General features: G+C 35.8%; 103 protein-coding genes and 2 pseudogenes. 28 read left to right on the plus strand and 77 right to left on the minus strand.

What is annotated here, in order from left to right; all coding sequences use genetic code 11:
* Positions 1-281: 281 nt before the first annotated feature.
* Positions 282-3,365: an efflux RND transporter permease subunit gene (locus J2Z40_RS10155; protein WP_066400074.1), complete on the minus strand. Its 3,084-nt coding sequence runs from the start codon at positions 3,363-3,365 to the stop codon at positions 282-284.
* 97 nt (positions 3,366-3,462) lie between these two features.
* On the opposite strand from J2Z40_RS10155, the gene J2Z40_RS10160 reads away from it, so the two are divergent.
* Complete coding sequence (locus tag J2Z40_RS10160; protein ID WP_066400073.1) at positions 3,463-4,329, plus strand: TetR/AcrR family transcriptional regulator; 867 nt, start codon at positions 3,463-3,465, stop codon at positions 4,327-4,329.
* 185 nt (positions 4,330-4,514) lie between these two features.
* On the opposite strand, the gene J2Z40_RS10165 is transcribed toward J2Z40_RS10160, so the two are convergent.
* From J2Z40_RS10165 to J2Z40_RS10180, 4 genes are all read right to left on the minus strand, one after another.
* Entirely contained in the window at positions 4,515-5,675 is a 1,161-nt protein-coding gene (locus J2Z40_RS10165; protein ID WP_066400070.1) for an MFS transporter, read from the minus strand.
* 314 nt (positions 5,676-5,989) lie between these two features.
* Positions 5,990-6,760: an ABC transporter permease gene (locus J2Z40_RS10170; protein WP_066400067.1), complete on the minus strand. Its 771-nt coding sequence runs from the start codon at positions 6,758-6,760 to the stop codon at positions 5,990-5,992.
* Entirely contained in the window at positions 6,735-7,772 is a 1,038-nt protein-coding gene (locus J2Z40_RS10175; protein ID WP_066400065.1) for an ABC transporter substrate-binding protein, read from the minus strand. The genes J2Z40_RS10170 and J2Z40_RS10175 overlap by 26 nt, the downstream gene beginning before the upstream one ends.
* A complete protein-coding gene (locus tag J2Z40_RS10180; RefSeq protein WP_066400063.1) occupies positions 7,765-8,478 on the minus strand; it encodes an ABC transporter ATP-binding protein in 714 nt (237 codons plus the stop codon). Before J2Z40_RS10180 ends, J2Z40_RS10175 begins: the two co-directional genes overlap by 8 nt.
* Positions 8,479-8,790: 312 nt before the next feature.
* On the opposite strand from J2Z40_RS10180, the gene J2Z40_RS10185 reads away from it, so the two are divergent.
* Positions 8,791-9,492, plus strand: coding sequence for a Crp/Fnr family transcriptional regulator (locus J2Z40_RS10185; protein WP_162840519.1), 702 nt, complete (start codon positions 8,791-8,793; stop codon positions 9,490-9,492).
* A gap of 138 nt (positions 9,493-9,630) precedes the next feature.
* Here the strand turns inward: J2Z40_RS10185 and J2Z40_RS10190 are convergent, their stop codons facing one another.
* Together J2Z40_RS10190 and J2Z40_RS10195 are read right to left on the minus strand one after the other, a co-directional pair.
* The gene (locus tag J2Z40_RS10190; protein ID WP_066400060.1) at positions 9,631-11,367 is read right to left on the minus strand and encodes an ABC transporter ATP-binding protein; all 1,737 of its coding nucleotides are present in this window, start codon (positions 11,365-11,367) and stop codon (positions 9,631-9,633) included.
* Positions 11,364-13,106 (minus strand): ABC transporter ATP-binding protein, encoded by a 1,743-nt coding sequence (locus J2Z40_RS10195; RefSeq protein ID WP_066400055.1) that lies wholly within the window; start codon positions 13,104-13,106, stop codon positions 11,364-11,366. The genes J2Z40_RS10190 and J2Z40_RS10195 overlap by 4 nt, the downstream gene beginning before the upstream one ends.
* 542 nt (positions 13,107-13,648) lie before the next feature.
* Between J2Z40_RS10195 and J2Z40_RS10200 the strand changes: the two genes are divergently transcribed.
* On the plus strand, positions 13,649-13,837 hold the full coding sequence (locus tag J2Z40_RS10200; RefSeq protein ID WP_066400052.1) for a hypothetical protein: 189 nt from the start codon (positions 13,649-13,651) through the stop codon (positions 13,835-13,837).
* A gap of 215 nt (positions 13,838-14,052) precedes the next feature.
* Here J2Z40_RS10200 and J2Z40_RS10205 read toward each other — a convergent pair whose 3' ends face one another.
* Positions 14,053-14,619: a hypothetical protein gene (locus J2Z40_RS10205; protein ID WP_066400049.1), complete on the minus strand. Its 567-nt coding sequence runs from the start codon at positions 14,617-14,619 to the stop codon at positions 14,053-14,055.
* Between the two features lie 252 nt (positions 14,620-14,871).
* Complete coding sequence (locus tag J2Z40_RS10210; protein ID WP_162840518.1) at positions 14,872-15,048, minus strand: aspartyl-phosphate phosphatase Spo0E family protein; 177 nt, start codon at positions 15,046-15,048, stop codon at positions 14,872-14,874.
* A gap of 310 nt (positions 15,049-15,358) precedes the next feature.
* Here J2Z40_RS10210 and J2Z40_RS10215 point away from each other — a divergent pair, with 310 nt between their 5' ends.
* Entirely contained in the window at positions 15,359-16,438 is a 1,080-nt protein-coding gene (locus tag J2Z40_RS10215) for a metallophosphoesterase (protein ID WP_066400048.1), read from the plus strand.
* A 115-nt stretch (positions 16,439-16,553) separates the two neighbouring features.
* Here the strand turns inward: J2Z40_RS10215 and J2Z40_RS10220 are convergent, their stop codons facing one another.
* Positions 16,554-17,060: a hemerythrin domain-containing protein gene (locus tag J2Z40_RS10220; protein ID WP_162840517.1), complete on the minus strand. Its 507-nt coding sequence runs from the start codon at positions 17,058-17,060 to the stop codon at positions 16,554-16,556.
* A gap of 168 nt (positions 17,061-17,228) precedes the next feature.
* On the minus strand, positions 17,229-17,840 hold the full coding sequence (gene wrbA / locus J2Z40_RS10225; RefSeq protein WP_066400045.1) for an NAD(P)H:quinone oxidoreductase: 612 nt from the start codon (positions 17,838-17,840) through the stop codon (positions 17,229-17,231).
* Positions 17,841-18,244: 404 nt separating this feature from the next.
* Between wrbA and J2Z40_RS10230 the strand changes: the two genes are divergently transcribed.
* From J2Z40_RS10230 to J2Z40_RS10260, 7 genes are all read left to right on the plus strand, one after another.
* On the plus strand, positions 18,245-19,147 hold the full coding sequence (locus J2Z40_RS10230) for a PucR family transcriptional regulator (protein WP_066400043.1): 903 nt from the start codon (positions 18,245-18,247) through the stop codon (positions 19,145-19,147).
* Positions 19,148-19,260: 113 nt separating this feature from the next.
* Complete coding sequence (locus tag J2Z40_RS10235; RefSeq protein ID WP_066400041.1) at positions 19,261-20,370, plus strand: ABC transporter ATP-binding protein; 1,110 nt, start codon at positions 19,261-19,263, stop codon at positions 20,368-20,370.
* Positions 20,371-20,569: 199 nt separating this feature from the next.
* Positions 20,570-22,312, plus strand: coding sequence for a sensor histidine kinase (locus J2Z40_RS10240; RefSeq protein WP_066400038.1), 1,743 nt, complete (start codon positions 20,570-20,572; stop codon positions 22,310-22,312).
* Position 22,313: 1 nt separating this feature from the next.
* On the plus strand, positions 22,314-23,099 hold the full coding sequence (locus J2Z40_RS10245) for a response regulator transcription factor (RefSeq protein ID WP_066400034.1): 786 nt from the start codon (positions 22,314-22,316) through the stop codon (positions 23,097-23,099).
* Positions 23,100-23,202: 103 nt separating this feature from the next.
* Positions 23,203-24,507 (plus strand): extracellular solute-binding protein, encoded by a 1,305-nt coding sequence (locus J2Z40_RS10250; RefSeq protein WP_066400792.1) that lies wholly within the window; start codon positions 23,203-23,205, stop codon positions 24,505-24,507.
* A gap of 131 nt (positions 24,508-24,638) precedes the next feature.
* Positions 24,639-25,517 (plus strand): carbohydrate ABC transporter permease, encoded by an 879-nt coding sequence (locus J2Z40_RS10255; RefSeq protein ID WP_066400032.1) that lies wholly within the window; start codon positions 24,639-24,641, stop codon positions 25,515-25,517.
* A 16-nt stretch (positions 25,518-25,533) separates the two neighbouring features.
* Positions 25,534-26,427: a carbohydrate ABC transporter permease gene (locus tag J2Z40_RS10260; protein ID WP_066400031.1), complete on the plus strand. Its 894-nt coding sequence runs from the start codon at positions 25,534-25,536 to the stop codon at positions 26,425-26,427.
* Positions 26,428-26,988: 561 nt separating this feature from the next.
* Here J2Z40_RS10260 and J2Z40_RS10265 read toward each other — a convergent pair.
* The 4 genes from J2Z40_RS10265 to xylA form a co-directional block, all read right to left on the minus strand.
* The gene (locus J2Z40_RS10265; protein WP_066400030.1) at positions 26,989-27,612 is read right to left on the minus strand and encodes a YesL family protein; all 624 of its coding nucleotides are present in this window, start codon (positions 27,610-27,612) and stop codon (positions 26,989-26,991) included.
* A gap of 115 nt (positions 27,613-27,727) precedes the next feature.
* The gene (locus J2Z40_RS10270; RefSeq protein ID WP_066400028.1) at positions 27,728-28,768 is read right to left on the minus strand and encodes an aldose epimerase family protein; all 1,041 of its coding nucleotides are present in this window, start codon (positions 28,766-28,768) and stop codon (positions 27,728-27,730) included.
* 90 nt (positions 28,769-28,858) lie between these two features.
* Positions 28,859-30,352: a xylulokinase gene (gene xylB, locus J2Z40_RS10275; protein WP_066400027.1), complete on the minus strand. Its 1,494-nt coding sequence runs from the start codon at positions 30,350-30,352 to the stop codon at positions 28,859-28,861.
* 76 nt (positions 30,353-30,428) lie between these two features.
* A complete protein-coding gene (gene xylA, locus J2Z40_RS10280; RefSeq protein ID WP_066400025.1) occupies positions 30,429-31,760 on the minus strand; it encodes a xylose isomerase in 1,332 nt (443 codons plus the stop codon).
* Between the two features lie 349 nt (positions 31,761-32,109).
* On the opposite strand from xylA, the gene J2Z40_RS10285 reads away from it, so the two are divergent.
* Positions 32,110-33,276, plus strand: coding sequence for an ROK family protein (locus J2Z40_RS10285; RefSeq protein ID WP_066400791.1), 1,167 nt, complete (start codon positions 32,110-32,112; stop codon positions 33,274-33,276).
* 164 nt (positions 33,277-33,440) lie between these two features.
* Here the strand turns inward: J2Z40_RS10285 and J2Z40_RS10290 are convergent, their stop codons facing one another.
* From J2Z40_RS10290 to J2Z40_RS10335, 10 genes are all read right to left on the minus strand, one after another.
* A complete protein-coding gene (locus J2Z40_RS10290; RefSeq protein ID WP_066400024.1) occupies positions 33,441-34,427 on the minus strand; it encodes a glycoside hydrolase family 43 protein in 987 nt (328 codons plus the stop codon).
* Between the two features lie 305 nt (positions 34,428-34,732).
* Complete coding sequence (locus tag J2Z40_RS10295; protein ID WP_083954041.1) at positions 34,733-35,815, minus strand: AI-2E family transporter; 1,083 nt, start codon at positions 35,813-35,815, stop codon at positions 34,733-34,735.
* A gap of 263 nt (positions 35,816-36,078) precedes the next feature.
* Entirely contained in the window at positions 36,079-36,882 is an 804-nt protein-coding gene (locus J2Z40_RS10300; protein WP_066400022.1) for an ABC transporter ATP-binding protein, read from the minus strand.
* On the minus strand, positions 36,882-37,919 hold the full coding sequence (locus J2Z40_RS10305; protein WP_066400020.1) for a FecCD family ABC transporter permease: 1,038 nt from the start codon (positions 37,917-37,919) through the stop codon (positions 36,882-36,884). The genes J2Z40_RS10300 and J2Z40_RS10305 overlap by 1 nt, the downstream gene beginning before the upstream one ends.
* The gene (locus J2Z40_RS10310) at positions 37,916-38,971 is read right to left on the minus strand and encodes a FecCD family ABC transporter permease (protein ID WP_245350054.1); all 1,056 of its coding nucleotides are present in this window, start codon (positions 38,969-38,971) and stop codon (positions 37,916-37,918) included. The genes J2Z40_RS10305 and J2Z40_RS10310 overlap by 4 nt, the downstream gene beginning before the upstream one ends.
* Entirely contained in the window at positions 38,952-40,016 is a 1,065-nt protein-coding gene (locus tag J2Z40_RS10315) for an iron-siderophore ABC transporter substrate-binding protein (protein WP_066400019.1), read from the minus strand. Before J2Z40_RS10315 ends, J2Z40_RS10310 begins: the two co-directional genes overlap by 20 nt.
* A 558-nt stretch (positions 40,017-40,574) precedes the next feature.
* A complete protein-coding gene (gene cls, locus J2Z40_RS10320) occupies positions 40,575-42,029 on the minus strand; it encodes a cardiolipin synthase (protein ID WP_066400017.1) in 1,455 nt (484 codons plus the stop codon).
* Positions 42,030-42,643: 614 nt separating this feature from the next.
* On the minus strand, positions 42,644-43,246 hold the full coding sequence (locus J2Z40_RS10325) for an alpha/beta hydrolase (protein WP_066400014.1): 603 nt from the start codon (positions 43,244-43,246) through the stop codon (positions 42,644-42,646).
* Positions 43,247-43,741: 495 nt separating this feature from the next.
* Positions 43,742-45,352: an ABC transporter permease gene (locus tag J2Z40_RS10330; protein ID WP_066400011.1), complete on the minus strand. Its 1,611-nt coding sequence runs from the start codon at positions 45,350-45,352 to the stop codon at positions 43,742-43,744.
* Entirely contained in the window at positions 45,352-46,266 is a 915-nt protein-coding gene (locus J2Z40_RS10335) for an ABC transporter ATP-binding protein (protein ID WP_066400008.1), read from the minus strand. The genes J2Z40_RS10330 and J2Z40_RS10335 overlap by 1 nt, the downstream gene beginning before the upstream one ends.
* 144 nt (positions 46,267-46,410) lie before the next feature.
* Here J2Z40_RS10335 and J2Z40_RS10340 point away from each other — a divergent pair, with 144 nt between their 5' ends.
* A complete protein-coding gene (locus J2Z40_RS10340) occupies positions 46,411-46,995 on the plus strand; it encodes a TetR/AcrR family transcriptional regulator (protein ID WP_066400006.1) in 585 nt (194 codons plus the stop codon).
* Between the two features lie 213 nt (positions 46,996-47,208).
* Here the strand turns inward: J2Z40_RS10340 and J2Z40_RS10345 are convergent, their stop codons facing one another.
* Positions 47,209-48,453: an MFS transporter gene (locus J2Z40_RS10345; RefSeq protein ID WP_066400005.1), complete on the minus strand. Its 1,245-nt coding sequence runs from the start codon at positions 48,451-48,453 to the stop codon at positions 47,209-47,211.
* Between the two features lie 702 nt (positions 48,454-49,155).
* Here J2Z40_RS10345 and J2Z40_RS10350 point away from each other — a divergent pair.
* On the plus strand, positions 49,156-49,335 hold the full coding sequence (locus tag J2Z40_RS10350) for a hypothetical protein (protein ID WP_066399999.1): 180 nt from the start codon (positions 49,156-49,158) through the stop codon (positions 49,333-49,335).
* 71 nt (positions 49,336-49,406) lie between these two features.
* On the opposite strand, the gene J2Z40_RS10355 is transcribed toward J2Z40_RS10350, so the two are convergent.
* The 5 genes from J2Z40_RS10355 to J2Z40_RS10375 all read right to left on the minus strand — a co-directional run bounded on the left by J2Z40_RS10355 (position 49,407) and on the right by J2Z40_RS10375 (position 52,308).
* Positions 49,407-49,823: a hypothetical protein gene (locus tag J2Z40_RS10355; protein WP_066399995.1), complete on the minus strand. Its 417-nt coding sequence runs from the start codon at positions 49,821-49,823 to the stop codon at positions 49,407-49,409.
* A gap of 14 nt (positions 49,824-49,837) precedes the next feature.
* Positions 49,838-50,290, minus strand: coding sequence for a GNAT family N-acetyltransferase (locus J2Z40_RS10360; RefSeq protein ID WP_066400787.1), 453 nt, complete (start codon positions 50,288-50,290; stop codon positions 49,838-49,840).
* A gap of 34 nt (positions 50,291-50,324) precedes the next feature.
* Positions 50,325-50,789, minus strand: a complete 465-nt coding sequence (locus J2Z40_RS10365; protein WP_066399992.1) for an NUDIX domain-containing protein — start codon at positions 50,787-50,789, stop codon at positions 50,325-50,327.
* A gap of 250 nt (positions 50,790-51,039) precedes the next feature.
* A complete protein-coding gene (locus tag J2Z40_RS10370) occupies positions 51,040-51,444 on the minus strand; it encodes a ribbon-helix-helix protein, CopG family (RefSeq protein ID WP_066399991.1) in 405 nt (134 codons plus the stop codon).
* A gap of 294 nt (positions 51,445-51,738) precedes the next feature.
* Positions 51,739-52,308, minus strand: a complete 570-nt coding sequence (locus tag J2Z40_RS10375) for a DUF4256 domain-containing protein (RefSeq protein WP_066399989.1) — start codon at positions 52,306-52,308, stop codon at positions 51,739-51,741.
* 255 nt (positions 52,309-52,563) lie between these two features.
* On the opposite strand from J2Z40_RS10375, the gene J2Z40_RS10380 reads away from it, so the two are divergent.
* The gene (locus J2Z40_RS10380; protein ID WP_066399987.1) at positions 52,564-53,016 is read left to right on the plus strand and encodes a GNAT family N-acetyltransferase; all 453 of its coding nucleotides are present in this window, start codon (positions 52,564-52,566) and stop codon (positions 53,014-53,016) included.
* An 83-nt stretch (positions 53,017-53,099) separates the two neighbouring features.
* Here J2Z40_RS10380 and helD read toward each other — a convergent pair whose 3' ends face one another.
* The 19 genes from helD to J2Z40_RS10475 form a co-directional block, all read right to left on the minus strand.
* Positions 53,100-55,436, minus strand: a complete 2,337-nt coding sequence (gene helD / locus J2Z40_RS10385; RefSeq protein WP_066399985.1) for an RNA polymerase recycling motor HelD — start codon at positions 55,434-55,436, stop codon at positions 53,100-53,102.
* Positions 55,437-55,871: 435 nt separating this feature from the next.
* Positions 55,872-56,162 (minus strand): RNA polymerase alpha subunit C-terminal domain-containing protein, encoded by a 291-nt coding sequence (locus J2Z40_RS10390; protein WP_066399979.1) that lies wholly within the window; start codon positions 56,160-56,162, stop codon positions 55,872-55,874.
* 94 nt (positions 56,163-56,256) lie between these two features.
* Entirely contained in the window at positions 56,257-56,679 is a 423-nt protein-coding gene (locus J2Z40_RS10395; protein WP_066399977.1) for a VOC family protein, read from the minus strand.
* A gap of 232 nt (positions 56,680-56,911) precedes the next feature.
* A complete protein-coding gene (locus J2Z40_RS10400; RefSeq protein ID WP_066399975.1) occupies positions 56,912-57,262 on the minus strand; it encodes a VOC family protein in 351 nt (116 codons plus the stop codon).
* A 134-nt stretch (positions 57,263-57,396) separates the two neighbouring features.
* Positions 57,397-57,882, minus strand: a complete 486-nt coding sequence (locus J2Z40_RS10405) for an HIT family protein (RefSeq protein ID WP_066399973.1) — start codon at positions 57,880-57,882, stop codon at positions 57,397-57,399.
* A 99-nt stretch (positions 57,883-57,981) separates the two neighbouring features.
* Positions 57,982-58,389, minus strand: a complete 408-nt coding sequence (locus tag J2Z40_RS10410; RefSeq protein WP_066399971.1) for a group-specific protein — start codon at positions 58,387-58,389, stop codon at positions 57,982-57,984.
* Positions 58,390-58,555: 166 nt separating this feature from the next.
* Positions 58,556-59,176, minus strand: a complete 621-nt coding sequence (locus tag J2Z40_RS10415) for a hypothetical protein (RefSeq protein WP_180316816.1) — start codon at positions 59,174-59,176, stop codon at positions 58,556-58,558.
* Between the two features lie 228 nt (positions 59,177-59,404).
* Complete coding sequence (locus J2Z40_RS10420) at positions 59,405-60,112, minus strand: FAD-dependent oxidoreductase (RefSeq protein WP_066399968.1); 708 nt, start codon at positions 60,110-60,112, stop codon at positions 59,405-59,407.
* 73 nt (positions 60,113-60,185) lie between these two features.
* Entirely contained in the window at positions 60,186-60,554 is a 369-nt protein-coding gene (locus tag J2Z40_RS10425) for an iron chaperone (RefSeq protein WP_066399961.1), read from the minus strand.
* A 107-nt stretch (positions 60,555-60,661) separates the two neighbouring features.
* Positions 60,662-61,051, minus strand: a complete 390-nt coding sequence (locus tag J2Z40_RS10430) for an SRPBCC family protein (RefSeq protein ID WP_066399960.1) — start codon at positions 61,049-61,051, stop codon at positions 60,662-60,664.
* A gap of 3 nt (positions 61,052-61,054) precedes the next feature.
* The gene (locus J2Z40_RS10435) at positions 61,055-61,375 is read right to left on the minus strand and encodes an ArsR/SmtB family transcription factor (protein WP_066399959.1); all 321 of its coding nucleotides are present in this window, start codon (positions 61,373-61,375) and stop codon (positions 61,055-61,057) included.
* A 356-nt stretch (positions 61,376-61,731) separates the two neighbouring features.
* Complete coding sequence (gene vanY, locus J2Z40_RS10440) at positions 61,732-62,601, minus strand: VanY-A/VanY-F/VanY-M family D-Ala-D-Ala carboxypeptidase (protein WP_066399958.1); 870 nt, start codon at positions 62,599-62,601, stop codon at positions 61,732-61,734.
* Positions 62,602-62,715: 114 nt separating this feature from the next.
* Positions 62,716-63,807, minus strand: a complete 1,092-nt coding sequence (locus J2Z40_RS10445; protein WP_066399957.1) for a sensor histidine kinase — start codon at positions 63,805-63,807, stop codon at positions 62,716-62,718.
* Positions 63,800-64,501: a vancomycin resistance response regulator transcription factor, VanR-F/VanR-M family gene (vanR, locus tag J2Z40_RS10450; protein WP_066399954.1), complete on the minus strand. Its 702-nt coding sequence runs from the start codon at positions 64,499-64,501 to the stop codon at positions 63,800-63,802. Before vanR ends, J2Z40_RS10445 begins: the two co-directional genes overlap by 8 nt.
* 277 nt (positions 64,502-64,778) lie before the next feature.
* The gene (locus J2Z40_RS10455) at positions 64,779-65,618 is read right to left on the minus strand and encodes an undecaprenyl-diphosphate phosphatase (RefSeq protein ID WP_066399949.1); all 840 of its coding nucleotides are present in this window, start codon (positions 65,616-65,618) and stop codon (positions 64,779-64,781) included.
* 522 nt (positions 65,619-66,140) lie between these two features.
* Complete coding sequence (locus tag J2Z40_RS10460) at positions 66,141-67,328, minus strand: spr1629 family repressor/antitoxin (RefSeq protein ID WP_066399948.1); 1,188 nt, start codon at positions 67,326-67,328, stop codon at positions 66,141-66,143.
* Positions 67,329-67,351: 23 nt separating this feature from the next.
* Positions 67,352-68,131, minus strand: a complete 780-nt coding sequence (locus J2Z40_RS10465; RefSeq protein ID WP_066399947.1) for a spr1630 family ClpXP-sensitive toxin — start codon at positions 68,129-68,131, stop codon at positions 67,352-67,354.
* A 662-nt stretch (positions 68,132-68,793) separates the two neighbouring features.
* Complete coding sequence (locus J2Z40_RS10470) at positions 68,794-69,390, minus strand: hypothetical protein (RefSeq protein ID WP_066399945.1); 597 nt, start codon at positions 69,388-69,390, stop codon at positions 68,794-68,796.
* A 16-nt stretch (positions 69,391-69,406) separates the two neighbouring features.
* Positions 69,407-69,970 (minus strand): matrixin family metalloprotease, encoded by a 564-nt coding sequence (locus J2Z40_RS10475; protein WP_066399944.1) that lies wholly within the window; start codon positions 69,968-69,970, stop codon positions 69,407-69,409.
* Between the two features lie 720 nt (positions 69,971-70,690).
* Here J2Z40_RS10475 and J2Z40_RS10480 point away from each other — a divergent pair.
* Positions 70,691-70,966 (plus strand): helix-turn-helix domain-containing protein, encoded by a 276-nt coding sequence (locus tag J2Z40_RS10480; RefSeq protein WP_066399942.1) that lies wholly within the window; start codon positions 70,691-70,693, stop codon positions 70,964-70,966.
* Positions 70,963-71,580: a hypothetical protein gene (locus J2Z40_RS10485; RefSeq protein WP_066399940.1), complete on the plus strand. Its 618-nt coding sequence runs from the start codon at positions 70,963-70,965 to the stop codon at positions 71,578-71,580. Before J2Z40_RS10480 ends, J2Z40_RS10485 begins: the two co-directional genes overlap by 4 nt.
* A gap of 477 nt (positions 71,581-72,057) precedes the next feature.
* Here the strand turns inward: J2Z40_RS10485 and J2Z40_RS10490 are convergent.
* The 4 genes and pseudogenes from J2Z40_RS10490 to J2Z40_RS10505 all read right to left on the minus strand — a co-directional run.
* Positions 72,058-72,541: pseudogene (locus J2Z40_RS10490) on the minus strand (IS4 family transposase); the annotation flags it as partial.
* Entirely contained in the window at positions 72,542-73,147 is a 606-nt protein-coding gene (locus J2Z40_RS10495; RefSeq protein WP_066399934.1) for an ABC-2 transporter permease, read from the minus strand.
* Positions 73,140-74,006 (minus strand): ABC transporter ATP-binding protein, encoded by an 867-nt coding sequence (locus J2Z40_RS10500; protein WP_066399933.1) that lies wholly within the window; start codon positions 74,004-74,006, stop codon positions 73,140-73,142. Before J2Z40_RS10500 ends, J2Z40_RS10495 begins: the two co-directional genes overlap by 8 nt.
* A 4-nt stretch (positions 74,007-74,010) precedes the next feature.
* Complete coding sequence (locus J2Z40_RS10505) at positions 74,011-74,382, minus strand: GntR family transcriptional regulator (protein ID WP_066399932.1); 372 nt, start codon at positions 74,380-74,382, stop codon at positions 74,011-74,013.
* 688 nt (positions 74,383-75,070) lie between these two features.
* Between J2Z40_RS10505 and J2Z40_RS10510 the strand changes: the two genes are divergently transcribed.
* Positions 75,071-76,042 (plus strand): arsenic resistance protein, encoded by a 972-nt coding sequence (locus J2Z40_RS10510; RefSeq protein ID WP_066399930.1) that lies wholly within the window; start codon positions 75,071-75,073, stop codon positions 76,040-76,042.
* A gap of 88 nt (positions 76,043-76,130) precedes the next feature.
* Here the strand turns inward: J2Z40_RS10510 and J2Z40_RS10515 are convergent, their stop codons facing one another.
* A complete protein-coding gene (locus J2Z40_RS10515; protein ID WP_066399928.1) occupies positions 76,131-76,823 on the minus strand; it encodes a hypothetical protein in 693 nt (230 codons plus the stop codon).
* A 369-nt stretch (positions 76,824-77,192) separates the two neighbouring features.
* On the opposite strand from J2Z40_RS10515, the gene J2Z40_RS10520 reads away from it, so the two are divergent.
* On the plus strand, positions 77,193-78,323 hold the full coding sequence (locus tag J2Z40_RS10520; protein WP_066399925.1) for a response regulator: 1,131 nt from the start codon (positions 77,193-77,195) through the stop codon (positions 78,321-78,323).
* A gap of 518 nt (positions 78,324-78,841) precedes the next feature.
* On the opposite strand, the gene J2Z40_RS10525 is transcribed toward J2Z40_RS10520, so the two are convergent.
* On the minus strand, positions 78,842-81,943 hold the full coding sequence (locus J2Z40_RS10525; protein ID WP_066399922.1) for a hybrid sensor histidine kinase/response regulator: 3,102 nt from the start codon (positions 81,941-81,943) through the stop codon (positions 78,842-78,844).
* Between the two features lie 263 nt (positions 81,944-82,206).
* On the opposite strand from J2Z40_RS10525, the gene J2Z40_RS19785 reads away from it, so the two are divergent.
* Both J2Z40_RS19785 and J2Z40_RS10535 read left to right on the plus strand, forming a co-directional pair.
* Positions 82,207-83,232, plus strand: coding sequence for an HD-GYP domain-containing protein (locus J2Z40_RS19785; RefSeq protein ID WP_342590332.1), 1,026 nt, complete (start codon positions 82,207-82,209; stop codon positions 83,230-83,232).
* A 159-nt stretch (positions 83,233-83,391) separates the two neighbouring features.
* Complete coding sequence (locus J2Z40_RS10535) at positions 83,392-85,101, plus strand: methyl-accepting chemotaxis protein (protein ID WP_066399918.1); 1,710 nt, start codon at positions 83,392-83,394, stop codon at positions 85,099-85,101.
* A 311-nt stretch (positions 85,102-85,412) separates the two neighbouring features.
* Here the strand turns inward: J2Z40_RS10535 and J2Z40_RS10540 are convergent, their stop codons facing one another.
* The 3 genes from J2Z40_RS10540 to J2Z40_RS10550 form a co-directional block, all read right to left on the minus strand.
* The gene (locus tag J2Z40_RS10540) at positions 85,413-86,390 is read right to left on the minus strand and encodes a ring-cleaving dioxygenase (RefSeq protein WP_066399916.1); all 978 of its coding nucleotides are present in this window, start codon (positions 86,388-86,390) and stop codon (positions 85,413-85,415) included.
* Positions 86,391-86,680: 290 nt separating this feature from the next.
* A complete protein-coding gene (locus J2Z40_RS10545; protein ID WP_066399914.1) occupies positions 86,681-87,628 on the minus strand; it encodes a ring-cleaving dioxygenase in 948 nt (315 codons plus the stop codon).
* A gap of 67 nt (positions 87,629-87,695) precedes the next feature.
* Entirely contained in the window at positions 87,696-88,133 is a 438-nt protein-coding gene (locus J2Z40_RS10550; RefSeq protein WP_066399912.1) for a MarR family winged helix-turn-helix transcriptional regulator, read from the minus strand.
* Between the two features lie 317 nt (positions 88,134-88,450).
* Between J2Z40_RS10550 and J2Z40_RS10555 the strand changes: the two genes are divergently transcribed.
* Positions 88,451-88,894 (plus strand): cupredoxin domain-containing protein, encoded by a 444-nt coding sequence (locus tag J2Z40_RS10555; RefSeq protein WP_066399910.1) that lies wholly within the window; start codon positions 88,451-88,453, stop codon positions 88,892-88,894.
* Positions 88,895-89,070: 176 nt separating this feature from the next.
* On the opposite strand, the gene J2Z40_RS10560 is transcribed toward J2Z40_RS10555, so the two are convergent.
* From J2Z40_RS10560 to J2Z40_RS10605, 10 genes are all read right to left on the minus strand, one after another.
* Positions 89,071-89,478, minus strand: a complete 408-nt coding sequence (locus J2Z40_RS10560; protein ID WP_066399908.1) for a hypothetical protein — start codon at positions 89,476-89,478, stop codon at positions 89,071-89,073.
* 68 nt (positions 89,479-89,546) lie between these two features.
* Complete coding sequence (locus J2Z40_RS10565) at positions 89,547-90,005, minus strand: YrvL family regulatory protein (RefSeq protein WP_066399905.1); 459 nt, start codon at positions 90,003-90,005, stop codon at positions 89,547-89,549.
* Positions 90,006-90,295: 290 nt separating this feature from the next.
* The gene (locus tag J2Z40_RS10570; protein WP_066399904.1) at positions 90,296-91,378 is read right to left on the minus strand and encodes a PQQ-dependent sugar dehydrogenase; all 1,083 of its coding nucleotides are present in this window, start codon (positions 91,376-91,378) and stop codon (positions 90,296-90,298) included.
* A gap of 108 nt (positions 91,379-91,486) precedes the next feature.
* Entirely contained in the window at positions 91,487-92,371 is an 885-nt protein-coding gene (locus tag J2Z40_RS10575; RefSeq protein WP_066399899.1) for a glycine-rich domain-containing protein, read from the minus strand.
* Positions 92,372-92,672: 301 nt separating this feature from the next.
* Positions 92,673-93,131 (minus strand): helix-turn-helix domain-containing protein, encoded by a 459-nt coding sequence (locus J2Z40_RS10580; protein ID WP_066399893.1) that lies wholly within the window; start codon positions 93,129-93,131, stop codon positions 92,673-92,675.
* A gap of 210 nt (positions 93,132-93,341) precedes the next feature.
* Positions 93,342-94,688 carry a branched-chain amino acid transport system II carrier protein gene (gene brnQ, locus J2Z40_RS10585; protein WP_083954039.1) on the minus strand — a complete coding sequence of 449 codons (1,347 nt, stop codon included), beginning with the start codon at positions 94,686-94,688 and terminating at the stop codon, positions 93,342-93,344.
* Positions 94,689-95,501: 813 nt separating this feature from the next.
* Positions 95,502-95,924, minus strand: a complete 423-nt coding sequence (locus J2Z40_RS10590) for a cytidine deaminase (RefSeq protein ID WP_066399892.1) — start codon at positions 95,922-95,924, stop codon at positions 95,502-95,504.
* A gap of 142 nt (positions 95,925-96,066) precedes the next feature.
* Complete coding sequence (locus J2Z40_RS10595; RefSeq protein ID WP_066399891.1) at positions 96,067-97,707, minus strand: peptide ABC transporter substrate-binding protein; 1,641 nt, start codon at positions 97,705-97,707, stop codon at positions 96,067-96,069.
* Positions 97,708-98,328: 621 nt separating this feature from the next.
* On the minus strand, positions 98,329-98,856 hold the full coding sequence (locus tag J2Z40_RS10600) for a hypothetical protein (protein WP_066399890.1): 528 nt from the start codon (positions 98,854-98,856) through the stop codon (positions 98,329-98,331).
* Between the two features lie 13 nt (positions 98,857-98,869).
* Positions 98,870-99,322, minus strand: a complete 453-nt coding sequence (locus J2Z40_RS10605; protein ID WP_066399889.1) for a LytTR family DNA-binding domain-containing protein — start codon at positions 99,320-99,322, stop codon at positions 98,870-98,872.
* Positions 99,323-99,536: 214 nt separating this feature from the next.
* On the opposite strand from J2Z40_RS10605, the gene J2Z40_RS10610 reads away from it, so the two are divergent.
* The 3 genes from J2Z40_RS10610 to J2Z40_RS10615 all read left to right on the plus strand — a co-directional run bounded on the left by J2Z40_RS10610 (position 99,537) and on the right by J2Z40_RS10615 (position 101,072).
* Positions 99,537-99,683 (plus strand): hypothetical protein, encoded by a 147-nt coding sequence (locus tag J2Z40_RS10610; protein ID WP_157087893.1) that lies wholly within the window; start codon positions 99,537-99,539, stop codon positions 99,681-99,683.
* A gap of 895 nt (positions 99,684-100,578) precedes the next feature.
* Complete coding sequence (locus J2Z40_RS20000) at positions 100,579-100,707, plus strand: hypothetical protein (RefSeq protein WP_281064466.1); 129 nt, start codon at positions 100,579-100,581, stop codon at positions 100,705-100,707.
* Positions 100,708-100,847: 140 nt separating this feature from the next.
* Complete coding sequence (locus J2Z40_RS10615; RefSeq protein WP_066399888.1) at positions 100,848-101,072, plus strand: DUF2188 domain-containing protein; 225 nt, start codon at positions 100,848-100,850, stop codon at positions 101,070-101,072.
* Between the two features lie 1,095 nt (positions 101,073-102,167).
* On the opposite strand, the gene J2Z40_RS10620 is transcribed toward J2Z40_RS10615, so the two are convergent.
* From J2Z40_RS10620 to J2Z40_RS10650, 7 genes are all read right to left on the minus strand, one after another.
* Positions 102,168-102,800, minus strand: a complete 633-nt coding sequence (locus J2Z40_RS10620; protein ID WP_066399885.1) for a type 1 glutamine amidotransferase family protein — start codon at positions 102,798-102,800, stop codon at positions 102,168-102,170.
* 75 nt (positions 102,801-102,875) lie between these two features.
* Positions 102,876-103,838: a helix-turn-helix transcriptional regulator gene (locus tag J2Z40_RS10625; protein WP_066399884.1), complete on the minus strand. Its 963-nt coding sequence runs from the start codon at positions 103,836-103,838 to the stop codon at positions 102,876-102,878.
* Between the two features lie 456 nt (positions 103,839-104,294).
* Complete coding sequence (locus J2Z40_RS10630) at positions 104,295-104,645, minus strand: VOC family protein (protein WP_066399882.1); 351 nt, start codon at positions 104,643-104,645, stop codon at positions 104,295-104,297.
* Positions 104,646-105,242: 597 nt separating this feature from the next.
* Entirely contained in the window at positions 105,243-105,728 is a 486-nt protein-coding gene (locus J2Z40_RS10635) for a TniQ family protein (protein ID WP_066399877.1), read from the minus strand.
* Positions 105,729-105,740: 12 nt separating this feature from the next.
* Entirely contained in the window at positions 105,741-107,378 is a 1,638-nt protein-coding gene (locus J2Z40_RS10640; RefSeq protein WP_066399874.1) for an ATP-binding protein, read from the minus strand.
* On the minus strand, positions 107,378-109,543 hold the full coding sequence (locus J2Z40_RS10645; protein WP_066399871.1) for a Mu transposase C-terminal domain-containing protein: 2,166 nt from the start codon (positions 109,541-109,543) through the stop codon (positions 107,378-107,380). Before J2Z40_RS10645 ends, J2Z40_RS10640 begins: the two co-directional genes overlap by 1 nt.
* A complete protein-coding gene (locus tag J2Z40_RS10650; RefSeq protein ID WP_066399869.1) occupies positions 109,524-110,372 on the minus strand; it encodes a heteromeric transposase endonuclease subunit TnsA in 849 nt (282 codons plus the stop codon). The genes J2Z40_RS10645 and J2Z40_RS10650 overlap by 20 nt, the downstream gene beginning before the upstream one ends.
* 284 nt (positions 110,373-110,656) lie before the next feature.
* On the opposite strand from J2Z40_RS10650, the gene pepT reads away from it, so the two are divergent.
* The 3 genes and pseudogenes from pepT to J2Z40_RS10665 all read left to right on the plus strand — a co-directional run.
* Positions 110,657-111,892 carry a peptidase T gene (gene pepT, locus J2Z40_RS10655; protein WP_066399868.1) on the plus strand — a complete coding sequence of 412 codons (1,236 nt, stop codon included), beginning with the start codon at positions 110,657-110,659 and terminating at the stop codon, positions 111,890-111,892.
* Between the two features lie 79 nt (positions 111,893-111,971).
* Positions 111,972-112,415, plus strand: coding sequence for a GNAT family N-acetyltransferase (locus J2Z40_RS10660; RefSeq protein ID WP_066399867.1), 444 nt, complete (start codon positions 111,972-111,974; stop codon positions 112,413-112,415).
* Between the two features lie 268 nt (positions 112,416-112,683).
* Positions 112,684-113,118: pseudogene (locus tag J2Z40_RS10665) on the plus strand (ABC transporter ATP-binding protein); the annotation flags it as partial.
* Between the two features lie 212 nt (positions 113,119-113,330).
* On the opposite strand, the gene glmS reads toward J2Z40_RS10665, so the two are convergent.
* Complete coding sequence (gene glmS / locus J2Z40_RS10670; RefSeq protein WP_066399866.1) at positions 113,331-115,133, minus strand: glutamine--fructose-6-phosphate transaminase (isomerizing); 1,803 nt, start codon at positions 115,131-115,133, stop codon at positions 113,331-113,333.
* Positions 115,134-115,343 lie beyond the last annotated feature (210 nt).

The following is a 115,343-nucleotide window of genomic DNA, read 5'->3' on the forward strand; positions in this document are numbered from 1 at the left end:
CGCCCATTTTTTCGTTCGTTCGGGGTTCTATCAACCCTATTGAGGACTCTTCCGCCTGTTTTTTCGTTCGTTCGGGGTTCTATCTGCACTATTGAAGACTCTTTCGCCCGCTTGTTCGTTCGCTTGGGGTTCTATCAACCCTATCGAAGACTCTTTCTCCCATTTTTTCATTCATTCGGAATTCTATCGCAATCATCAAAAATACTTCATCCATTTCAGCATTCTATCAGTCTACATTAAAAACCCCCTACAAAATAAACATTTTGTAGGGGGGTTCATTATTAGTTTTCTTCAATTTCTTTACGATTTTTCTTAAATAGCTTTGATAGGAACTCATATACGATTGGTACAATAATTAGTGTTAACGCTGTAGAGCTTATTAACCCACCAATTACTGTAATACCAAGGCCTTTAGAAATTAGACCGCCACCGCCAGAGCCAATTGCTAATGGGATTAAAGCACCGATTGTAGCAATAGCTGTCATTAAGATTGGTCGTAGACGTGTAGCTCCTGCTTCTAAAATAGCTTCACGCAAGCTTAGACCCTCATGTTCCATGCGAATAATTCGATCGACAAGAACGATTGCATTTGTAACGACGATCCCAATTAACATTAATAATCCCATCATTACAGATACAGAAATCGTCTCCCCGGCTATTAATAGTCCAACAAATGAACCAATTACAGCGAATGGAAGCGAGAATAGAATCGCAAATGGAGCCAGACCTTCACCAAATGTAACGACAAGAATGAAGTAAACAATCGCAATAGCCGCAAGCATCGCTACACCAAGCTGTGTAAATGTTTCTGTCATATCTGCCTGCACACCAGCTACACCAACTGTTACACCTTTTGGTAAATCTAATTTATCAATTTCTTTGTCTGCTTTAGATGTTGCTTTCGAAATATCATCATCCACAATCGTACCTGATACCGTTGCGTAGTATTCTCCTTTACTACGTGCAAGTGTATTTAATGTGGTTCCTTCCTTGACAGTCACAAGCTCAGATAGAGGCATTGACATACCTAGTGCTGTTTGTACTTCTGTCGCTAAAAGATCATCAATTGATTTAGGCTGTTCTGTTTTTTCTTGTTGAACAATCACTTCAATTGTATTTCCGTCTTTCTCAACTGTTGTTAATACATCCTGTGTACGTATAGGATTTAACATCATCACAATTTGACCAGTTGTTAAACCATATTGCAATAATTCATCTTGTTCAACTTCAAATGTATACTCAACATATGCATCTTCCGTACTTGATGAGATATCTTTTAATCCATCAATATCTTTCATTGCCTCTTCTACCATTGCTACAGCATCATTTAATTTATTTAAATCTTCGCTATAGAATGTGTAGCTGACTTCATTTGTTGACATCGACATAGAAGAGAAATTTTGGCTCTTCCATTCACCCGATTGTCCAATATTGAATACATACTCTTCGATTTCTTCACGAACTTCGGGGAAATCTTTCATTTCTGGATCAAAGATGAGGTACATGAGGGCACCATTTCCGCCGCCACCCATCATCGCTGTCATCGGATCCCCGCTTTCAGTGATGGACACTTGAACGATATCAATATCTTTTCTTTTTAGAAGCTCATCTTCAACATCCGCTACATTTGTTAAAGTATCATCTAATAACTCACCTGTTTCAGGGGTATAGGTTAAGTACATAACCTTTTCTTCCTCACTGCCCAGGAAGCTAAAACCGATTAATGGAGTTAATGCTACACTACCCACTAGTAATAATATAGCAATAATCGATGTAATGATTTTATGGTTAAGGGTACGATTTAAGATTCCTTTATACCAATTAGCTAGTTTCCCTACTTCTTTATGACTGCTTTCTGTCTTTTCACTATATAGTTTTTTCTTAAATAGGAAGTGAGACATTGCTGGAACGATGGTAATAGCAACAATTAATGATGCGCCTAATGCAAATGTCATCGTTAGAGCAAATGGCATGAATAGCTCGCCAACCATTCCACCAACAAAAATTAATGGAGCAAATACAGCAACCGTAACTAATGTGGAAGATAAAATTGGCTTGAACATTTCAATTGTTGCTTCACGTACAAGGGCACGCCCTGATAATTTTTCTTCTTTTAAGTGTAGACGACGATAAATGTTTTCAACTACAACAATGGAGTCATCTATAACACGCCCAATTGCAACAGTAATGGCACCGAGCGTCATAATATTTAATGTAATATCTAACCAATGAAGCAGAAGTAACGCCATAAAAATCGACACTGGGATGGAAACAATCGAGATAATCGTTGACTTCACATCACGCAAGAATAAAAGGATAATTAATACGGCAATTAATCCACCAAATAATGCTTTCTCAACCATCGTCATGACCGATTCTTCAATTGGTGCCCCTTGGTCAAGTGAAATATCTACAACAAGTCCTTCAATTTTTGCTTCTTCTTCTTCAACTAATTCCTTCACACTATTTACAACATCAACCGTGTTTGCTTGCTGTCCTTTCACAATTTGGATCGCAATGGCATTTTCTCCATTTGTACGCGATACAGATTGCACTTTACCTACTACCTCAATAGTAGCAATATCACTAAGCTTTACAAAAGGAAGCGGCTGTGACTCTGATGGTGTAACGGGAATAAGCATTTCCTTTAATTCATCAGCTGTCATGAACTTGCCATCAACAGATACAGCTTGCTCACCTTCTTCAAATTCATAAAGGCCTAATGACACAGCAAGGTCACTAGCTTGAATCATTTGCTTAACCGTATCTTCCGTTAAGCCAAGTTCCGTCATTTTTTCTTCATTATAAGTCAATTCTACTTCTTCAATATGTTGACCAGTAATTGTCGTTGATGCAACTCCGTCAATTTTATCGATTTTCGGAAGAAGTACATCCTCTACTGTTGAAGTTAATTCTACAATATCTTCTGTCTTACTACTTACACTTAGAGCAACTACTGGCATCATGTTCATGCTAATTGCTGTAATTGTAGGTTCCTGTGCATTTTCCGGTAAAGTAACTGCATCTAATGCAGATTCTAATGCACGTTTTGCCTCTGCCATATCAATTCCATAATCATATTCAACTTGAATGCTTGACATATTCGAATAGGAATTAGAGTATACCGATTTCACATCTTCTAAGTTTTCGATGGCTTTCTCCAAAGGCATCGAGACATCTTCCATTACTTGTTCTGGAGTCGCACCTGGATAAACCCCCATTACCATTAAATACGGGATGGAAATATCCGGAATGGTTTCTGTTTTCATTTGAGTACCTGAATAAATTCCAGAAACGGTAATGATGATTGTTAGTAACCAAACGGCTAATTTATTCTTTAGGACGAAATTAACTAATCCTTTCACTCTTACACCTACCCTCATTGACTTAATAAGCTCATTTCCTTATAATAATGACCAATGAGTCATTTGTCAATATAAAGGCTTAGGAGCGATAAATATTATGATTAAGAAACAATTGATAATGGAAAAAGCCTTGGAGCTATTTGCCATCCAAGGAATTGAAGCCACACCCATCCAGCAAATAACTGATTATTGCGGGATTTCAAAAGGTGCCTTTTATTTAGCATTTAAATCAAAGGACGAATTAATTATTGCACTTATTGATCACTTTATGATACAAATTATTTCTGATATTGACTACACAGTCAAAAATACACAAAATAAACAGGAGCTCTTATTCTCCTTTTTCCAAACAACATTTCAGTCATTTCACACCCATGCTAATTTTGCTAAAATTTTTATGAAAGAGCAATCACATTCATTTAATAAAGAACTTATTAATAAAATGCGCCATTATGATCGCTTAATGGATGAGATCATCCTTTCACTTATTGAACAAATATATGGAGACAGAGTGATCGATACAAAATATGATTTAATTTATACGATTAAAGGGCTGATGAATAGTTACTCTGCATTTTTTATATTGAATAAAGGACCTATAGATATAGATTTATTATCTCAATCACTTGCTGAAAAAACAAATTTAATTGCGACAAATACTACAACTCCGTTTATATCAAAAGAGATGATGGAAATCTTTAAACTATCAAACAATGATGAAAATTCCAAGGAGCAGATTTCCGAAATCCTCCTACAAAAAATAGAAGAGCTGGATGAATCCACTGAAAAAGAATCGTTAATCCTTTTAAATCAACATGTACTAGAGACATCCTTACATCCTGCAATTGTACAAGGCTTACTGAAAAACATCCAGAACCATCCGCATTGTAAAGGCATTGCTTATATCTTAAGTAATTACTTTATGCAGGATGGAGGGATAAATGTCTCATCTTGTTTCTCATAAAAATAGTGAATAACCCCCAAAATTATAGAGGCTGGAACAAAAGGTTTTCAGCAACTAAAAAGCCGAACGATTATTAGAAATGCTAACACTGCATTCTACAATAGTTCGGCTTTCTGTATTTAGCTAATAAAAATGAGTCGGCTTTGGACACAGATAAATTAGTTATATCCCAGCCTCTATAATCCTTATCCCTTCATATGTGATGGCTGTTTCCAAGCAAGAGAGAGCCCAATACCAATGACAAGAAAGACTGCTGCAAAATAATACGGATAATTTAAATCGATATCAAATAGGATGCCACCAATAATCGGTCCGAACACATTCCCAATGCTTGTAAACATTGAGTTCATTCCGCCCACAAACCCCTGATCTTTTCCAGCAATTTTCGATAAATAAGAGGTAACGGCTGGTCGCATTAAATCAAATCCGACAAAAATAACAAAGGTAACAATTAAAATGCTTGCATATGAGGTAACTACAGTCATAAGCATAACCAGAATAGCTGAAAAGATAAGAGAATAGCGAATCAGACGAATTTCTCCAAATAACATTGTTAAACGATCAAATAAGGCAACCTGCGCAATCGCCCCAATAATTGCTCCACCTGTAATCGCAATCGCAATATCCTTCGGAGTGAAACTGAATTTATGATCAACAAACAGAGAAAAGAAGGATTCAAATGAAGCTAAACCGAATGAAGAAATGAGAATAATCATGAAAGCAATGAAATACATCGGTGAAAAAATCCGCTTAATTCCTGACTTTTGCTCTCCCACTGCCTCTTCTTGATTACGCTCTGGTTCCCTGAGAGTAATCATTGATAAGATAGCCGCAATCATGGCTAACGCTGCTGCTGAATAAAATGGAATACGTGTGCCAACCTCAGCCAAAAAACCGCCCAGTCCCGGTCCAATAATAAAACCAGTTGAAATCGCTGCTGACATATAACCAAGTGCTTTCGGACGTGTCTCAATAGTTGTAATATCAGCAATAAACGCTGTTACAGCAGGCATAATAAACGCCGCACTTACCCCACCAAGTATACGAGAAATAAAGAGTACCTCAACTACTTTCCCTATTCCAAATAAAAATTCCGAAACACTAAAAAATAATAACCCAAGAATGATCATTTTTTTACGACCAAACTGGTCTGCCCATCGACCCGCAAGTGGGGATACAAGCAATTGGGCAATTGCAAATGCCGCAACCATATAGCCAACAACTGATCCTGATAATTTCAGTTCATTCATAATAGTCGGCAATACTGGAATGACGAGTCCAATGCCTAAAAACGCGATAAATAAATTCACAAGTAAAATCGCTAATGTTGTATTTTGTTTTCTCATTTTTGTAATTTCTCTCTTTCCATACAAATGTATAAGCAATAGTATATACGATAAAAGGAGAGAGAGACAATTTCTACGATTTAAAAGAAATATTATCAAATTCAATCAATATTTTTATGAGACTCCTGTGATTCTTAATATTTGACTTATCGAAACGGCCTCCAAACATATAGCTTATATAAAAAGAGTTACATATGAAAAGCTTACTAAATGAGGGGTAGTTTAGGATTTAATACGAGAAGGCGTAATTAATAATAGAAACGAGCTTCTATTTAATATTTCATAAGTAAAGAGGGACAATATCCCATGTCCCTCTACTCCTTTACTTTCCACCGTAAAATAACTTTTTTAAAAGGATTAATGACAAGATAGTCAATTGCAATAATAATAAGGATACTTAATAATGTCCACGCGAAAACCTTTGCCGTGTCAATATTAATTCTTGCATAGGACAGTGATGCCCCTATACCATTATCAGATCCTAGTAGCTCAGCCATAATTGTAATTCTTACCGAACTCCCAGCAGCTAAAGAAATAGCTGTAAAAATCGGCACAGTTAGACTTGGAATGATAATATCTTTTAATACTTGTAATGGTGAGCGATTGTATAATTTAGCCATCTCCAATAATTGAGAATCAATGTTTCTCCAGCCATCTGCCGTATTTAGAAAAAATGTTGGAAATACTAGCACACTAACAACAAGAATTGGAATCAATGAACCTGTTCCAAACCAAACCATTGCTAACACAACGAGTATAATCGGTGGAATTCCTAATAATATAGAGATAATAGGTCGAAACGCTTCATATAGTAATGGATATTTTCCCGCTAACAAACCACATCCGGTAGCCAGAACCATACCAATCGTAAAACCAATTGCCATTCTCGTTATAGACGTCAGGAGCTGCTCGAATAATTCACCACTTTCAACTAAAGAAAGGAACCCTTGAAACGTTTCTACCGGTGATGGAATGAGAATACTAGGGAATTGATTAGAGAGAATGACCCATATAATCAGAATGAAAACGATAGTTACTGCTTGCATGAAATAACTATGTTTATTTTTCGTAATAGAACCCTTCATCTGGGAGCTTCCCTCCAATTATATCTGGAGAAATAGTCGCTAGTTCTGAGAAGAAAAATTCGAGTTCTTCCTTCGCTTCTTTTGCTGTTACAAACTTTAAATTCAAGGAAGGAATAAGCTTTTGGATAAAAGCTGGCTCCAATCCATCCTGATATTTCGCAACTACTTTAGCCGCTTCCTCTGGAGACTCATTTAAGTAAGCAATAGACTCCATAAGCTGATTTTGAAGATTTTCAACAGCCTCCGGATTTGATTCAATTAACTTACCACTCACAATGATCCCTGCTTGTGGAATTCGCGCTTCCTTACCTGTTGCAGCAGCCCATTCATCTTGAAGACTCAATGCCTTCTGCAAGTTCTTTCCTTCTTTTTTCGCCTTTGCTAACGCTAATGATGCTGTATGTTCAGGCAAAATCGCATACTCTGCCTTTCCCGCTGCAAGCAGCTGAACAACTTCTTGAGGAGTTGAAGTATACTCGATATTCAGTTCCTCCATTTGAATATTGTTTTTATTAAGCAAATATTTAAAGACTAAGTCAGGCATATCTCCTTTGAATGGAACATGTATTGTTTTTCCTTTCAAATCTTTCAAGGAAACCTCTTCACCCTCGGGTCCAATCATATACAAAATTCCCCAAATTAGTGTATTCACTAACTTAATGTCTACATCTTTATTATACAAATTGGCACCAACATATGTCGGCACTGCTGAAACCTGAACCTGATTACTACTAATTCTTGCTCTTAATTCATCAGGTGTATTCCAAGTCATGAAGCTAATTTCCTCTACGGTATCACCTAAATGATTATCTTCTATAATTTTATAAATAGGAGCCGCTATCGATACACCTGCAGGAGCTTGAATGGCTAGATTTTCCGTTACAGAGATCTCTTCGGTTTCTTCTTCTACCTTTGCTTCATCACCTTTTTTATCAGATTCATTTGATGAGCATGCACCTAATAACAATACAATAAGAATAGTTACTACTGTTCGAAACATTACTTTATTCATCCAATTCTCCTCCTAATAAGCAGTTACACAACTCACAAGTTAACTGTTTTATAAATCGGTCGCTTCTTTCTTGACGGGTAATTTGAACGGTCACTTCCTTTTTCACTCTGCATGGTTTGTCATGAAGTAATAGAATACGATCCGCAATTCTCGCAGCTTCCTCGGCATCATGTGTCACATACATGACCCCAAGTCGATTATCATCAATAATCGAAAGTAAATCATTTTGAATTTCTTTTTTAATTAAAATGTCCAATGCTGAAAACGGCTCGTCCATCAGAATGAGTTGAGGATGAAAAGCTAAAGCCCTTGCAATCGATATGCGCTGCCTCATCCCACCTGATAATTGACTTGGATAGGAGTCATGAACATTTTCTAACCCAACCTTCGCTAAAGCATCAAAAGCCATTTTCTGAGATTCTTCACCTTTTCCAATGACAAATAAAAGATTTTCGAGAACTGTTTTCCAAGGAAGCAATCGCGGCTCCTGAAAAATATATCCTACTTGATTTGTATGGACAAATGCTTCACCTGTAGTCAATTCAGTCAAACCAGCTGCAATATTCAATATGGTTGTTTTCCCACAACCTGAAGGCCCTAATAACGCAACAACCTCTTGCTTTCTGAGCTGAAAGCTGACTTTATCAAGAACAGTCGTATTTTTGTATTTTTTTGTGACATTATTAAACTCAATTAAAGTATCCATGCCGTCCTCACTCTATATAAGTACATTATTTTGCTGCTAACATAGTTACATGGCCATAAAAATCTTTATTTTTATCAAATATCTTAATTAGCTTAAATAATCAATCTTCATCATCTTTTTCCTTTCGAGCATTTTCAATCATTTTAAATATCATTCCATCCCCAAAATAAATGAGCTTATTTCAAAAACTTCCCTCCATTACATGAGAATACTTTCAAAGGTATTGTTATTATCATTGTAAATGATTATCATTATCAATATACGTTAAATGAATCACGATTTTTGTAATTTTTTTCGGAGGGTAATATGAGAATGAATAATAATATCCAATTGGATCTCAAAAAATTTCCGATCTTTGAACATCTAAACAATGACGAGTTAAAGGATATTTCTTTCTATTTAAAACAACAAACATTGAAAAAAAATGAGTATATTTTTCGCACGGACGATGAATTACAATCCATCTATTTTCTAGTAGAAGGCAAAGTTAAAATCTATAAAATTAGTAATCAAGCGAAAATCCAAATTGTAAATATTTATAGTAGTGGGGATATATTCCCTCATATTGGACACTTTTTTAACAGCAGAAAATACCCAGCTAATGCATTAGTAGAAGAAAATACACTGCTTTTTTATTTACCCGTCAATAGGATTGAAACCTTCCTACTTAAACACCCTATCGTATGTTTAAACCTTCTGCGCATTACTGGTGATAAACTAACTGACTTCCAAAATAGATTAGAAGAGAAATTAGTGAACACTACATATGAACAGGTGATTAAACAGCTTCTTAGGCTATCAAATAAATATGGGGTTACTCTCTCCAATAAGAATGTTCTTTTACTAGAAAGGTTTCATAACACCGAAATTGCTAACATGCTAGGAGCAACACGCGAAACAATCAGCAGAATTATGAATTCCTTATATGAAAAAAACCTTATCGAAAGAGACAAAGAAGGGAGATTAATTATTAGAAAAGAAGCTTTAAAAGCAGAGATCAGTAATGAAGACTGAAATAAGATAAGGTGAAAAATATAGAGCACTAAAACACTCCTAATTTTTATAATCAAAATGGAAAATCCTAACATTTGGTTTAACTTATCTTCCCCTGCCCCATCACAGAAAAAAGGACAGGGTTCCTGTCCCCTGTCCTTATACTTGCAGTGATTTTGCTTGCATTTGATACATTTGGTTGTAGATGCCGTTTTGAGCGAGCAGTTCATCATGAGTACCTTGTTCCTTTATAACGCCTCGGTCCAATACGAGGATGCGATCAGCATTTTTGATCGTTGAAAGACGATGGGCAATTATAAATGTTGTACGGCCTTTTTTCAGCACTTCCATGGCATGCTGGATAATTTCCTCGGTTTCAGTATCGATATTCGATGTTGCTTCATCCAAGATTAAAATCGCAGGATCAAAGGCAAGTGCTCGTGCAAATGAAACGAGCTGACGCTGACCAGACGAAAGCGTACTCCCCTTTTCAATTACTGGTTCATCCATCCCTTTTTCAAGATTCTTTAGCACTCTCTCTGCTCCAACTGCTTCTAGCGCCTCTTTAATTTTCTCACGTGTAATTGCCGGGTCATTCAAACTAACATTTGAAGCAATGGTACCTGTGAATAAATATGGGTCCTGTAATACAATCCCCATATGTTGACGGATCGTTTGCCTCGGCAAAGCTGTTACGTCCATTCCATCAATCCGGATCTTTCCTTTTGATGGATCATAAAAACGAAACAAAAGATTCATGATTGAGCTTTTACCAGAACCTGTATGACCGACAAGTGCAACTGTTTCCCCACGCTTCGCTTCAAACGACAGGTTTTTTAGCACATATTCATTCTCTTTATAGGCAAATGATACATCTTCAAATACGACATGCCCATCATATCTAGGCATCGTTTCATCCGATACGTCTTCCCCTGTTGTATCTAATACTTCAAATACACGCTTTCCCGCAACAAGTGAGCGCTCCAGCTGTGAGAATTGATTCACTATATTCGTGATTGGATTAAACAATTTTGTTAAGTAATCCACGAATGCATATAACGTTCCTGCGGAAACAACTTCAACACCACTTAATGATTGTGTACTAAAATAGATAATAAAAATAGTAAACATGATCAAACGTAACGTATTTACTAGATTAAAGGATGTCGCTGAATCCAAGAATAATAGTTTTCTTCCATATGCATAATGCACTTCATTCATCTCATCAAATTCCTTCGTCATTTGCTTTTCACGACGGAAGGCTTGAATAATCGTCATTCCCTGAATGGATTCATTAATCATCGCATTCAAATCAGCAATTTTCGTCCGAATTACTTCATTGTATTTAGATGCAAATTTCCGATAGATAATCATCCAAAGATAGACAACCGGAACCATGACTAATGCAATCAACGCCATCTTCCAATTCAAGATAAATAAAGCAATATATACACCAAAAATTGAAATGAAGCTTGTTGCAAAATTCGCAAGCACTTGTACATACAAATTCCTTACTGCTTCTGTATCATTTGTGACACGCGCAACAATTTTCCCAGCTGGAAGATGATCAAAATACTGTATAGGCAAGGTTTGAATATGGCCAAATACGTCCTTACGCAATTTCTGTATGACTCGATTTGCACCAATTTGCAAATAAATATACATGAAATATCGAAGGATCGCTGTTGCAATGGATAAGATAAAAAATAGACAAAGCAGCCAAGCAATTGGCTTAATCTCAATCTGGCCAATTACCATATACTCATCAATAATGTATTTAGCGATGAATGGACCTGCAAGTTCCGTGAACACAGCAAGAGTTAAGAAAAATAATCCGAGGAAAATCGGTCCTTTATAATACATCGCATATTTCGTTAATCGTTTACTTGTGCTCATGACGCGCCTCCTTCGAGCTGTTGACGGTCAAATTGTTCCTTATACCAGCCATTTAGTCTAAGCAATTCATCATGTGTACCTTGCTCAGTAATTTGCCCCTCGTCTAGCACGATAATTTGATCAGCATGCTGCACACCGGATAAACGATGAGTTGTAATGATCGTCGTTTTCTCTTGACGTTCATTCTGAATATTTTTGATAATACTCGCTTCTGTTTTAGCATCAACTGCTGACAAGGAATCATCAAGAATCAATATTTCGGGATCTTTAATAAGCGCACGAGCAATGGACACACGTTGCTTTTGTCCTCCTGACAGTGAAACTCCCTTTTCACCAACAAGCGTTTCAAGACCTCTCGGTAAGTTTTCCAAATCCTTTTCAAAGTATGCGAGTTGAATGGCATTCCTTAACTCGGCATCTGTTGCATCTTCTTTCCCGAATAAAATATTCTCTCGAATTGTTCTTGAAAATAGCACATGATCCTGTGGAACATACCCGATCCAATCAAGAATTTGCTCCTTTGTCTGCGAAGCGATATCGATTCCACCAATATTTAATTGACCTTCATCAAGCGGATACTCACGCAGCAATTGTCTTAGGAACGTTGTCTTGCCTGCTCCTGTTTTCCCTACAATTCCAAGTGTTTCCCCTTTTCTTAAAGAAAGAGAAATTTGCTGCAAGTTTTTCACCTGGCTAGTAGGGTACTGGAACATCAAATCATCAAAGCCAATTACATTCGGATTCTTGATCATCACAGGATCCTTCGCATTTTGTACATCTGCTTCATATTCAAGTGTTTCCTGCACTCGATCGAGTGAGGCATTCCCTTGCTGCATGACATTGATTAATTCACCGATAGCAAAAATCGGCCATACTGCAAGCCCTAAATACACGTTAAATGTAACGAGCTGGCCGACAGACATTTCTCCTGTTGAAACAAGAAAAGCACCATAGCCAAGTGCGACAACATAGCTAATGCCTGTGCCGATTTTTGTAATCGGCCCAAATAAGGCATTTATCTTTGCCGTATGCATGTATTTTTCATACACTTCTTCACTCATATCCGCAAATTTGCTTTCATCCTTTTTCTCCTGTACATAAGCACGAATCACACGTACACCTGCAACAGATTCTAAAACACGATCATTTAATTCTCCAAATGCATCCTGTGCCTTCATATATCTTTCATGTACAAGCTTTCCTAAATACTGAATTAACACAGCCATGACCGGCACTGGCAGCATCGCCAAAATTGTTAACTTCCATGAAATCATAAATCCCATCGCAAAAATAATTGTTCCCAAAAATAAAGTAGAATCAATTAATGTCATGATCCCAAATCCCGCAGTTAATGAAACGGCATTTAAATCATTGGTTGCTCGTGCCATCAGATCTCCTGTACGGTTTTTCTCATAAAAGGTAGGTGTCATCCTTAAGAACTGCAGCATTAATTTACGACGCATCAACTTCTCAAGATTAAGCGCCCCTTCAAACAAACGGTATTGCCAGAAAAAATTCAAAAAATAGCCGATAACAATAATTCCAATAAATATAAGAATATATTGGGTTAATATTTCCTTAGTCATTTCACCTATCGTCAAAATATCAATAATGGAACCAAGTAAATATGGTGGGATGACTTCCAATATAGTAGCAATTATTAATAAGAACACAGCAATCGTATATTGCTTCCATGACTGCTTAAAAAACCAGCTCAGCTTACTTAATACATCAAACATTTCCATACCCTCTTTCTTTTTCTGCTAATACAAAGCAGCTACCCACTATCCAGCAATACTGCTTTAAAAATAAATAATCTTTGTTTGATCCACATACTTAACTACTCCCTTTTTACGCTTATTCACTAAAAACTTAGCAATAAAAAAGATGCCTACCCTAAAAGAGCAAGCATCTCTCGAAAAAGGTATAGAAGTCGGCCTATACCTTCATTGCATAGAAATTTACAATTATACAACGAAAGGGCAAGGACAATATATGAAGTTATTAATCATTGAACATGCTTGAAGATCTCTCACTGCCCTTACCCCCTTTCATCATAATTGTTTAGTGTTATTGAAGATTACCATCATTTTCATATAATTGTCAATAGTCGGATAATGTTTTTTCTAAGTATAAGAATGATTAACAAATCTCAATGTTCACATATCATCCATACTTTTTTACGGTAAGTACGTTTATAATATTTATTGACATTATTTTTACACTTTTGCATCACGAACATTTGCTAATTCAAATCAATTTTAATAAGGGGTTGAAATGAATGATAGGCTATTTTTCTTTTACAGTTGTTATCATTGGATTAATCGCTGCTCTTGTCATTACTAGAAAAGAAAGCATCACACATAATAAACTAACGAAAAAAGGGATGTATAAGTTAGGCATTATCCTTGCAGTTGTATTCTTCTCAGTCGTAACTGAAGTATTCTTGACTCCTGAGAGCTGGCTATAAAAAATAAGCATCATCGCCCATTTGTATCGAAAATGAACGATGATGCTTTTTAAATGAATTCTTCACATGTATCAACTTTTCCTAACCCCATTCGAGTTTCATTCCCATCAAGTAAATGAATAAACATTTATAGCAATGATTCCCATTGAGCATCACCGTTCACTATTTCAGTCCCTTTTACAATCTTCCATATGGAAATCAATCTCTTTACCCGATTATTTACGATTCTTTTTACTCCTTCTAATAAAGAAAATCCCAACTGCACTAATCGCAATGATCACGAGTATCCAAGAGTAAAATGAACTTCCACTATGTTCCCGACTTAAATCAACTTGTTCCATCGGCGGCTGGCCATCGCCAAGTATGGCTAAATCCTCTTGCAACAAACTTATTTTATTCGTGCGGTCACAAATAATCGAGACAAGTGAACTCTTTCCATACATTGTTGATTCATTGGCATAGACGAGGTACTCTTCTCCTACTTTAAAATCAATTCCACAATCCCCGCCACCTAATCCTGTTGTAATAATTATTTGTGATTGTTGAACCCCCTTCCAAGTATTCGATACTTCAAAGAGGACTGATTTAGGTGCATGCCCTTTCCCATATCCTTTTTCCCTTACTGAAACAACTTTTCCACTAAAAACAGCTTTTGAACGCTCTAATTCTTCCTCAACACTTGGCAACTCTGCACAAGAGCAAGCACTTGTATAAGTAGGCGAGGCGCTTATTAGAATCATACCGATGAAAATGAATAGAAAATATCGAACAACCCTCTTCATGTCATCACCTCATTCAATATTTACTTACATATGCCCTTTAACAGACGTATTTCTAATTAAACAGTTACACCCAACTTAAAATGGATTGAAGGAGATTCAAAAAAGGATTGGAGCAAGCTATTTCTCAATCCGAAAAACAATGGTCATCAATACTTACAAATAACTCAAAATGCACAGTTGATGAGCAAAGATTTTACAATATAAATAAAAGACTAGCTAATTCGTATATCAATTACGAGTAGCTAGCCTTACCTATAAGCCTGATCTGTGAATTAACTTTTGGTATTTTAAAATATAGTAATCAAGCTTTTGGCTGACTTTTAATGTTTGTTCATTGCTGAGTCCTTCTGAGTTGCCAATTCTAATCATTTCTTCTCTCAAGCTTTTAATTATTACTAGAAGACTATGTTCGCTATTAGCATGCAGCATAAGAAAAAACTCCCTTAACAGTAAATACCTTCCGATAATATCAATATAATTTGAATTTGTGTGTGATGAATTACACATTTTTAATTATTTATTTTTCACGTTGCTTATATTAGTTATTAAACGAACGTTCGATCCCCTTTTTCATTCACCTCTCACATATTCCAGTGAATAAATATGAGTTTTCGTTAAATTTATTACCTCTTCAGGGATGATTCACTCTTAGTAACAATCCTTTTATTTTTAAATTGAATAACGATCGTTTAATATATTTTATAAAGAGTTCTTAAACTATTTAAAAAGGAGTTAATAAATGGCATTATTCTTTATTGTATTTTTGCTGCTCTACTTTTGTATCTGTTTTTATATTGGCTACAATGGGTGGAAATGGCTAAAAGCCGCTTTTTCATTCAAGTATAAAAAGTTGTATATTACATTAATTACATGCCTTTCCCTATCATTTTTTGTTGCCTTTTGGATGAACTCTGCTATTTTAGAAATGATTGGCGGGTATTGGCTTGTTATTGTTGGTTATGGAATTCTACTATTGCCTATTGCTAACTTAGTCTATTTTTTGACAAAAAAGAAATGGAAGGTTGGCATCGGTGTTGCTGTTCTTGCCTTTTTCGCATTTGTATTCATTTACGGCTCATATAACGCTTGGACGCCGGTTGTTCGCGAATATGAAGTGACAATCGATAAACCTGTTAATATGGGGAACAAGAACTTAAAGATTCTCATGGCTTCAGACTTGCATATTGGAACAGTCGTTGGAAATAATCATATTGAAAAACTTGTGAAGATCGTTGAGGATGTGAAACCTGATATCGTTTTCCTGCCAGGTGATATTATTAACGATGATATCACTCCGTATGTTGAAAATAAATTATCCGAAACGATGGAGAAAATAACAGCACCTTATGGTGTTTTCGCTGTACCAGGCAATCATGATGATTATGGTGGACATAATTTAGAATTAAAAAGCGAACTAGATAAAAGTGGCATTGCGTACTTAATGGATGAAACCATCTTAGTAGAAGATGAAATTGTTCTTATCGGGAGAATGGATTATTCCGCTCCTAACCGAAAGTCGATCGAAGAATTAATGAAAGACGTGGATACAGAGAAACCCATTATTGTATTAGACCATCAGCCAAGAGAAATTTCGATCGCACAAGAAAACAGGGTGGACATGATATTCTCTGGACATTCCCATAGAGGCCAGCTTGCACCAGCCCACTTAATTACCCAGCGGTTATATGAAAATGATTGGGGCTATCTTCAAAAGGAGCAGCTGCATTCCTTCACTTCATCTGGATTCGGTCTTTGGGGCCCAGCCCTAAGAATCGGTAGCCAAGCAGAAGTCATGGTGATTAACGTCACATTTGAATAAAGTGAACATAGGTCAGTAGGGGAACATGATCCCCCACTGATTAATTTTTGTTATGAATCTGACAGTCCACTCATTTATCGATAAAACTTTCAATCTTCTATTCTATAACGATTTATTATCCTTGGAGCAATCGTTCAAGCTCCTCTTTGTCTTCAGCTGATAGAATCTTTTCCGCTAATGGAAACAGCATTTTTTCTTCCTTAGCAAAATGTTGTGTTAAAGTAGCATGAGCTTGAACAGCATACACAGTTATCCACTGGGCAGCATCGTCATCAATGGCCGAACCCATCTGATGGGCTTCTGTTAGAAAATTCTGTAAATGCCCCTCTGCCTTTTCATGTTCTTCTTCCATCACTTCAATAGTATTGTCATTCTCTCCAAGGCAGCGGATCATCATCGGGAACAAGCCTTCTTCCTCTCGTTTTGAATGGACCTTCAATTCTTCAGTGAACGCTAACACCTGCTCATGTAATTTTGCGAACAGTTGAATAACAGCAGGACCTGAATCAAATTCGATGTCTTCTGCAAGCTCATAGAACTGATCCATTTGTGCACGAAGGAAAATATGCTCATCCTTTAATTGTTGCAGCGGAGCACTTAAGATTCCATTTCCATCATCCATCGCCAAATCCCTCCTCATCTTCCCTTCAATTCATCTATAATGACTTATTAACATTTCTTTAAGCATACGCCAAAAGGTCCGAAAGTTTTGTGATGTTCATCATAAAGTGAAATGCAGGAAAACAGTAGAAAAGAGCCAATCAAATAGGATTGACTCTTTCTGTTCAATTTATTGATGGCCTTTTTTAACCCACTCGGCAACTGTTACTGTTCGTTTCGCTTGATGCTTAACAGCCCCTTCAACATCCTCAATCATTTTTCCATTTTGATCAACAGTTACACTTGTCCCGTATGGGTTTCCTCCTGCAACCATGACGGATGGATCTGTGAAACCAGGTGGAACGATGATCGCTCCCCAGTGCATCATTGAAGTATATAATGATAAAAGGGTTGCTTCTTGACCACCATGTGGATTTTGTGCAGAAGTCATTGCACTTACTACTTTATTCACTGTCTTTCCAGTCGCCCATAGCCCGCCTTGTATATCAAGGAATTGCTTCATTTGTGATGAGATATTACCAAATCGAGTAGGTACACTAAAGATAATCGCATCCGCCCATTCGAGATCCTCTGATGTTGCGACTGGGACATTTTTTGTCGCTTCCACAGTGGCTTTCCATCCTTCGTTTCCTTGGATAACTGAATCCGGTGCTAGTTCTTGTACTTTCAAAACCTTCACTTCTGCCCCAGCTTCTTTTGCCCCTTCTTCAGCCCATTTCGCTAATTGATAATTGGTTCCGCCCATACTGTAAAAAACGACTGCTAATTTTACATTGGTCATTTTGGTATTCTCCTTCATTATTAAGTTTCCCTAACACGAGTAGTCGTGCTATTTTCATACAACAACTAGTATCTCGTTCCATTTCTATTTCTATTCTTTCAACGTAGTTAATTTTTACAAATAGGTTGATTGTTAGTTAGAGAAATACTATCTCACGCTTCATATTACTTTTGCGTTATAATGAACAAAAGCGCAAGCGCCTTGATCACCCCCGACAAGCACAAGACGAGCCTCACGGAAAGGTGTCCTTTACCTTTCTGGGAGGATTGGCTTGTGACCTCGAGGGGGTAGGCGCTGGAGCTGGACGCAGAACTTGTCGCAAAGTTATCCACAACATTTAAATTTATATTTTCCTATATAAGGACAAAAAATAGATGCTATTTTCAAAATGAGGGATTAAAGCAATGTTAAAGAGGTTACAATCATATTTTCCGTCGTCAATCGTAACAGAAACCCCACCTGTATCAAATGATAAACGCTATTACTGGTTTAAGGATTATAATAATCCCTTTTGGCTAGGCGTTCTAAAATCAGAAATAAAGAAGGATCAGCTTGAATTGTTAAGCAGCTTATTAGAAAGGGTCAATCCGAATTCCCCAGTTCATTTAACTGGATCCGCTAAGGATTGGCATGCATTTCTTTTTCATGAACATTCTTTCCCTTTAAATAGTGACACCACAATCCGGTTCATCCAATTCCAAATTAACAAAATCGACAAAGATCTTACTGATGTTGAAGAAGCAATAAAGGAATTTTTCCACCATTGTTTAGCCTTTATTTGGATAGATGAAACGAACGGAATTATTATTGAGGAAAAGTCAAAGACAGCTTACGAAGAAAATGATTTCCACTCAATTTCTGCCACACTTGAAAGTGACTTTTACATTAAATCTCTTTTTTATATCGGGAAATTCCGAACGGGCTCAGTTGCACTAAGAGAAACTTTCTTTCTTGAAAGAGAGCTCTTTGTTCATGCAATGAATCACCCTTTGAAAGAACGAATTCTTTCTTTTGAAAAGATTTTCCCAACATTATTAGCCTTCAATCTGCCCAAAACATCTAGCAAATTACTTTATAATGATGTCATTCAAGTCTTAAATGAGGATCCTGAGCTAAGGAAAACGATAGAAGCTTATTTTGAACATCATTCCAATACTTCCCTTGCATCTAAGAAGCTTTACATCCACAGAAATACATTAAAATATCGCCTGAATCAATTCTCTAAAAAAACGAACATCGATTTAAATGATTTTAAAAGCGTATTTACCGTTTATCTTGCCTGTTTATTAGCAAAAGACATGGATTAATGAGCAATATGCATAAAAAGGGTATGAAGGATTTTGTGCAGTTTGCCAATGCGTAAATAATTGGTAATTGATAGATTAGTATTGTAAACCCTTACATTAGGAGGTAGAAAAAGATGGCAGAATTAAGATTAGAACATATTTATAAAACTTACGACAATAAGGTAACAGCAGTAAATGATTTCAATCTTCATATTCAGGATAAAGAATTCATCGTCTTTGTTGGTCCATCCGGATGTGGAAAATCTACTACTCTTCGAATGATTGCTGGCCTTGAGGAAATTTCCAAAGGAGACTTCTACATTGATGATCAGCTCGTAAACAATGTTGCTCCAAAGGATCGCGACATCGCCATGGTATTTCAGAACTACGCCCTCTATCCACATATGACTGTTTACGATAATATGGCTTTTGGACTAAAACTTCGAAAATTTCCGAAAGCCGAAATTGACCGTCGTGTAAAGGAAGCCGCTAAAATATTAGGGTTAGAGGATTACTTAAAGCGCAAGCCGAAAGCACTCTCCGGTGGTCAGCGCCAGCGTGTAGCTTTAGGCCGTGCCATTGTTCGTGATGCAAAAGTTTTCTTAATGGATGAACCATTATCCAATCTTGATGCAAAACTCCGTGTGCAAATGCGAACTGAGATTATTAAGCTTCATCGTCGTTTGAATACAACAACCATTTATGTTACACATGATCAAACGGAGGCTATGACAATGGCCACTCGACTTGTAGTAATGAAGGATGGGATTATCCAACAAGTAGGATCACCAAAAGAAGTCTATGATAAACCAGAAAATGTTTTTGTCGGCGGCTTTATTGGTTCTCCGGCCATGAACTTCTTTAACGGAAAGTTAGACAATGAGAAATTTGTTATTGGAAACAAAACAATTGCCATTCCAGAAGGAAAAATGAAGGTACTGCGCCAGGAAGGATATGTTGGCAAAGAAATCGTACTAGGTATACGTCCAGAGGATTTCCACAATGAACAAATATTTATTGATACTTACAAAAATGCTACGATTGATATTACTGTAGACGTATCCGAGCTAACAGGAGCAGAAACAATGATATACTCTACACTAGAAGGCCAACCACTTATTTCTCGCATCGATGCACGGACACATATTACAGCTGGGAGTAAAATCGAACTTGCCCTTGATATAAATAATTTACACTTCTTCGATAAAGAAACTGAAAAGAGAATTCGTACAGAGAACCCTTAAAATCATAGATACGAAAAAACCCCGAATGAACGGTGCTTTTAATCATTCGGGGTTTTTGTTTGTTTCACAATTAGTTTATCTATTAAACAAACTAATGTTTTTAATGTTCCATAACCATGGTAAAATATAACTAAATTTACTTACTCTATTGTTTTTAGGATTGAAGCAATTACTACCTCTTAAAGAAAGGCAACCATTCATGCTAAATCAACTAAAAAAATGGAATACATTGCGCAACCAAATCCTATTTATTTTTATCCTAGTTATGATTATCGTTCTACTGATTGTTAGTCTGCTTACGTTAAAACAAGTTTCTACTCTATTAAAAAATAACGCAGAAAAACAATTCCAGCAATTAGCCATTGAAGCAAATGGCAGAATGGAAACCCTATACAATCAAATTAATATGTCCTCAAAGCTTATGATCACCGATAAAGAGGTCCAAAGGATATTAACAGATGTTGATGACGGAAAAGAACTAGCCTTTATTGACCGACAAAAGTTAATGGGACATGTGAATCGAATTATGGGGAATACAGATGGGGTCGTTTCTGTTCAACTTTTTTCCGCTAATCACCAGCGTGTTCTTCCCCTTGGCGAAGGGTCAACAATCAATCAAGTGGATAGTAAGTGGATTAGACAGGCAAATAATGCAAAAGGAAACATGGTATGGATAGGTGATGATCCACATGATAAGAATAACTTTATTGCTATCCGCAGGGTAAATTTAATGGAACGGCAATATCAGAATGGAGGCTATCTACTGCTCTATATTAACCGCGAACACTTTTACTTTGCCAATGAGTTGTATGAAAACGATCAATCATCCATTCTTTTGGATCAAGATCAAAAGCCAATTATTCAAAATTATAACGGAGACATAAATAGTATTATTGAAAGCACAGAAAACATTCTTCAACTAAATGAGCGAGATTACATGGTAACTAAGCAAACATCTGAACTTACTGGTTGGACGGTCATTATTCTAACACCTGTAAGCGCACTCACAAAGGGAATCTCAGGCATTCGGACAGGGATTATTTTATCCGGTGTAGTTGGAGGTTTGATTTTTACCATTTGCTCCTTCTTCCTTTCAACGATTATCACGAGACCCATCTTACGTCTAACAAAAACGATGCAGCGTGCTGGAGAAGGTTCATTAACAATGAGTGCAAATGTGTATTCAGTAAATGAAATTAATGAATTAAACTATACGTACAATCAGCTTGTGAAAGAAACCAATCATCTCATTCAGATGGTTTATCAAAAAGAAATCCTAAGGAATCAAAGTGAATTGAAAGCCCTGCAAGCACAAATTAATCCACATTTTCTCTTCAATACATTAGATGCGCTTCATTGGTCACTTGAGGAAAAAGGGGAAGAAGAGTTATCAGAGCTTGTTGTGGCCATGTCAAATTTGTATCGTTATACCATTACGAAAGAAACCGATGATGATTGGGTCTTTTTAAAAGATGAAATCCAGCATATCGGAAACTATATGGAAATTATGATTATGCGCTTCGGTGATCGATTACAATGGCATGCTTCTATTCCGAAAGAATACGAGCTTGTGAGAATACCTAAACTTATCATTCAGCCTTTAGTAGAAAATGCAATCTTGCATGGGGCTGGAAAAAAAGCTGGAGATTGCCAGATTTCAGTAACGGTTGAACCGATTAAAATGCAAGGCAAGGAACAAATCTGCATCCATGTGATCGATAATGGCTCTGGCATGGATCAGGAGCGGCTGAAGTGGGTCATTCAATCGATGGAAACTGGCGGGATTTCCTCATCAAGCGGGAAGGGAATGGCCATTTCAAATGTCTATAAACGCCTGCAATTGTATTTCAAAGATATTTCGCATCAAGAGTTTTTGATTGAAAGTCAGGAAAACAAAGGAACAAGGATATCATTTTATATACCAATTGATGCGGGGGAATAAAATGTTTACTAAAAATATTGTAATCGTAGACGATGAACCAATTACAAGAAAAGGCATACAAAGAACTTTAGAAAGCTGGAGTAATGGTGAATTTATGATTCACATAGCAGAAAGTGGAGAAGAGGTCCTTAGGATTGCGGAGGAAAAAAAGATTCATATTTTGCTATCGGATATCCGAATGCCTGAGATGACTGGATTACAACTATTAAAGAATCTGAAAGCAAAAAGAATGTCTCCAGTTGTGATTGTCATTTCTGCATACTCTGAATTCGAGTACGCTCAAGAAGCTTTGAGACTCGGTGTAGTGAACTATCTCCTAAAACCAGTCGGAAAAAAGAAACTGATTGAAGCTATTGAAGCAGCCGTTCAAGTTATGGAGAAGCAACAAAGGGTCGGAATGATCGAAAAAGTCGTCGATGAAAAAATCATTAATGCCAATGCGAAAATGAATTCGACTAAAGATACGATTCGCTTGGCCATCACCTACATTGATCGGCATCTTAAAGATGAATTAACTCAAAAAAACGTGGCTGCACACGTCCATTTAAATCCAAGTTATTTTAGCGTTTTGTTTAAAGAGCAAGTTAATCTAACCTTCAGTGAATATGTAACAAGACGAAGAATCCAACGTGCAAAGGAATTAATGATTTCAACAAATCTGACGGTCAATGAAGTTGCATATGAAGTAGGCTATAAAACTTCTAAATATTTTATTAAGCTTTTTAAGGAAATTGAAGGTGTAACACCAAGCACTTATCGGAAAACAAACAATGAAGGAATTTTCTAAAAATAGTAGTATATTTCCCAATCACCGTTCCCTTTTTTGGTTATTCCCTTAGTGGTAAAGTTAAACTAGTAAGATAGGAAAATACTAAGGGGGTTTTATTTTGATTAAAAAGAAAGCGTTTACTTCCTTGATGTCCTTAGCAATCGCGAGTGGATTAATTTTAGGAGGTTGCTCATCAAAATCTTCATCAGATGATGGAAATAAGTCAAGCGGTGACAAAACAGTTGTCAAAATGATGCATTTATGGCCAGAAGGCAGTTCCAATGCTCAATATACAATTGTCGATGACATTATTAAAGCTTATGAAGACGAAAATCCTACTGTAGACATTCAAACAGAAATTTTAGGAAATGAACAGTACAAAGAAAAAATCAAAGTATTATCTGCATCAAATGAACTCCCTGACGTTGGAATCACTTGGGCAGCAGGTTATATGAAGCCTTTCGTTGATGGGAATAAGTTCACACCATTAGATGATATTGTAAAGAAGGACCAATTCGTTGCCGGTACACTTGATGCTTTCTCAGTGGATGATTCTGCTTATGCTTTGCCACTTGAACTCAATATCACCCCTGTATACTATAACAAAGAAATCTTTGAAAAATATAACCTGGACGCTCCGAAAACCTATGATGAATTCTTAAATGTTGTTAAAACACTTGTAGATAATGGGGTTACTCCAGTTACGTTAGGAAACAAAGACCGCTGGACTGGCTCTATGTGGTATATGTATCTTGCCGATCGTATCGGTGGACCTGAAACCTTAAACAATGCTATCAATCGCTCAGGAAGCTTTGAAGATCCAGCATTAGTTAAAGCGGCTGAAGAATTAGCAAACCTAGTTGATATGGGGGCATTCGTAAAAGGATTTAATGGTCTCTCTAACGATGAAGCGAAAGGATACTTTATGAATGAGCAAGCGGCAATGTATTTAATGGCTACTTGGGAATTACCAAACTACACGACGAGCCCTGATGTTGCCCAAGAGTTTAAAGACAAAGTAGGCTACTTCAAGTTCCCTACTTATGAAGGCGGCAAGGGCGATATTGACAGCTATGTAGGTGGTCCTGGTGTTGGGTTATTTGTTTCAGAAGAATCCAAAGTGAAAGATGAAGCAAAGAAATTTGTTTCTTACTTAGTTGAAGAATGGGGTAAACGTTCGGTAACAGATGCTGGTGTCATTCCTGCTACAGTTGTTGATACCTCAAATGGTGACCTTGATCAAATGTACATTGATATTCTAAATGATTTGGGAAGTGCTACGAATCTCACCCTATATGCAGATGTCCAAATGTCTGCTGCTGTGGCTGATGTTCACTTAAATCAAATTCAAGCATTATTCGGTGGACAATCAACTCCTGAAGAGTTTACAAAAACACAAGAAGAAGCACTTGCTGCGGAGAAATAATACCTACTTAGAAAGAGGGCATATTATTGAAAAATATGTCCTCTTCTTTATCCCATATTACAGTTAGTAGGGGATAAAGCCTCCCCACTGATTGAAGTTTCACCTTATAGAAAGGAAGGGGACTAACCAACATGAAAAATGTGATGTCAAATAAATTCGTTATTGCCCTTTATACACTCCCTGCTTTACTTCTCATTCTTGTCCTTATCTATATCCCAATTACTTTATCTGGTTATTATGGCCTCATGGATTGGGATGGAATTGGCGAGATGAAATTTATTGGTTTAGAAAACTATATTACCTTGATCCAAGATAAAATGTTTTGGACAAGTACTTGGCACTCTTTACTATTAGCCATTTTCTCTACAGCTAGCTTGCTATTATACTTAGCGATTTCACTTGTTTTAGCTAGCAAAATTAAAGGCTCTGATCTATTACGTAAGATTTACTTAATTCCAATGTTATTATCTTCTGTTGCCATTGCGCAGCTTTGGATGAAGATTTTCGATCCAACAAACGGAATGGCCAACAAATTGCTAGAATTTTTTGGCGTAGAAAATACACCAATTTGGTTAGCCGATCCGGCTATTGCTCTTTACGCCATTTTCATTCCGGTTATTTGGCAGTATGCAGGTTTTTATATTCTTATTTATTATGCAGCGCTAAAGAACGTACCAGATGAAGTAATTGAAGCAGCAAAAATTGACGGTGCATCCCCACTACAAATCGCATTTAAAATTAAATTGCCTTTAATTTCAAACGTATTTAAAGTAACAATCATGCTTGCTGTCGTAGGATCATTAAAATACTTTGATTTAATCTACGTTATGACTGGTGGCGGTCCAAACGGAGCAAGTGAAGTAATGGCTTCCTATATGTACAAGGAAGCATTTAAATTGAACAACTTCGGTTATGGTAGTGCGATCGGATTTGGATTATTAATTATCTGCCTAATTATGACTTTGTTAACTTCGAAACTAACGAAATCTAAAGATGATGTTCAAAATTAAGGGGGATTGAAACAAGATGAGTGAGGTTCGTACACAAAATACAACAACAACCGTTTTAGCACCCAAAATTAAGAAGAAATCTTACTTGAACAAAATTGGCTTTGGATTTCTTTATCTGATATTAGGGTTATTTGCAGTTATTCAGATTTACCCATTAATTTGGCTAGTGTTCTTTTCACTCAAAACCAATCAAGAAGTATTTGGAATGTCCCCTTTCTCATTGCCACAAGATCCGCAATGGGGCAACTATTTAAAGGCTTGGACTTCGGGGAATATTGGTCTTTACTTCTTCAATAGTGTCTGGATGACGATTCTATCTGTCTTCCTTACGATCATTCTAGCTAGTTTAGTAACATTTGCAGTCACTCGAATGCACTGGAAACTAAGTGGTCTTGTACTCGGATTGTTCTTAGTCGCTTACATGATTCCACTACATTCAACATTGATTCCTTTGTTTAACATGTATAACCATGCAAATTTAATTGATAACCCTGCATCCATTGTACTATCATATACGGCATTTAACCTGCCGTTAACCATTATGATTTTATTAGGCTTTTATAAAACGTTCCCTCGTGAAATTGAAGAGGCAGCAGTAATGGACGGATGCTCCGTACACCGGATCTTTTTCCAAGTCACCCTTCCGATGACTATACCTGTCCTTTCAACAACAGCAATCATTAACATGATTTATAACTGGAATGAATTCGTCTTTGTAAACACTTTTATTAGTTCTGATAAGTGGAAAACATTAACTGTTGGTATCAATAATTTCGTTGGTCAGTATTTAACCGACTGGGGAGCGATCGGAGCCACTCTTGTAATTAGTATTGTTCCTATTCTATTAGCCTTCCTATTCTTAAGTGATAAAATTGTCGAGGGGATGGCAGCAGGTTCTGTCAAAGGTTAATGAGTGAATGACAAGACAAATGACAGATGAAAAGTAAGTAGTTCAGTTTTTGTAGCGAAAACCTAAAATAACAGATTAAATAGCATTTGAATTCATAGGTTAAACCACATAATAAACAGCATAAAAAAGCTCAGAGTACGAGGCTCCGGGCTTTTTTTTATATGAGTGTCTTATTCCTTTAAATAGCACCACTAGTGTTGAATAACTTTTTCGCGGACTGAGAATCCCTTATTTCGCAAAGATACTCCTATTTCATTGCGTTTGCGGACACCCGTTCCTTTATTTGCTCCAAATCATGCAAAATAGCTTCAAAGTAACTAAATAACGGAACGTGAGTCCGTTTACCAACAAAAATCATGGGTTTTTACTGAAATAACGGATCGTATGTCCACTTGGATTTCAACTGTAAATATTACACTGCGATAAAAAATCAGGTATAAATCCTTTGCGTTACTCGATTTCAAATACTATTTTTTCTACCCGTTATGAACTACATAGAAAATCTCCCCTCTTTTTATCAAAGGAACTTTTCCATCTGCATTTTTATACTTTCTAACGCAGTTATTTCGTCTGTTGCTTTTTCTTGTCCATCTTATTGAAGACTAAAAAGCATGTAGTCATCAAAATAGCGGCTGTTATACTGCCACCGAAGAAAAAGCCTAATCCAGGTACAAATTTGACCACGATGAACACAGCACCAATTCCTGAAATCATCACCAGATTTTCGATCGGATGAATCAGCATCATTAGAAATGCATTTTTGATGATCTGCACCAATTTTAATTCAAAGTGAACATAAATCGGAATCAAGTAGAAAATCGTCATAATTGCGGCAAGCATGAACAGATAGATAGGAATTTGAATAAAGCCCAGATCGTCCTTCCCTGCATTCTTTATAATCACTAGATCAAGAACAATAAGTCCCATCACAACTAAGATGATGAAGCCTAGTTGATTGCTTCTAATAAACTCCGATTTATAAGTGGTCCAAAAGGTTCGGAAAATAGGTATATCTGTTTCACCCATAAGCCATTTGCGAATAATGGTAAACATTGAAATTGTCGCTGGAAAAAAGCCAACAACAACTAAACCAGCTAGTGAGAATCCAAGCCATAACAGATTTATATAAGCAAATTTCGTAATCCATTCTGTTGCAATATACGCTCGATTGGCAATATTATTCATACAATCCCCCCGAACAAATGTGAAGGCTTTCATTTCAACCAAATTCGTATTCTATGTTTATTATATAACAGTTGTCCCTTACTGGATGATCCACTAGCAAAATTCCCTCTCAATTCTACATTTCTTCCCACCCAAACTTATACTTAGTAACCGAAGAATAGAGTTGACCCTTATCAAGAATGATTGAGGGAAAGTCGGCATGATGAATGGCATCAGGGAGTCCTTGTGTTTCCAAACAAATGCCTAAATATTTACTAGCAGGAACTCCTTGAAAGCCCTTTTCCGATTGCAAAGAGTTGCCCGAGTAAACGACAACAGCCGGTTCATCTGTTTCAACAATTAGAATCCGCCCGCTCTCAGCATCCTTCAGAACCATTTCATTTTCATGATTGGTGCTGAGTATAAACGGGTGGTCATATCCATTTCCTACTAAAACATTTTGAGGATGTTCGGAATGAACTCCTGTTTCAATCATCCGTTCCTCTCTGAAATCAAATGGCGTATGATCGACCTTTGCTAAATAACCGGTTGGAATGAATTCATCATCTAATTCTAGGAACCTATCGCTTTTTAAAGTGAGTGTATGCTTTAAAACATCCCTTTTTACATTCCCGCTTAAGTTAAAATAAGAATGATTGGTAACCGTAAGCAGTGTCTTTTGATCCGAATGAGCCCTATAGTGGATCGATAGTTCATTTTCATTATTGAGCGTATAAGTCACCTCGAGGAGCAGATTTCCTGGATACCCTTCTTCTCCATCCTTACTTTCATATTTAAAACAAATGCCATCCTCAATTACTTCTGCCTCCCATACCACCTTATCAAACCCTTTAATCCCGCCATGCAGATGATTGACAGAATCATTTTGAGCTAAAGTATACATCTTCCCATCAAGCTCAAATGAACCACCTTTTATTCGCCCTCCAACACGGCCGACAACAGCACCAAGAAAATTAGTGTCATTGAGGTAATCATCCAATGAATCATGGCCAAGTACAACATTCTCGAATTGTCCATCTCTATCTGGAACAATGATTTCCGTTATTATACAGCCGTAATTTATCGATTTAACTTTGACGCCACACTCATTAATTATTGTAAACAAATAGACAGGCTGATCACCGATTTGACCAAAACTTTCTTTCATAACCTTCATTTTTATCCTCCCTCCTCTCAAACAATGACTGCAAATGCTGATCAACTGAAAAGAAAGCCCCACATGTAGTGGGGATTTGATTAATAAGGTCTATTTTCTTAACTCACTTAATTGATCATTAAGCATCTTTGTCTGCTGATACACTTGCTGATAAATCGCAAAGATTTTCTGGTAGGTTTCTACATTTTCCTTGATTGGATCATAAGTTTTAGCTGTTTGAATGAACACTTCAGCACATTCCTTCAAAGAGGGAAACCAGCCGCAGCCGTATGCTGCCAACATAGCCGCTCCCATTCCTGGTCCTTGTTCACTCGTCAATCTTTCAATTTTAGCATTGAAAATGTCTGCCTGCATCTGCAGCCATGCTTCATTTTTCGCACCGCCACCAATTGAAATGATCGAATCAATTATTTTCCCATTCCTTCTAAAGATTTCAAGCGATTCATTTAAGGAAAACGTAATTCCTTCAAGGACTGCACGTGCAAAATGCTTTCGCTCATGGACAGCATCTATGCCAATAAAACTGCCGCGAATATTGGCATCTGCATACGGTGTTCGCTCTCCTACGATATATGGTGTAAACAATAACCCTCGACTCCCAGGAGGCACCTCATTCACACCTTCTAAAAACGGCTCGAAAGATTCTTGCTTTGCAAAAGTATCTTTAAACCAGCTTAAACTATAACCAGCTGCCAACGTCACACCCATCGTATAATAAGCCTTTTCTTCCCCATGATTAAAGTAATGAACCTTTCCTTCAAAATCAAGATCATTCCTTTCTTCATAAGAAAGAACAACACCAGACGTTCCGATACTGCATAAAGTTTTTCCTTCAGACAAAACGCCAGAGCCAATGGCGCCACACGCATTATCCGCGCCGCCCGCAAACACCTTTGTCACTTCCGATAATCCTGTTTCTTCAGCAAATTCCGCTTTTACGGTTCCAACAAACTCATGAGATTCCACTAATGGGGGACATAGCTCTGGAGAAAGGCCGAAAGAATTTAATAACTCATGACTCCATTCCCGCTTAGCTACGTTTAAAAGAAGAGTTCCAGCTGCATCCGAGTACTCCATATGAATATTTCCGGTAATCCGAAAACGCAAATAATCCTTAGGAAGCATAAATGTCCTTGAGCGCTCGAAAATTTCAGGCTCATGCTCTTTTACCCAAAGAATTTTTGGTAAGGTAAAGCCCTCCAACGCAGGGTTCTTCGTTATCTCTAAAAGTTGCTGTTTGCCGACGATCTCATAGATTTCCTGACATTGTTTCGTTGTTCTAGTGTCATTCCATAGGATCGCATTTCTCAGTACTTGATCCTCCTGATCTAATAGGACAAGACCATGCATCTGCCCAGAAAAGCTAATCCCCTCAATATCATCCGCATCCAAATGCTCGATTAATTCAGCTAGGCCTGCAGTGGTTTTTTCAACCCACTCTTCAGGGTTTTGCTCACTATAACCAGATTTCTCACTAATGAGAGGATAAGATTTTGAGACCTCTTTACATACTTCTCCCTCTTGATTGACAAGTAATACTTTCACTGCACTCGTCCCGAGGTCAATACCGATTACATATTTCATCCGGATCATCCTTTTTATAAAAATATGCTGGAGCAAAACACTTCCAGCATATTTCTATGATTCTTATTAAATTAACTTAAACATTCACAGCAGAAAGTGTTTCTAGTAAATATTGATTAATTAAAGCTTTTAAGCGTTCCGTTCTGCCAGATTGATTTTTTATTTCTGTTAATTGCAGAGCATATGCTTCAAGCTCGTGGAAGTTTGTTTTTCCTTCCACAATTTCTAAGCCAATCCCTTTAGTATAACTGCTATATCGTTCTTCAATAAAACCATCAAGAACTTTGTCTTCTATTAATTTGTTAGCTACCTTTAGACCGACAGCAAATGCATCCATCCCCGCAATATGTGCATGGAAAAGATCTTCCGCCTCAAATGATCCTCTTCTTACTTTTGCATCGAAATTTAAACCACCGCTGCCTAAGCCGCCATTTTTCAAAATTTCATACATCGCTAATGTGTTTGTATATAAGTCTGTCGGGAATTCATCCGTATCCCAGCCAAGAAGTGTATCCCCTTGGTTTGCATCAACTGAACCAAGCATCCCATTAATCCGTGCGGTTCTTAACTCATGCTCAAACGTATGTCCAGCAAGGGTTGCATGGTTTGCTTCAATATTAAATTTGAAGGAATCTGTTAGATCATATTTTTGTAAAAATGCCAAACCAGTTGCCACATCAAAATCATATTGATGCTTCGTTGGCTCTTTAGGCTTTGGCTCGATTAAGAAAGGCACATGTAATCCGATTTCTTTCGCATAGTCTACTGCCATGTGGAAAAATCGCGCTAAATTATCCTGCTCAAGCTTCATATCTGTATTAAGCAGTGTTTCGTAGCCTTCACGACCACCCCAGAAAACGTAGTTCTCAGCTCCAAGCTCTTTTGCTACTTCTAAACCTTTTTTTACCTTTGCTGCTGAGTATGCAAATACATCTGCATTTGGCGAAGTAGCCGCACCATGCGTATATCGAGGGTTTGAGAACATATTAGCTGTATTCCAAAGCAATTTTGTTTTACTTGTTTTCATGTAATCTTTGATCATTTCAACAATAACATCTTGATTTTCATTTGATTCCTTTAACGTACTGCCTTCAGGAGCAATATCCACATCATGGAAAGCAAAGAATGGTACATTTAGTTTTTCAAATAGTTCAAATGCTGCTTCCACACGCGCTTTTGCTAAGTCTAATCCTTGAAGGCGATCCCAAGGACGGATAGCCGTACCAACACCAAATGGATCTGAACCATCGGCGGTAAATGTATGCCAATATGCTACAGAAAAACGAAGAATTTCTTCCATTGACTTGCCATTTATTATTTCATCTGGATTATAATACTTGAATGAAAAAGGATTTTTGGATGATGAACCTTCAAATTGAATTTTGTTAACGGTTTCAAAAATGGCCATGGCTTTATTCCTCCCAATATTTAGTAATACTTTCGTATAAAAGAGTGATTGCAGCTATTAATCTATATCGTAGTTAAATAGATTATAGCACCGTATACTTAGTTTGTATATAAAATAAACTAAGTTGATTGCTATCTCTTTGCAGAATATAATCTAATACGAAATCTGTTAATATTTAGACAATCTCTATCAAGATTAGACACTAAATTTCCCTTAATTATTAATCGTTTATAGATTGGGAATAACTATTGTCATATCAAACATATTCAAATGTTAGTATATCAAATAAACAAACTTCTATGATAAACTACGTATACTAGCTAATAAGGAGTTTTTAAGAGTGGAAAATATGACATGGAATCAGAAAGTTGTAAAGAAAAACAATAAAGCACTCGTATTACAAATCATTCGAGAAAAAGAGCAGATTTCCAGAGCAGACATCGCACAAGTTTCGGGATTAAATAAAGCAACTGTTTCATTATTAGTGAGTGAGCTATTAGAAGAAGAACTAACTTTTGAATCTGGACCTGGGGTATCAAGTGGCGGCCGTCGCCCTGTCATTCTTCATTTCAATAAAGAAGCCGGATATACAATTGGAGTGGATATAGGAGTAAACTATGTATTATGTGTACTAACTGATTTAAAAGGAACAATTATTATTGAAAAAAATCAACTAGTTAATCGGACGCCCTATTCAGGAATCATAAGCATTATTCAAGACATGATTCAATCCCTTATCAATGAAATGCCAAGTAGTAAGTATGGGGTCGTAGGGATAGGAGTAGGGGTACCAGGCATTGTTAATAAAGAAGGGACGGTCCTTCTTGCTCCTAATTTAGGATGGACTAACATTCAGTTAAAAACAGACCTTGAAAGACTATTCCACATTCCTGTCATCATTGAAAACGAGGCAAAAGCTGGGGCTGTTGGGGAACAACAATTTGGGTCAGGCCAAGACTTCCAAAATATTATTTATATTAGCGCTGGAATTGGGATTGGTGTAGGAATTATTTTTAACAACCAATTATATCAAGGGAAAAATGGTTTTTCAGGTGAAATGGGGCATATGATTATTCAAATGGACGGGAAACAGTGCAACTGTGGGAGTAAAGGTTGTTGGGAAGCATACGCTTCTGAGCATGCTTTGCTCGCAATGGCTGACGAAAAGATCGAATCATTAGAATCATTGATAAAACTCGCTGAAAATGGAGACCAAACTAGCAAAGAGATTTTCAAAAAAACAGGTAATTATTTAGGGTATGGCATTAGTAACATTATTAATACCTTTAACCCAGACCAAGTGATTATCGGTAATCGCTTGGCATTAGCAAAAGAATGGATGGAGGAATCCATTCAGACGACAATCGCACATCATACACTTGCATTTCATAAAAATGAGATGCAATTAGATTTTGCGAAGTATAGCAAACACTCCACTGTATTAGGCGTATCTGCATTTGTTGTTGAAAATTTCCTTAAAGGAGAAGCAAAAATCTCATTAAGTGAATTAAATTAAGAGCGGATTCTTCCCCTACTACTTTTAGTATGTTCAAACCGTCCATTCATCTGCAGGTAACTACATCGAAGTTACCCCCACTTTCTTCGCAAAAAGTGGGGGTAACTTTGTTTACGATTCATATAATAGCTAATCTCAACTAAGGAAGCAAGCTATTAAGCTGCTTATTCTCCCTCATATGGATCGATTGTTTGAATCGTTCCGTCCTCGTTATATTTCAGTTCAGTGTATTTCACTGATCGTTTATGGTTTACACCACCTGATAATGAACAATCATGATAGAACAAATACCATTTTTCCTTAAATTGAACAATTGAATGATGGGTAGTCCAGCCGATTACAGGTGTAAGAATCGTACCCTTGAATACAAATGGGCCTTGTGGATTCTCGCTTACCGCATAAACAATTTTATGAGTAGTCCCTGTTGAATAAGAGAGATAGTAAAGACCATTATATTTATGAACCCACGGACCCTCAAAATATCTGCGGTCTTCGTCACCTGCTAAGATAGGATTCCCTTGTTCATCTACAATAGAGATTTCCTGCGGTTCATTTTTAAAACTTAGCATATCTTCATTCAATTCAGCTACGATCGGCCCTAAAGCAGGTAGTGATGGGGCTGGACCTTCTCCATCTGGATTAAAAGTTCCAGTTTGCCATTTTTCCAGCTGTCCGCCCCAAAGGCCGCCAAAATACATATATGCTCTTTCGTCTTCGTCCACAAATACCGCTGGATCAATGCTATAGCTGCCTTGAATGTAATTTTCCTCTGGCTTAAATGGCCCTTCAGGTTTCGCGCTAGTTGCCACACCCATTCGAAAAATTCCATCCTTATCTCTCGCTGGGAAAAATAAATAATACGTATTATTTTTGTATGCAGCATCAGGAGCCCAAAGCTGTTTACTCGCCCAAGGAATATCTCTTAAATGAAGTACTTCTCCATGATCTATACATGGCCCATCTATATGATCCATTGATAGAACATGGTAATCCTCCATCTTATATTGATCACCGTTATCATTAGATGGTTCATCATGTTCAAGATCATGAGAAGGATAAATATAAAGTTTTCCATCAAAAACATGTGCAGAAGGATCTGCTGTAAAGATATGCGTTACTATCGGTTCATTAGGCTTTGCATTTTTCCCCATCATTAATATCCTCCTAAAATTTGATACTGACAAGTTTATTATATATCAACTAACTTTGTTTACTCAACAAACTAAATTAATATAATAGAATTATAAGATAAATCCTCCTGTAAATAATCAACTAACATAGAAAAACACACTGCATTTCATGAATTCACAGTGTGTCTTTCACTTTATAAAGAATAGTACGAAAGATTTTAGATAGGGATCTCTACATCCACCTAATTCTCTAACATATTAATAATAAATGCTGGCAAAAGAAAGGCAAACATTTATTAATTAACTAAATACTTTACGAAACTTATTCATGCTTCCTTAAAGATCTTTACGATGTTCACTACAAGTACCTTTGCAATAGAATAAGCTGGAATGACGAATATAATCCCCAAAATCCCCATAAAGTTCCCTGCCGATAAGATCAGAACAATGATTGTTAGTGGATGAATATTCAATGTTTTCCCCATGATATTCGGCGAAATAATGTTGCCTTCAATTTGTTGAGCCACTAACATAATAATCGCTACGTAAAGAGCCATAATTGGGTCTTGAAATAGAGCAACTAAGAATGCAGGTACTACGGCAATATAAGGTCCTAAAAACGGAATGACGTTTGTAAACATTCCGAACATCGCTAATACTAGAGAATAGTTCAGGCCAATTATTAAGTAGCCTATATACAGAAGTAACCCAACAATAATACTAACGAGCATTTGACCTTGAATATAAGTTGAAATGGTCTTGTCCATTTCCTTTAATATATTTTTCACATGGTCCCTTTTAGACTGTGGGAACAAAACAGCCACACTTGGCGCAAACCGATGACTATCCTTTAACATATAAAATAAAATAAACGGAACAAGAACAAGGTAGAAGATCGTATTAATAAAACCGCCAATCCATCCGAAGATGCCCAAAATTCCATTTGCGATATTTCCTACATTGGATTCTAGTCTCGTTTCTAATTCTGTACTTGCAGTAAGTAATGCTTCTTGAACGAAATCTGGAAAAGTAGAGCGATTTTCCTGAACAAATTTCATCCAATCCATCACAGTAGAAACCATCATCGGCAAATTATCCACAAATCGTTCTAATTGATCATTAATAACCGGTCCAACCAATCTTATAATCCCATAAATGAACAAGATGAGCACAATATAGGAAACTAAAATTGCAATCCATCTTGGTACCTTTTTCTTTTCTAGCCATGCGACTAGTGGCCGACATAAATAAAATAAAATACCTGCTACAACAAACGGTAAAAAAATTGTTTTGAGCACAACAACAATTGGCGTTAATATAAATTGATTTATATTTAATAAAAACACAATAATTAAAAACAAAATGATGGCAACCATAATTTTAAACCATCTTTTTTCTAGCATCGACATGTACCATTCTCACTTCCTTAAGTTCAAAAATAAATCCTTAATTGAATAGTACAATTAAACGACTGAAATTCCAATTATTTAATAGGAGAGATTTCCTTTTAGGTCAACAATTTCAATTATCATAACATAAAATTATGAATATTTAGTAAATAATTCAATTTTAAAAAAAGATTCTATCCTAATTTAGGATAGAATCTTAGTCGATAAAATCGAAAAACAAGGTATGAATAGCTTAGATTTTCCCACTTATTATTAGTAATTCCTCAATCCTTCACATGATAACGCCCTTTTGGAATAACTAATGGAGAATCGGAAATTGGATCGGAAATGACGACACTATTTAAGCCGAAAACGGATTTGACTAGATCGCTCGTTAGAACTTCCGATGGTTTCCCTTCCGCTACAAGCTTTCCTTCTTTTACTGCAAAAATATGATCTGCATAGCGTGCGGATAAATTAATATCGTGCAATACCATCACAATCGTTGTTCCGTACTTACGATTTAAATTGGTAAGCAAGTCCAATATTTCTACCTGATATGTTATATCTAAAAAGGTCGTTGGTTCATCCAGCAGTAAAATATCTGTTTGTTGAGCAAGTGCCATCGCAATCCATACGCGCTGTCTTTGACCACCAGAAAGTTCATCGATATCATGATTTGCAAAATCTGTAATATTCATAAACTCCATTGCTTCTTCTACTGCTTCATAATCTTTCTTCGACCATCCGCTGAATAAAGATTGATGAGGAAACCTTCCTCGACCGACTAAATCAGAAACAGTTATTCCATCAGGAACAACAGGAGACTGTGGAAGAAGTCCTAAAGTACGCGCCAATTGCTTTGGTGGGTATTTATTGATCGCTTTCCCATCAAGCGTGACATCCCCTTCTGTAGGCTTGATCAGCTTGGCCATCGTTTTTAAAAGTGTTGATTTTCCACACCCATTTGCACCAATGATGACACTAATTTTATTTTTAGGAATTTCAAGGTCAATTCCATGAATAATTGTTTTATTCTCATAGCCAGAAACAAGCTGGTCGACTCGAAAAACATGTGTATTGCTCATTACAATTCTCCTTTTCGGTTCATTCGGATGAGTAGATAAATCAAATAGGGCGCTCCGAGTAATCCCGTAATAACACCTACTGGGAATCTATATTCAAATGCAAATTGTCCAATTAAATCTGCAAATAATACAAGAGTAGCACCGACTAAACCTGCTGGGAGAATATTTGACGCACTAACACCAACTAGTCGATTCGCAATAGGTCCCGCTAAAAATGATACAAAAGCAATCGGTCCCGTTGTTGATGTAGCAATTGCAATTAAAAATACAGAACTTACAATTAAAGTAATTCTTATTTTATCAGTAGCTACCCCAAGTGAAGTGGCCATTTGCTCACCTAATTCTAGCATACTCAGATGTTTTCCAAGTAAAAGCATAATAGGCGTGAATACAACTACCATTATGATTAATGGAGGCAATGCATCCATTTTTGAACCATTTAGACTCCCGCTTAACCATCTTATTGCAACTGGAATATCTTGTTGGGCACTTTTTAGAATTAAATATGAAATAACCGCATCTAACATCGCCTGCATCCCAATCCCGATAATAATTAGGCGGCCAATAGAAAATGCTCGACCACGAGATAATAAATACATGACGATAACAGTTACTAATCCCCCAATAACTGCTGCAATCGATATTACCGTGTTACTTGAATGCAGGATGATTATACAAAATACAGCAGCTACACTAGAACCGGATGTAATCCCTAAAATATTCGGATTGGCTAATGGGTTACGTAGGATCGTTTGAAAAATATAACCTGCGACACCAAAGGCAAATCCTGAAAAAAGACCAGCGAGCATTCGGGGAAGTCGAATTGTATTAACAGCAAAATTCGCTCCTGCAATTTCTTCACCCATTAATGAACGAATAACCACCTTCACTGGATAAATCGTGTTCCCTAATAAGAGCATCGCACAACAAAGGATGACCGCTAATATAAGTAAGAAAGAGGTAACAATAATCCAGCGCTTCCTTCTTTGACGCATGCCTTTCATAATAAAGTTACTTTCAATCGTTTGATTTCTCATATTGACCTCACCTTCGATTTCTTAGCTAATAAGATGAGGATTGGTGCACCAATAAACGCTGTAATAATACCTACTTCAAGTTCTCCAGGACTGCCAATCAGTCTGCCGGCCACATCAGAAATGGTTAAAATAATCGCACCTGCCAATGCGGACATAGGAATTAAAAAGCGTAGGTCTGGTCCAATGATAAAACGCATCGCATGTGTTGCCAAGAGGCCGATAAAACCAATTGGACCTGCTAAAGCAGTCGTTACCCCACATAAAATAACTCCTGCGAAAATCGCAAATACGCGTAGCACACCCGGTCGCACACCAAGACCCGTTGCAACATCATCACCTAATGCCAATGCATTAAGTGCTGGTGCTGATACAAATGCAATAATCACTCCAAATAATAAAAATGGAATGAAAATAGTAATGGAATCCCATGATCCTGAGCCGACACTTCCTACTTGCCAAAATCTAAATTGATCCATCGCATATGAACTTGGAATCATAATTGCCGTTACAAGTGAAGAAAGAGCTGCACTAGTTGCAGCTCCAGCTAAGACTAATTTAATTGGCGTGGCGCCACCACGCCCCATCGAACCTATTCCAAATACGAAGACTGCAGTTAATGCAGCTCCGATTAAAGCTAACCAAATATACTGACCTGCTGTAGTAATATTGAAAAATGTAATTCCAGTTACTACAAACAAGGATGCACCTGTATTCACACCTAAAATACTCGGATCAGCTAATGGGTTGCGAGTCACCGTTTGCATAAGTACACCCGCAATTCCTAATGCCACACCACAGCACAAACTAAAAACCGTGCGCGAAATGCGCTTTTGCACTACGTTTGCCCCATAGGAATCTTGGTTTTGATAAAATAACCCATCGATTAATTCTTGGAAACTGACCACTCTTGCTCCTAATACAAGGGAAGCAATGATTGTGATGATTAATAGGATAAGTCCCATCACTAAAATGAGTGAAAAATGCTTTGGTGCATGTAAATTCAGTTGCTCTTTTTTAGAATAAGAGGAGGAATTACTTTTCGATTTTATCAATTGCTCCACCAATTAATTCTAAATATTCATCAATTGTGTAGGCAATTGAAAGTGGGTTTGGCGTTCCTGCTGCTACTAATGGCGTCTCACTTGTAATAAACGCCACAGAACCTCTTTCAACTGCTGGAATTTTTCCTAGTAAAGGATCTGCTTTAATTGTTTCGTAAAGTGCGTCATCCCCGTAACCAACAATTAAATCTGCATCGAATAAAGCTTCAACATTTTCAGCACTTAATTTTAAAGAGTAGCTTGCTGGATCTGTAATTTGTTCAAGAACGCTTTCTGGATAAGTCATACCTAACTCTTCTAAAAACGCTCCACGTGAATCAACTGGTGTATAAATATGCAATTGCGATAAATCTTGCGCAGAGAAGTTGACCCACACTACTTTTTTACCTTCAATCTGAGGGTAAGCGCTTAATTTTTCTGCAATAAGGTTTTCAGTATCTTTAATTAATTGCTCACCTTCTTCTTTCATGCCCATACCTGTAGCATCAAGTTCAACTGTCTCACGCCATGAAGAAGTCCATGCTGAAGTTGGATAAGCAACAACAGGAGCAATTTGACTTAACGTTTCATAATCTTCTGCTGTAATACCAGAGTATGCAGCGAGAATGACATCTGGATTTGCATCTGAAATGGCTTCAAAATCTAAACCATCTGTATCTTGGAAAACATTTGGATCTGTTACTCCTAGTTCATCTAACTTTTCTTTTGTCCATGGCAATAAACCGCTATCATCTTGAACACCAAAGTTTGCAGCTGAAAAACCGACTGGCACGACACCAAGAGCTAAAGCAACATCTTGATTCCCCCATTGAATCGTAACAACTCGTTCAGGTTTCTTTTCAATAACCGTCTCACCTAAAGCATGTGTAATCGTAATTGGGTATTGAGAATCTGCTTCCGTGTTTGTTTCTGTTTCTGTTTCTGTGTCTTTTTCTTCTGCTTCTTCTTTTTTTGAATCACTTGAACAGCCTACTAATGCGAAAGCAGCGATAATCGCAAGCATGAACATTAGAACGAATGATTTTTTGTTTTTCATATATATCCCCTACCCTTCTGAATTCCCACTAAATGGATAAATAACTACAAATCCCACTTAAACAATAATGATATTCATTCTCAAACAATATAATTCATCTTAAACTCGATGTCAACAAACATTCTATGAATTTTTAATTATATGAAGATATTAAACTATGACTTCCTACTTTCATCCGGACTACATTATGTTCATTAATAACCTTTTCCTTTGTAATTTCCATCGTTCATAAGTCTTCCTTAGCTCCCTTATATAAATAGAAATACCTCTTCAGATGCTATTCAGATCCAAAGAGGTATTTCTGTGTTACTTTCAATTTATTCTTTTTCGACAATTAGAAAAAAGGAGATAAAACACAAAATCACGGTTGTGGCAACCGTATGAAGTAACCTAGTTGCCCTCATTTATGATTATATTGGACAATAAACAAATATATTCGCCATTCTCATTGAGTTATTGGACAAAAATTTATTATATTCGCCGTACTCTTCGATTTATTGGACAAAACATAGCTTATATTCGTCAATCAATCATTTTTCATTATCCTCTTCATGACCCTTATAAAATCGGAGAAAGCAAACGGGAGATTCCCTCTTTAAATTTAATCATAATGGTTCTTTCATTATATTTTTCTTGTGTAAGTTCTGTACTTAATTTGCTATCCTCAGCGAACATATCATGAAGCTGCTCCGCAATATTCTCATCAAATACGATAGCATTTACTTCGAAATTCAATCTAAAGCTTCGAGAATCGATATTCATCGTCCCTACGGATGCAACTTCCTTATCCACTACAATCGTTTTAGCATGCAAGAAACCATTTTCATATAAAAGGACTTTGGCTCCATAAGCTAGTAAATCTCCTGCATATGCCCAAGTAGCCCAGTAAACAAAAGGGTGATCCGGCTTATTCGGGATCATAATTTGCAAATCAACGCCTGATAATAGAGCAATTTTGCAGGCATCCATAAAACTCGAATCTGGGATAAAATAAGGTGTTTGAATAGATACACTATGTTTGGCAGATAGGATTAGCTTAATATACATATTCTTTAAGTGCTCCGTTTCAGAATTCGGGCCACTTGAAATAATTTGGACTGGAATATTGCCAAGGCGTTTTTTTATTTGAAACGAAAACTCTTCATGAATCCCCTGTTGATGCTTGCCTGCCTGATGCCAGTCTAGAATAAATCTCCCTTGAATATGATTAATTGCTTGTCCCTTAATTTTAAAATGTGTATCACGCCAATAACCGAATTTCTTCGCCTTGCCAAGATACTCGTCCCCGACATTAAACCCACCAATATATGCAATCTCCCCATCAATGATACAAAGCTTTCGATGATTTCTATTGTTTATGCGAAAATTCACTGGCCTAAATAAGGATGGGAAGAAAACCTCCACCTCTCCACCTGCTAACCGTAAATCTTTAAAGAACTTTGGTGATAGTTTCTTTGAGCCCACTTCATCATAGAGAAGTCTTACTTTCACTCCTTCTTTTGCTTTTTTCGTTAACTCATCTCTTAACTTTCTTCCAAGGTCATCGGGTTGAATAATATAATATTGGATATTAATTTCCTTTTTTGCAGATTTAATATCCGCAAATAAACTGGCGAACTTCTCATGCCCATCATTAAAGATCGCTATTTCATTATCATTTGATAAAAGACCATGGGATGATTTTACATTCATCCAAATCAAATCAGCATATTTCTTTAACAAAGGAGATTGACTTTCCTCCTCATCCCTTAAAGTTGCTAATTGCTTATCCACTTCTGATTGAAGAAATTCACTTTCTTCTTTAGAAAGATGATAGAAGTTTTTCTGTTTGAGTTTACGCCCAAGAAAAATATAAATTAAAAATCCTAAAATAGGAATAAAAAATAATACTAATAGCCAAGCCCATGTATGGCCAATATCCCTTCTTTCATAAAAGATAACCCCTGCTGAAAGAATGATATTGATAATGGTTATAGTTGATAAGATAAATGTAATTACATTCCCAGCTTCCATCTTCGATATCCTTCTTTTCTCTTATTTTCTTTTCATTGCTTAGTGAGCATACATACAATCCTCTCACTCCTGAGGCGGCAGAGCCGTACCACATGCTAACCTCTTAAATATTCCATTTAATCAATCTATTTTAACGTAAGTTCATTACAGCAATCAATCATCCCTTCCTTATTGAGGACACTTTAATTACTATTTCATAAGGTAAGTGGTGCCTTGATTATGCATCACTTTAGTCAATAACTATTTTAGGTAATGGTTTTCTCTTTGTATTCGTTCCTATTCATTGAAACATGTGTGGATTAACTGCTTGAATAATTGATCGTGGTGGACATACTGCTGGGGACTTCACGGGTTAACATTGATAGTGACATTTTAACCTCCCCTTCTTAAGTAATTAAGAGGAGTATCCATGGTTGTTTATCTACTTCTATTATACAATAAATCACAATTAACAAACGAATGTTCCTGTTTTTGCAAGAAATACCCTATTAAAATATGTAACAGTATGTACAAGTGCATAAACAATACACCTGTACATACTATTTCCCTTTACGTTTTATTGCCTAAAAATTAATGATGGCAGAAGAACCGCCCTCTGCTTCTAAGACTGTTAATTAGAGAGACGAGTACCATTTACTCGCAGCGTCTACTTCTGTTGCTGTTAATTGGTGACCTCTATTTTCCCAATGAAGCGTTACTTCTGCATTTGCCTTTTCTAATAATGATTGCAATTCAGTTGATTCTGTCGGTGGGCAAATTGGATCGTTTGTACCAGCTGCAATAAATACTGATTTTCCGGTCAAATCAGGTAACTCCACTCCTCGTCTTGGCACCATTGGATGGTGAAGGATTGCCCCCTTTAATGCCGATTGATAATGAAATAATAAACTTGCAGCTATATTGGCTCCATTTGAATAACCAATTGCCATGATATTATCTCGGTCGAATTCATACTGCTCTGCTGCTTCATTCAAAAATTCATTTAATTCTTTTGTTCGAAAAATAAGGTCTTCTTCATCAAACACGCCTTCAGCTAATCTTCTAAAAAATCGAGGCATCCCATTTTCTAATACATTCCCACGAACGCTTAATACATTTGCCTCCCCATCAACCATTCCTGCAAGCGGCAGCAAATCTAATTCATCGCCTCCTGTCCCATGAAGCATTAATAACGTTGGTTTAGTTGAATCTTTTCCCTTATTGAATAGATGTTTCATTATTTATCTCCTCCTAAGTCAGGGAATTAAGGTAAAGTTCTTCTTCATTCCCATCTTTTTAACTTTAGCTTTTCAATACATTCATCGATCATTTCATAGTTTTCCTATAAGATCGTAACAAATTCACTACCCGCGAATTGTCTCTAATTAAAATATCTTGAATTTGAGATAATAATAAAATAAATAACTACATCTGTCAATATCATATTTATTGTTTAAATCCTTCTAGATGGAAAATAAATATACGCTAAAGCATTTAATATATTGCTTTATAATAAAATATCCTCCTAAAAATCAACAACATATTTTTAGGAGGGTAGCAAAATGAAAGGTGAGCATCTATTAAGTTAGTATTCTCATAATCATGACAAATAATATTTTATTGCAGCAGATTGATAACTAAAAAGACTATATAATTTAACCAAATTAAAACAGCGGCCATTTCCAACATAACAATACGACTACTCAGTTGACGTTTTTCTAAAACAACTGAGATCACCCAGCAATATCTCGCTTATTATAACCAGTAAAGCCAATTACAGATAACCCAATGGCAATCAACGTTAAAACTCCCATTGTCATAACATTCATGTCATCTATTGGGATTTGTGGAATATAGCTAAATACCGACAAGTTATTCATCCATACGGGAAAGTCGAGCAAATCGCCAAGATAGACAACAACGAAACAATAAACAACATAAAGCCAAACAACACCAGTAAGCTTTGGAACAGCCCCAACCAATAAAATTGTTAATGCAACGACCACCCATATCGCTGGTAAATAAACATAAGCAGATGAGAAAGTAGTCACAAATGATAATGGCTCATCCATTACCGAACCACTAACCGACCATAACCCTAGTGCAACTAGTGATTGCATAATAAAACTTACAACAACCGCTAGGAAGAAATGACTCCCTAACACACGCGTTCGAGAAACTGCACGACTATAAAAGTTCTCTGTGAGATTCTTTGTTTCTTCCCCTTTTAACTTTAATATAACCATTACTGCTGGGATAAGACTGATTAAAGACATAATCGCCATTAATAGCGTTAAAAACTGCTCAGTCAGTGAATAATCTGACTCTGCTTCTATAAATGCTTCCATAAATTCAATGTCTGCAAAATACGCTTCTAAATCACCCAAGATCGCACCAAAAGAACTACTTAATAGAAACAAACCAATTGCCCATGCGATTATATTCGTACGTTGTAATCGAAAAGTAAGGCCGAGTGATGTTTGTAAAAAGGCTGAAGCATTTTTCCTTCCTTTTCTTGCTGCTATGAAGCCAGACCCTAAATCACGAATGGACTGTAAATAAAAAGCGACAAATCCAACTACTAGTGCAAAGACAAATGAGACGATAACTGGCCACCAATCATTCCCTGCAAATACGCCTGTTCTGACCGTCCAGCCAAGTGGTGAAAGCCATGACAATGCTTCACTGCTTACATCTCCAATGGCACGTATAAGGTAAGCAATAATTAAAGCCATAAAAGAAAACATCGTCGTTCCTCTTGATGTTTCTGAAGCTTGCGCAAAAATGGCTGTTAAGGCAGCAAACACAAGACCTGTTGCACCTAGGATGGCACCATATAAGAAAGAACCTTCTACTCCTATGCCTTCTATCCCTAGAGAAGCCAAACCAACCCCTATTAAAACAGCAAGTAAAATATTTGTAGATACAATCACAATCATCGCTGCACTCGCATACGACAAACGGCCAACAGAAAGAGCTCGAATCATTTCAATACGGCCATCTTCCTCATCTGCACGCGTTGTCCGTCCTACAAGTAAAATACTCATGATTCCTACCGCAATGGCTGTAAAGAGTAGCATTTCATTGGCAAACATCGCACCAACAGAGTTTACATATTCATCGATTTCATAGCCTGGTCCAAGCATGGCGATCATCGCCGGATTATCCATTGTGAAAGAAGCAGCCTGCCTTGATTGTTCATCTTTATAAATACTTGGATATGCCGCAGCGACAGACAAGGTGATGACAGTCAAGCTAATTAACCAGACAAGGATTTTAAATCGTTGCTGTCTAAAAATGAACCGTGTTAATGTCTTCGTCCCTTTAAAATATTGCGTACCCATTACAAAGATCCCTCCACTCTAGATTTAGAGTGCTCTGCTCCTTGATAATGTCGCATAAATAAATCTTCTAATTTTGGTGGGGCACTTTCTAATTTCAAGATGCCAAACTCTGAGATGTAACGAATGACAGCATCCATTTCCTCTGTATCCACTTGGAATGTGAGCGCTGAATCGTTCTTTTCTATATTATGAATACCTTTCCGTTCTTTTAGTGAAGGAATTGGTTCTTTCGTTTCAATCGTTAAATTCGTACGAGTTAAGTGACGTAATTCATCTAAAGTACCTGTTTCAATCATTTTCCCTTGACGGATAATCCCGACTCGATCACATAACTTTTCTACCTCTGATAAAATATGACTGGATAAGAGTACACTTTTACCCGCTCTTTTCGCTTCTAGTACACATTCCTGGAAGATGTGTTCCATCAACGGATCCAGTCCTGATGTCGGCTCATCCAAAATAAACAGATCAGCATCTGAAGCAAATGCAGCGATTAACGCAACCTTTTGTCGATTCCCTTTCGAATATGTCCTGCTCTTTTTCGTTGGATCAAAATTGAATCTCTCGATTAATTCTTCACGCTTTCTGTAATTTGTACTTCCATTCATTTTCATGAAAAGGTCAATCACTTCGCCCCCAGATAAAGTCGGCCATAGATTTACATCACCAGGCACGTAAGCAATCCGCTTATGAATATCAACCGCATCCGACCATACATCTTTCCCAAAAATCTTTGCCTCTCCTTGTGTCGCCTTTAACATGCCAAGTAATATTCGAATCGTCGTTGATTTCCCTGCCCCGTTCGGCCCAATGAAACCATACACTTCCCCTTCATTTACTTCCATATTTACACCATCTAAGGCAGTAAACTTACCGAATTTTTTTGTTAAATGGGTTGCTTTTAAAATTGTCATTTATCTTTCTCCTCCTTTATTTATGAAATATTTTTATCTATATAGTTCATAATATACAAAAGTTGATTCATCTTCAATAGTTTATGAACTATTTTTATTGTTCTATTACATTTTTTTTATTAAACTAACTATGAGGTGAAAGAAATGGATGGTTTTGAAAAACGTAGGGAGCAAAAGAAAAAGGATATATTAACAGCTGCATTAGCCTTATTTATGGAATACGGAATTCAAAAGGTATCCATTGCAGAAATAGCAAAAAAGGCAAGTGTATCTCAAGTTACCATCTATAATTATTTTGAAAGCAAAGATAATTTAGCCCAGTTCGTTTTTAAATTTTATGTCGATAAAGTATGGGATGAACAAAAAAAGTTCCTAGAGAGCGACCTTCCTTTTAATGAAAAAATAACAAAACTGATGTTTGAAAAAGGCGCCATTATCAATCAAATAAGTGAAAAGTTTCTACAGGATTTTATGAAGGATTATGCCAGTGGACAAAGCTATGTTGAAGAATTATATATAAATGAAGCCCTCCCGCTCTTTATCGAGTTTTTTAATAATGGAAGAGAACAAGGATATATTGATTCATCCATATCGAATGAAGCCATTTTATTATATTTACAGATGTTTCAAGAATATATGCAACGTGAACACTTTGCCCAAATGACCATTCCAATAGCAGAGGAGTTAACAAAGCTTTTCTTTTACGGTATAGCTGGAAAAAGTGAATAAAAAGTCTGTCACATGCCAGCGTTGATTACTTATTTGGATAAAAAATGAATATATTGGACGTTTTCTTTGATTTATTGGACAAAAAACAAATATATTCGCCGTCATCATTATTATATTGGACAAAACGATAAGAATATTCGCCATTCGCATATAACTGCCTATACAAAGAAAAGGGAACGCCCCCAATTGGGTACGTTCCCTTTGTGCTGTTCTTTATGATTCTTTCAATACCGGTTTTCCCGCTTCAATTAAACCTTTATTTCGGCCTAATAGAATCGCTAATACAATAATAAATACACCAGTCCCCATGAGCAGCCATTCAATTCGAATAAAATCTGCGATGGGACCAAATATAAGCATTCCGAGCGGCATCATCGAGGTAGAAATCATGCCCATGACGCCAAAGACTCTTCCTAAATAGGCTTCTTCTACTTTCTCCTGTAACAGTACCGTGCCTGGTGTACTAAATATAGGCATAGCTACTCCGAATAAGCCCATGAAGGCTAAATAAATCCAAAAAAGCGGAACGATACCAAGGGCAAGTGTGCAGACACCCATAATCACACTTGCAAAAGCCATCGTTTTGACTTTATTTTGAAAGCCACCCCAAGAGGCGATTATCCCCCCACCAACCATCATGCCAATAGAAAAGGCGATCTCAATTGCAGATAATCGCCACACATCATCACCAAAGCTGCGTGTAACCTGTAGCGGCGTCAAAAATGATGCTGGTGCCATTAAAACAAAGAATACGGCAAAGAATAGAAAGAATTTTTTCAGAAAATCATGGGAATTTACATATTGTAACCCTTGTTTAAAGTCACTAAAGTAGCTTGTAGTTTGTTTTTCTGCTGCCTTCTCATGTACTGATATTTTCAAGAAGGCAAGTAAAGTAATAATGGCAATGGCTGCTGTAATCACATCGATAAAAAAGATGATTTCAATCGAAGTCACAGCTAATAATGCTGCACTGACCATTGGAGAAACGAACATAATAACAGCTTGAATGCTTCCATTTGCTCCATTCACCTTAGTCAGCTTATCCTTGGGGACAATTTGCGGTAAAATTGCACCGACAGCTGGCATCTGAATGCCTGTTCCAAAAGCCCGAACTGCTGCCATCACAAAAAGCAACCAAATCGCATCAAATCCCATTATAAAGAGAATAGCAAGAACAAGAGTAGCAATTGCTATTAGACTATCTGCTAGAATAATTAACATTTTCCGATTATAACGATCTGCCCAAACCCCTGCAATCGGAGATAAAATAAAAGTCGGAATAAACCCACATATAATATACAAGGTCATCATCAAACCTGATTCTGTCGTGAGCGTAATATGCCACATAATGGCGTATTGAACTAAAGACGAACCAAAAAGTGAAATGGTTTGACTTGTTAAAAACAAAATAATATTCTTTAACCAATTCTCCTTAAGATTGTTAGTTACTGCATTCATTCACTCAACCACTCATTTCTATTCGTTTTTTATATTTCCCTTACAATCACGATCATGATACCTACCCTTTTAAAGACAACAACAAAAGCGCAGGCGCCTTGATCATCGCCGTACAAACTGGAAGGACTGCGACTGAGATAAAGGAAACACGGTGAGCGATAGCGAACCGATGTTGACTTATCGTAGGGAGTAGTACTGAAGTTTGATAGGCGATAGGCGCCGAAGCTGGACTTAAATGAAACTATTCTCATTTTATACACAACATGCGATTATATCATTTCTCTAAATACAAAAAAGAGGGAAACTCCTCCCTCTCTTTAAAATAACCGTCAAATAAAGGTTTCCTTAAAAATAGACAGACCAATCCCGTGGCTCTGAACATAGGCAGAGCTCTCAAACGTATTTAATTACCGTGTGAAAATTGGGAAGCGTAATTTCATTGATGCTGTCAAAGGGAAAACCTCCATTTCTTTATAGATGGGAATATAATAGCAAATGTGTGCCATTCCTACAAGGGGGCAAAAACAGATCGATGCATTTTATCCACTAAGGGAACCGATATAAAATTAGCTGCATTATCTTAGAATATATGTAAATCAGTGGGATAAACTCTTCTTTTCAAAACACTCGTTGTTACTTTTTTTAAGAAAATGATCGCATTTGACACCCCTATTATAGGTAAATGCAGAAAGAGTGAAGTTTATGCATAAAAATGACCTCGGGTACCAATCCGCTTATTATGTTAGCTTAGGAACGAATCTAGATCAAACGAGACTAAATGTAGGGATTCACAGCTCTACGAATGTGACTGCTTTCAACCAAGAAACTGTTTTTAAGGTTATTCTTGAAGTAAATCCAAACTATGTTATAAGTTTATATTGATTTTGAGGAAAACAAAGGGAAATCCATAACCATAAAGAATTTCCCAATCATACTATTCAAATTCTTTGTTTTTAATGATTCGAAATAGATTCATTTAAACTGAGCATTTTTCCGATTAGGATATTTTGTACAAAAGGTAGGTTCCCATTAAGGATGGCTTCAATTGTTTCTTCTGTCATTTCAGCCCCATCTTTACTAACCGCTATGACTGCAACTCCAGAAATACGACTATTTGCCGATAGTTCACCTATTCCAACTTGAGTAATGAGAGCATCTTGAATATATGATGGAAAACCGAATGTGAAATAGTAATTTTCGTCTGAATGATTGATCATTTCATAATCAAGTTCCAGTTGAATTCGATCATCGGATTCAGTTATTTCACTGTGAGATTTTATTATTTCATAGGCTGTTTTCTCATTACAGGCAGTCAGAATCATACAGATTAAAAGAATAAACGATAATAGTAATAAATTTATTCCTTTCAATAGATCCCCTCCATCTATTCATCCAACTCCCGCGTTAAACGAATCATATCTCTGCACCATATCCCATTTTCAAAAATCTGATTCTCATAGTTTCGTATGAAATAGTCTTGATCAATACTAGTCAGCCTAAATCCGCATTTTTGATAAAGTGCTAATTGCCCTATACTTGAATTTCCCGTTCCAACCTCGATTGTTTTATACCCCTTTTCTTTCGATCGTTGTACCGCATCCATTATTAGCTGCTTCCCAATCCCTTTGCCTTGTTCACACTTAGATACAGCAATATTCACTAATTCCACCGTTGCTGGCCTTGTTGACAGCAGAACATAAACACCTATGATTTCTTTCTTTTTTTCGGCAACATAACATTCGCCCCGGTTTAAATATTCCTCTATCATTTTTTGAGATGGATCGGCCAATAACAATAAATCAATTGGAAATCCTTCATTCAATTTTCTAACCTTCATTTTTTCTCCTTCCCAAATACCATGATTAACTATTTTAATTAACATCCCCTAAGTACACGGGGGTTTGCTTACCTGCAATGTAGTCTAATAAATATTCACGCATTGATTGAGGATAAACCCTAAAATTCAACAACTCTGATAAAGGCAGCCATTCAACGCCAATTTGTCCATCATCCGGTACAGTCCCATTCCCTATCTCTTTGCTTCCTTCTATCACCTTGCACAAAAACATATATTCTGTTTGATGTATTGCTGAATCAAATGCAAAATGCTCATGATTTTTTCCAATATATTCTCGAATAAATAGCAAATCACCAATTTCTACGTCAGCATTAATCTCTTCAATACATTCTCTTTTTAACGTTTCGTGAAGATTTTCTCCATGCTCTTGACCGCCGCCAGGTAATATAAAATAGTAGCCTTCTTTATCTTGTTTTTTAATCGCTAACAGCTTATTCTCTTGAACAATAAGAGCCTTTGCTGAGTTCCTAATCGCCATTTTAACCATCCTCCTAAAACTTTTCTTTTCTCTATCTTATAATAGACGCCAAATAAAAAGGCAAAATCCCCTAACAATTCACGTTAAAAAATTTGCCTTATATTTATTCGCTCTATTTATTTCTAAAATAGGAATGGCACCCATTTAATATTAAAACAAGTTTCCCGCTAAGAGCCAATCTTGCTCAAAGCTTGATTAACGAACCCTTTATGACTTTCTTGCATTTATTAAAATAACCTTGACTGCTAGCCTACCCGTTCTTCGGGTTATCACCAATTAATCCGAACAAAAACATTTGAGAAAAAGCGTATACTTTATACGTTTTTGATACAACTGAAGGAATTGTCAAATCGTGATCTAAATAAGTATTTAGAATTAACTGCGTGAATTCCTTTTGATCTGTTAATGCATATTCCTGTAATTGTTTGACAAATTCCTTGCTTACCTTTTCCCTTCCACCAAGATCTTGTTGTAATCGGTATCCCGCCCTATATAGTTCAGCAGCTAAATCTTCATCAGATTTTTGGTGTTCAGCTACATAATTCGAAATCCAATCACGCATAAGGGACGACGTATCTTTATTATTTTCCTTTGCAATCTGTTGAAAACTTTCTTTTAAATTTTTTGATATACGTATTTGCAAATTCGCATCCATTTTCAAATTCTCCCTTCGTTTGAATAATTAAATTCTACTACATGCGTATACACAACGTCAATACATTGTAATTACACTTATGATAATTAAGATCATAAAACATCTAATTTTCCCATCATCCATCACCCGCATGTATAAGGCATCCGTTAACAACCTCTTATTGTATAAAAGAAAAGGACTGAATCCGAAATGGATCAGTCCAAATTACTTTATTATTACATATAACCTTGAATAAAAATTAATGAAAAATCAATTTGCCAATTGCCATTTGCACGGTGAGCTGTCTATGCAAACTCACACACTCAACGAGCCTCGGAAACCTCTAGCACCATAGTACGAGTCCGCTCCGTTATGATACACAAAGACGTATCCAAAGCGAAAATCACAAAAAAGGGCACCGCCAAGTTCTCTGACTTCAGAAGGGGTTTGCACCCAGCTTGATGTTTTCTTATCGAAATTCTCAAGCTTCTGCAAGTCTCGGTATTGCTTTTCTGTTAACATTTCAATCCCCATCGCAGTTGCCATGTCAACTGCACTATTTTCTGGTTTGTTTTTCTTCCTTGCCTCCAGTGCTTCACGGTCATAGCAAACACTTCTGCGGCCTTTCGGACTTTCCGCTGAACAATCACAAAAAGTATATTCATCTTTTTTTTCATCATAATGAATAACATCTGGTTCACCATCGGTTACTTCCATTTCATTAAGCGACCAGAGTTTATCACGATTAGCCTCTAGCTTCGCTTGGACTTTAGTCCATTCAAGCCCTTGATGGCGGTGCATATTTTTCTCAAAACGGCCCTTCAACACATTAAGCAATTCTTCGCATTGCTCCGATGATAGTTCACTTTTCACACTTCTTGTCATGCAAGTTTCCCCCTTATTGTTTTTACTTATATTCATTTAAGTATGTCTAGATAGTTAGACTATTATAATTAATTATTAATCAATTTCAATTCCTCTTGCAAGTTTGTCCTTATTTAGCCTACTACTTTTTAAAATTAGATCATTCATCATAACCAAGTATAAGTGAATGAAGAATTTTTACTGTAACCTATATTCTGTATGATACATTAATATATAAGCAAGCTTGTATTGAGAAAGTTGAATAGCAGGGGGGGAATGCATTTGAGCATAAAGTATATGGGATACAATGAAATACCTAATATGGAGGCATTAGATGGCATAATAAGTCTCCATCAGCGGATTTTTGGTGAATCGAATGACTTGGCAGGCAGAATGATGGAAAAACCAAAATTGCGATTGGATATAGCAATGGATGGAGAAAAGGTCATTGGATATAAGATCGGATATGCCCTTAATCGTGAGCAGTTTTATAGTTGGTTAGGAGGAGTGGATCCCGATTATAGAAATACAGGAATTGCCTCCAATCTAATGGATCAACAGCATCAATATTTAATGGAAAGTGGCTACAAAGCCGTTCAAACACGGACGAAAAACAAGTGGCGAAGTATGCTCATTTTAAATATTAAATGTGGATTCGATATAATTGGGACTTTCACTGATAACGAAGGAGAGCCTAAAATCATTCTTGAAAAAAAGCTTGCTGACTAATATATCGAGAGAGGAAAATTGCTCAGATGCCCGAGCAATTTTCCTTTCGATATGCACCATCAAAATCCATTTCTTCGACTAAATCAAGCTTGAATGAACCCTTCCTCTAAAGCATTTTGCAAAAAGGGACTTGGCTCACCAACACTATACAGCTGCAAATCATGCATCGCTCTCGTACAGGCCGTATAGAAAACCCTACGCAGGCTCTCATCCCCATATACATGCGCTGATGCATCATAAATGATAACCGCATCGAATTCAATGCCCTTAGATAAATAAGTCGGTATGACGACAACCCCTTGCTCATATTCAATCGAGCTGCTCTTTAGGAGTTTAATTTCATCAATGCTAGACAAAGCTTCATAAGCACGTAAGCTTTCCTCAGCAGATTTACATATAATCGCAATACTATGGTAGCCATTGCCTCGTAAATCTGCTACTTTAGAAGCTATATAACTATGCAGTTCTTCGTGATTGACTAATTGTTTCAGCGATGGTCGATCACCTTCGCGTTCAAAAGGAATAATCCTTTCCCCATTCGGAACAAGTCTTCGAGTAAATTCGATGATTGGTTTTGTCGATCGGTAGCTCCTTGCTATATTAATTACTTCCGTATCCTCTGGACCGTAAAGATTGGTAAGGGTGTTGAAATCAACCATTTCGCTCGCATGGGCGAATATCGCCTGATTAAAATCGCCGAGCACCGTCATCCTTGCCGCAGGAAACAAACGCTTCAAAAATTCAAATTGAAAGGGGGAATAATCCTGTGCCTCATCAACAACGAGATGTTTAATTGCGCTGTTCGTCTGAAAACCTTGAATTAGCTCTTTCAAAAATAAAAATGGCGTAGCATCTTCATAAAATAAGATATCTTTATCCAGCATTTCCTGTGTCAACTGACAAATAGTCGATAATGAAGTAGGCACCTCCCCTTCAATCCACTGTTTCATCTGTTTGGGATCAGCAAAAAGCTGTTTGTACATCCCCTTTATATCCACAAAACGAAACACCCGAATTTGTTTTCGAAGCGGCTTCCATTTCTGCTGAACAATCAATCTGGCAAGTGCATCATGTTCGACTTCATAGTCCGCCATCGTTTCTTCATTAAAGCCCCGCTTTTCCGCTAGGTAGCGATGTGCCTTATGGTAAGCATCGTTGCTTAGAAGCTCAATTTCCTCCTGCACCCACGGCTTCATCCATTCAGTCCTTTTAACCTCGCTCATTTTCTTAAGGAGCCAATCCTTCAATTTCTCAAGTCTATTATGGAATCGTAGTGATGTATCATGACTGTAGAATCTTTCTTCCATTTGTTGTGCAGTAACGATCGGTTTCCCTCTAAAGTGAATGTCCTTAAATTGCATGCCTGATGTTTCTAATGACTTTCCATATGCTTGAATCGCCTCAAAAAAATGTGTAGATGCCTTAAATCGAATACTCGCAACCCTTGACCTATACGAAGGAGTATTGTCCGCAGTTAAAACATATTCCAATTGCTCAAATGGATTTTCAACTTGAAACTTTTTACTTAGTCGATGGTCCAAGTATTCTTGAAAAGTAACCTGTTGCATATTCTCTTCACCAAGTTCAGGCAGCACATTCGACACATAGCTATTAAACATCGTATTAGGCGAAAAAAGAATAATTTGATCCGCATTCAGACGACCTCGATATTTATAAAGCAAAAAGGCAATTCGCTGCATTGCAGCCGATGTCTTGCCACTTCCGGCTGCACCGTGAACAATGAGCAGTCTTCCATGATCATGGCGAATAATCCTGTTCTGCTCCTGTTGAATAGTCGCTACAATATTGTGCATCTTTTTGTCGGTCCCTTTGCCCAGTACCTGCTGTAAAATCTCGTCACCGATCGTGAGACTCGTATCAAACATCGATTGTAGAACGCCTTTACGGATTAAATATTGCCACTTTTTCTCCAGTGAGCCTTGGATTATGCCTCCAGGTGTTTCATATTTTGCCGGACCAGGCTGATAATCGTAATAAACACTTGAGATAGGAGCTCTCCAATCGTAAATCAGGAAGTTTTCTCCGTCAGAGTCACTAAGTGAAGAAATACCAATATAAATTTTTTCCTGCATTGAAGTACCTTCTTCAATAAAATCAATCCGACCAAAATAAGGAATCTCCTGCATGCGGCGCAAAGTGGACAAACGTTTGGAAGCATATCTATGGCTGCTTTGACTTACAGATAGCGCTTGAGCCTCTTGCCGCAGGCCGATAATGGTTTCAAGATAATCATCAAAGGTATCTGTATTCACCTTTACTTCATCCCAAAAGTGCCTGCGGATTTGAACCACTTCATTCTTACGTCTGCTCGTTTCTTCTTCCAATCTGTTGATATCCTTCGTAATGGTTTCCATTACACAGTCTACTCGTTTTTGCTCCTGATGAAGCTCCGAATTCATAGAAACACCCCTTAAAAAAAAATTTATAAAAAGGTTGACTAACACACCAATTACACTGTATACTTAAATTAGGGATAATATATTTATTTTTAACTATACAGTGTATAACTATATAAATTTACCACAGGATCATCTTTTTTTCAATATGTTGGACTTCTTTTTATGAATGTCATTACATGAATGATTCTTCTATTTCAACAAAGAATCTACAGATTTCTTTTACCGTCCCATTCATACTTCACTCAATTTAATAATCCTTATTTTTAATATAAAAGAGTAGTATTTAACGTTTTTAGCGTAAATACTACTCTTTTTCGTATGGTATACATTCCCTCAAAAAATATTGAGCAACCTTTTTAGTTAATAATTCTAGCATGAACCTAATATAGCCTTTAATCCAGAAACGCTAAAATCACATGTAAAGGACTAAATACATTATTCTTTAAAAGATAAGCCTTTTTCTTCTAATGAAGCTCTCAAAGTCGGTAAGGAAGCTGGTCCAACCCCGTGTAATTTTAAAATTTCCCTTTCTGTGTACTTTGATAGTTTTTGTAAGCTGTCAATTCCTTCGTGATTCAAAGCATTTCTAGCTGGCGAACTAAGTTTTGAAAGGAATCCGCTTTTCGGCTTATTTTCTTTGTCACAGATAGGACAACTTCGACAATCGCTGCTTTTATAATACTCATGCCCTCTCTCACAAACCCTTAAACTTTTTGCTTGTACCAAGCAAATTTCCCCCTCCCAAAAACTAGACCCTATCGGTTTCGACCCAAGTTTTATAGTCATTACTTTTCAAAAACTAATTGGATATTTACGTCGTTCACTCTACTTCCGTTGAGATCTGCCAAGTTACACCATATTTATCCTTCACTTGTCCATACGAAGGGCTCCAAGGCGTTGCTTCAAGCGGTACAATTACTTCGCCTGCTTCCTTTAGCTTTCCATATACTTCTTTTGATTTTTCTACATCATTCAGAAGAATGGCAACATCTACTTGTGAACCTTGCTCATAAGGTTCTCCAGGGAAATTATCAGATAGCATAAGATGTGTATTACCGACTTTTAAATTAGCGTGTATAACTAAGTCTTTTGCTTCGTCAGGGAGAGCAAATTCTGGGTTTGGAGGCAGTTCCCCATATGTTTGAACGCCAATCACTTCAGCATCCAACACATGTTGGTAAAACTTTACAGCTTCTTGACCATTGCCATTCATTCTTAAATAAGCATGCACACCTAAAATCATCAAATACACCTCTTTTTTTAATTTTCAATATATGTAATCATCAACCAGAACATATATTCGCAATTATAACATGTGTTCCATAACCAAGAAAGCGCCATTAATAGTATTGTCCATTTTAATTATTTCTATTGAAAAACCTATCTTGGAGGAGTTGATTATTTATAGGATTTAGCATACTTCACCATCTATTCAAGACTTTTCCCGACTAATCAATTTTACATTTCGTTATTCCTTAATTTTCTTGAACAAAACCTAATTCATTGCCATCTAAATCTTTTATTGTAAACTTTCTTGTCCCGTAAGGAGTTGAAAGCAATTCTTCCATTACTTCTACTTTATCCTTTAAGTCAATCCATAGTGATTCAACATCATCCACATTGAAATTAAAACGACTGTACGAAGGATAGTTTTCGTCTTCTTGAATTGCAAATATTGCACCATTCTCACTTTCGAAATGAGCGTAATTTGGTTTTTCATGAGGCCATGTCCCAGTAACCTTTAATCCCAAAGTATTTGTGTACCATTCCACCGCACTTTCTAGATCCTTTACATTTGCCCTAACATGCTTCAATTTCGTTTTCACTTTGTCATTCCTCCATTAATTATAGATTTCAAATCGGATTAAATTCACTCCTACTTTCTAAATTATAATCTGTTAAAATCTAAAATTATTTAATTGAAATGAATTATTTAGTAAACTTTTAAAAAATACAGCTTTTATTTATTTAATTTCGCTGCTAATAACCTGATCGCTTTCCTTACTTCTGTAATATTATCATGATTATTCATTACATTTCTTGCGTGGAGCAATACTGGTCTAACTGATTCTATTGATCTTCCAAACTTGTACATCCATTCATAACGCGGGACCATCCACGTATGAAAATGATGTGTCGTATCCTCATTGTAAAAATAATAAACATGTTCAATTCCTAAGACTTCCCTTTGTGCCTCTCTAATCTTAGACAAAATATTTATGTAATCAATCCGTTCTTCTTCTGTAAGTTCATCCAAACACTTAATATGTCGCTTAGAGGCTAAAATAACTAACCCTTTGATAGGATATGCAACATCTTGATGAGCATGGAAATATTCCGTTTCTATTACTACTTCACCATCTAAATCAACCAATCCACTTATCAAAGCACAGCTTAAGCATTCCACTTCTACCACTTTTCCATTTGAAAGAGTAATCTTTCTCATCTAATCATCCTCTCATTTCATTATCCTATTCCAGCACACTAACATCTTTCCTCTTTCAGAAAAGTGCTCAATAATGATGTGAAAAAACACCTTACTGTTTTAAGCAAGGTGTTCTTTCGTTTCTGTCATCGTTAATACTGTATTAACTAATTCATCTATGGTGCCAAAGCACTTCATCACCTCAGATAGATGATAAAACGTACTTGTTGTAGCATAGTTATTTACTTCTTCATTTGGCGAGTAAAGAAAGATTCTTTTGCTATGGCCAAGTGCTATCCCCATTTCAATATGACTTCCTTTCCCAGCCGGAAGTAAGACGATCATAAAGTCAGCCTCTATTACCGCAGCTTTTTCAGCCTGACCTATTAATTTTAAATCCTCAATCGTTGATGCCTTTTGATTTCTAGTCCAATCATATGTGAGGACATGGCCTTCTTTTATTAATTGCCTGCTGACAAAACGTACATTATCTATATTATTGAAACTTGATGCAATATAAAATTTCATTATATTCCCCCAAATACTTGATGGAGTAAACACTGCTTTTTCAAAAAAGAACAGAGCTTATTCATTAGTTAGGGATAAATTCCCTTAAAGGAATTCTTCGCCTCTTTTTATAAAAAACCTTCCTAATTGAAAACATTATTAGCTTTAAAGTAAAATTTGATCATAATTACCTCCCAAACCTAAATAAATAATAAGAACCCACATTGATAAAAAATTGACCAAAACAAGTTCTTCTCAAGCATAATTCTTCATCTATATCTTTATTATTGTAATTCTGCAGCTTGCCTTCATACACGAATTGAAATTTAAATGCATCTTGAAAATCAGATGGTGCAATAAGTGATAGTGGCTTATCACAATCAAATATATCCCCTTCCTTTAGTACCGATGCAACAAACTCTGAACAAAAAAATGCCTTATTTCTATTTATTGGCTTATTAAATATGAATCCGAATAACCCTAAGAAATTATAGCGATAATGATCCTTTTGTGTTTCAATTTCAGCTATATAACGAGACATTTTTTTCATTTGATCATCTGTTACTGTAAAAGAATAGATAGCACAATCCGCTCGTTTAAATAGACCCTTCTTCACATCTTCCTTTACAAATCCACCAATAAGCGGGTTTTCAATTCTTTTTCTGCCAAAGCTATATACGTCTACTAGTTCAGAGTCGAAGGATATTGACGCATGATTATATGGCTTCCTTGTAAATAACTTGATCAACTTTGTTAAAAACGAACCTGTATCTGTTAAAAGAATATAACCCTTTTTTTCTGTCATCATCGTTCTCCTCTTCTATTTGCCGTAATAATGATTCTAGAATCAATATACATGCAAAAACATAAGAAGAACTTAATTGATTTCTTAAGAAAATCTTAAGTTTTCAAATAGAAATCAACAAATAGTTGAGAAAACTGCACAACAAAAAACTGAATCCTCAATTGAATTCAGCGTGAATTTGTATGAAACTTTAAAGTAATTAAAAGGGTTCCGTTCTTATTAAAGACATGACTAGTATCCAAAAAAGGCATCCTTTTTGATATTTCGTTTGGCAATATGATGATCCTGCAATTTAGTTGAAATCGAATCGACCATTGACTTCGGTCCTGCGATAAAGTATTTCCCATCATTCTTATGTGACGCGGCAAACTTATCAATCTCCTGATGCAGGCTTTCCCTTGAATCAACGTAAGTTACGTTAATTAATGGATGGGTAGCCATTCCATCAAGTTCAGCTTTAAAGATATATGATTGATTGCTATCCATATAAAGTAGATGGACTGGTTTCTCAAGTTTATGCCCATCCGCTTCTATTTGTTTAATGATCGACCGAAACGGGGTGATTCCAATTCCCCCTGCTATCAGAAGGGATGGACTTTGTTCCTTTAAATAAAAACCCCCTACCGGCCCACTCATACTAACTTTCATTCCTTCTTTTAATTCCAACATCGCTTTTTTAAACTCACTCGGATTCTCGCTAACCTTCATTGTTATTTGAACCTTATTCTCTGCTGGAGCAGACGCTAAAGTAAATGGTTTGGTAGGGCTTTTTACTTTTTTATGCGTAATACTAAATAAACCATGTTGTCCTGCCTTCCAAGTTAAATCCTGCTCTTTTTCAAATAGAAAGGTATATACATCCCCTGACTCTTTGAAGCTTTCTAAAAATACTAATTCTCTCTTTTTAAATATGGATAATGCATCTTGAAAAAAACTCAATGTCCCATCTCCTTTTATTACATTACTCCTGCGAATGCTTCGGATTCTTGATCGTTCAAGATGAACTTCACCCTTATCGCCAAAATGTCGAACAATCCGCTTTATCTAATATATTGAACTCGATCATTTTCCCAAGTAAGGAGAAATCAACCGGACGATCCCAAGGAATACGCACCAATTCCTTTGTGTGATCAAAGCCAGCCTTCACAATTTCATCAGCCAGTTGATTAATGCCTGCATTTTCTGGAGCAACAGCCAAATGCTTTTTGGCTACACTAAAGCCGATAATATATGTGCCGTGATCTGTAAACATCGGTTGTTTCCATTTGAATTCAGTCTTTAAATTTGGGTATTTAGTATGGACCCAAAGCAACACTTCTTCCGTTCGTTCCCTGTGTAGGGGGTTATCAATTCCTGCTAAAAAGTCTGCAAAAACTTCCATTCTAATCCCTCCTAAATTACTTATTCAGTGATGTCTCTTAAGCGAATGGTCCGGTACTATACTGAACCATCCGCTTCATACTACAAACTCATATCTGTCGTTTCACCTTACATTTCTGCTAACACTTTTGTTAGTTCCACTGCCATACTTGCCCAACCATATTTCGCCCCATTGAATGCTTGATTTTCTTGTTCAAATCCAGCATGTTCAAGATGTAAGTGGGTTGTTTCCCCCTCTTGATTTAGCGTCCATGTGACGACTGTCGTTATCGGCCCGCCAACCCATGTGTAAGATAATTTATAAGGCTTGTCCACTACTAGTACTTCACTATTAACAACTAAGCCAATTGCCTCATTACGAAACTGACATTTGTACCCGACAATTGGTTTGAAATTATTTTCCATTACCCATTGTGCAAGCGTTTCTGAGTGTGTTAAAGCATCCCATACCTTATAAATGGGACTCTTAAATTGAAAATCTAATAATAAATCTGCCATCTTCTATTCCTCCAAAATTTTTTTTAGTAATCGTGCTCTATCATTCCAAAACTCCTCGTAAAAGGACAGCCAATCCTTCACTTCCTGTAAAGGAGCTGCATTTAATCGATACCTTGTTTCTCTACCTATTTTCCGGTTCGTGACTAAATCAGCTTCTTTCAGAATGGCCAAATGTTTAGATACAGCCGTACGCCCCATTTGAAATTGAGCTGTTAATTCATGTAGAGGCAACTCATCTGAATCTGCCAACAGACGGATTAATTTACGTCTGGTCGGATCTGCAATAGCTACATACACATCACGCTCTTGATAAGTATGAGTCAAAATCCTCCCCCCTTATACAAATTGGACACTGTTCGGTGTCACTTATTATATGACACCAAACAGTGTCCAGTCAAATATAATTTTTGTTATAAATTGAATCTATACTGAACTTAATTTGTATTCTTCTAATTATTCTTTCTCATTATCCATATAAAAACTCATGGACAACTCAAGCCAAAAATAGCCTTCAAATCTTAAGGATCCTCTTTCTATAAAAGAAATAAGCACTGTAAAATGAATCCCTTATCGGATTTGAGGAATCAAAAAAACTGGACCCTCATTGGATCCAGCATGAATGTATTACTGAGTTTGCCTTGTAGCAAGTAAGCTACTTATTACACCATTTTTTTCATCAATCATTCGTATGTAGTCACAATCACGCCATCCATATTGTTGCCTGAAATCTCGAAATGGCTATGCTCCGGTACATTAATTGTCTTATTTTGCGAAATAGGATGATATGTTATTGTATACTTTTCCCCATTAATACTAGCCGTAATGTATTTTTCATCTTTAAGATAATCTACATATTCTTCTAAAGCAAAGTTCTTTTCCTTCATAATCGCACTATGCGGCAAACCAACATAACGGATATGCCATGGTTCATATTGAATGCCCGTTATATCGACCTTATCCTCAGGATATCGTAAAATAAATCCGTAATTCCAAGCATGTTGTTCAATCCACTTTCCTTCAGGTGCTTCCGCCATCATCATTTGAGTGGATCCTACATCAAGTGACAAGCCCAAATTATGTTCGCTATAGCCTGCTGGCAAGGCATAGGCTGAACCCATTTGCTGATAAAGATTATTTTGTTCTTCAAAGCTGCGAAATCCACTTGTGATAGCAAAATACTGAAGTCCATCCTTTTCAGCAGCAGCAACCATTTCTGAGAATTTATGTGCAATATCCTCAGACAAATAAATTTCATTCCCTAATAACACATACCCTTGTGCCCATTCATCATGCGCAGATAAATGGATGATATCCGATTTAATGCTCTCTTGCTGAACTGGATAATCATTATTAACTAAGAGCAAATTCCCTTGATAGATTTGTTCTTTTGTAAGCTCAATTTCTTGTGTATTACGAGAAGTCTCTCTAGCATCTATTTTATTTGATTCATACGATTGTATTTCTACTTTTGGCTCATTATAGGATGTAAAGTTTACAAAGGCTAAACCAAAGCACACAATCAAAAATAGTAAAAATCCCCACTTCTTCATTTTCTGGCTTCCTCCCTCATTTCCCTTACTTAAAAGAATAGAGAAAAGTATTTAAAAAAAGAGGAGGGTAAATATTAAATTTTTCTTAAATCCTGATCTTGATGTTCATACAATTTATTCTTTTGGTAAACGAACTTCAAAAATTGTCTGTATTAAACTGCTTTCGGCTGCAATTGACCCATTATGCTGCTCAACAATATTTTTCGCAATAAATAAACCAAGACCCGTACTGTCTGCCTGATAGGTTCGGGCTTTATCTCCTGTATAGAACATATCAAATAAATGCGGCAATTCACTTTCAGGAATGCTATTCCCATAATTCACAATCTGAACAACTACTTCATCGTCATCAACAAAGCCTTTAATATCTACAAACTGCCCATCATAGCCATAACGTATAGCGTTAGTCAGAAGATTTTCAAATACACGTGCCATCAAATCCCCATCAGCAAAAATGAGTAAATGGGGATGACTATTGATCCTAGCAATCAAATGACTTTTTTCGAAGGCAGGATATAATTCCTCGATTAATTGATTAAGCAGGTCTGTTACGTTTATTTGCTTTCTTTCAACAGGTAGCATGCCATAATTCATTCTCGTTATTTCGAATAATTCATCAATCAGCCCTTCTAACCGCTGTGATTTAGTAAAAGCAATCGTTAAATAATGTCTTACTTGCTCCTTCGTCAAGCTCTCATCTTTAAGGAGTAGATCTAAATAGCCCAAAACAGAAGTAAGAGGCGTGCGCAGATCATGAGCCAGATTTACTACTAACTGTTCTTTACTGCTTTCTGAAAAGTCGCCTTTTTGTATGGCTTCTTCTAATTTTTCACTAGCCAAATTAATTTCTTGTGCAATATGGCCAAACTCGTCTTTCGACTGGATATGAACTCGATGTTTAAAATCACCACGTGCGAGATAATGTATGCCTGTCGAGATTTCCTGAAAATAGCCAGAATAAGGCATAATAAGGCAAAAGAAAAAAAGGAACGAAAGTGATACAAATACGAGGAAAAAGAGATTAAAGTCCCCGAATTGTCCAATCAAGAGTCGAATTCTAGCCAAAGGGTCTTCAAGACGGACCATATGATGATAATAAGATTGTAGTCCTTTAAAGACTAGATACGTTAGAGTGCCAGATAAAAGCATACTTAAACCAAATAAAAACATCATCTTTGAACGAAAACTACGGATCATTTTACCCATTAAATGTATACCCAACTCCCCATACCGTCTTAATCCATTTGTCTTTTCGTTTATCCTCTTTTAGTTTTTTCCGAAGTGTACGGATGTGAACCATAACGGTATTCCCACTTTCAAAATAGGATTCGCCCCACACTTGCTGAAAAATATTTTCCACACTAAAGACCTTCTTTGGATGTGTTGCTAGCAAATATAAAATATCAAACTCTTTCGGTGTGAGCTCGATGCATTCATCAAATAAAGTAACTGTACGCTGATCTGGAGAAATAACTAACCCACTATATTCCACATTGGATTTTTCACCTGCAGCGATTGCAAGTTGATTAAGCTTCATAAAACGTCGAAGATGAGCATTCACACGAGCAACTAACTCGATTGGAGTAAATGGTTTCGTCATATAATCATCTGCTCCAATAACCAGCCCTTGTACTTTATCAAAATCAGATGTTTTTGCGCTCAGGAATATGATCGGCATATTATATTTTTCTCTTATGTAGCGGGTCACTTCATATCCATCCATTTTCGGCATCATAATGTCTAATATGACCAAATCAATTGATTGAGTCTCAACAAGGTGAACCGCTTCCTGCCCATCAGATGCTTTACTAACATCGTACCCTTCCTTTTCTAAATGGATCGCAATAAGATCAGCAATTTCCCCCTCATCATCTGCAACCAATATCGAAATTTTTCTCATCTTCTTTTCACCCCAAATAGAATTAGATTTTCACTTACAGCTTTTAAATTCAGGCACTTCCTGAAACCTGTGAAGAACATTTTCATAAAACACAATCGCCTTACATTATTCATCTACTACTTCGATAACTATTAGATAAACATAAACCCACCAATCAGAGAAAGGTGGGTTTATACTCATATATTATCGTGTTTATCGTGCTGTTAAAAGCGAAAAAGAAAGGAATCTTCCTTTTCATATAGTGATTAATTAGTAGAACACTGACCACTTCTCGTATTTAGAAATATAAGAAATAGATAACAATCACTAATATAATACGATAAACGGCAAATGGAATTAACTTCACTTTATTGATTAACTTCAAGAAGAAACGAATCGAGACTAATGCGAATACAAACGCACTAATAAACCCGACGATGAAAAACGGCAACGCATCTAACGTGAAATATTCCCAGTTTTTTAAAAGCGACAAGAAGCTCGCACCAGCCATAATTGGAACAGCCATAATAAACGTAAAGTCTGAGGCTGTTCGGTGATTCATCCCTAATAGCACACCGCCCGAGATCGTTGCGCCTGACCTCGAAAATCCTGGCCATAAAGATAAACATTGAATAAGCCCAACTGAAAATGCTTGTTTATAAGTAATCTGATCGACTGTTTCAATTTTGGGATTTTTAGAACGAAATAAATCAGCTACAATCATGAAGATCGCTCCGATAAACAAACCAATTAGAACTGTTTTCGTTGTAAATAGATGCTCGTCTATATAATCTTCAAATAGTAAGCCTAAAACCCCTGCTGGGATTAAACCAACAATAATATGAGTCAGTTTTAAGTGATTTGCCCCTTTTTGACTAGACTCTTTCTTATTAAAAATTTTCCTTAATCCTAGTAAATCAATAAAACGATCTTTAAATACGATGACAACCGCTAAAATCGAACCGAGCTGAATGACAATTTTAAACGTATTCGCTGCATATTGGCCTAAAAATTCGGGTGACTTTAACCACATATCATCTACTAATATCATATGACCTGTAGAGGAAACTGGAGCAAATTCAGTCAATCCTTCCACAAGCCCTAGTATGATTGCCTTTAATAACTCAATGAAATCCATATTCCAAACTCCAATCCATTCATTTTTCCAAATTCAAAAATAATGTCCATACATTTTCTCCTCAACCCAGTGTACATGAACGAGAATATTTCTACCATAAAATTTAATTACATTTGTATTACAAAGTTGTAAGATACTCAATTGATAATTAGATGTAGTTGAAAAAGAAAAAGATGAGCATTCACAAAAATTAGGATTGGATAGAATCACATTAGTGAATCATTGCTGTACTAAGAGATATCTATGATAGTAGTACCATTCTTTGGAGAGACGACCAATATAACTTCATTAAATGATCCCATTAAAATAGAAGTCTTGTCCTTAATTAAGTAATTAGCAGAAGTGAAAAAAGCGGAAATTTTCCGCCTATTTAGCAGTTTGCCCCTTTTATTTTTCTACCTCTAAAACGAACTGCTGAGTATATCAGTATCCTCCCTTTTTTCTGTAATTCATTATTAACCTTCTTGTATCCTACTTACTAGCAATAAAACAAAATATTTATTTTGTTGTTCCAACGAATGATCACTTAACGATACTAATATCACTAATAGAGAAGGTTCTTCGCTCCATCCCTTGATACTTTTCAAAGAAGGATTCATTGATTCCCGTAATCATGGCTAAGAAGCCAATATCCACTTTCAACTCATTAATTAAACTAGAGACGCTATACTCGCCTTTTTCAAATAAAAGTTGTAAAATACTTTGAATTTTCATTGGATGTTCAATAGAAATATCGTTGTCCATCGGCTCTAATTTCCTATATCCCTTTTTATTAATTGACATGAAAAAGTATCTAAATTGTTGATGAGTTAAGATATCCAAGTGATTCGCTCGTATTGCCATAGCTTGTAAAGAAACATTCCATTTTATTTTTAAATCAATATAAGAATCAGGATTTGATACTTTACTTATATTCGAACAATCTTTTCGAAACTCATCTGCCGGCAGAAGAAATTCGGATGCAAAGAAGTTGGCCTCTTCTTCCATTTTCCTATAAGTCTGCTTATCCAACATATTGAATTCAACCTTATAATGAAGCAATAAGTGTCCAAGTTCATGTGCTAAATCAAAGTTTCTACGAGCTGCAGACTTCTTAATCGTTCCTATAACAATGTATGGATGATCGTCTTCCGTCCATAAACTATATGCATCAATCGTATCACCAATGGATTTTTCAAAAATAAAGGCGCCTGCTTTTTCTAAATAAAAAAGGAAGTTCTTATTTGTATTTCGAGGGAGACTCATTTTATCTCTTGCTAAACCAGCGATCGCTTTAATCTGCTCTTCTCGATCTAACTTTTGATTTGAAATTAAGTACTCTACCACTATTTCTCTTAACTCTAAAAGTATATTGGAAGGGTACTTTATTTTTGATCCTACTTTTTTTATAAATGCATCTAGATATTTCACATGAACCAATTCGCTTTGTGTTTTGATCGTTGAATTGATCGTTTCAGATCTATATGCAATACTTTGCATGCGGATATTATCAGCAACATTGCTGTTTTCTAACAAGTCGTTTCGGTAAAAATAGGATGACTTTACTTGAAATAAGCTCTTCATTTTATTTACAATCTCTAATTTAGGAGACACGTAACCATTCTCATATTGCCAAACAGCTTGTTCAGTAATCCCTAGTTCATCTGCTAATTGGGCACGACTTAATTCATGCAGAATGCGGATATTTGTTAAGCTTTTACCAATAAACAAAGGAGTACCTCCTTTCATTCCATCTAACTTTTCTTTTCCTCTGCATCATCAAAGACAATTTCATACGCTGTTGCATCATACTCCACTTCTATTTCTGCCGAGCTTTGTAATATTGCTCTCGTATCATTTTCCATTTCAATTATATGTGAGGGCTTTGTATTAATGTATTTACTTAAATTCTCGACCAAATAAGCTTTATTATTCACAGGATTGGGCATCCATACCTTAATTTCACGAATTAAAAACGCAGAATCAACTTCATATGTAACAATATAAAATCGATCATATTGTTTACTTATCTCTAGAGTATCTTTACTGTTGATTTGAACTACTTGCATATCTTCTAATAATTCTAGTTGCAATTGAGTAGATTGACCTATTTGGTGAGGAGGAATTACTTCTGGAAACTCAATAGATGAATTAATATTAGTTAAATTGGCCATAAAAGATGCTTTATTCGAACGAGTTCGGCCTTTCGCATCTTTTCCTTTGTCTACCGCATAAGGATCAAAATAACGGGCATTTTTAACTAAGAAAAGAACTTTATCATCCTTTAGTTGAAATTGAAGATATTGCCATGTTAGACCTGCCTTTGACAGACGCCCGGTCACACCATGTTTTTCACATTCCATCGCTACATGATGGTCAATGTGATTTCCTTTTACCCATGCATACGCACCATGAACCTTTAATTCTCGTGCTTTCTCTCTTCGTACAGATAAATAATCCTTATAGCCTTCAATAATTCCATCAACAACGCTTATGTTAAGTTCCTGAGGTAAATGAAATTGCTTCATCGTCATAACCAACACACTCCTCAATATTCATGGAAAATTAAATAAAAAATGATTTATATATATTATAATTAAAGTTGTTGTGACTTGAAAGAGTTATATTTTAATTTTTATAGATATTAAAATACTAGTTTCAAAGATTTGCCCCTTTCATGTAAAGCCATTCATAATGAGCCTAGAACTAGTTATTAACACAAACAAAAATCTCCATTTTCAAGGAAAATGAAGATTTCTTCAAAAAACATATACACCTAAACTAGGCGAAGTGAAATTGAACTGTTATAGAACTTAGAACGCTTTTCGCTGATAAATGCTTGAAGTGATCATCCAGGAGATTAGATAGATTGCCATAATAATAAGTGTCACTCCTGTATATAATGCCATCATGGATAAACTAGCAAAAAAATCAGTTATGGGAGTTAAGTGTTCAGCGCTAAACGATGCACTTGGCTGCGTGACCCATGATAATGAGTTAAAGCTAATGAGAATGACTTTTGTAATGTAACTTGGTTTAAAATATCAGATAATCTTTCAAGTTGTCTATTAATTTGCCATTGCATGTATTATTCTCGTAACGTGCTCCAACCTCTAACAACTAATTCATCACAGTGTTTCTGCACAAGGACGACGACTACCTTCAAACATAACAAAAGCCCCTCTATAATGAAGGGCTATTTTATTTTATTTTTAACTTCTTCAACAGATAATTCTTTATCTTTCTCTATATAATGAACATATTTCCCATTGTTACTTTCCCATTTTCCATGTGCTACAGTTCTAAAATATTGATCAGCGTTGAAACCAGTCGGTACCTTTGACTTTTCTTCAAGACTAGTTAAGAAAAGCAATACTTGTTCTCCTTCAGTGTAATGTGGTGATTCAGTGAAATATTGGAAAATCCTTCCGTCCTCTAATTCTGTCATCCCTCCATATCTTCTTATAACGATTTCATCTTTTGGGTTGCCTTTTAATGTTTCACTAACTTCTATCACGACATTCGTATAGTTCATTTCAATCCCATCTTCTTCTGTATACTCAGAATCAGATACTTCTTTTACAATTCCTTCAATAATATAAGAAGAATTATATAACTCCTTAATATTTAGTTCAGGCAAGCTTCCTGAACCATGTGATACATATGCACCTTCTAGTTCTTTCATATGAGTAGACTTTTTATCCTCAAATGTATTCTCACTATTATTACTATTGCATGCAGTAACAATGAATGTTAAGGCTAAAATAGAAACTATTCCAATTATTCGTTTCATTTAATATACCTCCTCATTAATATATTGATTTAATACCCTCAATGTCATGTGAATGCAGTGATGTCTTAACATCAGTATATGTATAATACATAACATGATTTCTAGTGTCTGGAATTAATGACCAACCAACATGATCTAAGCCCAATGCATGACCAATTTCATGTAAAGCCACTGTTTGAATATGATATCCACTACCACTTGAAGAAGTAGTCCACGTCATATTCTGATTAAATAAGATTCTAACGCTTTCAATAGTATTACCAGTTCCTGAAACTATAGCTACTGCAATTTCATCATTTGGAAAATGACTAGATGCTCTACTGTACTCAAAATGAATGCCCGCACTTGTGCTATACTGCCTTTGAGTATTCATTGGAATTTGATTAAACCATGTTCTCATGGCACTTGTGATAGGTGTGTCAAATGTTGTTGGCAAACTAGAATTATTAATATAGAAATTTACATATCCAGCGTTCCACTTCTTTCCTGTGGTATTAAAATGACCACTTGCTTGGTTCGGAACAGACAATAACGATATTATAAATATTAGACTAGTTGCTATTGTAAACCACTTTTTCATCTTTTTTCCCCTCACTTATTTTATACTTTGAGAATAATACACAACAATAATATACAAAAATGAATATTAATCTATGAAGATTTACTATTTTTTCATTCGATCTTCATTGTTCTTCTAGATATTTCAAAAAAACAATATAATTCTAGTTATAAAGTTATTTAACGATTAATCTTTGTATTTTCTCATTTAATAGAAAAACCATAAATTCGAAGGGTTTCTATTATTGTACTCGTCCTTTTAAGACCAAGTTAATATATCCGTCATCAAAATTTATATATTTCTGAATTCCGTTTACTTTGGTATAATATTTACACCAACTCACATCACCCCTTTTACACTCTTTTAAAGGTTTCGGATTTCCATAACTAGTGTTCAAATGGTAGTTCCTGAATAGTAGGGATGTTACTTTCTTCGGAAGATGATGTTGATTGATAATTGAATACAAGAAGTAAACCTAGTGTTAACAATGAGATAACAAATTTTTTAAACATTTAAACTTTCCCTCCTAAAGTTGTTGTCTATAATCATAATATAATATTTCTTTTTTCTTTGATTTTCTTAAAATCGCTTATAATAGCTTGAAAATCCACTAAATAAGCTATAATCCATCTATTATTAGTAATTTTATGAAAATAGGAATATTCAATATAATTCCTGATTCTCTAGAAGAGCTAATAACTATGAATTCTATATAAACAGTTGTATTTTGGAGGGAATCTTATGAATGGGAATTTAATAGGATTAGAACTGAGAAGATTAAGAGAAGATTATGGATTAACCCAAGCGCAACTTTGTGAAGGTATTTGCCATCAGTCTATGTTAAGTAAAATTGAAAAGGGTGAAACATATCCTTCAGCTCCAATTTTGTATAAAATCACTCAAAAACTTGATGTTGATATGGAATATTTTTTTGTTAGTTCGACTATTGAAAATTATGATTATATCAAAGAGGCTATTAACATAATTAGAAGAGAAGTGAGAAAAAAAACTATATGAAGGTCAAAGAAATTATAGAGTTTGAAGAAAAAAATCATACCTTTGATAAATCCATTGAATTAAGACAATTCGTTTTATGGAATAAAGGAATTTCACTTTACTATGTAGATAATGACTCTGCACTGGCAATAAAAATATTGAAAGAAGCTCTAAGTCTCAATTCTTCTATATCCAAAATAGTTCATAACTATTCAGAACGAGAATTTGAAATATTGAATACCTTAGCCGTCATATATTCAGAGATTAATGAAAATGAGAGATCCATAGATTACTTTTTTGAAGCGAAAAATAAAGTAAGAAGAAAACATTTTAAAGACGAAAAAATACTAATAAGAATTGATTATAATATGGCAAAAGTGCTAACAAGGCTTAATAGATACAAGGAATCTATTAATATATGTAAGGAAGGAATAGAAAAATGTATATTGAATTCTAGTATGTATTTATATGGAGAACTGACTTATCAAATTGGACATAATTTCGAATTGTCTGGATACTGTAATAAAGCGAAAAAATATTATGAGGAATCTTTAAGTATATTTAAGCTAAAACAGGATGATAATTTTAAAGAATATATTGAAAAGAGAATTGAACAGCTTTTTATTACAAAATAACATGCAAAAATATGAATCTAGTAGTAATTTTTTTATTACATTCAAATATTAGAACTATTTAATTATTACATCAAAAGATCAGAGTTTTACCACTACATTTTAATTTTCCAGTAACAGGGTACTGTAAAGGGAAATGCACTGTTCTACACTTTTTATCGTAGGAATACAATTTAGAGCAAGTGTAAATGCGGTTTTACGCCATATTGATACTATCGATTAATTAACTTTTCATGCAAACTTAGCTACCAACACTATAGAAGGTAAATGCGAAAAGTAACATTGAATCTAGCATAGTTGTTATCCTCCTTTCTTCCAAAAGGCAAAACCCTCTATTCCATTAGCATAAAGCTAAGAAATAGGGGTTTTCCTTTTTAAAATGTTTATTTTCAGCATGCTTATACTGCATAATATTACTTTATCATAAATTATATTATTTTCTAATGATAATTAATTAACTCAACACTCAACTTTCGCACACTAAAATAGGTAGATATTGATATAATTAGGTAAGCTTGTTATCCAATGCTGTAGTTGACAATGAATTAACTTTTGAATTCTTTTGTTACTTACTTTTAGGACATCTTGATGAAGCACGAGTAACTGCCCTAGTGCGACCACCCAATCGAGATCATTAATTTCATCACAATGATCATAAAACAGTCCACCTAAATTCCACTGTTCTGCTGTTCTACAACGGCTGCCAGGAAAGTAAATGTATCTAGTAAAGACGATTGTGATATGATAAATTAAGAAGTCATACGAACGACCTTGAAACTTCGTTTGTAGCTTTAATAAAGATTTTGTTGTTTTGAAAATGACTTCAATATCCCACAAACTCCATAGATACGAATGATTTCTAGTTCACTTAGCTTGAGCTGTAATCTATACATAAAATAGCTAACCATTCATTTTTTTTATTACGATTACGGATAAATACAATTTTAACTGGAATGCCATTGGCTTAGAACACTTTTCGCTGATAAATGCTAGTAGTAATTATCCAAGAGATCAGATAGATTGCCATAATAATAAGGGTCACTCCCGTATATAATGCGGTCATGGATAAGCTGGCAATAAAATCCGTTATTGCTGTTAAGTGTTCAGTTATAAACTGTGCAATAGGTTGCGCAGCCCATGATAAGAGGATAAAGCTAATGAGAATGACTGTTGTAATGTAACCTGGTTTAAAAATTTGAAATAACGGAAAGGTGAATGCAGCAAATAACAAGAACAAACCACTGCCAATTGCAATATCAGTTAGCGTAAATGGTTTATTAAAAATAAATAATGCTAAACTTGTCACACCAATGGACAAAAGCATATAAAAAATAGCTCCAAGATAGCGAGATGCGATAATTTCTATTCGTGTGTAAGGCAAGGAATTTAATAATATATTGGTCTCTGCTTTTTCATCATAAGCATATGTGTTAAAAGGAATAAAAATACTGGCAACCAGAAAAACTAAAACTGGAGATGCACCCATGATAACAAAGACTAAGATAAAAGGAATAAAGAACAATAGCTGCCACTTCTGAAGTATGACATCACGTCTGATTAAATTAAACATGCTGTACGCCCCCTTTAAAGTAGTACATAATATCTTCCAGAGACGCACGTTCAATGACAACAGTGTCCCCAAACGTATTTTTTACTGCTTGAATATTTTTAGTTAGTGCTTCAAATCCTGTTGATGCACGATGAACATGAACAAAAGCCTTTTCCGTGTCTCTATCTAGAAGATCCAAGCCACCTTTAACAAGCGCATAGTTTTCAGCTACGTCATGAATTGACTGATTAAATACTAATTCTCCATTTTGCATAAAAGCGATATAATCAGCAATCCGATCTAAATCTGTTGTAATATGTGTCGAGAAGAAAATGGTACGATTCCCATCAATCATCAATTCTTGTAAAAGATTTAACAACTCTCTTCTAAAAATAGGATCTAAGCCAGCTGTCGGCTCATCCATAATAATCAGCTCTGCTTGATGTGATAGCGCAATTGCCAATGACGCTTTCATTTGCATCCCTTTTGAGAAGGTTTTCATCGACTTATTAATAGGCAATTCGAATTTTTCAATATATTGATGAAACACTTTATCATCCCAATGTTTGTATGCTGGTGCTACAATGCGTTTTATATCTTTTAAATTCAGTCCTTCAAAAAAGACATTGCCATCGTACACAAACCCAATGCGCTCTTTGATCGCCTTCTCGTGTTTCTTATAATCCAATCCGAAAAGATTAATTTCTCCAGCATCTGGCCTTAATAGATTCATAATCATTTTTATTGTTGTAGATTTACCAGCGCCATTAGCACCAATGAATCCCGTTACATAACCTTGCTTCACTTGTAAATTCATATTATTTACAGAAAAACCTTTAAATTTTTTTGTGACATTTTTTAATTCCACAATATTTTCCATCTTTTCACTCCTCATATAAAATTTTCATTAATTGCTGCAGTTCATCAAGTGATAGCCCCATTTCTCTGCCGTTCGTTATGACCGCACTCAACTGTTCCTCAATGACCTTCAGCTTCTTTTCTCTGATGACCTCTAAGTTTTGCTCAGCAACAAAGGAACCTTTTCCGACAATGGAATAGATAAAGCCTGCCTTCTCCAATTCCTCATAGGCTCGTTTCGTCGTAATTACACTAATTTGTAAATCCTTAGCGAGTTTTCGCATGGAAGGGATTGCTTCCCCTTCCTGTAAATCTCCTGTTAAAATTAATGATTTAATTTGACTCGTAATTTGTTCATAAATTGGCTCCTTTGAACCGTTGGAAATAATTATTTGCATACCAAAACCTCTTCATTATTTATTTAAAACACACTTGACATCATTTCCTGTACTACAGCTTTAGGAATATGTCATTGACTATATTTTTCTCCATTTCTCCATATAATGTATATATACTATAAATACATTATATACACATATAGATTATTGTGCAACTGCTTTTATTTAAATGGCTCTGTTATTATTCACTGTTGACTGTTGCGTATGTATGAGGGTTCATTGACGGAGGATTTCCTCCCAATTTATAAAGAGAAAGCTAAAGTTGCAGAAATATAAGCGGAGAAATTCCGGTTAATATAAATAAGGAAGCTAAAAAGGAGAATATAAGCGGAAAAATTCCGGTTAACTGCTCTAAATAAGACAAAATCCATAGATTTAAAGCAAATAAGCGGAATTTTTCCGCCTATTTTTAAGGAAATAGCGTTATTTCCTACTTTAGCCGGAGTTTTTCCGCTTATTTTTTAAACATAGTAAAATCAACATTCCGTTTTAATAAAGCCATTTAAATTGTAAGAGATTTTAAATCTACAAGGAGAGAAAAAAAACGAAGAGGAGAATTTCACTTGAACAAACATGCAAATCTAGCCTGCAATAAGTGCTTTTAAATGATACGATTAAGCTTGATGTATTGCATGAGATTCATAGATAATTAGGGGCTCTTGCATTTCTAACTTAGGGGGACGCACAATTGATGTCTAGAGAAAAATTAGAAAATAATCAAGTTTGGTTATATGTCATTGTCCTAATGATAGCGGCTGGCCTTGGATTATTAGCTCCTGATTTCGGAGGACAATTAGATGTAACCATTTCTTTTGTTATTGCTATTTTAATGTACAGTATGTTCTCACAGATTCCTTTTACTTCTTTAAAAGAGTCTATATCTAATGGCCGATTTATTTATGCGTTATTAACCGTTAACTATCTTGCCGTTCCTATTGTGGTGTGGCTATTATCAAAGTTATTACCCGAATATCCACCGTTATTGCTTGGTTTCTATTTAGTTTTACTTACCCCTTGTATTGATTATGTGATTGTTTTTACAGCTCTAGGACGTGGCAATGAAAAGATTATTCTTATGTCTACACCAATTCTCTTTATTACTCAAATGCTGCTATTGCCTTTGTATTTATTCTTATTTATCGGGACTGAAGCAGCAGAAATAGTTGATCCTGGTCCATTTCTTGAGGCATTTTTCGGTCTGATCGTTATACCTTTAGGATTTGCTATTATTCTACAGCTCATTGCAAAGAAGTTTCGTGTTGGGAGTAAAATTATCGATCTATCAGCATGGCTCCCTGTTCCATTCATGGCACTTACACTTTTTGTTGTTGTATCATCCCAAATTGGCAAATTATCCATATATATCGACCTAATTATTAAAGTCATTCCTATCTATATTGCTTTCATGATGATCATGCCGATCATTTCTAAGTTAATTGCCCGATGGTTCAAGCTTGATATTGGTTCAGGTCGTGCGCTTATATTTAGTGGTTCTACACGTAATTCGCTAGTAGTTCTTCCTTTAGCATTAGCCTTACCAGATCATTTAAGTACATTAGTGGCAGCCATAATCGTGACACAAACCATTGTTGAACTTGTAGGTGAACTTATTTATATTCGAATTGTACCTAACATCCTTTTACCGAAGAAAACGACTTAATGACAGATGTCTTGAAAAAAGGCCCCCTGAATCGTATAGGCATTTGAACACGATTCAGGAGGGCTTTTGCTTATCTCTACTATGTATCTTATTTATTCACTTTCAACAATTTGATTAATTCGATGATTTTTTCCCCATCACCTGTATCAACATGTACTAGTTTTGTATTATTAATCATCCCCTTCATTTCTTCTCGAATTTCGTCAACACTTACATGATCAGGACGAGTTAATCCACCATACCAACGTAAAGGAACGTTGTATACATTGATTGAGCCATCCCCATTGCCACTATAAGTGACGATTCCATCTACAATACGAGAACCTGTCAATTGAATAACATCCTCTGGATAACTAACATCGGCTTCATCACCAGGATTAAGAGGAGTACCAGCTGGAATATGTTGAACAGTTAGATGATCAAGCTCTTGATTTGGGCCAAGTTGCAACCAAACACGAGCATATTCGATTTGTTCACTAGAATACTGAGATAATGTTTCTCTCTCTTGCTTATCACCTAGATGTAAGTGACTAGTTTCAGAAGTCATAGTTTTAATGCCCTCTTGTTCTTTCTCCTCACTTTTAGGAATAGCTGTCAGACTATCACTTGATGAATAATCCATTGATTTAGAGAGATCATCCTCAACTCTTGATCCTTCATTCGTTTGTGATTGACGTTCTATCCTTGAACCAGACTGTTCTGATGAACCTTCACAGGCAGTAAATATAACTAGTAAAAAAGGGACTAAAGCTACAAAGATATAAATTTTATTTTTCTTCAACTGCAATACTCCATTCTGATTTTAAATCTTTATTAACCTACTAACTGCACCCATTAGTCGGGATGATTTAAAAAATAATCCCTTTCTAAATATCATACCATGTATTTGGAATATTTTTGAAGCATCTACTCAAAGAAGGGAAAAGAAGAAGTTTATGTGGGAAAATGTGTTAATTGGATGGGCGACAGTATGATAAAATGATTAAGTATGAGACGACCCTCTGGTAAGCTTATTTTCTATTTAATTTATCTACTAATAATACAATCTACGGAAATTTAAGAAGTAGTAGTTGTAATATTCCTATTGGGTTGTCCAATTATTTATCTAGTGAGGGCAATGTCCGAGCTTGATAATAATAAGGAGCGCGCGATGAACGTAATCTTAATTGACGATGAACAATTGGCGTTAAATTATTTAGAATACCAGCTCTTAGAAATTACTGATTTTCATATTATCGGTAAGTACACTGATTCATTAGATGCTATAGCAGCAATTGAAAAAAATGGGGTAGACATCATCTTTCTTGATATACATATGCCTGAAATAGATGGAATCGAGCTGGCCGAGCAACTTTTGGAAAAGAAACCTCACTTAAAAATTATCTTTGTGACAGCATTTGATGATTATGCTGTTAAGGCGTTTGAATTGAATGCCCTTGATTATGTCTTAAAACCTGTCTCAAAAGAACGGTTATTAAATACAATTAAACGCATTGAACAAACAGATAGTAGCAGTTCCATTTTGCTGCCGGAAATGGAGAAACTGAACGTGAGTATGTTTCAGCAAGTATCCATATCCTATGATCAGCAGCAAAGGATGCCCCTTCGCTTTCGAACAACTAAGATTCAGCAATTGTTTATATATATGCTCCACCGTAGAGGTCATGTCATCGAAAAGCATGAACTGATCGATCTGATCTGGCCAGATTTAGAGCCAAAAAAGGCATTGTCCCAATTGTATACGGCTATTTATAATCTCCGCAAAACGCTAGCACCCTTTGAACGACATTTTCATATTACCAATACATTGGATGGGTATGTTATGACATTCGAGGATTTACTGATCGATGTTGATGAGTTTGAAAGATTGATTCGATCAGGAGATTCATTATCTCATGAGACAATAGCCGATTATGAACAGGCAGTAAATTTATATAAGGGAGAGTATCTCCAAGACTACGATTACTTTTGGATAATAAATGAACGGCAAAGACTACAATTTTTGTGGACTCGAACAGCTTTATCCATGGTAAAATGGTATCTTTCAAATAACCAACTTGATCAGGCAATTGAACTTGGTTCAGCTATTTGTCATCGTTCGCCACTGGAGGAGGAATCCTATTTCCTTCTAATGAAAATATTTGCCAAGATGGAGAAAGGTCTTTTGGTCAATCAAGTCTATGAGCAATTGGAGAAAGTAATGAAGGAGGAATTAAACGAAAAACCTATTCCTTCTATTACAGAGTGGTATAAACAATGGAAAGTAAAAAATAAGGAATGACCGAGTAAAGTAAGTAGTCCTATTGTGAAGTAGAAAAACCAAATTCATATGCTCAATATCAAGCTAAATCGCATACTTTAGACTATAAAGTTACACTGTAAAACGCAATAGTTTAGCATCTCCTATGGTTTTTATACTATAGTGACTAGTTCTACAACTAATGCATTTTTATCGGGCAAATGAATGAACGTGCCTGCTTAAACCTTACATTCATCTAAAGAAGATGTCTTGTTAGTAATCGGGTAACGAGTAAACGGAAAATAAGCGGAATTTTTCCGCTTAAATACAGAATGGGGCTCATTTTTGGAGAAATAAGCGGAGTTTTTCCGCTTATTCCTTGAAAAATTACCTATTTTTGAATTTTTCGAGTCAATAGGCGGAGTTTTTCCGCTTATTGACTCTTTTTTTATAAAAAATTACGAATTAAGCGGAATTTTTCCGTCTATTTATCCGCTCGAGTGCTTAACCTGACTCCCCCAGCTAAACCAATTTATTTTTCCATCCTAGATCCGAACTACTTACTTATTTTCTAAGGGGATCTGAAAAGAGACAGTTGTTCCTTGTTCAGGGATACTTTGAATCGTTAGTCCTCTTCCATAAAGCTGCTTTAGCCTACGATCAATATTTCGGATTCCGATTCCCTTTTTCTTTACCGTACCATTAATTTTCATGAAAAGTTGTTCAAGCTCTTCCTTCGTCATTCCTATACCATCATCTATGATAGAGATTTCTATATGATTAGCATGTTGTTGAATCCGAATATTAACCGTCCCTCCCCTTCTGCGCTGAAGTATGCCATGGTTGATGGCATTTTCAACAAGCGGCTGGATAGATAAAGGAGGCAGTTCGAAGTTAGTATATGATTCCGCTTCCCATTGCACCATTAGACGATCCCCAAATCGTTCCTTTTCAATGTATAGATAGGATTGAACGAGAGAAAGTTCATGTTCAATGGAGACAACAGGCTCAGAGTTTTTAAAATCAAAACTTAAACGCAAATAATTACTAAATTCCTCAAATAGCGCCTGCATTTTAGGGATGTCCATCACCCCAAGTGCGACAATGGAGTTTAGTGTGTTATATATAAAATGGGGCTGAATTTGAGACTGCAGCCATGCTCCTTCCATACGCAATTGCTCTTCAATCGATAATTTTAGATCAGTTAACGCATGAACTCTGGCCTTTAATTCCCTTGCATCGATTGGTTTCTTCACATAATCATTGGCACCTGATTGAAATCCCGCCAAAATATCCTCTGAACGGCCTCGTGCAGTTAAAAGCAGGACAGGCAGCTCTGAGATCGTAAATCGTTCCCTAATAAGCCGAGTTAATTCATATCCCGACATTCTAGGCATCATGACATCTAAAATCACAAGATCAAATCTTTTCAATTTTAGTTGTTCAAGCGCCTGTTCCGCGTTTGTGACAGCTGTAATCTCGTAATTTTCCACTTCGAGAAGATGATGAAGGACTCTTAGATTTACACTATCGTCATCCGCCACTAATATGCTTGGTTTCACTTTTGAAGAAATATTTGCCTTTGGCAAAGACTCCAGCCTTTCTATTGCTCCTGGCATTTTTTCTATCGGAACATACGTAATTGGGAAGTCATCCTTTTCTTTATGCTGGTTTTTGAATAAAGGCAGGGTAAACGTAAATACAGATCCTTTCCCCATTGCAGAATTCACTGTTAAAGTTCCACCATGTAGTTCGACCAATTGTTTGCAAATACTTAACCCTAAGCCAAATCCGGCGCTAGCCCTACTTGCATTATTATCCGCTTGTTCATAAGGTTGGAAAATCCCTTGTAATGCTTCTTCCTCCATCCCAATACCAGTATCTTCAACGTGGATGCGAGCCATTTCATGATTATGGTCACCATGAATAATAACGGACCCTTCATCTGTATATTTCACCGCGTTATGAATTAAATTATACAGAATTTGAATAAGTCGGTTCTCATCCGCTTGAACAGCCGGGAAGGAATCAGGTATTTTCACCTCTAATCGAATCGGCTTGCCGTCTAACATATAGCGGACCATATCAGCAACCCCGATAACAATCGATTGCACGCTTGTCTTTGTTAATTGCAGCTGAACTGTCTTCTCTTTTAGACGAGTAATATCAAGCAAATCATCTAACAAGAAAGACATATGCTTACTGACTTTCATCAATATATCTAAACGATTTCTATGTTCATGGCTCGTCAGATTCACTGGATCGTCCAAAATCGATTGAGTCATATTTGTAATACCATGCAGCGGATTTCTAAGTTCGTGAGAAGCATTAATTAGAAATTCATCTTTTTTGTCATTTTCGATTTGCAGCCTCTTAGCCAATTGTTTCGTTTCGGCTGTCGCCCAGAAGAAACGGCGAAACCAAAAGGCAGAAAAAGACAAAACGGAAATAATGAGATCAAACGGGTAATGAATCCACTCCAATCCGGCACGATTGAATATTGTCACCCACATAACATTTATCCCAATACTCAAACTAGAAATAAGAAGAAAAATAAGATCCGCCGTATTCTTAAGTGCTCTACTGAAGATCGTAACGGATATAGCAACAAATAGTAAAAGTACCGTTAAGAGCATGATCCGCGCCATTTTTTCATTATACGAATACGGCACCAAAAGGATCAGCAAAGTAAAAATCCCGCAATAGTATGCAAACCAGCGCAATATACGCGGATTAACTGATACTGGAAACATATATTTAATCGTGAAAGGGATAAACAATGAAACGCCAATATAAGAAAAGTAAATACTCTTCATAGACCATTCATGCGGCAGTTTCAACCAAACAGACAGCAGCTTATCATCAGAAACGAGAACACTTAGAATAGCAAAGCTAATAAGCAAAAAGAAGTAAAGCAAACCTTTATTCTTGCCACCTAAGAAAAATAAAAGAAGCGCATATAAGCCATGGACCAAAAGAACAACCACCAGCAATAGCTGTAGCCCAATAGATAAAGTGGTACGAAGATGGATCGCATCAAGAGTTCCAAAGCGAATTGGCTTTGTCACTCCACCTTTCCCTCCATATGTATGGTTAGAAACATGGATAATCAAATCGATCTCATTGTCATTTGGTTGTACTTTAACAGAGTATGGAATATTTTGTGCTTGGTACTTGTCGAATTCTGTTGAAGGCTGCCCCACACCCGCTGTTAATTGCCCATTTACATATACATAGGATGCACTTCTAATTTCATTTACTCTTAATCCAAATAATTGTGTATGGCCTGGATCAAGAAGAATTCGTAATCGATAGGTTCCAAAGCGAAATGAATCCTTTTCTTTATTCACGAAGACCTTATCCCATGTACCTGGAATAGATAGATTGACTTTTTCATACTTAGATAGCTCCCTATCCTCTTCAAACTCTTCTGGAGAAATGAAAGCAGAAGGGAAGAACTCCCATTCCCCATTCAATGGGAGTGTTTGTGTGCTTGAAAATGCCCATCCTCGTAAATCGAGTACTCCCTGCTTTGCTATTGTGTTTTGGGAATAATCGAATGTCGTTAAAAAGTTCATCCATAGCATCCGTATGGCTGTTATTGCTATAAAAAAAACAATAATGATGAACGCCCAATTACGTGTTTTTTTATGCTTTATCATGCAATTCAACCTTTACATTTATTTATATATCCTTGTACATTGCACAGCTTCTCTCTTGAATCAATTTAATAGGATCGATTTTTTTACTATTACAGAATGTGTATAGAAATTGTATATATCAATAAAGTAATATTTTTGGCATACTAACCGAATTTGTGATTATCGAGAGAACAAGTTGATCTCGTAGAAAGCATGGGGACGGTTCTTTCGCTTCCGAAGCAGCAGAACCAACCCCATGCTTCTGCTTCGAAAGGAGAATGAGAGTGGAAAAGATCGATTTTCAATATGCCATTGGAAAAAGAATCAATCGAGATATTTTCAGTGACAGAGGCGTTTTATTATTATCCTCTTCTATGATTATTACAAATGAGCATGTGCAGTTACTAGAGAAACATAAAATTATATTAGTAAGCCAGGATGTAACACCTGTTGGACCATACATAGAAGCGAGCCCCCAATATAGCAAATTCATGGATGAGATTGTACAAACAGTTCGTCAGATTTTTGAAGAAATACGGGAAACGAGGAATATTCCTCTTGCAAGCTTGCGAAAAGATGTTATACCGATGATATATGAAGTAACGAATGAGGAAAGTTTATTTAGCTTATTTGCAACATTACAAGCAAAAGATGATTATACCTATCGACATAATATTGCAGTCGGGTCCATCTCCACTCTCATCGGGACATGGATGGGACTTGAACAGAAGGAGCTTTTACAGTTAACAACTGCAGCTTTGTTGCATGATGTAGGGAAAATGCTTATTCCTCAAGATCTTTTAAATAAACCTAGTAAACTTACAAAAGAAGAATTTGCATTGATTAAGAATCATACAGTTTTGGGCTATGAAATCATTAAAGAAACGATTGGAACAAGCCATCGCGTTGCACTAGTCGCACTCCAGCACCATGAAAGAATGGATGGCAATGGCTATCCATTTGGGATCAAAAAGGAGAAAATCGATCTGTTCAGCCGAATTGTTTCTGTTGCAGATGTCTTTCATGCAATGACTTCAAAAAGGTCTTATCGTGACCCTTCCCCCTTCTACGAAGTGTTATTTCAAATGGAGAAGGATACTTTTGGTTCATTAGATCCAACAATAACAAGGTTGTTTATAAGAAAAATGATGGATTGTTTAATAGGAAGCAAGATCATTCTCACAGATGGAAGAGAAGGTAAAATCATTCTTGTGCCTACGCATGATCCGACACACCCTTTAATCCAAGTAGGGAATGAATTCGTTGACCTAAGTAGAGATTTGTCTATCCGAATTAATAAAATCCTCTAGGAATATTATCTTTAGAACTCTATGAATATTAATCAATACGTTCATCGATAGAAAAGAAATAGGAAGAATGCACGTAAGCTTAGATCATCATCTACTAGATTAGAATGAAATAATTGGATGATAAATTAGACTAATACAAAGGAGCAAACCTTTACGACTATGATAAATAAATTAAGATGGAGAAATATTAAAATTGGTTGGAAGTATTGGCTTTCTTTAAATATTGTTCTTCTTTTAGTAGGGACTTCTACTACAGTCGTTTCCTCCTTACTATCAGACATTAAAGAAAATAATGCAATTCAGGAACAAAGAGGAGACCGCGCAATCAAGATTACAGAATTGGGATCATTAATCCGTGCAAAAAAAATTCATATTGTCAGCTACATATATGACGGTGATCCACAAATGATTATAGAGTATGAAGAACGTCAAGAGAAAATTTCCACCATCAAGTCTGAATTAAATGGAAGAATGTATACGGAAGAACAAAAGGCAATATTTGACCAAGTTATAGCTAATGACATTCAGCTTGATAACCTCTTTACAAATGAAGTGACCATTGCAAAAGATCAAGAAGATACTCAAAAACTTTCACAACTAAAAGTAGAAACAAACGAACTTCAATCGGAAACAATTGAAAAGTTAGAGCAATTACAATTGATTATCAATGAAGACCGTCTAAAAGCAGTACAAGACACTCAAAGAAGTGCTGAACTAGCGAATCAAGTATTACTTATATCTATTATCGCCTCTCTGCTAATAGGTGGCGCTTTAATTTTCATCATCAATCGATTAGTGTCCCGCAATCTCAATCAAGTGGTGGAAGTGAGTAATCAAATTGCCGCAGGTCATTTAGTTGTTGAAAGTCTTGAAATTAAAGGAACAGATGAAATTGGAAAATTAGGCTTGGCTGTTAATACGATGAGTGATAGCCTACGCCAGATGATTTCACAGATATTAGGGATATCCAAAACGGTAAGCAGTAAAAGCGAAGAACTAACACAAGCAGCAAATGAAGTAGGGGCTGGTTCTGAACAAATTGCAGTAACCATGCAGGAATTAACATCTGGATCTGAACAACAAGCAAATTCGTCTAGCCATATTTCTAGCTTGATGAGTAGTTTGGATCATGAAATTAGTGTAGCAAGTGACGAGGGAGATCACCTTAAATCGGCTTCTAATAACGTACTAGAGCTATCCAACAATGGAAAAGAACAAATGGAACGTTCAGTTACCAATATGACCGAAATGAATGATTTAGTTATCTCTTCCGTCCAACAAGTAACAGGATTAGAACACCGTTCGCAAGAGATCACTACATTAGTAGATGTGATCCATGGGATTGCCGAACAAACGAATTTACTTGCCCTCAATGCGGCGATCGAAGCAGCCCGAGCTGGAGAATCAGGAAGAGGATTTGCAGTTGTCGCGAATGAGGTAAGAAAATTAGCTGAACAAGTAAGAAGCTCTGTTTCTGAAATTGCCAACATCATTGGCGGTGTCCATGAGGAAATACAAACTACTGTCGGCTCTTTGCAAAAGGTAAATCAAAAAGTGAAGGAAGGGAATCATCAAATCTGGCTTAGCCGTGATGCCTTCGATTCCATTAATATAGGGGTATCAGAAATGATGACAGGGATAGAAAACGTCTGCGATAATTTAATCAAAATTAGATCCAGTAGCAACGAAATCACTGCATCCAGTGAAGAAATCGCTTCTACATCCGAGCAGGCTGCTGCAGGACTTCAACAAGTGTCAGCAACTGCTGAGCAACAAAGTAGTTCGATGGAAGAAATCATGGGCAATTCAGAGTCGTTAGCCTCTTTAGCTGAAGATCTCAATCAGATGATTCAAAAATTCAAACTATAGAAATAAAGGGATTGTTCCCCTGCTTCCATCAGCGTCTTTTTATGTCCTACTTGGAAGCAGAAGAAAAATTGACTATCCTTTTCTCTTCGACATAATTCCCAAAATCCAGTAATCAAAACACTTTACATTTTTTCAAACACTTAAATAAAAGCTAAGGCACAACTAGCATTAATCCACTAGTTGTGCCTTTTTATACGCAAAATTATCTGATTAAATCCTGTTAAAATTGTCCCCATGCTCATGCAGCAAGTCGAATTCATTGCCGCGTGTCCCATGAAGCAATAGAAACATCCGTTTAGTTGTCTTATCCTTTATTCTTTAATGAATTCCTTCGTACTTCTCACTGTATCAATTGGTCGAACTAACTTTTCAATTTCCTCACGCTTAGGTTCTAAGAATGGTGGCAATGATAATTTTTCTCCCAATGTTTCGTAAGGCTCATCCCCCATGAAGCCAGGACCATCTGTAGCAAATTCGAATAATATTTGTGGTGCCACTCTTGCATATAAGGACTCAAAGAAGTGACGATTGACATAACCGGATGTTTGGAACCCAAAACTACTCAACCGCTCTGTCCATTCATCTAATACAGAGCGATCCTCTACTCTGAATGCCGCGTGATGCACTGTTCCAAAGCCTTGTCGGGCTTGAGGAAGCACTGTATTGTATTCCACTATAACAGAGGCACCATTTCCGCCTTCTCCTACTTCAAATAAATGGAATGATCCTTCCTCAGCCGTTTCGTTAAATAAGAGGACCTTTTCCAGCATTTCTTTAAAATAATCAAAGTTCGCTATACGAACAAAGATCGGACCTAAACCAGTAATCGCATGTTCTAATGGGACTGGCCCTTTTTGCCAAGGTGTACCTGATTTCACTCCTTCATTTTTTTCATCTGAAATCAATTGATAGTGTTGATCATCAAAATCAACGAAAGAAAGTGTTTTCTTGCCAAATTGCTCTTTGATCCCCGTATGCTTAACATCTAAACGATCAAAACGCTGAACCCAATAGTCCAATGCTGCATCGCTTGGTACACGGAAAGATGTTTTTGAAATCTCATTTGTGCCATGTACTCCTTTAGGAATACCCGGGAAGTCGAAGAACGTCATATCTGTGCCCGCACTCCCCTTATCATCCGCAAAGAATAAATGATACGTTTGAATATCGTCTTGATTGACTGTTTTTTTAACTAAACGCATACCTAGGACATTTGTGAAAAACGCATAGTTTTTTTCTGCACTACTTGTAATTGCTGTTACGTGATGAATTCCCTTTAGTTGATTCATTCTATTTTCCTCCTAAGAATTTCACTTTTATTGGCAAATTTCGTTTATTTATAAGGCTGTTTTTGCTTACATTGTTGCTTGTTAAGAAAAAGTTGGGAAAGGTTGATTTCCACTCCAGGATGCTCCCTTTCCGCGGGGTTGTCCGCTTGAGCCTCCTCGTCGCTTACGCTCCTGCGGGGTCTCACCTGTCCAACACATCCCGCAGGAGTCTCGCACCTTCCGCTCCAATCAACCGACCTATTTAGTCAAACAATTGATTCAATAGCAACAATCTTTTAGAAAAGAGCCATTTATTCATACTCCTCGATTGGTTTGAGATTTGCTTCAATTTCTGTTCGACGATCCTCTAAAAATGGCGGCAGATCTAAGTTTTCACCAAGTGTGTCGATATTGCCATCAATGGTGAAGCCTGGTCCATCTGTTGCAATTTCGAATAAAATCCCATTTGATTCACGGAAATATAGACTTTTGAAGTAGAATCGATCCACTATTCCAGATGAATGGAAGCCACGCGCTCGTACTTGTTCATCCCAATACTCTAGCTCTTTATCATTTTTTACTCGAATCGCTAAATGATGAATACTGCCACGCCCTGGTTTTTCAGAAGGGCCATCTAAAGATTTCACGACGATTTCTCCAAAAACCTCTCCTTCAAGTGACTGGAAAATCGCGGACGTTTCTGTACGGCTTACTTCCTTGTAGCCAAACAGATCCGTCAATGTGCTAGCAAGCTTATCAAGTTTGCGTACCGTCAGTTCTACCGTGCCCATTCCTTGTATTTGATGTTCGGCTGGCACCTCAGACTTTGTCCACGTTTCCCAGTGTGCTACTTTCGCTCCATTTGAAACGAGAAGTGCCAAACGCAATCCTTCTGGATCTTCGAAAAGTAAGGCTGTATGATTGACATACTTCGTAATTTCACTATGTTCCACACCATATTCCTTAAAGCGTGCTTGCCAATACAGCAAACTATCTACTGTTGGGACAAGCAACCCAATTTTTGTGATCGCATTTGTGCCCCGATGCGTCATCCCAGCTAATGGAATTTCAAAAAAGGATAGTTCCGTTCCTGGGCTCCCTGTTTTATCTCCGTAAAACAAGTGATACATCGATGGTTCATCTTGATTCACCGTTACTTTCACTCGACGTAAACCAAGCACCTGTCGGTAAAAGTGATTATTTTTACTTGCATTTTTGGTAATCATTGAAATGTGGTGATGTCCTGGTATGTTATACATAGATCCTTCCTCCATTTTCATTTTACTAATCAAGTGATGACTTAAAAAAAATTTACTGGCAAGGTGCTTAATTTTCAATTTTATTTTCTGTGCTTTTTTGCAACTTCGTCATTAGTGTATATAATGTTTTCTGCTCTTCCTCTGTTAAGCTCTCATTGACAATGGACGTTTGGAAAGTAAGCTGATGTTCAAACACTTCCAGCATTTTATCTTCCCCTTTTGAAGTTAGGCTAATCCATTTCGTTTTCCAATCCTGCTTGCGCTGTATATACCCCTCTTGCTCAAGTCGAGTAAGCATCCGTGAAATTCCACCCTCTGACACCGTTGCTTTTATAGCAAGCTGATTTTGCGTGATCGGCTGATAAGTTGAAATCTGATTTAATACATCAAATTGCGCAGCAGTAATACCGTACTGTTTTAAAAAATCATTCGAGAGTAAATTACTTTGATGTGTAAAACGGGCGATACGCAACCATATGAGTGACCCTAGAGTATTTTTTCTCAATTTGATCATTTCCTTTCGATACCATCACTTTACACCTCAACTGAAGAAAAAGCAATAAAAATATCTTAAATTCAAGATATTTTTTCTAAAAGCCCTATTGCATTCGGAACAGGATGAGAAGTCGCCTTTGATTCAAGATGACCATATCAACCCTTATGCAAGAACACACGATGTAAATTTATAATCTTCAAGATTCGTTGACAGTGCTTCATCGTTGCCAAAAACTTGATCTAGGTCAAGGATTTAGCAGAAAGGATATCTTAAGATAAAAACGTAAACCAGTTGCAAATATTATTAATCGAAAAGGAGACTAGATTATGATGAAATTTCTTGGGGTCATGTTATTAACAGGTTCATTAACATTAGGATTAACCGCTTGTGGAGGAACAGAGGAAGAAGAAACAAAAGCGCCAGATGTAAGTGAAGAAACAACTCCCCAGCAAGAAGAAGCTGTTGAAGAAACTGCAACTTCAGAATCTCCATCAGATATCGAAGAATTCACTATCACGGCAACGAACTGGACGTTCACTTCAGATAAAGAATTAACTGTAAAAAAAGGATCAAAGGTGAAATTAACCCTCGTTAATGAAGAAGGTGTTCATACAATCGGCAATGAAGAATTAGGATTTGATCTTAATGCAAATGAACCAGTAGAGTTTACTGCAGATACAGCAGGTGAATTTGAATTAATTTGTTCGACGATCTGCGGGGCAATGGATGATCATGAAGCGATGACAATTACTTTAAAAGTAACAGAATAAGCGATTAACCAACCATCTGCTAAAATCAGTGGGGTTTAGCCAAACTTTTGAATCATGCCTGCCTTTCTTCAAAGTGGGCATGATTCAATTGCTCCTTTTCTCTAACTCCTGTAAGGCTCTGATAAACAATCATGTTGTTTACTAACAGATGCTAAGAAAACTTCCACAGAGTCTCTCTACTTTTTCAACCTTTCTAAAACTAAATATACCTTTTCACTTATCTTGTTACGATCAGTATTAGGCATAAAGATGATGGCAAAATTGTCATAGTAAGCAACTTGTGGTGGGTATGTAAACTCTGTTACTGCCAAAGTAGCTCTTATGTTCCCCTCGATTTGTTTCGTTTCATTAAATCCATAGAATAAATAAATCGTTCCACCTTCAAATTTGTATTTCGCTTCTTTTGAAATAGGGTAATTAAAAGTTTCGGATTTATCTTCCTTCACTATTAATTCCATTCCTTCCTCTTCAAATGCTGAACGAACATTCTCTATTATCATATTTGTAGTTTCATCATTAAAGCTACAACTTGAAGTAATCATAACAGCCATAATTAGAATCGATCGCTTCAAGAATTGCTTCATTTACAAGCCTCCCCATCCATTTGACATAATTTATAGCAGGAGATTACACATCGGCATCTATAAATAAGTCAATCAATATTAGCAACCTGATCCTTATCACGATCGAAAGCTATTTCTATTAGGGCAATTAACAATGCCATTATGCTCTCTGTTTGCCAGGAAAGTGTCATACTTCTCATAAACTCATCTACTATAAATAAAACGAGCCAGTTCGATGCAACTTCAAAACCAATTCGGATTATATAAATCCTAATTTCCCCTTTTATATTTTGGACAGACAGCTTGAAGAGTGTATTGGAAAACAATTCAACAATCATGCCAAGAATAAGGAAACTAACAACGAAAATAACCAATGACCCAGTAGAATTATACTGAACACCGAGCAGTTTAAACACCCCTGCTAGTCCAAAGAAATAAAGTCCCAATACAAAACCTACTACTAGAATAATGAGCAATGCTATTCCGATAACCGTTACTGCCTTAGCTTTTATATTCATTTTACGAAATGAATCTTTATTGTCTGACATCGATCTATTTCTCCTTTTGTTAGGTACTACCTCGTGATTTACGTATAAAACGTTCTACACTCTTCTTTTCCTAAATATAGAAATCACATTTTCCAAATTACTAACTAATTCTATAATCGTTAGTAAATTCCCTTTCGAAGTCTAGAACAGTGGTGGAACAAAAAAATCCTGTATATCAACACAGGATTTCTAAGCAAACATGATTATAAATGATCGGACTGCTCATTAAATGCCTATTAGAGACAAATTGAAACTTGATGATGTTTAAAGCTAACTGCATTCACATACTGTTATTTACTAAGGAGGATGCGGTACAGCTTATCATCATTTTCCTCTGGGTTTCCACGGCCATCCGAATTATTACTAATAAAGTAAAGATAGTGATCCTCAATCCGTACATCTCGAATTCTGCCAAGATCGGTTATTACTTCACGTTTTTCGCCTGTTTCAAGATCAAATTCTATTATGGCAGATCCCCTCAATGCAGCAATGTACAATTTCCCATTGTAATTGTCCATTCCAGATGGCGCCCAAGTCGATTCACTTCCAGAAGTAAATAGCGGTGGAATAAACCCTGCTTGTTCTTCATGCCCTTCAATGATTGGCCACCCATAATTTTGACCGCTCTCTATTTTATTTATTTCATCATTCGCGCTGTTGCCGTGTTCACTCGCATACAGCATCCCATCAGGCATCCAGGTAATACCTTGGGGGTTGCGATGGCCATAACTGTAGACGTATGAACTCGGAAACGGATTATCATTTGGAATGGTGCCATCAAGATTCATTCTTAAGATTTTCCCCCCTAATGAATGGAGATCTTGCGCGATATTTGCATCAGATGCATCACCTGCTGTTGCGTACAGTTTCCCGTCAGGCCCAATTTTAATCCTTCCTCCATGATGATAGGAACCACTTGGAATTTTATCGAGAAGAACCCCCTCTTCCCTCCAAACATCGTCTTCCAGCAGGAGTGTGATTATGCGGTTAAATTGTCCAGAACGATCTACATACGTATAGTAAGCATAAGCTACATTCGATTCCTGAAAGTCAGGAGCAAGCACAAATCCTAGTAAACCCGCTTCTGAAGCTGTTGCAAGATCTTTCTCAAGCTCTACACTTTGCCGCTTCATCTCTCCATTTTCTACTTTCACAATGAATCCAGATCTCTCTGTTAGATAAAAAGTTTGATTATATTTTTCAATTGACCAAGGAGCGTCAAGGTTTTCCGCAATTACTTCTAATTTATCTTTATCTAGCTTACTAGGTGAAACGCTTTGTTCGTTATTATGTTCTACTGCATCTGGTTGATTTGAAGAACATCCAACTAATAAGAAAATAAGCATCATATATACAGTTACTATCCTTTTCAACGCAAATCACCTTTCCTACTTAATTAACGCTTGTTTTAAGACACATAAAAAATATACGCAACTGATTTATATTTTATAAAGTAGGAGAAAGATTCAAAGGAATCCTGTTTAATCCCCGCCCCCACCACAGCTTGAACAGGAACTGCCTGAGCATGAACTACAGGAACTACCTGACCCACAACTTGTACAGCTTGACGAACTGTAGCTGCTGATTTTCATATAACTCGAAAACTCATTATAATGGAAATAGGAAACAGACAAGAACGGAACAAGCATGGTGTTATAGTTTTGCTCCCTTTTCCCTTTTTTCATTTTTTCTTGAATCACACTTTTTTCATAATCCTTTATCTTATTGGCCGTCTTTTTCATGGAAGCAATGAGCGAATGTACAGTAGACATGTATTTGGAATTACTTTTAAAGTATAAGTCTATCAGTTCACTTTCCGAGAATTTCCTAAACTCTTCAATAATCGTCGGATCTACAGGATGCTTAAAAAAACCCTTATAAAGGTGAATATTCTCTTTTCTTATATGAAAAAGCTCCGCATACACCCAATCAAAGAACCCCCGCAAATCAGGATCTGGAAATACATCTACATTCGGACTGTGATGAAGAGTAGTCCCTAGATATTTATTTGAAAAATCATCATACTCACGAGTGAACATAAGCATCTGATGCCATAATTCATCGACTTTCTCACTAAACATTGGGGATTCCTTTAATAGAGAAGTCATAATAAAATAACGTTTTAAATCCAATAAACGCCATTTGTACTCATTTTCCTTTAACCGGATTTCTTTCTTTACCCTCTCTTCTACGTTTTCCAGATAACGATCACCAAGGGCATTCTCCAGGTCATCACTTAGCTTTTTTAATCCTTTCATCGGTCTAATCTCTAATGTTCCTGAAGATAAGCCAAAGGTAAATGAGCGTTTTTTTCGCAGAAATAATACAAAAAAAATAACAACTGCTAGCAGAAGCAGCCACGCCATCTAATCCCCTCATTTCTATTAAAATACATTTTTATCTATAACGTTATTACTATTACGAACTTATCTATAAAGGGTTCCATATTTTCCATTATTAGTTATCTATTTCTCCTGCACATTGCCTTATATCGCCTACGTATGAATGCACTCATAAGAACAACTATTAAAATACAAAAAACTGGACCATTATCGGATCCAGCCTAAATACAAATGGTATGGAGTTAGTTCAACCCGAGCAAAAGAACCGACACAAAGTACGACTGCCAATTGCACATAAAAAAGGTAGCCTTATGCTACCTTTGATTCATTCATCCATATATTTATTTTTCAACTGATCTGAGCCGATGCTTCCAATGATCATCAAGGCTAATGGTAAGAAATTGGATATGATCTTCGGTAATCCTTCTGGAATGATAATATTCGTACCAACGAAATGATTTAAACCTATGATAATTAACTTCGCAACTAATAAAATTGCCCCTACCATAATCATACTATCAAAGAACGCTTTCCATTTTGGATGTGCTAATTGCTTACTATCTCGTATTACTTTTTCTTTCAACTCTCCATCACTCCTCAACATTTCATCAATTGTAATACCGAATAGATCACTTAACCCAATGATCACTTCGATACTTGGATAATTCTTACCCGTTTCCCACTTTGAAACGGATTGACGACTAACATGAATTTTTTCAGCTAGTTCAGTTTGTGACCAACCTCTTTTTTCTCTTTCGTTTTTTAAACGTTCACTAAAAATCATGTTACCCATCACCTCCTTATTTCAGTATTAATGGAGTGTATAGTTAAAGTAAAGATAATTCTAGGTGCATCAAGGTGCTACCTCTAGTTGCCTGTCAAAAACCCTTGTTTTATCTAGGTTATACTATTGTATCCTTTATTGTGCAAAATGAAAAAGCCACTAATTATTAAAGAAAACTCTTTAATAATTAATGGCCTATTTTAATAGAAATTAAACAAATTGCTCTTCCTCTTTTTCATTGCTTCTTAGATTAAAGAAACTAATAATAATCCCTAGAATTCCACCTATAACTGCAGGTAATATCCAGCCTAATCCCACTTCATATAACGGTAGAATAGACAAAAATAATTGATCAACTGGTGCGATACCAAGTCCAGCTGCCTTTAATCCGTCAAATACACTTATAATAAATGTGAATAACATACTTAATTGATACACGATCTTCTTCCCCTTAAATGAATTATGGAAGAAGGTTAATATCAATAACACAATTGCTAATGGATAAATCGCTGTTAACACTGGTGTTGAAATAGAAATCAATTGACTTAATCCGATGTTTGCAACCACAGTACTAAATACAGCAAATAAGATGACAAACCTAGTATAAGAAACTTTAGGCAATAGTTTATTAAAATAGGTAGCACAGGAGCTGATCAGACCGACACTAGTAGTCATACAAGCTATAATCATGACACCGCCAAGAATAACTCCACCAAACGAACCAAAGTAGATATTTGCCACACCAGATAATACGGACCCGCCGTTATCTAAAATACCTAATTCTGCAACACTGCTTGCTCCCATAAATGCCATCGCACCATAAAAGAAAGTTAAAAGGGCTGCAGCGATTATGCCCGCCTTCATTGTAGCTGCCATTATTACCTTACCTGATTCCACGCCTTTAGAGCGAAGAGCATTTATAACAATGACTCCAAATACAAAAGCTGCTAAAACATCCATTGTTAAATATCCTTCTGAAAAACCACTGAAAAATGAATGATCTGTATATTTTTCATTTGGTTCTTGGAAAGCACCGATTGGGTTAAAAATAGCGAAAATAACTAAGAGAGACACAAAACTTATTTTAATAGGTGTTAAATATTTTCCTACAATATCAACAATTTTTGATGAATTAAGTGAAAGGAACGTTGCAGCTCCGAAGAAAAGAACAGAGAAGACAAATAATCCAATCGTACTCCAAGATTCTGGTAATAATGGACGAATACCAATTTCAAAGGATACACTCCCTGCTCTTGGTATTGCAAATAAAGGACCGATGGCTAAGTATAAAATAACGGAGAATACTAACCCAAATAACGGATGAACCCTATTTGCTAATGATTGAATATCACTTTTACCGGAGTAACCTAAAGCAATAACGGTTAATAATGGTAATCCTACACCAGTAATAATAAATCCAGCTGTAGCGATCCAAACATTTACCCCTGCTTCCTGCCCCAGCATAATTGGGAATATTAAATTACCCGCTCCAAAAAATAATGAAAATAACATTAATCCTAAAACAACAATATAAGAAGTTGAAACCTTTTGATTCACTTCTAATGCCCCTTTCTACTTACTCCCCTGATATATCGATTATTCTGAAAAATTATTATATAAAAATACTTTTTAGCATTTTCACCTTCTCTTAAACTACATTAACATAGTGCCTTTATAAGGTATCACAATAAAAAAATGAATACAATATATTATTCTAACAAAACATTTTTCACTCGTATTTTACTCTATGATGTTATATTTCATAGTCGTATATTTATTCAAGTTAAAGAAAATTCCCAGTTTAGAGAAAAAGAGGGGACTGTATCACAAACTGCTGAAGAACTTGCTACTTACCTTCATTATTTGGAAGAGGGGGAAAAGGAAATAATCAAATTGATGTGTTAAAGAAGATAGTCGTTCTGTTTCTTACAATCATTCTCTTCATTTTGTGGATTGTATTTAATGCTGTTGAATGTATTATTATTTTTTAAATTCCTGGCTCAACTACACGCAAATGATAAATGTATGAATACAGAGTTTGAGCAAGGGGTATACTGCTCACTTCCCTTACTATTAATGAACAAATTATAGGTGATCACCTATTTCGAATGGATCGATCTCCAATTTCGTCTGTTTGATCCTTCATATCAATATTTACAACTTTGTGGACAATTCTAAAACATTGTCTCCCCATTCGGAAGAACGCTAAAAAACGATCCCCTTCCACAATCGCTATTACATTCCTTCCGTTTCACCATCATGCTCGTTTTTGAAACAAGAAAAAATCCTGTATACCAACACAGGATTTTTAAGCAAAGTTTATTATAATTATTCTTAAATGATTAATGTTCTTTCCAAAATTTAAGTTGTTTAATTTCGTGTATATTTGAGTGGGATGAGTTCTTCAATCGTCGTTTTAACTAACTCGCCATTTATTTCTACTAGCACAAAAATATCTGGTGCGTAGTCTGAAATCAACTCTCTACATATGCCACAAGGACTCACTACTCGAATATTTCTATCTTCTTCGTCAGAATAAGGGTGTCTAACAGCTACAATCTTGTCAAAATGCTTTTGTCCATTCGAAATCGCACTACCAATCGCAATCGCTTCGGCACAAATACTTACTCGTCCTATATACGCTTCAATATGTACTGCCGAAATAATTTCTCCTGTTTTCGTGCGAATGGCTGCTCCCACATGGTGTTTATTATCTTCATAAAGCATGGCAATCTTATCTGTTGCTGCCTCTATTAATTCTAGATCTCGTTTAGTTATGTTAAATGTTTTCATATGGCTTCCTGCTTCCAATTCCTATAAGATTTTTTTGCATTTAAGAAGCATGAGGGAAAGCTCCTTTGCTACCGGAAGCAGCAGAACCTCCCCCATGTATTATTTTAACTTTTCAAGCATTCGATGAAATGATCGTTCATGTTTATTCAAAGTATGCCCATTTGTATTGAACATTGCCTAATCCAGAAACATATACACCTTTTAGGTTTTCCTTTTTTACATAGACGCTTGTTTTAAAGTGAAATGGGATTACAGGCATTTCATCCATAATAATGGCTTCCGCTTGTTTTAGTATTTCTTTTCGCTTAGCTGGATCAGGCTCTAAAGCTGATTGATCTAGCAATGATGCATATTCTTCATTCATCCAGCCCGTATGGTTGTTTCCACCATCCTCTTTAAATATTTCTAGGAAGTTGATCGGGTCATTGAAATCACCTGTCCACCCCATTCTAGCTACCTCAAAATCTCCATTAATAATTCCTTCATAATACACTGCCCATTCTTCGTTACTAAGCTCGACATTTACCCCTAAGTTTGCTTTCCACATATCTTGAACAGCTTGAGCAATTTTTGCCTGGGCTGGATCTGTATTGTAGGAGAGGGTAATTACTGGTAATTCTGCGATACTATTATAGCCTTCTTCCTCTAGCCCTTCTTCCAAAAGCTTTTTTGCTTCTTGAATATCAGCATCCTTAAAATAGCCAGTTTCATTTTCTGGAATCATGGAGTTTGGAACAATGGCAGTTGCAGGAATTTCCGCACTCTGAGTGACATTTTCAACAATAGATTTGCGATCAATTGCATAAGCAAAAGCTTTTCTAATTTTTGTGTTATTAAATGGCTTTTTCTTCAAGTTAAATTCATACCAATACGTCCCTGCTGTTGGTGCAACCTCAAGATTCCCTTCATCCTGCAAAGCAGGAATGGCATCAAGCGGCAAACTGCCTGTCGGTGCGCCAGCCCAATGCAGTTCATCAGAATTAAACATATTCAACTCAGTATTCGAGTCATTTAACATCAGCATGTCAATTTTTTCTAACTTGACCGTATCTTTATCCCAATATTGTTCATTCTTTTCAAGCACAATTTGATTTTGATGTTCCCATATTGCCATTTTGAATGGCCCATTTGATGTATAGCTATCTCCCACATCCTTTGACCAATCCGGATTATTTTTAGCCACCTCACTGTTAATTGGAAAATATGTAAAGAAGGCCGTAAGCTCTAAAAAGAATGGCGTTGGATTTTCCAGTGTAACCTCCAATGTCTGTTCATCTAGTACTTTTATACCTACCTCATCTAAGGAAGCTTCCCCTTTATTGGCAGCTTCTGCATTTTTAATGTAATACAACTGATAAGCATATTGAGCAAGATTATCTGGGTTTAGCACCCATTTCCAAGCATATTCAAAGTCATACATCGTTACTGGATCTCCGTTTGACCACTTGGCATCTTTTCTTAAGGTAAATGTGTAAGTCAATAAATCATCTGATAGATCAATTGTTTCAGCCATAGCCTCTTCAGGCTCCCCATTTTGATTAATACGAGTCAATCCTTCAAATGTTTGCAGCAGAATATTGGATGACCAAACATCCGTAGCTAGGCTTGGATTAAGAGAAGATGGTTCTGTGAAGTTATTAATCTTAAGGGTCTGTTCTTTCACCTCGGCCGCATTTTCTTTTTCACTCTCGGTTGCCTGAGAGTCGGATTCCTTCGAAGAACATGCGCCTAAAATCAGCGACAAAAATAAAACGATAGAAAAAACCCATATTCGACTTCTCATAAAAATCCCTCCTATTTATTGAAAATTGAGATAATAAAGGTTATTATACATGTTTTATGGATGAATGTGGTAATTTTTCTGAATTTATTAGATAAATAAAAGGGGTATTTACAATACGTTCCTTTCTCGCCTTAGTGCTAACGGTTAAACAACAGCCACTGGCTCCTAATAGAAAGGAATTCGTAAAAATAGGAAGGGTTAATCAGTTGCACGGCAATGTTCCAAGTAGTAAAAATAGATCAGAAAAATTATTATAGGGCATTGCATTTCCTTGAGAGAAAAGGATGTTAAAGGTATATTACCAAAACAAATATAACCCCGTTCTAGATTAGGACGGGGTGAAAAAGATAATCGGAGTATCAAGAGACTTTATTAATTCTCTTTTTAATGCAATCCCAATTAAAAAGTGAAACAATGCTTTTTGTGATTGAACGAATATTTATTAAATGAGAACTTTTCTTATGCTGGGAACTAAATACTTCTCTATTTGATATAGAGATATAAATTTAGAATTGATTCATCTCGTTCATATAATCTAAGAATCTTTTTAATCATAAAAACTCATTCCCTTTATTTTCATTACATCACACGCTGATAATGGTGTTTGGTCGGAACACAAAGTTACTTCTTGTCAGCTAACAGCTGAATTTTGAAGATATTTGTAATGCCTGTGCGGTCAGTGAGTAGTGTGATTGAAATCAAATCACCTTCTGACAAATCAGAAAGTTGGATAACAGCATCCTGCCAATATATACTCACCTCTCCCCATACATCATATTGAAACTCACCTCGATAATTCTCATCGTTGAGGGAAATACCGTCAACCAATATAGAGTTCTCGCCAACTTCTTTTACTTCAGCATAGAATGTCTGAATATCAGAATGCGACATCACCCATGCTTCTTTTTCGTAATCTTTATAGGCATTAATATATCCCGCAAAATAACTAATTAATATGCTAATGAGTAAAACGATAATGGTCATAACAATAGCAACTCTATTTGGAGGAACCATTGAAATACGCTTCCCCTCAGTTGCACCTAGAGCCTTATTGATATGCCGTTTATAGGCTTGAAAATAAACAATAACAGTAGCGACTAATATAATTAGAATTGCAAACAGTGCGAGCAAATAAATAGGAAAAACCATGTAATCGCCTCCTCTATATTCCGAAATATTCTTTGAAAATGTAGTAATAACTTCTTGTTACATCAACACTTTTACCGTTAGTCATTGTAAAGATAAATTTCGACGAGAGAGTAGGTGTAATTCGTTTAACCTTATTTCTTGCAATTACAACAGAGTTACTTATACGCAAAAATTTTGTTGGGTCTAGCAAACTGACAATTCGGTATAATCGGTCGGTAGCTTGATATAGTGCTTCTTGCGTTTGTACCTCAACCTCATGACCGAACGACTCGATACAAACAATATCCTCTACAGATAAAATGATCCTCGCATTTGTTCCTTTTTCTCTCACAATCAGATTATCAATGAAGTTGTTGGTTTCACTTAATACCAAGTCGGCAGTATCATCTATTTCAATTCCTCGTTCTTCGAGTGCAGATTTGATTTCATCATAACGCTCATTACTAATTTCAAGTTTGATTATCAAATTGCAACCTCCTCTTGTTCATAGTGATACACTGACATATTTCAAAAGAAGTATAACAATCGGATATTCCCATTACCATATGAAAGGAACACTTTACAGATATAGCCACATAGATTACACAATATAGTTGATATTAATTAAAAAGTAGAATTACAAAATAATTGGAAGCATTATTTCGTATTATAATCTTCATAAAGAATTGTAGCAATTGGGGATGGCATTACAGTTAGGAGCCACACTAACGAGAAAAATAGAGATTGAAAGCCCTAAGGATTTATGGGTTGGGGAAACGACTGAAACCCTTATTGGACAAGAGATTAGAGGGATATTGAACAAAAGAAAAAAGACTGGATCATATTGAATCCAGCTCCGAATTGATATTGACTTTTGATTAAAAAAACTAATTGAAAAACGATTGAATATATAATAGACTACCCGCTTCCATTACCGTTTGGATACCGACTATTTAGGAGTAGGTACCGACTTTTTAGCGTGGAAACCAACCAAAAGTCAGGGAGATATAATAGAAAGAAGAACTCTGAATTAAGAAATACCCTCTATCTTGATTTACTTATTTTATATAAGAACCCTTAATTTTTTATAGGGACACTTATGAATGTACCCTGCGTCTGTTTTTGCCATCTCACCTAATTACCTTAAAGTTAAGTTTTTTTGCAGACGATAATTTTTGAGATTCTGAGCAAACGTTTTTTGAATCTCTCGGTTTCCCTTTAAAGTTGTATTATTACCATTCATATACAATTCCTCCTGTTTCATCTGTCTAATCCGAATTGATAGATTAGAACATCCTGTTTTATTAAAGCTACTGTAATTATAAGCAGTTGGGGGAAATATACAACTGATAAAAGTGGCTCAAAAGGAGATAAGGCAGGGTAAAACAAGGGAATTGAAACGAAGACAATAAGTTGATAATAGGATATGAAAAATAATTGATTAAGGTTATATTACATAATTAGAGCTATGCCAAAATGTACGAATCAATAATAGCAAATGAGGAAATTGAGTAGAAATTATTGAAAATCTATCACTTTCTTCACTTTTCAAGAGTATTCTCACAAATTCTATTATTTCCGTATTTGACAAATTAGAAAATCACTCAACAAAACACAACATATAGTATCACTAATTATTTAATATATACTATATATTGATTCACTTGGAATATAGTGCTATAATTCAATATTGTGAGGAGGCAAAAAATGAGCATTAGATTACACATATAAGGAGGTGACTATATGGTACGAGTACAAATCAATACATCCCAAGTTAATAGAGCCATTAGGGATTTTAATAGAGAAGTAGATAAGCAAGTAAAAAGAGAAATGCAGAAGCTCGAACGAGAGTTAAAGAGAAAGCTAAAATAAAAAAGCTCTTATTTGTTTTGCAGAACAAATAAGAGCCATTGATTTATATATCCACGTTTATATTACAACAAAATTCGTTTTCATAAAAGAGGACTTACGTTCGCCTCCCTCACCATATCAATTAATGAGGTGATTTATAAATGGGTAAAAATCAACATGTTACACCATATTCTGGTGGTGGATTTCAAGTAAAAGGTGCAGGAAATTCAAGAGCAACAAAAGTATTTGATACTCAACGTGAGGCAATTTCATTTGCAAGAGATATTGCAAAAAATCAGCAATCTGAACTGTTCATTCATAACAGAACAGGACAAATTAGAGAAAGAAATAGTTACGGAAATGACCTTTATCCACCAAGAGGATAATTGAAATGAAATCCTTAGGAATTCAATAACCGCTTTACTGCTATAACAGGGGGGAGTATCATTCCTCCTGTTTCTTTATGTATTTTTATAGTTATTTGATTTAGTAAGGAATTGTTTAAGCTCTTCTTCACTTATAGATTCTATATCAATCCCCTTTTCCGATAACAATAATCTCATAACGCCCTAACTTTTACTCTTTGATAATTAGGATTTCGAGAAATTGCAATTACTCCGTCAGGGTAGGCATCATCGAACACCTCCATCTCCTTTAACAATTTTCCACTCAGATTTTCCACTATCCCTAACCCCTTTCACTACTTAGTTCAGAATCACGTTAGATTCCATTTCAAAAAATCCCTGCCTTCTATGTAGTTGCAAAATCCAAGTGTATTCTCTCCCCTTCTCTCAAACCCTTGTCATTCCTGCCTTTCTCCGATTTCCCCAATTTCTGTAGTTTAATTGGTTCTTCCCCCATTCGCTCCTTTTTTCTCCTGTTTTTTGTAAGAACCCTGATTTTTTAGGAAAATGAGTTGTTCCGTAGGAACAGGGTAAAGGGATTAGGAATGAGGGGATTTTTTCATGCTTTTTCTCCTGCCTTTTTTCAATTATTCCTTCTGGCTTTCTATCTTAAAATCGCTGATTTATCAGGCTTTTCCTCTGACATTTATTCATGCCTTTCTCATGCTTTTTCTGGCTTTTTCTTCGCTTTTGGACACAAAAAAACGAGGAAAATTAGAGGCAATTTTCCGATTTTCACTCGTTTTAGAGAACAACTCATTTAACTGAGAATACATATTGTTTTGCTACAGAACAGTTGAATTTTCCGATAACAAATTATTTAGCTTTAAAGTAAAGTTTGATCAAAAATACTTCACAAACCCAAATTTTACGTGAAATTAATAGAACCCGTTTTGAAAAAAAGATTGACCAAAACGGATTCTTTATTTGTGAAGTATTATACATTTTTTATAAAAAAGTTTGATCATATTCTGAAATCCGATCTTTAACAAAAGCAACTGATGCTTGATGATCGTTCCATAATTACCAAAGAAGTTATTTACCAGATTTATTTTTTAACAAAGTAAATTTTATAGCTCAACCATTTATTGAATTCATTAACTGGAAGAAGTATTCAGGTTGATGAGTCTTATTTAGGTTATACCATGAATGTAATGTATCTGGTGCAAATACATCTAATTTTTTCAGTACTTCCATCGCAAATTCCAAAGGAGCTATTCCTGATGCAGTAACTAAATTCACATCAGATACCGCAGATCCCACCTCATAGAACTTTTCTCCTTTATAGTTAGGACATACCATTTTAGTGTATTCTAAATTATTACTTGTATGCTTTCTAGTATCTAAGTATCCCATATTCGCAAGGGCATCAGTTGCACCACAAATTGCAGCAACAATAGTGCCTAGCTTTAAAGCTTGGCCAATTCTTTCCAAGATAGGTTGATGAATTTCTTCACTCCAAGTAGTCCCTCCTGGTAAAATTAAAAGATCCTTACTTTCAAGAGTACATTCATCAAGGGAATTATCTGGTTTTATGCTCAGTCCTCCCATAGTAGTAATCATTTCTTTATTAGCTCCTACTGTAATTACTTTTAAAGGTACTAAATCCTTTTTGAAATATCTTCCTGAGTTTAGTTCAGCAATTAAATATCCATATTCCCAGTCCGACATTGTATTAAATACATATAGAAAAACTTTTTTTGTTTGCATCCAATAACACTCCAATCACAATTGATATAGCCTATTATAATAAAACTTCCCTGACAGCTACCGTCAGGGAAGTTTTCATACTTGATAAAATTTTATTAAATCAGACAAAACTTCAACAAGTCTTTTCTTAAAACTTATTGGCTCAATAACTTTAATAGATTTATTGTATGGTAAAAGTAAATAAGGTACATATGTATGTAGCATATCTTTTTCAAGAAGAAAAACTGCTTGATTTGAAGTCCGTTCTTGTAAATAATGTCCTAAAAACCAATGTTGGCAAATATCAGCCAATACACTTTTATCCCCATTAATAACCAAAGAAATAATCCCTTCCTTATCTTCTATAGTTGGAAGAAGATTTTTTATAAAAAAATCACGTGCTGAAAAATTTTCTGGCCGGTTAAACTTATTTTCAGTTAGTATTAGACTTTCAATTCGATCTACTCTAAAACTACGGATATCATTTCTAAGATGACAAAATCCAATCACATACCACTTATTATTCCAATAGATAATTCTGTACGGATCGACCAATCTATAATTTAATTGCTTTTCGCCACTTTTATGGTAAAGAATTTTTACTGAGTACCGGTCAGCTAAGGCCTGCTCTAACTCCTTCAAAAAAGATTCCATAGAGAGAGAACTTAATCGACTTATTACTTCAAGACTAGTTAAATGTTGGTTTATCTTTGTTTCCTGCTCTTGATTTGAGTATTTACTTAGTTTTGAAATGGCCCTATTTAGTGCTTCACCTCCATAATATCCGGCTTCTTCTGCAAAAACAGCAGCATGAAATAGTGAAGTTTGCTCCTCAAAATCAAAAAAAAGAGGAGCTTCAATAAAATTGTTTATTAAAGTGTATCCACCGTTATGACCTGTGTCTGAAATTATAGGTACACCACTTGTTGAAAGTGTATCAATATAACGATACACAGTCCTTATATTTATTTCTAACTCTTCTGAAATTTCCTTTGCAGTAATTTTTTCACCTGAACGAAGCATCCATAGAATTGCTAACATATTGTCAATTTTAGGCATATAAATCCACCTCTATAGTAATAAAGAAATTTTACTGTATTCACATTTAATTATAACTTCCATTTCCTTAAATTATCTCTTGTTAGGTTTAATTATAATTCTTCACAATTGATGAAGAGACATCTTGAATATTCAACCACGGTTTATAATCTGAGCTAATCTTAGAGCCACGCCCGACCTTCTTTAATCCATATATCAATTTTAGATGTTCTAGTTCTTTTCGACACAAAAACACCCCTTTATATGATCATATCTAAAGGGGTGTAAAGATTCGCATCCTTTTTATAAACATCGCGACTTTATTTCAAACCTACACAACAACCTGTAGCAATGGAATAAACTTTAATAAAAATGAAGTTACAAACCCTTATTTAGCAACCAACACAAAAACTCCATTTTGAAAATAGATTGATCATTTCAATGTGTCTTATGCAGCAAATGCTAACCGCAACAGTTTTAACATTTGCAAACCATTAAATGGTTCCCATCAGGGTCTTTGAAATTAAACCATTGGTTATGCTCAATTTCTGTTGTTAATTCGACATTCTTACCTTTCATATACTCATATGCTTGTTCTATATTATTAGTATTCAAATGAAAAGGTGGAGTTTTGAAAATATTATCCGCTGAATAAATCTTGCTATCTAATACAATTCTCGTTCCGTTCATAGCTACTATATACAAATGATCAAATAATATTTCACCATCTGCTGATAAACCTAATATGTCACAATACCATTTACGAGCTTCTTCAATGTTGCTTACGGGAATAAACACAGTACCAATTTGATTTAAAATAGGGTTCATAGATTACCTCCAAATTTAGCTATATAGGTTTAATTCGTCATGTATTAAATATCTCCTTCTTGTTGAATTATACTGACCCCGTTAGTAAAATATCGAAGTGTAGCAAATTCCGGTACATCTTTTTTATAAACAGTATAACTTTGTTTCAAACCGACAAGATGCCCCCCCAAAAAAATTACATTCCTACGCCATTCCAACGCTCCATTCCCCTCAACTGTAGTTGAAAACAATAGTGTATTCTCCCCCCTTCTTTCAAATCCTTGTCACTCTTGCCTTTTTCTCTGGTTTCCTTTCTCTAAAGCCCTTTATTTTTGGGTTTTCCTCCTGCTTTCCTTCTGGTTTTATCAGGCTCTTTTTCAGGTTTTTTCTCTGGCATTCTCAAACAAAAAACACGAGGAAAACTGGAGAGTTGCTCCAATTTTCACTCGTGTTATTTACCGATTATATTTGACCATTTTACAAGTTGTTTTGCTATTTACCGTTTATGATTGACGGATACAGCTAAGTTTTTTGGGGTCTTCTACTATAAACCTGATAATAAAGTTGTTTAATTCTTATTGGACTAACGCCCCATTAGCTTAACAAGAAAACCCTTATTCAAATACAACCAGTATTATGTTCTGGACAAAAAAATACACTGGGTAGTTGATGAGATACTCTCCAAAAAGATTCCCCGTAATTTTTTAAGTCTTTTTGTAAACAAGTAGGACAGAACTTAAAAAATGTGGTTTCTTTTACTGTGCTTGCAACTATGCCCATTAACATGTGAACATTTTGGCTTTGATGATTTTTTATTTCATTAAAAACGGCTTCTTTCTGTGATTCTTCAAGGAAATTCGTATAATAATTAAATGGAGTATGTTTAAATACTAAGTCCTCCAAATTATCATACCCAAATATTTGTATTTGCTTTGCAAAAGTCTCCAAATTTGTTGGGAAATCAGGAGTAAGTATTGCTCTTGTATCATTGAAAAGATCAAACAAAGCATCTCTCATACTAATATTTGGACTTTGGTTATAATATCTTGCAAAAAGACTATATAATAATTCATCTTCATGAATTTTCGGAAACCATCCAAGCATAAAAATCCTCTTTTAAAATAGTTTATCGTCAGAAAAGGGTGCGATTATTAAACCTTTTTCTAAAAGAGATTTATGAGCACTCTTTTTTTCCTTTCTCCCATTATCAACTATTTTAAAAATAATATTCACTGTCCTTTTATTTTTTGGTTTGGAAGGATTGGCTTTCTTAGATTCATTTATTTGACTAATAATCGTTAAAGCTTTTTGAACTGCTTCTTTAGAGCTAATACCTTTATTTTCATTAATAACTCTCTTTGCAACGCTTTCGGCTAATTTTTCACTTACATCCAAATTAATAAGAGTTAGAATTACCTTTTCTAAAACTGAAAGTTCTTTTTGCAATCTTTTCTCAGCTAATTTATCTTTCTGTTCAGTTATTTTATCTCTCATATTGATCATAGGTTTTCTGCTTGATAAAAAGTCTTCTATATCAAATGGAGTAATATCATCATATTTAGCTATTTGATTAGGTTCACCTGAACGTAATGCTTTAAGCATATCCTGGACCATAACTAGGTATTTATTACTTACTACGTTAAGCATTTTGGGTGATATTTCCTCGGTTCCTGTTTCAATTGCATACGATTGAGCCAATAAAAACAATTTAACTGCAATATCAACAATGCCTTGGCTTTCATCATGAAGGACATCTAACCATTCTTTTGATAATTGTACTCTCTTCTTGGTCCATTGATATTCCCACATACTTGTCATTAATACTTCCCAGTTATCATCATTTTTCATTTGTTCCCATATTATTTCCCCATGCCCACCAGCTCTTCTTGCCTGCCTAAAATTTAATTGTAATAGTTCCTTTGCTTTTGTTGTTCCAATCAGCATGATAGGAATACCAATTTCATTTACCAGTGTTACTAAAAAATTCATCATGCTTGATGATACTTCATCTTTTGCTGTTAACAAATGCTGAATCTCATCAATAATTAATACACCTAAGCAATGTGCTCTTGCTAATTGCCCAACCCTAATAATTAGAAAACTTAATGAATCACCTTTCTTTCCGTAATCCTTAAAATATGTAGTTCCTAGAATCTCATCAATTTTAATAAAAAAATCTAAACACAGTGTTTTAGGTGATCCATCATTAGGACAATTAAGTTTTATCCAAGGAAGTTGTACTATATTCAATGGATATTGATGTACAATAGCTTTAGGATAAAGAGATAACACTCTTTCAATGGTAGAAGATTTACCCATCCCTGAAAAACCAATCATACTTAAACTCGATGCTGTCTTACTGATGTTAGGGGGAAGACCTAATGGCTCATTATTTTCTAGCCTTCTATGTAGTTCAATAAGAGTTTCGGCATGAGTTTTGCTATTAGGGTTTCGATAAACATAACCGCCTCTAATTAGCCTTGAAAATTTCGCTTCAAGTTCCAAAGTTTTTTCCGTAGGCTGATAACATCTTGTTAATCGAATTAGTGAATGAAATCGATGATGTGCCGACAAATTTACTTCTTTCTCATTGTACTCAGGAAGATATTCTAGTTGCTGAAAAGCATCCTCTATAGAAAGAATAGGGGGCAGTGCTTCTATTAATGGGTTATTCCTATAATCAACAACTTCTTGTTCCCTATATTGTGCAATAATAGCATAATCATCATTGTCTAACTTGATTAATTTTTCCATTATTTTTTCCGCCCTCGATTTGCATACAACTGTTTTATAGATACTTTTAATGTACTATCATCTATATTTATTAGATTATCCTTTTTGGAATCTTCAACGATATTTTCCTCACTGTAATGTAGTTTTAGTGTTTCATCATTTCTCCTTTCAAATTGTTCTTCCTTCCGGTGTTTTTTTATGTTTTTGGTTCGTTCAGATTTACTTAAGGAAGAGTCCAATTTTTCTTTTTTATTCTTATTAGCCGCTTCCACGACATTTTCTATATTGGAGTAGAAATTTAATTCATTTTCTAATTGGGTATGTTCGAAATTCCTATGATCCTCAGATTCAAACTCTAAAAGTTGCTCAATTTCTTCAATTGTTTTATTCATGTACCTATTGTGATGTTCTAACAAGGTACATGGTATGAATAGTTCGTCATCTTTCGTATGCAAATAGATAATATCCATATTTCTTGGATCATACGAGAAATCTACCTTCCAGCTGCCTTTTTGCCTAGCTCTTGAAAACCATCCTTCTTTTAAAGCTCTTGGATGTGTATATAACATTCTTTTATATTTAATACCTTTTTCGGTTATTGTAGCAGTAGCCCTAGGAAGTAAATAGAACATCACTTCATCAATTCTGTGCTTCTTTAATTTACCTGCAGCATTTTTCACACCCCATTCCCATAATTTAATTGGAATGGGTTGAACATTATCTCTTATTTGTTCCTCACTTCTGATATATTCGTCCATATAAAAGTTATGGTTATAGAAAAGGATGAAATTAATTAAAACTTTTGTATAATCCTCAATTGTCAAACTTGCTTCTAAGCGATAATCTTTTGCACCTCTTTCTCCGTAGTCTTTATGCACATATCCTGGTAAAAAGGGCTTGATTTTTTCCTGAGAAGTGTCAAATAATTTTTCAACAATGCCCTTCCAATCTGGACGGTAGGGTGGGGTATTACTAATACGTGGACCCAATCCTTCAATTAAATGGTCTACTCCGTGACTAGCCAATTCCCCTCTATCCCCAATAAAATTGCTAGGCAAATGGCTAGATGGCCACATCTCGGGAGAAATATTAATACCAAATTTTTCACAATACTCTACTTTATCCATGCAGGTATTAACCATTGCATTCATCATCGCTTTCCAAGAGGCGTTTTCTAGCCCTACGTAAAGTCCTGTTATTAAATGGGTATAAACATCGACAATGAAATACGTTGTAGGTCTTCCAACAATCCAATTTGGATTAAATCTGTTAACTAGATAATTATTACTTTGTGTAGCATCTATTTGAAAAATATCTCCCGGGCCCTCTGTTTCAGCAGTAGAAGAACCTAAAATGGATCTATAATTTTGCTCATACTTATAGCGACCTTCTCTTGCAATCGTCACCTTATCATTATCAAATTCACTTTTAAACCAATATTGATACTGTCGAAAGGTTGGTCTATTTTCTTCAGGATGAAGAATTCTCTTTTCGTTTCCATCTTCATCGTAATACTTCAATTTAGTATAATAGTCTGCTGTCATCTTCTTAAAAGCAAAATTTAAGGACGACTTCTTCTGATTTAAGTAATATTTCTTTATAGATTTTTCAAATTGCTGCTTAATCTCTTCTGTAATTACAATTCCGCCTTTACCATTCTTTTTAGGTCTTCCTGTTTTCTTTTTGATTTTTTCTTTATTCTCTAAATTAACGTTAATATTATTACTGTTAACATTTATTTTAAGAAAAGCATAATCCGGAAAAAGGCAATCGATTACCATTCCTCTTTGCCAATACTTTCTTAGATTTTTAAGTAATGTATTATGTGATCCAATGTTATGTTCAGTCATCGCCATTTTAATAATTAGATTTCTATGTTCCTTTTGGTAGATTGCAGGTTTTAAATCAACAATAGGTTTAATGTAACTCCAGGTTCTATCTCTATGTTCTATATCATTAATTGTAGGAGTTCGATTTAAAACAATTCCTCTGTCAATTCTGATTGTAAAGTCCCCATTTTTTGCTCTTTCTTCTATTTCCTTAATAGTCATAATAAAAGGCAGTGCTTTTTTATCATTAATGTCGATTACATAGGTGATAATGTAACCCTCATCAATCCATAAAATTCTGTAAGTTTTTTCAGTATCAAGATCTACTATAAGCTCGTTAACTGATAGAACTTCCATATTGATTATTAAATCCCCCTTTTGTAAAAGACATTCCGTTTAAGTTGATTTTGTGAGGTCGAATGGGTTTATCCATATCTACGGGAACAATATATTGACGCGCATATAAGTGCCTTATGTAATATATACTAGAGCCATCATCTAGGTTATAAAGTGAATCAAAATCCTTACAACAATCGATTAATTTCCTCTCAGGATGTTTATTGGATTGATTAATTAGAAAATCAAGGAAGTGCAAACTCATTTCCTCTTCATCTTTACTTACAAGGTAATAATACTCGTGGATATATTTTAAATTTTTGAAAAACTGTTCAGGCATTACTTTTTCGTCAATAATAGCCCATTCTACGCCCTTATCCTCCCAATACTGCCTCTCTATTTCAAGTTTTTCACATACCCTAGGATCTTCAAGTTCTTCACTAGGTTTAATTGAGCGTGCAATAAAGAATATTTCATTTCCAGCTCGACAAGTTGCTAAGAAATCTGTGGTCATCACAATAGGAGTTTGAGTATTTTCTTCAAAAGGGTGAGGGATATTTTTTTGTGAGGAAATATCTAAGGTATCCTCCCGATCAAGTGGGAATTGTTCTCTAATATCTACAACTTTATTGCTCCATTCTAAATAATAAAAATATGAAAGCTCTAAATCTGATAGTAATTGATGCTTTCTTTTTGTTTTCCAACCTTTTGGACGGTGAGATCTGCCACTACTCGGAACATCATTTATAGTCAGCCAAGGAAGATAGTTATTTAACTCACCATTTCCTCTTCCTTCTTTAAAATATTTCGCAATTTTTTCCTCAGTCCAAGTGTAACGACTTCTTGCCAAATCTACACCTCCAATACCTCTATATACTCTCCTAACTTATAACAAAAAAACATATTTTTTACAATGAATTATATTAATAAATTCAAACCTGAACAAATGTCAAACAATATAGGGATTAATAGTCAAACAGAAGTGTTAAAAGTTATACTTCCTAAGCTCCTATTTGAAAACAAAAAGTCAATAACTAATTAAAAAGATTGTTCTATATATTTTTAATTTTACCGATAATTAATTTTATAAATTATGCTACAATAGCAACAAAAGCTAAAGGGGGACTATTTAAAATGAAAAAAGATTTAATTGAAAGACTAACAACATATGTGAAAGTTGATACACAATCTGAAGATGGTGTTGAAGCCACACCATCAACCCCTGGACAGCTTGTACTAGGGAACATGCTTGTGAAGGAATTAATTGAGATTGGTATGGAAGAAGTATCGATAGATGAATATGGCTATGTAATGGCTACATTACCAGCCAATATAGATAAACACGTCCCAACTATTGGCTTTATAGCCCATCTTGATACATCTAGTGATTTTACAGGCAAAAATGTTAATCCTCAAATTGTAGAAAAGTATGATGGCGGAGACATTGTATTAAACGAAGCATTGCAAGTTGTGTTATCTGTGAATGATTTTCCTCAATTATCGAATTATAAGGGGCACACACTCATTACCACAGATGGAAGTACTCTTCTTGGTGCGGACGATAAAGCAGGGATTGCTGAAATTATGACTGCTATGGCCTACTTAATTGAGCATCCTGAAATCAAGCATGGGAAAATTAAAGTTGCCTTTACACCTGATGAAGAAACATCAAAAGGACCTGTTAAGTTTAATATTGATGCCTTTAATGCACCATTTGCATATACAATAGATGGTGGTCCTCTAGGGGAATTAGAGTTTGAAAGTTTTAATGCTGCAGAAGCAACTATTACGATTAAAGGAAGAAACATACACCCTGGTACGGCAAAAGGTAAAATGGTTAACTCCTCGAAAATTGCGATGGAATTGAATAGAAGACTACCTGTTGAAGAAGCTCCTGAATTTACTGATGGGTATGAAGGTTTCTATCATCTTACCAATATTAATGGTACTGTTGAGCAAACAACACTGAATTACCTTATTAGAGATTTTGATAAGGAAAACTTTAATAATAGGAAGGTTATGATTGAGAAAATTGTGCATGACCTCCAAACGATCTACGGAAAAGATATCATACATCTAGAAATAAACGATCAATATTATAATATGAAAGAAAAAATAGAACCTGTTTTTGAAATTGTAGAAATAGCAGCGCAAGCAATGAAGAACTTAGGTATCTCACCGGATATTAAACCCATTCGTGGTGGAACAGATGGGTCAACCCTATCCTACATGGGTCTTCCGACACCAAACATTTTCACAGGCGGTGAAAACTACCATAGTAAGTATGAGTTCGTTTCAGTTGATAACATGGTTAAAGCTACAAATGTAATCATTGAGGTTGTTCGGATTTTCGGAGAAAAAACTGAGTAAAAGAAATAACCTATCTTTAAAATCTTGTCAAATTATTGCAATAAATTAAGTCTTTAAACAGAATCAGGAGTAATGTAGAATGATTAGATTAGAGAAAGTAAACGCTGATAACTACCAAGAAGTTTTTGATTTAGAACTTGTAGGAGAACAAAAAAACTTTGTGTCGTCAAATATGAAATCGTTGGCACAAGCATGGGTATTTTACGATAGAGCCCAGCCTTATGCAATTTATAAGGATGATACAATAGTAGGTTTTATAATGTTTGACTATAGAATTGAAAATAGGAAAGTAGAGATTTGGCGATTTATGTTAGGGACTGCCTATCAAGGCAAAGGCTATGGTAAAGAGGCATTGATCAAAGCTATTGAATTTTTGAAACAAGAAAAATTATTCGACTATATCCAAATAAATTATGTTAAAGGAAATCTAGTGGCAAAAAAACTTTACCAAAAAGTTGGTTTTTCGGAAACGGGAGAAATGGAAGGAAACGAAGTTGTTATGAGGCTCTCAATAGTGCAATAATAGGGGGCAGATACATTCCTGTAAATTATCCACTTCAAAAGACGAATAATACTCAATATGTGAAAAATAATAAAAACGAACTATTCTGAAGCTCTAAAGAGTTTCAAATAATAGTTCGTTTTTTTTTATAAGGCATAAATCCAATTTAAGAGCTTGTTTATACACGCGATGAGAGCACAAATAATTAAGGTTTTTGTAAGGTACAGGGCAGATTGCTGTAAGGAGCATTCAGTATAGTAGAGATAACACCAAAACGAGGAGGATATTCATGAACACAATGGTACAAGTTCAAAACGTCTCAAAAGTGTATGGCAAAGGAACTAACACATTTGAAGCGTTAAAAAATATAACATTTGAAATTAATAAAGGCGAATTTGTCAACATTATGGGACCATCAGGAGCAGGGAAATCAACACTACTAAATGTTCTGGCCACAATTGATTCGCCATCAACAGGTGATATCATCATTGACCAAACGAATATTGCCAAGATGAAAGAAGGTCAGCTAGCAGATTTTCGTCGCGATCATCTCGGCTTTATTTTTCAAGATTACAACTTACTTGATTCATTGACGGTTCGTGAAAATATTGTTTTGCCGTTAGCTATTGCGAAAGTTCCAGCAGCACATATTAATGAACGCGTAGAAAAAATGGCACAACAATTTGGGATTGAAGCGTTACTTGATAAATATCCATACCAAATTAAAATGAGCACTATCTTAACAAAAAAGAAACTGATTAGCGATAATCTAATCAGTTTCTTTTTTTAATATTAAAAACTGGTTTGCTAAATACTGGTTTCTAGGTCACGACCTAATTGTTAAAGTCACAACTGAGTTGTATAGGTCACGACTGAGTTGTTTGAGTCACGACTGAGTTGTCATTAGACAAAAACAAACTAATCTCTCCCCACAACCTACTCCACAGTCACACTCTTAGCCAAATTCCTAGGCTTATCAACATCGCAATCGCGGTGTAAGGCAGCGTAGTAAGCTATCAGCTGAAGCGGAATAACAGAGATAAGTGGCGTTAATAGTTCGTGTACTTCTGGAATGATGAAGGTGTCTCCTTCTGATTCCAGTCCACTCATTGAAATAATGCATGGGTGGGCGCCACGGGCAACGACTTCTTTCACATTGCCTCGAATGCCTAGGTTGACACTTTCTTGTGTTGTCACGGCAATGATAGGTGTGCCTTCTTCAATCAACGCAATGGTGCCGTGCTTTAGTTCTCCACCAGCAAAGCCTTCTGCTTGAATATAAGAGATTTCCTTTAGTTTTAATGCACCTTCAAGGCTGACATAGTAGTCAATGCTTCGGCCGATGAAGAAGGCGTTGCGAGTAACTGTTAGGTATTCACGTGCAATCGATTCGAATTCTTCCTTTTCATCACAAAGAACTTCCATTCCGTTAGCAATAATTCCAAGCTCATGAATCAAATCAAATTCTAGTTCTATTCCGCGACTCTTTGCAGCTACATAAGATAAAATGGATAACACTGCAATTTGGGCAGTGTATGCTTTTGTAGAAGCAACAGCAATCTCAGGTCCTGCATGAAGCAATAATGTATAATCTGCTTCACGTGATAGTGTTGAGCCTTGTACATTTGTAATCGTGATCGCTTTATGGCCCATTTCTTTTACCTGAACGAGTACTGCACGGCTGTCTGCTGTTTCACCACTTTGTGAAATAAAAATAAATAATGGTTTTTCAGAAAGCAGTGGCATATTATAGCCAAATTCACTTGAGATGTGTACTTCAACTGGGATGTTTGCCATTTTTTCAATGAACTGCTTTCCTACTAGGCTTGCATGGTAAGACGTTCCCGCTGCGATAATGTAAATACGATCCGCTTCATTCACAGCATCAAGGATTTCTTGATCGATTGTTAACTCACCTTGGTCGTTTTGATACTTTTGAATAATTTTTCTCATCACTAAAGGCTGTTCATCAATTTCTTTGAGCATATAATGCGGGTATGTGCCTTTTTCAATATCACTCGTATCAAGTTCAGCAACATAGGAATCACGGCTAATAACTTCGCCTTCAAGATTTTTAATCGTTACTTGGTCTTGAGTAACAATGACAATTTCCTTGTCCATTAACTCTACATACGTATCCGTTACTTGCAGCATTGCCATTGCATCGGATGCAACGACATTGAATACATCCCCTAAACCGACTAATAATGGACTTTTATTTTTTGCAACAAAAATCGTTTCTTGATTTTGATCATCTAGAAGCCCTAGCGCATAGGAGCCTTTCAATAACTTTAGTGTTTTGCGGAATGCTTCTTCTGTGCTTAAACCTTCCGTAGCAAATAATTCAATCAGTTGCACAATTACTTCTGTATCTGTTTCACTGACAAAATTTACATCCTGTAAATACTCACGCTTTAAGATTTCATAGTTCTCAATAACACCGTTATGCACAAGTGTAAAACGGCCTGATGCACTTTGATGCGGGTGCGAGTTCGTTCTACTTGGCACCCCGTGTGTAGCCCAACGAGTATGACCAATTCCGCTATTTGCGAATACATCAAAATCAACTGTTTTACGCAAATCAGCAATGCGCCCTTTTTCTTTAAAAACATGAACGCCTTCTTCATTCATCACTGCAATACCAGATGAATCATACCCTCTATATTCAAGCTTTTCTAATCCCTTTAAAAGGATTTCCTTCGTATCTTTTGGTCCAATATAACCTACAATTCCACACATACTTCTTTTCCTCCTGACGAGTGGGACAAGAAGCCAACTTAGGGCAGTCTTGCCCCTTTTCTCTTTATTAGATTTGTATGACGTCAGACATTTCATCCGACCATACTAGAAATTTGTGCTTTGTAAATAGCATTCCCTTCTCTTTGTCCATTAAGTTGCCAAAATGTTTTAAAGAAGGAATTACGGTTTGCTTTAACCGGGAGGTATCCG

The sequence above is a fragment of the Cytobacillus eiseniae genome (assembly GCF_017874625.1).
GTDB lineage: Bacteria > Bacillota > Bacilli > Bacillales > Cytobacillaceae > Cytobacillus > Cytobacillus eiseniae.

Bases quoted from the DNA above. Each gene is read 5' to 3' on its own strand.
- J2Z40_RS10160 (WP_066400073.1), top strand. From the start codon at position 3,463: ATGATTAAGAAACAATTGATAATGGAAAAAGCCTTGGAGCTATTTGCC.
- J2Z40_RS10165 (WP_066400070.1), bottom strand. From the start codon at position 5,675: ATGAGAAAACAAAATACAACATTAGCGATTTTACTTGTGAATTTATTT.
- J2Z40_RS10170 (WP_066400067.1), bottom strand. From the start codon at position 6,760: ATGAAGGGTTCTATTACGAAAAATAAACATAGTTATTTCATGCAAGCA.
- J2Z40_RS10175 (WP_066400065.1), bottom strand. From the start codon at position 7,772: ATGAATAAAGTAATGTTTCGAACAGTAGTAACTATTCTTATTGTATTG.
- J2Z40_RS10180 (WP_066400063.1), bottom strand. From the start codon at position 8,478: ATGGATACTTTAATTGAGTTTAATAATGTCACAAAAAAATACAAAAAT.
- J2Z40_RS10185 (WP_162840519.1), top strand. From the start codon at position 8,791: ATGAATAATAATATCCAATTGGATCTCAAAAAATTTCCGATCTTTGAA.
- J2Z40_RS10190 (WP_066400060.1), bottom strand. From the start codon at position 11,367: ATGAGCACAAGTAAACGATTAACGAAATATGCGATGTATTATAAAGGA.
- J2Z40_RS10195 (WP_066400055.1), bottom strand. From the start codon at position 13,106: ATGTTTGATGTATTAAGTAAGCTGAGCTGGTTTTTTAAGCAGTCATGG.
- J2Z40_RS10200 (WP_066400052.1), top strand. From the start codon at position 13,649: ATGATAGGCTATTTTTCTTTTACAGTTGTTATCATTGGATTAATCGCT.
- J2Z40_RS10205 (WP_066400049.1), bottom strand. From the start codon at position 14,619: ATGAAGAGGGTTGTTCGATATTTTCTATTCATTTTCATCGGTATGATT.
- J2Z40_RS10210 (WP_162840518.1), bottom strand. From the start codon at position 15,048: ATGCTGCATGCTAATAGCGAACATAGTCTTCTAGTAATAATTAAAAGC.
- J2Z40_RS10215 (WP_066400048.1), top strand. From the start codon at position 15,359: ATGGCATTATTCTTTATTGTATTTTTGCTGCTCTACTTTTGTATCTGT.
- J2Z40_RS10220 (WP_162840517.1), bottom strand. From the start codon at position 17,060: ATGGATGATGGAAATGGAATCTTAAGTGCTCCGCTGCAACAATTAAAG.
- wrbA (WP_066400045.1), bottom strand. From the start codon at position 17,840: ATGACCAATGTAAAATTAGCAGTCGTTTTTTACAGTATGGGCGGAACC.
- J2Z40_RS10230 (WP_066400043.1), top strand. From the start codon at position 18,245: ATGTTAAAGAGGTTACAATCATATTTTCCGTCGTCAATCGTAACAGAA.
- J2Z40_RS10235 (WP_066400041.1), top strand. From the start codon at position 19,261: ATGGCAGAATTAAGATTAGAACATATTTATAAAACTTACGACAATAAG.
- J2Z40_RS10240 (WP_066400038.1), top strand. From the start codon at position 20,570: ATGCTAAATCAACTAAAAAAATGGAATACATTGCGCAACCAAATCCTA.
- J2Z40_RS10245 (WP_066400034.1), top strand. From the start codon at position 22,314: ATGTTTACTAAAAATATTGTAATCGTAGACGATGAACCAATTACAAGA.
- J2Z40_RS10255 (WP_066400032.1), top strand. From the start codon at position 24,639: ATGAAAAATGTGATGTCAAATAAATTCGTTATTGCCCTTTATACACTC.
- J2Z40_RS10260 (WP_066400031.1), top strand. From the start codon at position 25,534: ATGAGTGAGGTTCGTACACAAAATACAACAACAACCGTTTTAGCACCC.
- J2Z40_RS10265 (WP_066400030.1), bottom strand. From the start codon at position 27,612: ATGAATAATATTGCCAATCGAGCGTATATTGCAACAGAATGGATTACG.
- J2Z40_RS10270 (WP_066400028.1), bottom strand. From the start codon at position 28,768: ATGAAGGTTATGAAAGAAAGTTTTGGTCAAATCGGTGATCAGCCTGTC.
- xylB (WP_066400027.1), bottom strand. From the start codon at position 30,352: ATGAAATATGTAATCGGTATTGACCTCGGGACGAGTGCAGTGAAAGTA.
- xylA (WP_066400025.1), bottom strand. From the start codon at position 31,760: ATGGCCATTTTTGAAACCGTTAACAAAATTCAATTTGAAGGTTCATCA.
- J2Z40_RS10285 (WP_066400791.1), top strand. From the start codon at position 32,110: ATGACATGGAATCAGAAAGTTGTAAAGAAAAACAATAAAGCACTCGTA.
- J2Z40_RS10290 (WP_066400024.1), bottom strand. From the start codon at position 34,427: ATGGGGAAAAATGCAAAGCCTAATGAACCGATAGTAACGCATATCTTT.
- J2Z40_RS10295 (WP_083954041.1), bottom strand. From the start codon at position 35,815: ATGTCGATGCTAGAAAAAAGATGGTTTAAAATTATGGTTGCCATCATT.
- J2Z40_RS10300 (WP_066400022.1), bottom strand. From the start codon at position 36,882: ATGAGCAATACACATGTTTTTCGAGTCGACCAGCTTGTTTCTGGCTAT.
- J2Z40_RS10305 (WP_066400020.1), bottom strand. From the start codon at position 37,919: ATGAGAAATCAAACGATTGAAAGTAACTTTATTATGAAAGGCATGCGT.
- J2Z40_RS10315 (WP_066400019.1), bottom strand. From the start codon at position 40,016: ATGAAAAACAAAAAATCATTCGTTCTAATGTTCATGCTTGCGATTATC.
- cls (WP_066400017.1), bottom strand. From the start codon at position 42,029: ATGGAAGCTGGGAATGTAATTACATTTATCTTATCAACTATAACCATT.
- J2Z40_RS10325 (WP_066400014.1), bottom strand. From the start codon at position 43,246: ATGAAACATCTATTCAATAAGGGAAAAGATTCAACTAAACCAACGTTA.
- J2Z40_RS10330 (WP_066400011.1), bottom strand. From the start codon at position 45,352: ATGGGTACGCAATATTTTAAAGGGACGAAGACATTAACACGGTTCATT.
- J2Z40_RS10335 (WP_066400008.1), bottom strand. From the start codon at position 46,266: ATGACAATTTTAAAAGCAACCCATTTAACAAAAAAATTCGGTAAGTTT.
- J2Z40_RS10340 (WP_066400006.1), top strand. From the start codon at position 46,411: ATGGATGGTTTTGAAAAACGTAGGGAGCAAAAGAAAAAGGATATATTA.
- J2Z40_RS10345 (WP_066400005.1), bottom strand. From the start codon at position 48,453: ATGAATGCAGTAACTAACAATCTTAAGGAGAATTGGTTAAAGAATATT.
- J2Z40_RS10350 (WP_066399999.1), top strand. From the start codon at position 49,156: ATGCATAAAAATGACCTCGGGTACCAATCCGCTTATTATGTTAGCTTA.
- J2Z40_RS10360 (WP_066400787.1), bottom strand. From the start codon at position 50,290: ATGAAGGTTAGAAAATTGAATGAAGGATTTCCAATTGATTTATTGTTA.
- J2Z40_RS10365 (WP_066399992.1), bottom strand. From the start codon at position 50,789: ATGGCGATTAGGAACTCAGCAAAGGCTCTTATTGTTCAAGAGAATAAG.
- J2Z40_RS10370 (WP_066399991.1), bottom strand. From the start codon at position 51,444: ATGGATGCGAATTTGCAAATACGTATATCAAAAAATTTAAAAGAAAGT.
- J2Z40_RS10375 (WP_066399989.1), bottom strand. From the start codon at position 52,308: ATGACAAGAAGTGTGAAAAGTGAACTATCATCGGAGCAATGCGAAGAA.
- J2Z40_RS10380 (WP_066399987.1), top strand. From the start codon at position 52,564: ATGCATTTGAGCATAAAGTATATGGGATACAATGAAATACCTAATATG.
- helD (WP_066399985.1), bottom strand. From the start codon at position 55,436: ATGAATTCGGAGCTTCATCAGGAGCAAAAACGAGTAGACTGTGTAATG.
- J2Z40_RS10395 (WP_066399977.1), bottom strand. From the start codon at position 56,679: ATGATTTTAGGTGTGCATGCTTATTTAAGAATGAATGGCAATGGTCAA.
- J2Z40_RS10405 (WP_066399973.1), bottom strand. From the start codon at position 57,882: ATGAGAAAGATTACTCTTTCAAATGGAAAAGTGGTAGAAGTGGAATGC.
- J2Z40_RS10410 (WP_066399971.1), bottom strand. From the start codon at position 58,389: ATGAAATTTTATATTGCATCAAGTTTCAATAATATAGATAATGTACGT.
- J2Z40_RS10415 (WP_180316816.1), bottom strand. From the start codon at position 59,176: ATGATGACAGAAAAAAAGGGTTATATTCTTTTAACAGATACAGGTTCG.
- J2Z40_RS10425 (WP_066399961.1), bottom strand. From the start codon at position 60,554: ATGGAAGTTTTTGCAGACTTTTTAGCAGGAATTGATAACCCCCTACAC.
- J2Z40_RS10430 (WP_066399960.1), bottom strand. From the start codon at position 61,051: ATGGCAGATTTATTATTAGATTTTCAATTTAAGAGTCCCATTTATAAG.
- vanY (WP_066399958.1), bottom strand. From the start codon at position 62,601: ATGAAGAAGTGGGGATTTTTACTATTTTTGATTGTGTGCTTTGGTTTA.
- J2Z40_RS10445 (WP_066399957.1), bottom strand. From the start codon at position 63,807: ATGGGTAAAATGATCCGTAGTTTTCGTTCAAAGATGATGTTTTTATTT.
- vanR (WP_066399954.1), bottom strand. From the start codon at position 64,501: ATGAGAAAAATTTCGATATTGGTTGCAGATGATGAGGGGGAAATTGCT.
- J2Z40_RS10455 (WP_066399949.1), bottom strand. From the start codon at position 65,618: ATGGATTTCATTGAGTTATTAAAGGCAATCATACTAGGGCTTGTGGAA.
- J2Z40_RS10465 (WP_066399947.1), bottom strand. From the start codon at position 68,131: ATGACGATGAAGCAATTTCATTTACCTCAGGAACTTAACATAAGCGTT.
- J2Z40_RS10470 (WP_066399945.1), bottom strand. From the start codon at position 69,390: ATGAAACGAATAATTGGAATAGTTTCTATTTTAGCCTTAACATTCATT.
- J2Z40_RS10475 (WP_066399944.1), bottom strand. From the start codon at position 69,970: ATGAAAAAGTGGTTTACAATAGCAACTAGTCTAATATTTATAATATCG.
- J2Z40_RS10480 (WP_066399942.1), top strand. From the start codon at position 70,691: ATGAATGGGAATTTAATAGGATTAGAACTGAGAAGATTAAGAGAAGAT.
- J2Z40_RS10485 (WP_066399940.1), top strand. From the start codon at position 70,963: ATGAAGGTCAAAGAAATTATAGAGTTTGAAGAAAAAAATCATACCTTT.
- J2Z40_RS10495 (WP_066399934.1), bottom strand. From the start codon at position 73,147: ATGTTTAATTTAATCAGACGTGATGTCATACTTCAGAAGTGGCAGCTA.
- J2Z40_RS10500 (WP_066399933.1), bottom strand. From the start codon at position 74,006: ATGGAAAATATTGTGGAATTAAAAAATGTCACAAAAAAATTTAAAGGT.
- J2Z40_RS10505 (WP_066399932.1), bottom strand. From the start codon at position 74,382: ATGCAAATAATTATTTCCAACGGTTCAAAGGAGCCAATTTATGAACAA.
- J2Z40_RS10520 (WP_066399925.1), top strand. From the start codon at position 77,193: ATGAACGTAATCTTAATTGACGATGAACAATTGGCGTTAAATTATTTA.
- J2Z40_RS10525 (WP_066399922.1), bottom strand. From the start codon at position 81,943: ATGATAAAGCATAAAAAAACACGTAATTGGGCGTTCATCATTATTGTT.
- J2Z40_RS10535 (WP_066399918.1), top strand. From the start codon at position 83,392: ATGATAAATAAATTAAGATGGAGAAATATTAAAATTGGTTGGAAGTAT.
- J2Z40_RS10540 (WP_066399916.1), bottom strand. From the start codon at position 86,390: ATGAATCAACTAAAGGGAATTCATCACGTAACAGCAATTACAAGTAGT.
- J2Z40_RS10545 (WP_066399914.1), bottom strand. From the start codon at position 87,628: ATGTATAACATACCAGGACATCACCACATTTCAATGATTACCAAAAAT.
- J2Z40_RS10555 (WP_066399910.1), top strand. From the start codon at position 88,451: ATGATGAAATTTCTTGGGGTCATGTTATTAACAGGTTCATTAACATTA.
- J2Z40_RS10560 (WP_066399908.1), bottom strand. From the start codon at position 89,478: ATGAAGCAATTCTTGAAGCGATCGATTCTAATTATGGCTGTTATGATT.
- J2Z40_RS10565 (WP_066399905.1), bottom strand. From the start codon at position 90,005: ATGTCAGACAATAAAGATTCATTTCGTAAAATGAATATAAAAGCTAAG.
- J2Z40_RS10575 (WP_066399899.1), bottom strand. From the start codon at position 92,371: ATGGCGTGGCTGCTTCTGCTAGCAGTTGTTATTTTTTTTGTATTATTT.
- J2Z40_RS10580 (WP_066399893.1), bottom strand. From the start codon at position 93,131: ATGATTTTTAGTGAACGTTTAAAAAACGAAAGAGAAAAAAGAGGTTGG.
- J2Z40_RS10590 (WP_066399892.1), bottom strand. From the start codon at position 95,924: ATGAAAACATTTAACATAACTAAACGAGATCTAGAATTAATAGAGGCA.
- J2Z40_RS10595 (WP_066399891.1), bottom strand. From the start codon at position 97,707: ATGAGAAGTCGAATATGGGTTTTTTCTATCGTTTTATTTTTGTCGCTG.
- J2Z40_RS10600 (WP_066399890.1), bottom strand. From the start codon at position 98,856: ATGGTTTTTCCTATTTATTTGCTCGCACTGTTTGCAATTCTAATTATA.
- J2Z40_RS10610 (WP_157087893.1), top strand. From the start codon at position 99,537: ATGGCATTACAGTTAGGAGCCACACTAACGAGAAAAATAGAGATTGAA.
- J2Z40_RS20000 (WP_281064466.1), top strand. From the start codon at position 100,579: ATGGTACGAGTACAAATCAATACATCCCAAGTTAATAGAGCCATTAGG.
- J2Z40_RS10615 (WP_066399888.1), top strand. From the start codon at position 100,848: ATGGGTAAAAATCAACATGTTACACCATATTCTGGTGGTGGATTTCAA.
- J2Z40_RS10620 (WP_066399885.1), bottom strand. From the start codon at position 102,800: ATGCAAACAAAAAAAGTTTTTCTATATGTATTTAATACAATGTCGGAC.
- J2Z40_RS10625 (WP_066399884.1), bottom strand. From the start codon at position 103,838: ATGCCTAAAATTGACAATATGTTAGCAATTCTATGGATGCTTCGTTCA.
- J2Z40_RS10630 (WP_066399882.1), bottom strand. From the start codon at position 104,645: ATGAACCCTATTTTAAATCAAATTGGTACTGTGTTTATTCCCGTAAGC.
- J2Z40_RS10635 (WP_066399877.1), bottom strand. From the start codon at position 105,728: ATGCTTGGATGGTTTCCGAAAATTCATGAAGATGAATTATTATATAGT.
- J2Z40_RS10640 (WP_066399874.1), bottom strand. From the start codon at position 107,378: ATGGAAAAATTAATCAAGTTAGACAATGATGATTATGCTATTATTGCA.
- J2Z40_RS10645 (WP_066399871.1), bottom strand. From the start codon at position 109,543: ATGGAAGTTCTATCAGTTAACGAGCTTATAGTAGATCTTGATACTGAA.
- pepT (WP_066399868.1), top strand. From the start codon at position 110,657: ATGAAAAAAGATTTAATTGAAAGACTAACAACATATGTGAAAGTTGAT.
- J2Z40_RS10660 (WP_066399867.1), top strand. From the start codon at position 111,972: ATGATTAGATTAGAGAAAGTAAACGCTGATAACTACCAAGAAGTTTTT.
- glmS (WP_066399866.1), bottom strand. From the start codon at position 115,133: ATGTGTGGAATTGTAGGTTATATTGGACCAAAAGATACGAAGGAAATC.